The sequence below is a fragment of the Rummeliibacillus sp. NPDC094406 genome (genome assembly GCF_044763875.1).
GTDB lineage: Bacteria > Bacillota > Bacilli > Bacillales_A > Planococcaceae > Rummeliibacillus.
Genome location: NZ_JBIWGZ010000001.1, coordinates 1 through 115,343 on the forward strand (window position 1 = coordinate 1; position 115,343 = coordinate 115,343).

The 115,343-nt window shown below is 33.4% G+C and carries 105 protein-coding genes, 3 riboswitches and 1 other annotated feature (1 of these 109 running past the window's edge); of the genes, 77 read left to right on the forward strand and 28 right to left on the reverse strand.

The window, feature by feature from the left end; genetic code table 11:
• Positions 1–571 precede the first annotated feature (571 nt).
• Entirely contained in the window at positions 572–1,465 is an 894-nt protein-coding gene (locus ACIQ4I_RS00005) for a DMT family transporter (protein ID WP_403091651.1), read from the reverse strand.
• A gap of 385 nt (positions 1,466–1,850) precedes the next feature.
• Here ACIQ4I_RS00005 and ACIQ4I_RS00010 point away from each other — a divergent pair, with 385 nt between their 5' ends.
• The 3 genes from ACIQ4I_RS00010 (at position 1,851) to ACIQ4I_RS00020 (ending at position 5,707) form a co-directional block, all read left to right on the forward strand.
• On the forward strand, positions 1,851–2,591 hold the full coding sequence (locus tag ACIQ4I_RS00010; protein WP_403091653.1) for an alpha/beta hydrolase: 741 nt from the start codon (positions 1,851–1,853) through the stop codon (positions 2,589–2,591).
• 255 nt (positions 2,592–2,846) lie between these two features.
• Positions 2,847–3,113: a binding site (T-box leader), on the forward strand.
• Between the two features lie 97 nt (positions 3,114–3,210).
• Positions 3,211–4,674, forward strand: coding sequence for a lysine--tRNA ligase (gene lysS, locus ACIQ4I_RS00015; RefSeq protein ID WP_403091655.1), 1,464 nt, complete (start codon positions 3,211–3,213; stop codon positions 4,672–4,674).
• A 250-nt stretch (positions 4,675–4,924) separates the two neighbouring features.
• Positions 4,925–5,707: a putative protein N(5)-glutamine methyltransferase gene (locus ACIQ4I_RS00020; protein ID WP_403091657.1), complete on the forward strand. Its 783-nt coding sequence runs from the start codon at positions 4,925–4,927 to the stop codon at positions 5,705–5,707.
• 852 nt (positions 5,708–6,559) lie between these two features.
• Here ACIQ4I_RS00020 and ACIQ4I_RS00025 read toward each other — a convergent pair.
• Positions 6,560–6,949: a spore coat protein gene (locus ACIQ4I_RS00025; RefSeq protein ID WP_403091658.1), complete on the reverse strand. Its 390-nt coding sequence runs from the start codon at positions 6,947–6,949 to the stop codon at positions 6,560–6,562.
• A gap of 238 nt (positions 6,950–7,187) precedes the next feature.
• Positions 7,188–7,364 carry a hypothetical protein gene (locus ACIQ4I_RS00030; protein WP_403091660.1) on the reverse strand — a complete coding sequence of 59 codons (177 nt, stop codon included), beginning with the start codon at positions 7,362–7,364 and terminating at the stop codon, positions 7,188–7,190.
• Between the two features lie 336 nt (positions 7,365–7,700).
• Here ACIQ4I_RS00030 and ACIQ4I_RS00035 point away from each other — a divergent pair, with 336 nt between their 5' ends.
• Complete coding sequence (locus tag ACIQ4I_RS00035) at positions 7,701–8,447, forward strand: alpha/beta fold hydrolase (protein ID WP_403091662.1); 747 nt, start codon at positions 7,701–7,703, stop codon at positions 8,445–8,447.
• A 428-nt stretch (positions 8,448–8,875) separates the two neighbouring features.
• Positions 8,876–9,310 (forward strand): DUF4279 domain-containing protein, encoded by a 435-nt coding sequence (locus ACIQ4I_RS00040; protein ID WP_403091664.1) that lies wholly within the window; start codon positions 8,876–8,878, stop codon positions 9,308–9,310.
• A 201-nt stretch (positions 9,311–9,511) separates the two neighbouring features.
• Here ACIQ4I_RS00040 and ACIQ4I_RS00045 read toward each other — a convergent pair whose 3' ends face one another.
• On the reverse strand, positions 9,512–10,054 hold the full coding sequence (locus tag ACIQ4I_RS00045; protein ID WP_403091665.1) for a TetR/AcrR family transcriptional regulator: 543 nt from the start codon (positions 10,052–10,054) through the stop codon (positions 9,512–9,514).
• Positions 10,055–10,223: 169 nt separating this feature from the next.
• Between ACIQ4I_RS00045 and ACIQ4I_RS00050 the strand changes: the two genes are divergently transcribed.
• On the forward strand, positions 10,224–11,660 hold the full coding sequence (locus ACIQ4I_RS00050; protein ID WP_403091667.1) for a DHA2 family efflux MFS transporter permease subunit: 1,437 nt from the start codon (positions 10,224–10,226) through the stop codon (positions 11,658–11,660).
• A 544-nt stretch (positions 11,661–12,204) separates the two neighbouring features.
• Complete coding sequence (locus tag ACIQ4I_RS00055; RefSeq protein ID WP_403091669.1) at positions 12,205–14,466, forward strand: hypothetical protein; 2,262 nt, start codon at positions 12,205–12,207, stop codon at positions 14,464–14,466.
• 215 nt (positions 14,467–14,681) lie between these two features.
• Here ACIQ4I_RS00055 and ACIQ4I_RS00060 read toward each other — a convergent pair whose 3' ends face one another.
• The gene (locus tag ACIQ4I_RS00060; RefSeq protein WP_403091671.1) at positions 14,682–15,290 is read right to left on the reverse strand and encodes a restriction endonuclease; all 609 of its coding nucleotides are present in this window, start codon (positions 15,288–15,290) and stop codon (positions 14,682–14,684) included.
• A gap of 257 nt (positions 15,291–15,547) precedes the next feature.
• Between ACIQ4I_RS00060 and ACIQ4I_RS00065 the strand changes: the two genes are divergently transcribed.
• The 3 genes from ACIQ4I_RS00065 to ACIQ4I_RS00075 all read left to right on the forward strand — a co-directional run bounded on the left by ACIQ4I_RS00065 (position 15,548) and on the right by ACIQ4I_RS00075 (position 17,106).
• The gene (locus ACIQ4I_RS00065; protein ID WP_403091673.1) at positions 15,548–16,399 is read left to right on the forward strand and encodes a hypothetical protein; all 852 of its coding nucleotides are present in this window, start codon (positions 15,548–15,550) and stop codon (positions 16,397–16,399) included.
• A gap of 42 nt (positions 16,400–16,441) precedes the next feature.
• Positions 16,442–16,705, forward strand: coding sequence for a hypothetical protein (locus ACIQ4I_RS00070; protein WP_403091674.1), 264 nt, complete (start codon positions 16,442–16,444; stop codon positions 16,703–16,705).
• A 314-nt stretch (positions 16,706–17,019) separates the two neighbouring features.
• Positions 17,020–17,106: a putative holin-like toxin gene (locus ACIQ4I_RS00075; RefSeq protein ID WP_403093308.1), complete on the forward strand. Its 87-nt coding sequence runs from the start codon at positions 17,020–17,022 to the stop codon at positions 17,104–17,106.
• 225 nt (positions 17,107–17,331) lie between these two features.
• On the opposite strand, the gene ACIQ4I_RS00080 is transcribed toward ACIQ4I_RS00075, so the two are convergent.
• The 3 genes from ACIQ4I_RS00080 to ACIQ4I_RS00090 form a co-directional block, all read right to left on the reverse strand.
• Positions 17,332–18,663 (reverse strand): M20/M25/M40 family metallo-hydrolase, encoded by a 1,332-nt coding sequence (locus ACIQ4I_RS00080; protein ID WP_403091676.1) that lies wholly within the window; start codon positions 18,661–18,663, stop codon positions 17,332–17,334.
• A gap of 131 nt (positions 18,664–18,794) precedes the next feature.
• Positions 18,795–19,682 carry a tetratricopeptide repeat protein gene (locus tag ACIQ4I_RS00085; protein WP_403091677.1) on the reverse strand — a complete coding sequence of 296 codons (888 nt, stop codon included), beginning with the start codon at positions 19,680–19,682 and terminating at the stop codon, positions 18,795–18,797.
• 674 nt (positions 19,683–20,356) lie between these two features.
• On the reverse strand, positions 20,357–21,106 hold the full coding sequence (locus tag ACIQ4I_RS00090) for a polysaccharide deacetylase family protein (RefSeq protein WP_403091679.1): 750 nt from the start codon (positions 21,104–21,106) through the stop codon (positions 20,357–20,359).
• A gap of 331 nt (positions 21,107–21,437) precedes the next feature.
• Here ACIQ4I_RS00090 and ACIQ4I_RS00095 point away from each other — a divergent pair, with 331 nt between their 5' ends.
• From ACIQ4I_RS00095 to ACIQ4I_RS00105, 3 genes are all read left to right on the forward strand, one after another.
• Positions 21,438–21,779 (forward strand): ATPase, encoded by a 342-nt coding sequence (locus tag ACIQ4I_RS00095; RefSeq protein ID WP_403091681.1) that lies wholly within the window; start codon positions 21,438–21,440, stop codon positions 21,777–21,779.
• A 387-nt stretch (positions 21,780–22,166) separates the two neighbouring features.
• Positions 22,167–22,733 (forward strand): HAD family hydrolase, encoded by a 567-nt coding sequence (locus ACIQ4I_RS00100; RefSeq protein ID WP_403091683.1) that lies wholly within the window; start codon positions 22,167–22,169, stop codon positions 22,731–22,733.
• A 486-nt stretch (positions 22,734–23,219) separates the two neighbouring features.
• Entirely contained in the window at positions 23,220–23,687 is a 468-nt protein-coding gene (locus ACIQ4I_RS00105; protein ID WP_403091684.1) for a hypothetical protein, read from the forward strand.
• Positions 23,688–23,833: 146 nt separating this feature from the next.
• Here the strand turns inward: ACIQ4I_RS00105 and ACIQ4I_RS00110 are convergent, their stop codons facing one another.
• The gene (locus ACIQ4I_RS00110) at positions 23,834–24,301 is read right to left on the reverse strand and encodes a GNAT family N-acetyltransferase (RefSeq protein WP_403091686.1); all 468 of its coding nucleotides are present in this window, start codon (positions 24,299–24,301) and stop codon (positions 23,834–23,836) included.
• Between the two features lie 483 nt (positions 24,302–24,784).
• Here ACIQ4I_RS00110 and sstT point away from each other — a divergent pair, with 483 nt between their 5' ends.
• Positions 24,785–25,993, forward strand: a complete 1,209-nt coding sequence (gene sstT, locus ACIQ4I_RS00115) for a serine/threonine transporter SstT (RefSeq protein WP_403091688.1) — start codon at positions 24,785–24,787, stop codon at positions 25,991–25,993.
• A 190-nt stretch (positions 25,994–26,183) separates the two neighbouring features.
• On the opposite strand, the gene ACIQ4I_RS00120 is transcribed toward sstT, so the two are convergent.
• From ACIQ4I_RS00120 to ACIQ4I_RS00130, 3 genes are all read right to left on the reverse strand, one after another.
• Entirely contained in the window at positions 26,184–27,332 is a 1,149-nt protein-coding gene (locus tag ACIQ4I_RS00120) for a PPC domain-containing protein (RefSeq protein ID WP_403091690.1), read from the reverse strand.
• A 296-nt stretch (positions 27,333–27,628) separates the two neighbouring features.
• On the reverse strand, positions 27,629–29,407 hold the full coding sequence (gene thiC / locus ACIQ4I_RS00125) for a phosphomethylpyrimidine synthase ThiC (protein ID WP_403091692.1): 1,779 nt from the start codon (positions 29,405–29,407) through the stop codon (positions 27,629–27,631).
• 129 nt (positions 29,408–29,536) lie between these two features.
• Positions 29,537–29,651, reverse strand: a riboswitch (TPP riboswitch).
• Positions 29,652–29,892: 241 nt separating this feature from the next.
• Positions 29,893–30,462, reverse strand: coding sequence for a DUF6434 domain-containing protein (locus ACIQ4I_RS00130; RefSeq protein WP_403091694.1), 570 nt, complete (start codon positions 30,460–30,462; stop codon positions 29,893–29,895).
• Positions 30,463–30,853: 391 nt separating this feature from the next.
• Between ACIQ4I_RS00130 and ACIQ4I_RS00135 the strand changes: the two genes are divergently transcribed.
• From ACIQ4I_RS00135 to adhP, 12 genes are all read left to right on the forward strand, one after another.
• Positions 30,854–31,492 (forward strand): glycerol-3-phosphate responsive antiterminator, encoded by a 639-nt coding sequence (locus ACIQ4I_RS00135; protein ID WP_403091696.1) that lies wholly within the window; start codon positions 30,854–30,856, stop codon positions 31,490–31,492.
• 326 nt (positions 31,493–31,818) lie between these two features.
• Entirely contained in the window at positions 31,819–33,114 is a 1,296-nt protein-coding gene (locus tag ACIQ4I_RS00140) for an ABC transporter substrate-binding protein (protein WP_403091698.1), read from the forward strand.
• An 86-nt stretch (positions 33,115–33,200) separates the two neighbouring features.
• Positions 33,201–34,109 (forward strand): carbohydrate ABC transporter permease, encoded by a 909-nt coding sequence (locus ACIQ4I_RS00145; protein ID WP_403091700.1) that lies wholly within the window; start codon positions 33,201–33,203, stop codon positions 34,107–34,109.
• Positions 34,099–34,923 (forward strand): carbohydrate ABC transporter permease, encoded by an 825-nt coding sequence (locus ACIQ4I_RS00150; protein WP_403091702.1) that lies wholly within the window; start codon positions 34,099–34,101, stop codon positions 34,921–34,923. The genes ACIQ4I_RS00145 and ACIQ4I_RS00150 overlap by 11 nt, the downstream gene beginning before the upstream one ends.
• A gap of 12 nt (positions 34,924–34,935) precedes the next feature.
• A complete protein-coding gene (locus tag ACIQ4I_RS00155) occupies positions 34,936–36,063 on the forward strand; it encodes an ABC transporter ATP-binding protein (RefSeq protein WP_403091704.1) in 1,128 nt (375 codons plus the stop codon).
• Positions 36,064–36,078: 15 nt separating this feature from the next.
• On the forward strand, positions 36,079–36,888 hold the full coding sequence (locus ACIQ4I_RS00160) for a sugar phosphate isomerase/epimerase family protein (protein WP_403091706.1): 810 nt from the start codon (positions 36,079–36,081) through the stop codon (positions 36,886–36,888).
• On the forward strand, positions 36,882–37,667 hold the full coding sequence (locus tag ACIQ4I_RS00165; protein ID WP_403091707.1) for an HAD-IIA family hydrolase: 786 nt from the start codon (positions 36,882–36,884) through the stop codon (positions 37,665–37,667). The genes ACIQ4I_RS00160 and ACIQ4I_RS00165 overlap by 7 nt, the downstream gene beginning before the upstream one ends.
• 353 nt (positions 37,668–38,020) lie before the next feature.
• The gene (locus tag ACIQ4I_RS00170) at positions 38,021–38,755 is read left to right on the forward strand and encodes an AAA family ATPase (protein WP_403091709.1); all 735 of its coding nucleotides are present in this window, start codon (positions 38,021–38,023) and stop codon (positions 38,753–38,755) included.
• Positions 38,756–39,070: 315 nt separating this feature from the next.
• Positions 39,071–39,511, forward strand: coding sequence for a hypothetical protein (locus ACIQ4I_RS00175; protein WP_403091711.1), 441 nt, complete (start codon positions 39,071–39,073; stop codon positions 39,509–39,511).
• Positions 39,512–39,574: 63 nt separating this feature from the next.
• Positions 39,575–40,864 carry a YheC/YheD family protein gene (locus ACIQ4I_RS00180; protein ID WP_403091713.1) on the forward strand — a complete coding sequence of 430 codons (1,290 nt, stop codon included), beginning with the start codon at positions 39,575–39,577 and terminating at the stop codon, positions 40,862–40,864.
• A 592-nt stretch (positions 40,865–41,456) separates the two neighbouring features.
• A complete protein-coding gene (locus ACIQ4I_RS00185; protein ID WP_403091715.1) occupies positions 41,457–41,627 on the forward strand; it encodes a DUF2197 domain-containing protein in 171 nt (56 codons plus the stop codon).
• Between the two features lie 366 nt (positions 41,628–41,993).
• Entirely contained in the window at positions 41,994–43,025 is a 1,032-nt protein-coding gene (gene adhP / locus ACIQ4I_RS00190; protein ID WP_403091717.1) for an alcohol dehydrogenase AdhP, read from the forward strand.
• Between the two features lie 223 nt (positions 43,026–43,248).
• Here the strand turns inward: adhP and ACIQ4I_RS00195 are convergent, their stop codons facing one another.
• From ACIQ4I_RS00195 to ACIQ4I_RS00205, 3 genes are all read right to left on the reverse strand, one after another.
• Positions 43,249–43,473 (reverse strand): hypothetical protein, encoded by a 225-nt coding sequence (locus tag ACIQ4I_RS00195; protein WP_403091719.1) that lies wholly within the window; start codon positions 43,471–43,473, stop codon positions 43,249–43,251.
• Between the two features lie 89 nt (positions 43,474–43,562).
• Positions 43,563–44,063, reverse strand: a complete 501-nt coding sequence (locus ACIQ4I_RS00200; protein ID WP_403091720.1) for a hypothetical protein — start codon at positions 44,061–44,063, stop codon at positions 43,563–43,565.
• Positions 44,064–44,467: 404 nt separating this feature from the next.
• Complete coding sequence (locus tag ACIQ4I_RS00205) at positions 44,468–44,671, reverse strand: zinc ribbon domain-containing protein (RefSeq protein WP_403091722.1); 204 nt, start codon at positions 44,669–44,671, stop codon at positions 44,468–44,470.
• 903 nt (positions 44,672–45,574) lie between these two features.
• Between ACIQ4I_RS00205 and ACIQ4I_RS00210 the strand changes: the two genes are divergently transcribed.
• A complete protein-coding gene (locus ACIQ4I_RS00210) occupies positions 45,575–46,018 on the forward strand; it encodes a hypothetical protein (protein ID WP_403091724.1) in 444 nt (147 codons plus the stop codon).
• A 110-nt stretch (positions 46,019–46,128) separates the two neighbouring features.
• Positions 46,129–48,297, forward strand: a complete 2,169-nt coding sequence (locus ACIQ4I_RS00215; RefSeq protein ID WP_403091725.1) for a YheC/YheD family protein — start codon at positions 46,129–46,131, stop codon at positions 48,295–48,297.
• A 184-nt stretch (positions 48,298–48,481) separates the two neighbouring features.
• Here ACIQ4I_RS00215 and ACIQ4I_RS00220 read toward each other — a convergent pair whose 3' ends face one another.
• Positions 48,482–49,684 (reverse strand): ATP-grasp domain-containing protein, encoded by a 1,203-nt coding sequence (locus ACIQ4I_RS00220; RefSeq protein ID WP_403091727.1) that lies wholly within the window; start codon positions 49,682–49,684, stop codon positions 48,482–48,484.
• Between the two features lie 191 nt (positions 49,685–49,875).
• Between ACIQ4I_RS00220 and ACIQ4I_RS00225 the strand changes: the two genes are divergently transcribed.
• The 4 genes from ACIQ4I_RS00225 to ACIQ4I_RS00240 all read left to right on the forward strand — a co-directional run bounded on the left by ACIQ4I_RS00225 (position 49,876) and on the right by ACIQ4I_RS00240 (position 54,873).
• The gene (locus ACIQ4I_RS00225) at positions 49,876–51,216 is read left to right on the forward strand and encodes a Mur ligase family protein (RefSeq protein ID WP_403091728.1); all 1,341 of its coding nucleotides are present in this window, start codon (positions 49,876–49,878) and stop codon (positions 51,214–51,216) included.
• A gap of 130 nt (positions 51,217–51,346) precedes the next feature.
• The gene (locus ACIQ4I_RS00230) at positions 51,347–51,778 is read left to right on the forward strand and encodes a hypothetical protein (RefSeq protein ID WP_403091730.1); all 432 of its coding nucleotides are present in this window, start codon (positions 51,347–51,349) and stop codon (positions 51,776–51,778) included.
• Positions 51,779–52,137: 359 nt separating this feature from the next.
• Positions 52,138–53,427, forward strand: coding sequence for a YheC/YheD family protein (locus tag ACIQ4I_RS00235; protein ID WP_403091732.1), 1,290 nt, complete (start codon positions 52,138–52,140; stop codon positions 53,425–53,427).
• A gap of 60 nt (positions 53,428–53,487) precedes the next feature.
• Entirely contained in the window at positions 53,488–54,873 is a 1,386-nt protein-coding gene (locus ACIQ4I_RS00240) for a UDP-N-acetylmuramoyl-tripeptide--D-alanyl-D-alanine ligase (protein ID WP_403091734.1), read from the forward strand.
• 129 nt (positions 54,874–55,002) lie between these two features.
• On the opposite strand, the gene ACIQ4I_RS00245 is transcribed toward ACIQ4I_RS00240, so the two are convergent.
• Both ACIQ4I_RS00245 and ACIQ4I_RS00250 read right to left on the reverse strand, forming a co-directional pair.
• The gene (locus ACIQ4I_RS00245) at positions 55,003–55,941 is read right to left on the reverse strand and encodes a C40 family peptidase (protein ID WP_403091736.1); all 939 of its coding nucleotides are present in this window, start codon (positions 55,939–55,941) and stop codon (positions 55,003–55,005) included.
• 284 nt (positions 55,942–56,225) lie between these two features.
• The gene (locus ACIQ4I_RS00250; RefSeq protein ID WP_403091738.1) at positions 56,226–56,753 is read right to left on the reverse strand and encodes a P-loop NTPase family protein; all 528 of its coding nucleotides are present in this window, start codon (positions 56,751–56,753) and stop codon (positions 56,226–56,228) included.
• A 193-nt stretch (positions 56,754–56,946) separates the two neighbouring features.
• Here ACIQ4I_RS00250 and ACIQ4I_RS00255 point away from each other — a divergent pair, with 193 nt between their 5' ends.
• The 4 genes from ACIQ4I_RS00255 (at position 56,947) to ACIQ4I_RS00270 (ending at position 61,773) form a co-directional block, all read left to right on the forward strand.
• Positions 56,947–57,633: a hypothetical protein gene (locus tag ACIQ4I_RS00255; protein WP_403091739.1), complete on the forward strand. Its 687-nt coding sequence runs from the start codon at positions 56,947–56,949 to the stop codon at positions 57,631–57,633.
• Positions 57,634–57,701: 68 nt separating this feature from the next.
• A riboswitch (cobalamin riboswitch) is annotated at positions 57,702–57,883 on the forward strand.
• 78 nt (positions 57,884–57,961) lie between these two features.
• Positions 57,962–59,011, forward strand: coding sequence for a nicotinate-nucleotide--dimethylbenzimidazole phosphoribosyltransferase (cobT, locus tag ACIQ4I_RS00260; protein ID WP_403091741.1), 1,050 nt, complete (start codon positions 57,962–57,964; stop codon positions 59,009–59,011).
• Between the two features lie 687 nt (positions 59,012–59,698).
• Entirely contained in the window at positions 59,699–60,904 is a 1,206-nt protein-coding gene (locus ACIQ4I_RS00265) for an EAL-associated domain-containing protein (protein ID WP_403091743.1), read from the forward strand.
• A gap of 494 nt (positions 60,905–61,398) precedes the next feature.
• Positions 61,399–61,773 (forward strand): hypothetical protein, encoded by a 375-nt coding sequence (locus ACIQ4I_RS00270; protein WP_403091745.1) that lies wholly within the window; start codon positions 61,399–61,401, stop codon positions 61,771–61,773.
• 584 nt (positions 61,774–62,357) lie between these two features.
• Here ACIQ4I_RS00270 and ACIQ4I_RS00275 read toward each other — a convergent pair.
• Positions 62,358–63,065, reverse strand: coding sequence for a class I SAM-dependent methyltransferase (locus ACIQ4I_RS00275; RefSeq protein ID WP_403091746.1), 708 nt, complete (start codon positions 63,063–63,065; stop codon positions 62,358–62,360).
• 298 nt (positions 63,066–63,363) lie between these two features.
• On the opposite strand from ACIQ4I_RS00275, the gene ACIQ4I_RS00280 reads away from it, so the two are divergent.
• The 9 genes from ACIQ4I_RS00280 (at position 63,364) to ACIQ4I_RS00320 (ending at position 70,133) form a co-directional block, all read left to right on the forward strand.
• Positions 63,364–63,687, forward strand: coding sequence for a hypothetical protein (locus tag ACIQ4I_RS00280; RefSeq protein WP_403091748.1), 324 nt, complete (start codon positions 63,364–63,366; stop codon positions 63,685–63,687).
• Between the two features lie 176 nt (positions 63,688–63,863).
• A complete protein-coding gene (locus ACIQ4I_RS00285; protein WP_403091749.1) occupies positions 63,864–64,736 on the forward strand; it encodes a hypothetical protein in 873 nt (290 codons plus the stop codon).
• 482 nt (positions 64,737–65,218) lie between these two features.
• Positions 65,219–65,515, forward strand: coding sequence for a rhodanese-like domain-containing protein (locus tag ACIQ4I_RS00290; protein WP_403091750.1), 297 nt, complete (start codon positions 65,219–65,221; stop codon positions 65,513–65,515).
• A gap of 48 nt (positions 65,516–65,563) precedes the next feature.
• The gene (locus ACIQ4I_RS00295; protein ID WP_403091752.1) at positions 65,564–66,115 is read left to right on the forward strand and encodes a sulfurtransferase TusA family protein; all 552 of its coding nucleotides are present in this window, start codon (positions 65,564–65,566) and stop codon (positions 66,113–66,115) included.
• 368 nt (positions 66,116–66,483) lie between these two features.
• Complete coding sequence (locus ACIQ4I_RS00300) at positions 66,484–66,879, forward strand: DsrE/DsrF/DrsH-like family protein (RefSeq protein WP_403091754.1); 396 nt, start codon at positions 66,484–66,486, stop codon at positions 66,877–66,879.
• Between the two features lie 92 nt (positions 66,880–66,971).
• Positions 66,972–68,096, forward strand: coding sequence for an MBL fold metallo-hydrolase (locus tag ACIQ4I_RS00305; RefSeq protein ID WP_403091755.1), 1,125 nt, complete (start codon positions 66,972–66,974; stop codon positions 68,094–68,096).
• Positions 68,097–68,161: 65 nt separating this feature from the next.
• Positions 68,162–68,389 carry a sulfurtransferase TusA family protein gene (locus tag ACIQ4I_RS00310; RefSeq protein ID WP_403091757.1) on the forward strand — a complete coding sequence of 76 codons (228 nt, stop codon included), beginning with the start codon at positions 68,162–68,164 and terminating at the stop codon, positions 68,387–68,389.
• Between the two features lie 48 nt (positions 68,390–68,437).
• Complete coding sequence (locus ACIQ4I_RS00315) at positions 68,438–69,214, forward strand: sulfite exporter TauE/SafE family protein (protein ID WP_403091759.1); 777 nt, start codon at positions 68,438–68,440, stop codon at positions 69,212–69,214.
• Positions 69,215–69,686: 472 nt separating this feature from the next.
• Positions 69,687–70,133 (forward strand): hypothetical protein, encoded by a 447-nt coding sequence (locus ACIQ4I_RS00320; RefSeq protein ID WP_403091761.1) that lies wholly within the window; start codon positions 69,687–69,689, stop codon positions 70,131–70,133.
• A gap of 252 nt (positions 70,134–70,385) precedes the next feature.
• On the opposite strand, the gene ACIQ4I_RS00325 is transcribed toward ACIQ4I_RS00320, so the two are convergent.
• Together ACIQ4I_RS00325 and ACIQ4I_RS00330 are read right to left on the reverse strand one after the other, a co-directional pair.
• A complete protein-coding gene (locus tag ACIQ4I_RS00325; protein ID WP_403091763.1) occupies positions 70,386–70,991 on the reverse strand; it encodes a hypothetical protein in 606 nt (201 codons plus the stop codon).
• A gap of 262 nt (positions 70,992–71,253) precedes the next feature.
• Complete coding sequence (locus ACIQ4I_RS00330) at positions 71,254–72,042, reverse strand: hypothetical protein (protein WP_403091765.1); 789 nt, start codon at positions 72,040–72,042, stop codon at positions 71,254–71,256.
• 843 nt (positions 72,043–72,885) lie between these two features.
• Here ACIQ4I_RS00330 and ACIQ4I_RS00335 point away from each other — a divergent pair.
• The 5 genes from ACIQ4I_RS00335 to ACIQ4I_RS00355 all read left to right on the forward strand — a co-directional run bounded on the left by ACIQ4I_RS00335 (position 72,886) and on the right by ACIQ4I_RS00355 (position 77,744).
• The gene (locus tag ACIQ4I_RS00335; protein ID WP_403091766.1) at positions 72,886–73,578 is read left to right on the forward strand and encodes a response regulator transcription factor; all 693 of its coding nucleotides are present in this window, start codon (positions 72,886–72,888) and stop codon (positions 73,576–73,578) included.
• Entirely contained in the window at positions 73,575–74,570 is a 996-nt protein-coding gene (locus ACIQ4I_RS00340; protein WP_403091768.1) for a sensor histidine kinase, read from the forward strand. Before ACIQ4I_RS00335 ends, ACIQ4I_RS00340 begins: the two co-directional genes overlap by 4 nt.
• Positions 74,571–74,682: 112 nt before the next feature.
• The gene (locus tag ACIQ4I_RS00345) at positions 74,683–75,444 is read left to right on the forward strand and encodes an ABC transporter ATP-binding protein (RefSeq protein WP_403091769.1); all 762 of its coding nucleotides are present in this window, start codon (positions 74,683–74,685) and stop codon (positions 75,442–75,444) included.
• Between the two features lie 118 nt (positions 75,445–75,562).
• Positions 75,563–77,281 carry an FtsX-like permease family protein gene (locus tag ACIQ4I_RS00350; protein ID WP_403093311.1) on the forward strand — a complete coding sequence of 573 codons (1,719 nt, stop codon included), beginning with the start codon at positions 75,563–75,565 and terminating at the stop codon, positions 77,279–77,281.
• 130 nt (positions 77,282–77,411) lie between these two features.
• The gene (locus tag ACIQ4I_RS00355) at positions 77,412–77,744 is read left to right on the forward strand and encodes a YxeA family protein (RefSeq protein WP_403091771.1); all 333 of its coding nucleotides are present in this window, start codon (positions 77,412–77,414) and stop codon (positions 77,742–77,744) included.
• A 227-nt stretch (positions 77,745–77,971) separates the two neighbouring features.
• Here the strand turns inward: ACIQ4I_RS00355 and ACIQ4I_RS00360 are convergent, their stop codons facing one another.
• The gene (locus ACIQ4I_RS00360; protein ID WP_403091773.1) at positions 77,972–78,505 is read right to left on the reverse strand and encodes a ribonuclease H-like YkuK family protein; all 534 of its coding nucleotides are present in this window, start codon (positions 78,503–78,505) and stop codon (positions 77,972–77,974) included.
• A gap of 145 nt (positions 78,506–78,650) precedes the next feature.
• On the opposite strand from ACIQ4I_RS00360, the gene purU reads away from it, so the two are divergent.
• Positions 78,651–79,553 (forward strand): formyltetrahydrofolate deformylase, encoded by a 903-nt coding sequence (purU, locus tag ACIQ4I_RS00365; protein ID WP_403091775.1) that lies wholly within the window; start codon positions 78,651–78,653, stop codon positions 79,551–79,553.
• Between the two features lie 230 nt (positions 79,554–79,783).
• Here the strand turns inward: purU and ACIQ4I_RS00370 are convergent, their stop codons facing one another.
• The gene (locus ACIQ4I_RS00370) at positions 79,784–80,428 is read right to left on the reverse strand and encodes a hypothetical protein (protein ID WP_403091777.1); all 645 of its coding nucleotides are present in this window, start codon (positions 80,426–80,428) and stop codon (positions 79,784–79,786) included.
• 226 nt (positions 80,429–80,654) lie between these two features.
• Between ACIQ4I_RS00370 and ACIQ4I_RS00375 the strand changes: the two genes are divergently transcribed.
• From ACIQ4I_RS00375 to ACIQ4I_RS00400, 6 genes are all read left to right on the forward strand, one after another.
• Positions 80,655–81,434: a GNAT family N-acetyltransferase gene (locus tag ACIQ4I_RS00375; RefSeq protein WP_403091778.1), complete on the forward strand. Its 780-nt coding sequence runs from the start codon at positions 80,655–80,657 to the stop codon at positions 81,432–81,434.
• 124 nt (positions 81,435–81,558) lie between these two features.
• Complete coding sequence (locus ACIQ4I_RS00380; RefSeq protein ID WP_403091780.1) at positions 81,559–82,014, forward strand: hypothetical protein; 456 nt, start codon at positions 81,559–81,561, stop codon at positions 82,012–82,014.
• Between the two features lie 588 nt (positions 82,015–82,602).
• Entirely contained in the window at positions 82,603–83,589 is a 987-nt protein-coding gene (locus ACIQ4I_RS00385; protein ID WP_403091781.1) for a ketoacyl-ACP synthase III, read from the forward strand.
• Between the two features lie 12 nt (positions 83,590–83,601).
• A complete protein-coding gene (locus ACIQ4I_RS00390) occupies positions 83,602–83,838 on the forward strand; it encodes an acyl carrier protein (RefSeq protein WP_403091783.1) in 237 nt (78 codons plus the stop codon).
• A gap of 9 nt (positions 83,839–83,847) precedes the next feature.
• A complete protein-coding gene (locus tag ACIQ4I_RS00395; protein ID WP_403091785.1) occupies positions 83,848–84,549 on the forward strand; it encodes an acetyltransferase in 702 nt (233 codons plus the stop codon).
• 54 nt (positions 84,550–84,603) lie between these two features.
• Positions 84,604–85,770 carry an acyl-CoA dehydrogenase family protein gene (locus ACIQ4I_RS00400; protein WP_403091787.1) on the forward strand — a complete coding sequence of 389 codons (1,167 nt, stop codon included), beginning with the start codon at positions 84,604–84,606 and terminating at the stop codon, positions 85,768–85,770.
• A 217-nt stretch (positions 85,771–85,987) separates the two neighbouring features.
• On the opposite strand, the gene ACIQ4I_RS00405 is transcribed toward ACIQ4I_RS00400, so the two are convergent.
• Positions 85,988–86,521: a VUT family protein gene (locus ACIQ4I_RS00405; RefSeq protein ID WP_403091789.1), complete on the reverse strand. Its 534-nt coding sequence runs from the start codon at positions 86,519–86,521 to the stop codon at positions 85,988–85,990.
• Positions 86,522–86,688: 167 nt separating this feature from the next.
• Positions 86,689–86,733, reverse strand: a riboswitch (PreQ1 riboswitch).
• 255 nt (positions 86,734–86,988) lie between these two features.
• Here ACIQ4I_RS00405 and ACIQ4I_RS00410 point away from each other — a divergent pair.
• The 9 genes from ACIQ4I_RS00410 to ACIQ4I_RS00450 all read left to right on the forward strand — a co-directional run bounded on the left by ACIQ4I_RS00410 (position 86,989) and on the right by ACIQ4I_RS00450 (position 96,222).
• Positions 86,989–88,470, forward strand: a complete 1,482-nt coding sequence (locus ACIQ4I_RS00410; protein ID WP_403091791.1) for an aldehyde dehydrogenase family protein — start codon at positions 86,989–86,991, stop codon at positions 88,468–88,470.
• Positions 88,471–88,554: 84 nt separating this feature from the next.
• Positions 88,555–89,400, forward strand: a complete 846-nt coding sequence (locus ACIQ4I_RS00415) for a 3-hydroxyacyl-CoA dehydrogenase (protein WP_403091792.1) — start codon at positions 88,555–88,557, stop codon at positions 89,398–89,400.
• Between the two features lie 36 nt (positions 89,401–89,436).
• Entirely contained in the window at positions 89,437–90,144 is a 708-nt protein-coding gene (locus tag ACIQ4I_RS00420; protein WP_403091794.1) for a CoA transferase subunit A, read from the forward strand.
• On the forward strand, positions 90,128–90,808 hold the full coding sequence (locus ACIQ4I_RS00425; RefSeq protein ID WP_403091796.1) for a 3-oxoacid CoA-transferase subunit B: 681 nt from the start codon (positions 90,128–90,130) through the stop codon (positions 90,806–90,808). The genes ACIQ4I_RS00420 and ACIQ4I_RS00425 overlap by 17 nt, the downstream gene beginning before the upstream one ends.
• Positions 90,809–90,886: 78 nt before the next feature.
• A complete protein-coding gene (locus ACIQ4I_RS00430) occupies positions 90,887–91,663 on the forward strand; it encodes an enoyl-CoA hydratase/isomerase family protein (RefSeq protein ID WP_403091798.1) in 777 nt (258 codons plus the stop codon).
• A gap of 11 nt (positions 91,664–91,674) precedes the next feature.
• Positions 91,675–92,823 carry an acyl-CoA dehydrogenase family protein gene (locus tag ACIQ4I_RS00435; protein ID WP_403091800.1) on the forward strand — a complete coding sequence of 383 codons (1,149 nt, stop codon included), beginning with the start codon at positions 91,675–91,677 and terminating at the stop codon, positions 92,821–92,823.
• 103 nt (positions 92,824–92,926) lie between these two features.
• Complete coding sequence (locus ACIQ4I_RS00440) at positions 92,927–94,120, forward strand: thiolase family protein (protein WP_403091802.1); 1,194 nt, start codon at positions 92,927–92,929, stop codon at positions 94,118–94,120.
• Positions 94,121–94,139: 19 nt separating this feature from the next.
• Positions 94,140–95,135, forward strand: coding sequence for a hydroxyacid dehydrogenase (locus tag ACIQ4I_RS00445; protein ID WP_403091804.1), 996 nt, complete (start codon positions 94,140–94,142; stop codon positions 95,133–95,135).
• Positions 95,136–95,145: 10 nt separating this feature from the next.
• Entirely contained in the window at positions 95,146–96,222 is a 1,077-nt protein-coding gene (locus ACIQ4I_RS00450) for a tartrate dehydrogenase (RefSeq protein ID WP_403091805.1), read from the forward strand.
• A 31-nt stretch (positions 96,223–96,253) separates the two neighbouring features.
• On the opposite strand, the gene ACIQ4I_RS00455 is transcribed toward ACIQ4I_RS00450, so the two are convergent.
• On the reverse strand, positions 96,254–97,465 hold the full coding sequence (locus tag ACIQ4I_RS00455; RefSeq protein WP_403091806.1) for a CdaR family transcriptional regulator: 1,212 nt from the start codon (positions 97,463–97,465) through the stop codon (positions 96,254–96,256).
• 383 nt (positions 97,466–97,848) lie between these two features.
• Here ACIQ4I_RS00455 and ACIQ4I_RS00460 point away from each other — a divergent pair, with 383 nt between their 5' ends.
• From ACIQ4I_RS00460 to ACIQ4I_RS00470, 3 genes are all read left to right on the forward strand, one after another.
• Positions 97,849–98,937, forward strand: a complete 1,089-nt coding sequence (locus ACIQ4I_RS00460; protein WP_403091808.1) for an aromatic ring-hydroxylating oxygenase subunit alpha — start codon at positions 97,849–97,851, stop codon at positions 98,935–98,937.
• Positions 98,938–99,036: 99 nt separating this feature from the next.
• Positions 99,037–100,479 (forward strand): amino acid permease, encoded by a 1,443-nt coding sequence (locus ACIQ4I_RS00465; RefSeq protein ID WP_403091810.1) that lies wholly within the window; start codon positions 99,037–99,039, stop codon positions 100,477–100,479.
• Positions 100,476–101,825: a flavin monoamine oxidase family protein gene (locus ACIQ4I_RS00470; RefSeq protein WP_403091812.1), complete on the forward strand. Its 1,350-nt coding sequence runs from the start codon at positions 100,476–100,478 to the stop codon at positions 101,823–101,825. Before ACIQ4I_RS00465 ends, ACIQ4I_RS00470 begins: the two co-directional genes overlap by 4 nt.
• Before the next feature lie 454 nt (positions 101,826–102,279).
• Here the strand turns inward: ACIQ4I_RS00470 and ACIQ4I_RS00475 are convergent, their stop codons facing one another.
• From ACIQ4I_RS00475 to ACIQ4I_RS00485, 3 genes are read right to left on the reverse strand one after another with little or no spacing between them, the layout of a single operon-like run.
• The gene (locus tag ACIQ4I_RS00475; RefSeq protein ID WP_403091814.1) at positions 102,280–103,749 is read right to left on the reverse strand and encodes a sodium/proline symporter; all 1,470 of its coding nucleotides are present in this window, start codon (positions 103,747–103,749) and stop codon (positions 102,280–102,282) included.
• Positions 103,750–103,790: 41 nt separating this feature from the next.
• Complete coding sequence (locus ACIQ4I_RS00480) at positions 103,791–104,756, reverse strand: ornithine cyclodeaminase family protein (protein ID WP_403091816.1); 966 nt, start codon at positions 104,754–104,756, stop codon at positions 103,791–103,793.
• A 30-nt stretch (positions 104,757–104,786) separates the two neighbouring features.
• A complete protein-coding gene (locus tag ACIQ4I_RS00485; RefSeq protein ID WP_403091817.1) occupies positions 104,787–105,950 on the reverse strand; it encodes an NAD(P)/FAD-dependent oxidoreductase in 1,164 nt (387 codons plus the stop codon).
• 1,392 nt (positions 105,951–107,342) lie between these two features.
• Here ACIQ4I_RS00485 and ACIQ4I_RS00490 point away from each other — a divergent pair.
• From ACIQ4I_RS00490 to ACIQ4I_RS00525, 8 genes are all read left to right on the forward strand, one after another.
• Positions 107,343–107,933, forward strand: a complete 591-nt coding sequence (locus ACIQ4I_RS00490) for a peroxidase-related enzyme (RefSeq protein WP_403091819.1) — start codon at positions 107,343–107,345, stop codon at positions 107,931–107,933.
• An 878-nt stretch (positions 107,934–108,811) separates the two neighbouring features.
• A complete protein-coding gene (gene galU, locus ACIQ4I_RS00495; RefSeq protein ID WP_403091821.1) occupies positions 108,812–109,693 on the forward strand; it encodes a UTP--glucose-1-phosphate uridylyltransferase GalU in 882 nt (293 codons plus the stop codon).
• Between the two features lie 140 nt (positions 109,694–109,833).
• Positions 109,834–111,045, forward strand: coding sequence for a DegT/DnrJ/EryC1/StrS family aminotransferase (locus ACIQ4I_RS00500; RefSeq protein WP_403091822.1), 1,212 nt, complete (start codon positions 109,834–109,836; stop codon positions 111,043–111,045).
• A 106-nt stretch (positions 111,046–111,151) separates the two neighbouring features.
• Positions 111,152–111,838 carry a sugar transferase gene (locus ACIQ4I_RS00505; RefSeq protein ID WP_403091824.1) on the forward strand — a complete coding sequence of 229 codons (687 nt, stop codon included), beginning with the start codon at positions 111,152–111,154 and terminating at the stop codon, positions 111,836–111,838.
• 26 nt (positions 111,839–111,864) lie between these two features.
• On the forward strand, positions 111,865–112,866 hold the full coding sequence (locus ACIQ4I_RS00510) for a glycosyltransferase family 2 protein (protein WP_403091825.1): 1,002 nt from the start codon (positions 111,865–111,867) through the stop codon (positions 112,864–112,866).
• Entirely contained in the window at positions 112,856–113,842 is a 987-nt protein-coding gene (locus ACIQ4I_RS00515; RefSeq protein ID WP_403091827.1) for a glycosyltransferase family 2 protein, read from the forward strand. The genes ACIQ4I_RS00510 and ACIQ4I_RS00515 overlap by 11 nt, the downstream gene beginning before the upstream one ends.
• A complete protein-coding gene (locus tag ACIQ4I_RS00520) occupies positions 113,835–115,040 on the forward strand; it encodes an O-antigen ligase family protein (RefSeq protein WP_403091829.1) in 1,206 nt (401 codons plus the stop codon). Before ACIQ4I_RS00515 ends, ACIQ4I_RS00520 begins: the two co-directional genes overlap by 8 nt.
• Positions 115,041–115,142: 102 nt before the next feature.
• Positions 115,143–115,343, forward strand: partial view of a glycosyltransferase gene (locus tag ACIQ4I_RS00525; RefSeq protein ID WP_403091831.1) — the 5' end (the start) only. It continues 915 nt past the right edge of the window; the window shows 201 of its 1,116 coding nt (coding positions 1–201); the start codon lies at positions 115,143–115,145; its stop codon lies off the right edge, out of view.

Here is a 115,343-nt window from a genome sequence, read left to right on the forward strand (position 1 = left end):
AGAAAATTAAAAGGACTAAGTCCGGTACAATACCGAATTCAATCCTCCATAGCTGCTTAACTTAATATAATGTCTAACTTTTTGGGGTCAATTCATAACAAGGAACAGCGCTTATTTTCATTAAAGGGCCATTTAATTGAAGAAGGGTGTTACATCTTGTAATAATTAATTAGAGAAAGTATACTGAGGAATATTTCTATGAAGGAGAACATTTATGATTTTTGAGATTATTTCAGGATTGCTTAGTAGCATCGGACAAGATAACTCTTTAAATACAAAGAAAATAGATAAGCATATAGAGGAATTACGAAAATATAACTGGTTTAATGAACTATATGATCACGAAAAGTATCATCGTTTGTTTTTCGTCAATAGGCGTGTGAGGAAGTTTTTGCAAAGTACATATTGAACTAAAAGGCTGATTAACAATTTAAATGCACAAAACTCCTTTATAACTTTCCTTGAAAAGCAATTAAGTAAATAATTCTTTTATTCTGCTAACGGACCATATAGTTGAATAAACACATAAAATAAAAACAGTGGGAACGAATGCTTCCCACTGTGTAATACGTTATTTAGTTGGTGTTTTTATTTCTTGTTTTGAAAATTCTGGTAATTTAATTTCACTAACAAATGTTGAGGCTAAAAGTAATGCACCACCAAGCATTTGAACCAATGTCATTTCCTCTTGCAGAATAATTGCCGAAATCAGTATTGCTACAAATGGGTCTACATAACTTAGCATCGCAATACTTTGTCCTTTTAATTTCTCCATACCAGAAAAGAATAACCAAAATCCAATCCCTGTATTGACGATCCCTAAAATTAAAATAAATGGAATAGAAGAACTTGATACTTCAAACATACCAAAGCCTTCAGTAAGGAAAACGTAAGGCATGAGCAGTAAAGCAGTTATTCCTAGCTGAATAATTGTCAGCTCTAGTTTTCCCATATCTTTAATATATTTATTTAACAGCAATAATGCAGCGTAAAAGGTAGCTGCTATTAATCCATAAGAAAGTCCGAGGATATCTTTTGTTTTAGATGCGCTCACACCTTCACCTACAATCAATACTAGACCCATAATCGCGATAATAATACATACAATTTTTTTAATAGATAATTGTTCTTTCAGTACAAACGGAGAAAGAAGCATCACAAACACTGGGGCAAAGTAATATCCAAGTGTTGCATTGGCAATTGTTGTATAGTCGTAGGATTGGTAAAGAAAAACCCAATTTCCTCCCAATGCAATACCAGAAAGAAACAAAATTAATGCATTCGATTTCACTAAATTCCATGATATTTTTTTCTTCATGACGAAGAATATTAATGTTAAAAATAAGCATCCTATAATACTGCATAGTAAAGCTCTTTCGCTCGAAGAAAGGTCAATGTATCGAACTACTATACCAATTGTACCGAAAATGACCATTGATAATATAAACTGAATTTTAGATTTCATTGTTTACTCCTTCGAATCTGCGAAACAGCTTATATTTCGCAGATTCTTAATCTGTATTTAATATAAGCTTTTTCAGTGCTGACTGGGCAGCTGGAGTAAACGGTGGTGGCGGTGATGTTGAAAATGGCTTCCAAATGTAGTGACTTATATTTGATAATGGCATATTAATTCCCTCCAGATTCTGTAAAAGTTTTTTATTCACTAATTATACTAAATAAATACCGAGAGAGATTCATTAATAATAAAGATTTCTTATTGTACTAACTGGTTTAAGCGTTGAAGATGAGATTGAAAGGCAGCTTTAGTTCAATAACTAATAGATGTTATACTTTTAACGAATTCGATGTTCAAAAACTAAGAATATGTAAGTGAGGTATTCAAAATAATGATGAAAATAGTACCCCCTAAGCCTTTCTTCTATAAAGGTGGAGAGAAAGCCGTTTTACTATTACATTCTTTTACAAGTAATACGATTGATATGAAAAAGTTAGGGAAGTATTTGCAAAAGAACAATTATTCTTGCTATGCACCATTATATAGTGGACATGGTTTAACAGCAGAAGAACTTCTCACATATGGACCGTCAGATTGGTGGCAAGATGTATTAAATGGATATCAGTTGTTGAAGGATGAAGGTTTTGAAAAAATAGCTGTGATTGGTCTTTCTCTTGGTGGTGTGTTTGCATTAAAAGTTGGTCAAGAGTTGGAGATAAATGGTGTTGTGACAATGTCAGTGCCAATACATAGAGAAGCTACTTTTCTACAAAAGCGTGTCTTTCATTATGCAAAAGAGTACAAACAACTTGAAGGGAAAAATGAAGAACTAATAAATTTAGAAATGAAACGTCTTCAAAATATGTCTATCGATTCATTAGTTGAGTTTCAACAGCTAATTGATATAACGATGGATAAATTAGCACGTATAACTTCTCCAATTCGTATATTATATGGTGAATTAGATGAACCATTGTATAAAGAGAGTGCAGAGGTAATTTTTCAAAGCGTTGCGACGAATCAAAAAACAATAAAAGGGTATCCGAACTCTAAACATTTAATGACATTAAGTACGGACATTAACGACGTGAACAAAGATATTCTTACATTCTTAAATGATTTAACTTGGTAGTTTTAATGAATCTTCAACTAACAGTAGATCTACTTCAAGAAGGCGTATCGCTGTTTCCTTCTTCAACTTAACGGGGGCTATTGTTTAATAAGAGAGAGCTGGATTTAGCAGCATTTTTCAATGTTTTTATCTTCAACAATCTGGCGCAATCCTTCAACAAAGGAGAATAAGCTCAAGTTCATTAATGGCCATTTAGTTGAACAAGTATTGACTAAAATATTTATTTAAGCTAATATGTTTTTAAAATATACAGAATATTCTGCTATGAAGAGAAGAGTAATTTTGATTCATTATTTCCAGAGAGCTTCGGTAGGTGGAAAGGAGCAATAATGATCTTAATGAAAAAAGGCTCGGAGCTTTTGCACGGATCTAAGATATACTTAGTGATACTGCGACGGGGTCTCCCGTTATAGAGATAGGGTATAATCAATTATTAATAATTGCCGTACCCAAAGAGGTTGGTATGGTGACATATCAATAAACTGAGGTGGTACCACGGAGATATAAACTCTCGTCCTCAAGATGAATAATCTTGGGGGTGAGAGTTTTTTGTCGTTTAGAAGTATTAATGTGAATTTACAAAAAAAAGATAAACTAATAGAAATTGGAGCGGATAAGAATGAATAATGAGCAAACAACTCTTAGAATAGAGAAATTAGAGACTTTGAGATCACAGGGGGTTCCAGTATATCCTGACAGATTTCCGACAAATTATGAACTTTACGAATCATCTTTACTTGAGGATGGAACATCAGAGGTTCGAATAGCAGGAAGAATCATGGGGATTCGTCAGTTTAGTAAATTTAGTTTCATCACAATTTCAGACATACAAGGTCATTTACAACTTCTTCTGAAAAAAGACGAAGTTGGGGAAAAAGCTTATAATGATTTCATAAACTTTTTCGATATTGGAGATTTTATTGGTGTTGAGGGAAATATGTATACAACGAAAACAAATGAAAAAACGCTTCGTATCGAAAATTATATTTTGCTTGGAAAAGCATTACACACACTACCAGATAAATGGCATGGATTAAGCAATATAGACACACGTTATAGACAACGTTATTTAGATTTAATGATGACAAAAGAAACGCAAGTTCGTATGTTAATGCGAACAAAGTTAGTTCGTGCTGTTCGTAGATTCTTAGAAGAAAAAGACTTTTTAGAGGTGGAAACACCTGTGTTACAACATACTTCCTCTGGTGCTTTAGCACGCCCATTTAGAACGTATCATAACTCATTAGAAACGGAATTAAACTTACGAATTGCACCAGAGACTTACTTGAAAAGACTAATTGTAGGAGGCTTTACAAAAGTATTTGAATTTGCAAAGTGCTTTAGAAATGAAGGAATCAGTCCTCAACACCTTCAAGAATTTACAATGGTTGAAGGCTATGCAGCTTATTGGAACTATGAAGATACAATGGCACTCATGCGTGAAATGATTTTATATGTTCTTAAACAAACTTTTAATACAACAGTTATTAATATACAAGGGCAAACGATCGATTTTTCATTAGAGTGGAACGTTGTTTCATTTAGAGATTTAATTCTAAAAGATACGGGCATTGATATTGATTTGTATCCAGATGTAAAAGACTTATATGAAGAAACAAAGAGGAAAAATATTTATTTAGAACAAGAGAATATCGAGACTTTAGGTAGAGGAAACTTTATTGACCTTCTATATAAAAAAATGTGTCGTCCACAATTAATAGAACCAACATTTTTAATCAAACACCCTATTGATTTATCACCATTAGCTAGAGCAGATGATGACAATCCAGCAATTACAGATCGATTCCAATTAGTAGTCAATGGTGCTGAGATTATCAATGCGTATTCAGAATTAGTGGACCCTATTGAACAGAGAAGACGATTAGAGGAACAAGCCATTCTAAAAAGTGGTGGCGATTTAGAAGCAATGGAAATGGATGAAGACTACTTATTGGGTATGGAATATGGGATGCCCCCGATTTCTGGTTGGGGATTTGGGATTGAACGATTATTAATGGTACTAACGGATAGTGATACAATTAAAGATTGTGTATTATTTCCATTAACTAAAAAACAACTTTAATAGGATTCCCAATAACAGTGTTCCTTGTTAGTCAAAGGTGATGAACTATAATTTATTGAACAATAAAGTTATAATGTGCTTTTTTCTTATTCAACTAAAGCACGCTATCCTTGAAAATAAGGATAGGCGCTTATTTTCATTTAAGGACCATTTTGTTGAAGAGGGATATCTCCAATTTTTAAAGAATACAGTGTTATAAATAAGCTTCTCAAAGGTGGTGAGATAAATAGGGGAAAGATTCAATTTCTTTTTGGACAATGAAACGGAAAAATGTATAATTAACAGACTTCGGAGCGCGGGGTGTGTTTTTGCAGAAGATGAGACCAAGTTACTTATCTTAGAGGCACGAACTCCAGAGGACCTCAAGAAAATGGTGGAAATGCGAACCGATGGTTTACCGCTTGAATATGTTGTTGGATACGCAAAGTTCTGTGGTTTGCGGATAGAAGTGGACCGAGGGGTTTTTGTGCCTCGCCAACGTACCGAGTTTCTTGTTCACCAGGCAGAAGCTCTGTCGTGTTCTGGTGATATCGTCGTTGACCTATGTTGCGGGTCAGGTGCTGTGGGTGTAGCACTGGCGTCAGCTTTAGGACGAGTTGAATTGTATTCTGTGGACATTGACCCTGTCGCAGTACGATGCGCTGGCCGCAACGTAACGGATTTCGGTGGCCATGTTTTTGAAGGTGACTTGTACAAAGCTCTGCCCCTCTCACTTAAAGGCCATGTGAACATCCTAGTTGCGAACGTACCTTACGTTCCTACCGAGGCAATCAAGCTGCTCCCACAGGAGGCTCGTCTGCATGAACCGATGGCAGCACTTGACGGAGGAGAGGATGGACTTGACATTCAGCGAAGAGTAGCAGAAGAAGCATTTCACTGGCTAGCACCTGGAGGACATCTTTTGATAGAGACGAGCGAAATGCAGGCACCTCAGACTTTTGAAATCTTTTCAGGTGCTGGGCTTACCACAAAAGTGGCTAGAGACGAGGAACTGGACGCTACTGTCATTATCGGATCAAATTCCGGTTTTTAGGAGTCAGAGTTTTAAACTCTGACTCTATTTTTTTTATTTTTCTTTTGATCGCAATACATAATATACAACTAAGAGGAGTCCTGCTATAAATAAGCATATATAACTTAAAGTATATTTGCTTTGAACTTCAAAAGGAAAATCTAAGCCTGTCCAGCGCGTAGCAATACCAGTTACACAGAATATTAGAAATAAGAAAAACACTAAAGATCTAATTTAATACTCACTCCCTTCTTTTGTAATGAATTGTAACATATTACCATTAATCGAAAAATATAAAAAATGATTTCAATTCCATTCTTATAGCAACCATTGCCTACTAATTTTTTTATTCAACTAAAGGGTAGTATAGTTCAAAAAAAGTAGTTAAGATATTCAACAATCGGGCGCTATTGTTGAATAATATAGGTAGAAAATAATCAATCTTTTTTCAAAATGGATTCTTTTTATTTATTGAAAAATCCTGGGTGCAAGGGTATTCTAATCAAACTTTATTTCAAAGCAACATCAGATAAATTTTCTAGAATAAAAAAGTGCAAAAGAAAAAGCCAACTCCCCAAAAATAGAGGTGGTCTTTTCATTAGGAAGGTCATAGGAATCTTGCCACAAAAAATGTTGCGAATAATCTTTCGTCTTCCCCTTCATTTTATTGTATGCTAATCGCATTAAGGTAACTAGATAAAAGTCTAAAAGTTAAACCAAGGTACAAAGTACATAAAAGATATGTATATCTCTATTTCAGCTTATTTCGTCTAGTAATGTAACTTCTTAATACCTTCAAAATAAAAAACAAGCAGCCAATTATATTGGTCGCTTGTTTTTTGTCCCCCTTTATATTTAAAAGGGCGATAACATTTAGTTAATGAAATCTTGAGGAATACATTCACGAACACCAGAATTTCTCAATGAGTTAAATAAAGCTGCACTGATTCTTAATATAACATTGTTATCAGTGCCATTTTCTAAGTCATAGATTACGAAGTATGCATTGTCAACTGTAAAAATACATTTTCGTTCTAATTTAAATCCAGGTGGTACAGGAGGAAGATTAAAACGTGGTACAATCACAGGTGTATCACCTTCAGCTCTGATAAAATTGAAAGTTTGTTGGTCAATCTCATAGATATTAACTGGATCAATCTCCACACCATCAGCTGGAATTGTAATTTCATCTTCAACTAATAGGAAAAAGCGTTCGTTTCGAAAATTGAAAAGACTTCTCGCTCCAATTTCAAATGATGCCATTTTATATTCACCTCCTCTCCTCTAAATAAGTTATTCGTATCGAATATAATTGTTTGGACAAAAAGGAAGGTATTAACTGCAAACAAAAAAACAAAACTTAATGAATTATTAAAAATCTAAATAATTCATTAAGTTTTGTTTAATGTACATATTTTTATTACACCTTCACTTTTAGCAGAAAACTAAAGAACATTGATTGGCTAATAAGCTATTGATATGTAATATTGCTCTTATTTACTTACTCTTTATTTTCTTCAGAAATTCCTTCTATTCTATATACCTTTGATGTAAATTCTTCAAAATCTTTATTACATCCTTCGAGATAATTCATTGTATTTTTTTGTAGTTCGCATTGAAAAAAATCTCTTTTATATATTTTTCCAATTTTTAAGTCTCGCAATTCAGCTTCATTCATTAACAGGGTGCTTTAGCACAATAACTAAGGTGTTGTTTTTAAGCTTTTTCTCATTTCCTTCTATTCCACAATCGGGCGCCATTCTGTAACAAGAAACAGCGCTTATTTTCATTAAAGGGCCATTTAATGGAGAGAGCTATTTTGAATTAATGAAGTTAGATAGTGGAACAAAAAGATATTTATCTAAAAATTCAGTTCGTTTTTATTTTCCTGTGGTAAAATATGTAATACGTTGAACTAGGGGAGTGGTTGGGTGAAAATTTAATAATTATTTTTTGTTAATCTTTATCGGAGTTTCATGAAAATATTAAATTGTAATGGGTGGAGGGATTTTCAATGGATTTGTATTATGAAGTTAATGGTAATGGTCATCCTGTGGTTCTCCTCACTGGTGGTGCTGATGTACGGAACTGGAAATTTTTCTCATCTCTTTTAGCGAAACACTACAAGGTCGTTGCTTTTGACTTACGTGGGACAGGGAAATCACCGTCCCCAATAGAAGATGTTAACCATGTTGAAGATTTGCTGTCGCTGCTTGATCATCTAGAAATAAATCAGGCGACACTTATCGGTCACTCAATGGGTGGCCAAATTGCCACCGAATTCACTCTGAATTATCCTGAAAGGGTTTCTAAACTTGTTTTGCTTGCACCTGGATTATCAGGGTTTAGGTATTCAAAGCAATTTGAAGAGAATATGAAGAAGATTCATGAAGCTGCCCCCGATATCGATAAGATGGTTGGGCTTTTGCTCAGTAATCCATCGTATCGTGTTGTAACAGTGAGTCCTCACAGGAATTTGATGGTTCAAATGCTCCGGCACCATATGAATCGAATGTTTGAATGGCCGGCAGTTAAATTGATTTGGCCGGAACCACCGGCCATCGAAAGATTAGGAGAATTGACGGCAAGAACATTATTGATAATCGGTAAGGAGGATTCACCCGATAACCTTGGTGTTGCCAATTACTTTAGAAAGCACTCAGACGCTCGAATCATAGAAATTCCAGGTGCAGACCATATGTTCAATCTCACCCATCCCGAGAAACTGTATCATCAAATAACTAGTTTTATGAAGGAATGAAAAGTTTACTATGCAAAGGACTCCGGGAGAGAGAACGGATTCGTGGCAGCCAAAGAAAACATTCGAAATGCTGATATGATATTGTTTATGAAAAGCAGGTAATGATGCTACCTATATTACCAAGGTGTTTCCTATTCAAGAAATAAAAGCTCAAATCATTCGTCAGTTTTGTAACTTATTTAATTTATAAAACGGGCGATAAAATAATATTAATAGTTCAATTATAGCGCTATCCTTGAATAAGGATAAGCGCTTATTTTCATTTAAGGGCCATATTGTTGAATAAGACTTCCAAACTAAGCTGGATATTCTTGTTAAAATTGATATGAGATTGTGAACAAATGTACTTATACTAATGGGCAGTTTAGTTCAAGAAGAAATTTAATAATAGATTTTTTAGTGTTTTTGTAAGAATGGAGTGTATGTTATTGGAAAAAACTCAAGTGATGGTATACTTTAGTCTGTTTGCAGATGAATTTCCGTTAGAAACAGTAACAAAAAGGTTGGGTGTAGACCCTACAGAAAGTTATAATAAAGGAGATCTAATCAGAAAAATATCTGCTACTAAAAATCTAGTTAGACAGGATACAGCTTGGAAATTAAGCACTGGTTATCAGGAGTCATTGGATGTAGAAATACAATTAGAACAGATTGTCAAACAGATAAGAGATAAAGAAACAGCTATCAATGAATTGAAAATTGAATTTGACTTAGAATGCAGATTCACTATTGTCATTATAATGAACGATGGTTATACGCCAGCATTATGTATAGGTCTTCCAATTATTAAATTTGCTAACAGCATAAAAGCTGATTTTGATATTGACTTATATTCTAATCCTTATGTTGACACAGACGATTGAATAAATTAATGCATTTTTCCTTAATCAATTAATGGTCATCTTCTAAATAACTAAGTTTAGCCAGCCGATTCAGGTTATTGAGTGATAAAAATGGCAGATATAGCAATAATTAAGCTTGTTACAGTTATTAATAATTGTAACAAGCTTTTTTTACAATGAAGAAAGTATTTTCTAAGGGAAGTAAGGATACTTCCGAAATAATTATCGATACAATTCATTAATTTGTTTTGCTATATATTCGGAGCTAAAATCAACCCCATTTCTGAGCCACCACATGATTATCCCAAGTATTGAAGATGCGATAATATCCATTGATAGAGTTATTTCCGTAGGATCAGTGCATTCATTTTCACGTTGTATGACAATCAAGTCCTTTAGTGTCATATGCATTTTTTTATTGAAGCCTGGGTGCTCAAATAGAACAGCTAAAATTTTTCGATGCTTATAAAAATAGTCTAAAAACGTAATTAATTGTTCTTGATTATTTAAGTTATCAATTTGTAAAGTCGGAGACATTTTCAACAACAAGTCGTCGAAAATATCGTAAACTAACTGCTTTAATAAATCATTAATATCTAAAAAATGTAAATAAAAAGTTGCTCGATTTAGCTCGGCACGTTTGGCTATTTTTTGTACTGTAAGCTTCGAAATATCTGGATTTTCAATCAATATATCTACGACAGCTTCTTTAAACATTCGTTTAGAGCGAACAGCTCGTGGATCTTGCTTTTTTTGTGTGGTCAATATAATTCTCCTTTATCTATTAACACGAATTTAGTAAATATTATTTTAAAATTTGTTGTTTAATCAACACTTCTTGAAAAATTGTAAATAGGAATCAATAATAAAAAATGCTATTATCTATTTTATTGACACAGTGTTTAAAAAACAAGCGGGAAGAGGAATAAGTTATATGTCGGAATCAATAAAAATAAACAAAAAAGTTTTATTAACAGTATTAATTTTAGGGTGTTTTTTATCTACACTAAATCAAACACTGTTAAACGTTGCATTAAGTAATTTAATGAACGTATTCTCTGTTTCTGCTACAACCATTCAGTGGCTATCTACAGGTTTTATGTTGGTTAATGGGGTGCTGGTCCCTATAACTGCCTATTTAATGAAACGTTTTTCTACACGCCAATTATTTATTAGTTCAATGCTGTTTTTATTAATAGGCTCTATTTTGTGTGCAGTAGCACCAAACTTCGCTACCTTACTAACAGGCCGTATGATTCAAGCCATTGGAGCAGGAATAATTATGCCATTATTAATGAGTATTGTTATGGTTATTTTCCCTCCAGAAAAAAGAGGGAGTATGATGGGGTTAATTGGTCTAGCCATGATTTTCGCACCAGCAATTGCACCAACATTAGCAGGTTTTATAATAGATTATTATTCATGGCGTTGGTTATTTATTGGGATAATTCCATTTGTTGTGATCGTCATATTAATGGCTATGAAATATTTAGTTAATGTTTCAGAAACAGCAAAAACGAAGTTAGATGTAGTCAGTGTTATTTTATCAACAATTGGCTTTGGCCTTATTTTGTATGGTTTTAGTAATGCTGGAAGCCATGGATGGGATGATAAAGTTGTAATAGTTACTATACTTATGGGGATAGTGACTACAGCAATATTCTGTCTTCGACAAATTAAATCTGCTGATCCACTTCTTAACTTATCCGTTTTTAAAAATAAATTATTCACTTTAACGTCCATTATCAACATTATTGTCACAATGATGATGTATGCGGATATGATTTTATTACCAATGTATTTACAAAACGGAAGAGGGTTTACTGCATTAGACGCTGGTTTATTATTATTACCGGGTGCCCTTGTAAATGCCTTTATGTCTCCAGTTACAGGGAAAATGTATGACCGCTTTGGTGCAAAGCCGTTATTTATTATCGGTTTGATTTTCGTCATTCCTTCAATGTGGGTTGTAACAGATTTAACAGACACAACAACCTATACCTTTTTAATGATACGTACCATTTTCCTACGTATAGGATTGAGCTTTATCACAATGCCATTGAACACAGCTGGTTTGAATGCCTTACCTAGCACACTTGTGACACATGGTACAGCAGTGAATAATACCTTACGCCAAATCGCAGGTGCAATTGGATCTGCAGTAGTTATTACAATATTCACAGCACAAACAACAAACCATGCGAAAACATTGCTAGAAGAAACACCAAATGCTACTGCTGAAGCCATTCGCACACTTGCTTCAACCTTAGGCTCAAGTGATGCATACTATTTCATGACAATCTTAGCTATAATCGCATTTGTTTTAACACTATTTGTTCCATCTAAAAATAAGATTGAACAAGAATCGTAGTTATTAAGTATTCAAAATTGGGGGCTACTTTAGGCGATATAGTTTGTGAATGCATATACTTCAACAATTTTAGTTGATTGATTTTGCGCGCAAATACATTTAAATGGATAGAAATTAAACAACTTTAAAGAGCCTTACTACAATGAAGTGTAGTAAGGCTCTTAATCTTTTTATATCAAAATTAAATGACTTTATTATCTCTATACATGAGTTTGTTTATAACTCGTTTGTACCCTGTTTTTATTTTCACCTTGAAAATTCATCTACCCTAAGTAAGAAAATAATGAAGTAGGTGAGTGTAATAATTGCTTAAATTACCAGTAAATACAATTCAACATTGACGAATCAACATGATCAGATGACTCCGATTTAATTGACAATGTATTTGTAAATAACACTTAAGTAATATATAACTACCATTACTTTGGTGAATGTAGTTATTTTATATCGATTATTGATTATAAATTACGAAAAAAAGTTCTAAATGTTCCTCGATGTTCCTATAATGCATTATTCATGTATTTTCGAAAGAAAGGATGAAGGAATGGTATTATATTCAGCTCGTTTAACAAAAAGTGGTACTAAAAGTTGGGCAGTTGAATTTAGACATCCAGTATTAAAAGATTCAAAAGGCAAGCAAGGCAGAAAAATACGAAGGGGTTTAGGGTTTGATAAGGAACAGGCTCAAATTATTGTGAATGAACTGAATCAAATCCTTGAAGATCCAACATTTTGGTCATTAACAGAACAGAAACGATCCTTAGCATTATTTAATGCTAAAGTAGCAGATATTTTTTTTCAACAAATGGAGGAAGAAACAATTCAAGATTCATGGAATATTAGAGAAACCTATATTAAGTTGCCAAAAAATACTGAGGGATATAGTCGTGTTATGCTTCTTGGAGCAACTGGAGCTGGTAAGACAACGGTTATCAGACAGTTAATCGGTACAGATCCAGCTGAAATTAGTTTTCCTGCTATTTCCACTAGTCGTACAACAACTTGCGATACAGAGTATATTTTTCGAGAGGGTAATTGGAAGAGCATTGTAACTTTTATATCTCAAGCACAAACAATTAGACTCGTTGAGGAATGTGTATGGGAAGCTTTTAGGAAAGCAGTAACAGGAGAAAATGATAAATCAATTGCAAAAGCACTTTTATCTCATCCTGAACAACGATTTCGATTAAGTTATTTATTAGGGCAATTTCGTTCGTCCGAAAAACCAATTACAACAGAGAAAGTAAGTAATCAAGAATCTTTAATAGATGTACCGTATCCTGATCAAAATATCCTTCAATCTGATCTTATGTATATTTTAAGTGAAATAAAATTATTGTCCAATGAAGCCCAGAGCACATGTCCTATAAATGACGATAATGTTGATGAAGTCATCACACTTAAATATGAAGAGTGGATTAAGGAAGAAACTGAACGATTTAATGACCTTGTCGATTATATACTACAGTTAATAAAAAAGAGATTTACAGCGATAAAGTACGGCGTGTTTCATAAAGATAACAGGGGTTGGCCGGAATATTGGTATCATGATTCTAAAGATAAACTGGAATTAATTAAGATGATGAGATGGTTTGCAGGAAATGAAGGTAGAAGATTCGGTGAATTGTTAGCTCCAATCGTGAACGGAATACGATTGGAAGGGCCATTTAAACCATCATGGTGGAAAAATCACATACCCCCAAAATTGGTTTTAATCGATGGTGAAGGAATTGGTCATGATTCCAATATTACTACAAGTATTCCAATGGATGTAACAACTCGTTTTAAAGAAATGGATGCAATTATACTTGTAGATAATGCAAGTCAACCTATGTTAGAAGCTCCTAAAATAATTTTAAGTGAAGCAATGGCTCGAGGACAATTAGAAAAATTAATGATCGCCTATACAAGGTTTGATCAGGTTCATGGTACTAATATGATAGATGAAGAGGACCGGTTTGATCATATTACTGGAATACAAGCTGGTGCAATTGAGGGTATGCAAGAAGCAAATAATCTAAATCCTAAGTTAATTAGGCAGCTTAGAAATCATCTAGAGGATTTCACATTTTTCTTTTCGCAAACACATGAATTGCAAAATACTCCTGAAGATTTGAAAGATGAGATGGATCGTTTTATTGAAAGTATTATCCAAAATACTAAAAAGGCTTCTATAAATAATATTGACAGGAGCAAAGTATTCCCAGAGTATGACTTTGGAACGCTTGTATTAGCCATAGAGCAAACTCATCAACTATTTATGAATAAATGGCTTAGTCTAATTGGTATTGATACCAAAACTTCACAATATCAGCCTCAGCACTGGATGCGAATAAAAGCGTTATCTAACCGATTTGCAAACTGGCCAAATTGTGTCGAATATAATGATCTAAAACCTGCAAGTGATTTAGCTAGTTATTTAATGCAAAGAATAAATGAATTTATTAATAGCCCTAGATCATGGTCAATTGATGTGGATGATGGTGAAAAAATAAAAATTCTACAAAGTATTTCTGAATTTGTTTCTGATAGAGTAAACGAATTAATTTTTAATCGTATTAAGATTTTAAATCAAGAAAAATGGATAAAAGCCTACAATTTTAGAGGTACTGGCTCTACAAAAGATAGAAGAACTGAAATAAGAAGTATTTTTGAAGAAACAATTCCACAACCTAATATTCGCTTTAATACAGTTTCAAGTGAATTATTAAACGATATAAAAAAGATTATTGATGAAGCAATTGATTTTAGAAAAGGAAATTCGGTAAGTAACTATGAAATAAACCCTCTTCATTTTGGATTATAATTTACAAAACAATTTGAAAAATTGTAATAATGTCCGGTGAAAATGAATTTTAACAAAAGGAAATTAGAAAATGTGGAGTCTGAAATAATAAAAGAGTAATTTATTTAGTTTAATAGAAGAAAAGTTATGGAATCTTGTTGAACATCAAGATTCCATATTTTTATGCAAAAAATAAGATCTAACTCCTTTTTAGAAAAGAAATTGTAAGATCTATTTTATCTAATCATTTTTATAAGTCCTTTACGATCAATTAATTTAACACTATTAGATTTTGCTAAATTGACTGCAGCTGGAGTAAAGTACTGATTTGTAATAACAATTGCACCATTTGCATTATAATGTTTGACGGCTGGAACTACTTGTTGTACTGCTTTTACTCCAATATTACTGTTATACCTTTTTGCTTGAACAACAAATTTTTTAGTACCTTTTCTTAAAATTAAATCAGCGCCATAATCACCAGAACCTTTAGTTACTTCCGCGACATAACCCTTTCTTTCAAAAATAGGTTTTAATATATGCTCGAACTCTAATCCTTCCATCTGATCTATTTGATACATATCAATAAGTTGAGTATTTTTATTACCAACAAACTTTAATGAGATGAAAGTAGATTTTATGAGATATTTAAGTAAAGCCCAGATAAAAGTGCGGGATGATTTAAATAGTAGGGCTAAAAAGAAGGGGAACAGTATCATAAGAGTATCAGTAGTATAGTCTTTAGGTTGGTGTAAAATGTAGTCATATAAGTTAATAGCAAATAACCATTTAAAAACAAGGAGTTTTATTTTATTTGTTTTATTACTTCTTTTGGTTTTTTTCATATAATCATCCTTTGAAAAAATAATGTTGCCTCTTATAATATTTGTCGAATTGTGCCTTAATATACCTTATGTTCAAACGATTTGTCATTTATATAAAGAGTGTCTAGGATATTCAAATATTTGTTATTTAATTTAAAAATAGGTAAAATTATATACAAAATAGCTGCACTTTGCCAATTCAAAACAACGAGAATCAACACAATCACTAACTTATTTATCAGATTTTAGATGCATCTATAAATCTATGAGGTGATATGATGAAAATTCGAGAAGCTAGGTTAATAACCGGTTCAAATACTAGATTACTATCGCTAAACGAGGCCACAAAGGAGAAATATTATAAGGAATTTAGAGGGAACTTATATTGCCCAACACCGAACTGTCAAGCACGGATAGTATTCAGCAGTGGAGGGAAACCACATTTTAGAACTTGGCAATATAATAGGCATTCAGAAAATTGTCCGTATGATTTTGATCATTATCCAGTTGAACGAGAAGAATCCGTAGCTGTTGATGTAATTGTGGGCATTTCGTATGATCGCCGACAAAAAGCTTTAAACGAGGCGTATAAATGGTTGACCATGTCTGAAGAAGAAAAGAAGTTCCTCGAAGAAATGACGCCGAATAATATATCAAAGAAAAATCCTGAAAAAATCGGAAGAAAACCTTCTCAAGGAGTACAACTATCTTTATTTGATGAACAAACGAATCAGGGACTTTTAAAACCAAGGGGGCCTAATTTAAAGAAACGGAGAGTTTCTCAATTAGACTCTTCTTTTGTAGGAAAGAACTGTTTATTGATGGGCTACATTAAAAGTATAAAACTACAAGATGAGGTAGCGATTATTAAAGTTCTAGAGGATCAGAAGGATATTACTGTAGTTTTTGAAGAAGCGTTTATTAAAGAACCTAGGAATAGAGGCTATTTACATAAATTTGAAGCCATTAAACGACTACAAAAACATCAACGAAGCATTCCTTTTACAGGGATAGGAGAAGTTAGAGAAAATAGTAAGACACAAGCTTTGGAATTTGTAATTTACTTTGGAACGGATTTTAGGATAGATAACAAAGATTTATATGCACTTGCTGTTCAAATAATGGAATAAGTTTTACTGATGAGTAACTTTTAATCGGAGGATGAAATTTTTATGGATTTCAAACAATATTTACTTAATAGAAATTTATTTGTTAAAAATGCAAGAAAGATAGAAGATACTTCTGCAGATCAATATAACAATAGATTAGTAAATTTAAAAAAGAATGATATTTATAATGAAGAGATGACAATAGGTCAAAATATGATACAAAAAATAAATCAAAGATATGCAAATAAAGCAAATGAATATGAAAGAACAATTAAGTATTATTTAGAGTACAAAAAAATATGTGAAAAAGAGAATTTCATAAAATGAGTTATAAATAATAATAATCTTCTAGTGGACTTTATTTGTCAGTAGTTTCGATTTAATTAATCTAAAGTTAGGTAAATATTGTGATAGAAAAGTACTTATGGAAAGAATTCCCAATATTGATTGATCAATTTTTATTCATGCGAAAGATTTGATGTGTTGATAGACCAGGGATAAGTGGGAATCTAATAGAAATTACTAGGTTCCCTTTAATAAATCAAATGTATAAAAGAGAACGAATGTTTGTTATAATTTATTTAAGATAGGTGGTACTCAAGGGTGGTTGGCTCACTCCCGTTTAGAAAGGGGGTAGTGCCATGACAGTATATGAAGCGTTAATGTTTGCAATAGCATTTGCTGCATTAATTGTGTCGATACTTTCATTTAAAAACCATAAAAAATAACCCATCCTTGAGTTGACGGCTCTTTTGGGTGGGTTATCTCACACTTCTTAGCCAATCCCCTTGAGGGAATCAACTATCGAATTGACCGTTCGATGAAGCAACATCGGCGGTCATTTTTAATTTATGCTTTTAATAACTTTAGTATACGTGTAGTTTGCTGTCTTTTCAAGTTAAGTTCAAGCTGGTTGCAGGATCATTAGCAGCATTAATTGTAAAATATATAATTCACTTTTTCACTGTTAAATCTCTTGTTGCAATTGCATGCGACTGCATAAGTAATCTACTTTCTTGCAATAGATGAATAAGAAGCTCATAAGAACGGTAATTGGCTTCTACATCGAGAGACTCCATCTCGGTATGTTCGTTGAAATAGCCAGCTGAAATATTAATGCTATTAATACCTTGAGAAGCCCAAATACGTGTATCACTGCTTCCACCTTGAACTATTTGCCAATTGCCTGGATGGCGTTCATTTGCATTTCGGTGGATTCTGCGAGCAAAATGCTCAGTACAAAATTGCATACCATAGCATGACGTTACAAGATCACCAGTACCCCGACGATCTACGACAAAAGCAATATCGGTATCCCATAAGAAAAAGTCATTTACTGCTCTAGCACCTATTAAACCAATTTCCTCTTCTACAGTAAAAATTATCTTGAGAGTCCCTTTAAAACCACTTTTCTCCGCCTTCTTAACGGTAGCTAATATTGCACAGATTCCTGCACGATCATCTGCTCCGAGAATACCTTCGCTTGATGACCAAATGGAATCGTTTTTGATAATGATACGATTTGGAGAGAATTCATCCACTGTATCTAAATGTGCATTTAAAAGTATCGTCGGACCTTGCCCATAGGATACTTGCGCGATTATATTGCCATAGTTGTCTGTTGTTAGGTGATCCACATGATTTGAAAGTTCATCCAAGACAAAATTTCGTATTTGATCTTCATCGCCGCTAACACCTGAAATATTTAGTAGCTTATCAAGTAAGGTGAAATATTCTCCTTTTGGCATTAACGTATTGGTGTTTTCTAAAATTTCTATAGCTTGCTCATTTGTCAATTTATTTAATGTTAGCGCCATAATAGGTAGTTCATAGCGAGAAATACGGAAACTTAGTGACCGACCTCTTCTAAGAGTTTCAATACCAATATTCTGTAACAATGTAGCAGCTTGCATAGCAATATGTGAAGTTTGAAAGCCGATTATTGGACGATTACGATCATGCCCATCACAAGAATATCCAGTATTAAAACCTAAACGATTGAGCTCAATCACGAGACCACACACATAGCAATCAATCGCTTCTAACGGAACTACATTGCCAGCAAGCAGAACTTCAGTACGACCGTGAGTATATTTTTCAAGAATCTCAACAAATTCTTTTTCATTCATTTCTTCAGCAATATTTAGAGCTAATAATTCTTTTTTGACATTTAGAAGTAGTTCAAGGTCACTCTCAACTGTTGACTGTTTTCTCGAAAGGGTTGCATCCTTCATGTTATAAAAACCATATTTAATGAATAATTCTTTTAAAGATACTTTTTTCATCTTCACATCTCTCCTCAATTTTTAATCCGCTCTAGATGCGGTGTGTATAAAAATTGTACCGGATGATTTGGACATCATTGTCCAAGCTAGATATATCAAGGGTTTGTGAAAATTGAAGAGGACTTCTAGATTTAGAAGTCCTCCGTTTCTTTATAAAAAAATATATATGTTTGTGGTACAAAAGAAATAACCTCATTATCTATTTCGCCTTTTCGTTCAAGTATCTTAATCCATTTTTTGTCACTACCAAAATAACCATAGTCGTTTATTCGACTTATATAACGTATCAAAGTTTGGGAAGAATACTCAGAGAAAAGCTCTAGAAAGCGGTTGAGTGTCATGAATCCGTCTTGATAACATTCTTTTAAGAAGGTAGTTAAGAGTTTACCCATTTTCCTAGACATCTCGATTGCATGCTCATCACCGAGCATAAGGAGAACCGTCCCATTTTGTTCTTTCATGATCAATTGGTCTGGCGTTACATTTTCTAAACAATCCTCGATCTCTACTTGACTACATTGTCGTTTACGACCGTTTTCAATGACCACATTTGTTTCGTAATGGGCCACTAAGGCTTCATAAACCTCATCCAGAGAACGTCCCTCTGTTTCAATGTCAAAGTCTTCATATTGCTTTGCAGATTCAATACTTTCTTCAAGAATTTTTCCAGCACAAATCCCGATATACATATTAGCCTTCATCTCTTGTGCTTCTTCCAAAGGGAAAGAGCATCTTGGGGAATCATGTACCTCTAATGCCTTTTCAAATTGATGGATTGCACGCAGATATTGTCTTAACTCCATTAGAAAGAAACCATAACGATAAAAGGCTTCTGCATTGTTTCGGTCAAGTTTTAGAGTCTCTTGAAATTGTTTTGAAAGCTCTCGTTCACGGCTATTCAAAAAAGGCTTTTTAGTCAAAAGATCTCCATGTTTGCGTCTTTCTCTTAACCATTCATTCTTTGTATTATGTAAATCTGCCATGTCTCTATGTGTAACAGGTGGTTGGAATTCCTTCATCGTCTTGCCTCCCATATAATTTACGAATTGAAAAAGTTGTTATTAAATATTTTATCTAATCGATTTTATAAATAGAAGTAAAAGTTCATGTCGTTTAATAGATTAGTTATGTCTAACAGTAATTAAATAGAACAAACGAATATTCGCTATAATCTATTTTAGACAGTCGGTCTCTAGCGTGGTTGGCTCACTACCGAGGGGTACCATGACAGTATATGAAGTAGCATTAATGTTTGCAATAGCATTTGCTGCATTAATTGTGTCGATAATCTCATTTAAAAACCATAAAAAAATAACCCATCCTTGAGTTAGCAGCTCGATGGGTTATTTTAACCTTATAACAGCCAATTCCCTTAATGGGGACTAACTATCTTAATGACCGTCCGATGCTATCATATCGGCGGTCTTTTTAGTTTATGCTTTTGGTTGAGGACTGTATTTTTAAATATATAAGAATTATTCATTTTAAACAATAGGGGAGAAAGATACAGGTATACAATAAATTAGCATGAGATATAATTCCCGAAGCGATTATCCAGGATAAAAAAAGCTATGAATAATTAAAAAAACTTACGGAACATTTAGTATCGATTAAAGTTAAGATGCAAGAAGCAAGCGCTTGAATTTTAAGAGCAAGAATCCTTTAAGTAGGCTAATGGTATTTACAAATAGTCTTATTTTATCCCCTTAATCTCTTTTTTTGACATTTCTTGTTCTTTTAAAAGCTCCGAAATAGTTACAAATTTATAGCCTTTTTTTTGAAGCTCGGGTAAAATTTTTTCTAAAGCTTTAACGGTTTGTTTTCTATCACTCCCACCATCATGAAAAAGAATTACATCCCCAGGCTTTGTTCCTTTTAACACAGTATTAACAATCTTATTAACTCCTGGATCGTCCCAATCTCTTGTATCTTGATGCCAAGACCACATCACTACTTTATATCCCTCTTTAACAACTTCATTAACTAAACCATCTGTATATCTGCCCTCAACTGGACGAAATAATGTTGGAGTGAAACCTGTTATACTATAAATTGTCTCATTCGTTTTTTTAATTTCCTTTAATATTTGTGACACACTACCTTTAAGAGGGTGAGTATAGGTATGATTTGCTAATTCATGTCCTTCTTCGTACATCCTTAAAACCACTTGAGGGCTCTTTTCTGCATTTTTACCAAGAATAAAAAATGTTGCCTTTGCATCATACTTTGATAATAAATCTAAAATTTCAGCAGTGTAAGTTGGATGAGGTCCATCATCAAAGGTCAGAGCAACAATCTTTTTTTTCGTTTTAATATCCCAAACAATATATCCAGCTTCTTCGTAATACTTCCTTCCTTTATCTGCCAAAGTACTTTTTATAAGAAAGAAAAAAGAAACAAATAAAATACAAATGGTGAATACAAAAATATATTTACTTTTCAATTCTTCACTTCCTGTAAAAATTATTTTTAGATATATTACTGTATTATTTTCTACGGAAAATAACCATTTATGCTCTAAAAAATAAATTTGAATTGAACTTTAAATTATTAGAGTCTTTCCGATTTCGTTGTATATATGTTTCTACACATCGTCTACGTATTGTGCAAGAAAAGCTTGCTTTTGATAAGTTTGTTTTCTGTTATTTCAATCCCCTTTTCTTAATTATTTTTTTGAAGTTGATTAATATAACTAGAGAACCTAACTGCGTACTGAATACTATAAAAATGGAATCTGCAGATTATCAATCTTTAATTGAAGGAGGTGAAATTATATGCCTTTAACTACTGGTCCAATTGAGAATACAGGAAATCAACCAGCTAATGCATCTAGCGTTCAGATCAAAGTTCTTAACCTTACTGGAGGTTTACTAACTGGAGTAGTTAGAGTTTTTAAACTCAACGGTACTAGACAATTACTTTCAACTACTCCTTTTGCCGCAGCTTCTAATGCCTCGACTTTCGTAACACCTAGTGTAAGCGGTACGTTTCAATATGAAGTTGAAATTGTTCCGAATCAAACTGGTGGAATATATAGTGTTTACGGAAGAACAGCTGGAGGTACTATCATTACTGCCCAAAGATTTGTAAACTCAGAATTAACTTCGATTCTTTAACTAACAAACAGTTCTAAAATGCTAAAATGGAAAAGCCTTATACTAGTTAAAAGGCTTTTCCTCATTAGCCATTTACTATTTTATACGAACCTCTTATTGTTCAGTAAACTAATCCAACTGATGTTTTATTTCATCGACATTAGTTACATTAAACAGATAGATATGTTCCAATAAATCATACTGAATCTAAAACAGCATATAACCTCTTATGGTGCATAGCTGTATTACAAAATATTAAAAATAACGCTAGTCAGACTGCATTTGTTGCACTTCATTCTGCTATTGTTCAAAAAGTTTAATCTGAACTAGCTAGAGGAATTCTGTATTTTTTCGCTGCAAAAAAATGTTTCGTACGTAAATATTATAAATGATGAGGAGGGCATACATATGGAAAGCATAATTTTCGATTTAGATGGAACTATTTGGGATTCTATAGATGCTGTGCTACTGGCATGGAATAGCATAATTGAAGAAAATAAGCAGGTAGAAAAGAAGTTAACAAGAAGAGACTTCGAAGGTACTATGGGACTTCAAATGGACGACATAAGTAGAAAGTTATTTCCAAAATTAGATTTAAACACTCGAACACAAATAATTAAACAGTGCTTTGAGATTGAAGGTAAATATATAGAGGAACACGGTGGAATTCTTTTTGAAAATGTGGAAGATGTACTATATAACCTTTCAAAGAAATATAAACTTTTTATCGTTAGTAATTGTCAACAGGGTTATATTGAGGGGTTTTTTCGGTATCATAAACTTGAAAGTTACTTTTTAGATTATGAAAACCCCGATAGAACAGGACTTACAAAAGGAGAGAATATCAAATTAATCATTGAAAGAAACAACCTTTCAAAACCTGTTTATGTTGGTGACACAGAGGGCGATCTGAAGGCGTCTAGGTATGCGGGTATCCCTTTTGTTTACGCGCAAAGTACGGTTTTGGGAATGTAATTGAATATGATCACGTAATAGAGAAATTCGATGATCTTTTAGGCTTGTTTTAAAAACAGTCATTTAAAAGCCATAAAAAATAACCCATTTTTGAGTTAAAGGCTCAGATAGGTTATATATTCCATTACAGCCAATCCCCTTGAGGGAACCAACTATCTAATTGACCGTTCGATTCGACAACATCGGCGGTCTTTTTATTTTATGCTTTTGATAGTTATAGTATACGTGAAGAGGGAATCATAGAGGTCATTATAGATATGTCCCTGGCACTTGATCAATTAAAAAGCATAAAATGCCTATTGAAAGTGCCTATTTAGTATCAAATCACCCAAAAATTAATGTTAAGCGGTAGCACAAAGCGTTCTATCTCAAATATAGTGCCTAACAAGGGCTTTGGAAATAATTTTAGAATAAAAGTATAAAATAAAAGAAAAGAAGTAATCAGATTTATAGAATAGTTAACTTTAAGAAGGAGAGGTGGAACGAATGAAATATAAAATAATAGTGAGAGTTTATGTTTCGATGTTTATTTTAGCGAATATAATGTTTCTCGTAATTGAAGGAAATAAAGATGGATTTAGAAAATCGTTCTTAGTATATGGTAGTGAAATAACAGAAGCTCAATTTATTCAACTCAATCAATTAGATATTGCAACTACATTTATAGAATATGTCATCATCACGCTTATACTTATAGGTGCTACTTTCACTATAATTCAAAAGCGTGAAAATAATTTTAAACGTTTTATATTATTTAATGGATTGGCTTGTATGTTATTTTATACCGTAGGAATTTTGTTAGCGAAGATGGAAGTAGCTCCAATTGGAAATTTAACTCAACAATTAATATTGCCTATATATATCCTATTTTTCTTATGGATATATAGTGTAGTTCAATTTTCATTTAAAAAGAGAAAAATAGAGAATCATTATAAAAAAATAACCCATCCTTGAGTGCAGCTCGAATGGGTTATCTGTACCTATTAGCCAATCCCCTTGAGGGAACCAACTATACCAACTATCTATTGACCGTTCGGCGTACTGACATCGGCGGTCTTTTTTATTTATGCTTTTAATAGTTTTAGTATAAGAGGGGATTGTTAGTAATTTAAGTTCTTGTCTTTCTCCCAAACCATGACTTTCTCTCCATTCTCATCAAGCTCCCCATTAAAACGAAAGCCGTGAGATTTATAGAGATGAATGGCGCCTTGATTATTTTCGTATACACTTAGATAAATTTTATTACAGTTATATTTTTTTATGAGAAACTGCATTAGCTCTTTAAGAAAAACATGCCCATATCCCTTTCCTTGGTGGTGATAATCGATCAGATAACGATCTAGCCATATTCGGCTACCTTCTAGTTGGTCGGGAAATTTACCATACATTGCAAAGCCAATTGGCATATTGTCCAGATACAAGCCCACTGGTACAAAGTTTTCTACTTCTTCAGCTTCTTCTAAGCACTCAGCAGGTGATTCGATAAACCCTTCCTGTGAATCAGCAATTTGCAATGCTAGTATTTCATTTTTATTGGCGGATGTAATGTCACGAATTTCCGTGAACATAATTTCAAAACCCTTCTTTTTTAGTATCTATATTCACTCTAAACTATATTGTTACCGTATAGTCAAGGGAGAACACTTCGATTATTAGTGTAGAAGGGGAATAGAAGAAGTCTATTCATTTTAACAGTTACCATTTTAATAGATGTGTTATCCATCTAAATATTATGCTTTTACTAACTTTAGTTGAGGAAAATGTTGTTGTTTTTCCATGGAAGTTAAATTTCAGGTCTAACATTCATTTAATGTTCTTATTTACTAATAACTTGATAGAAATTGTATCTATAAGCTAGAACATTAACTCACTAACCTTATAGCTTCGTTCTGAAATTAGTAAAATAAGACATAAATAAACAGTGTTATTTTAAAAATTATTGTCGCAATTCTAAAATTTCATGATAAAATGTACTTTATAGAAATACAAAGTGTTTTCTTGGGTGGAAATCAGCGCGTTTTTTGCATCAGGGGCACAGAAGGGGAAACATTATGAAGAATATTATGAAAAAGTGGAATGCTATTAGTCTAGTTAATCGTATTATTATCGGTATTATCATCGGCGTCATCGTGGCACTCGTATTCCCAAAAGCAGCATGGATTCCAATGCTGGGTACATTATTTGTTGGTGCGTTAAAGGCAGTTGCGCCTATACTTGTTTTTTTACTCGTTATGAATGCAATTGCAGGTCATGAAAGTGGCAAAAAAACGAATATGAAAACGATAATTGTACTTTATGGTATTGGTACATTTTTATCAGGATGTGTAGCAGTCATTGCGACAACAATCTTCCCAGTTCAATTAACATTAAAGGAAAGTACAAGTGAACTAAAACCTCCTGGTAGTGTTTGGGAAGTAATTCAAAAACTTCTTGAAAATATCGTTTCAAATCCAGTAGATGCATTAATGCATGCTAACTATATAGGTATCTTAGCTTGGGCACTTGTATTAGGGGTAGCACTTAAGCAAGCAAGCGATTCAACTAAAGGTGTGCTATTAAACTTTTCAGATGCTATCTCAAAGGTTGTACAATGGGTTATTAATCTAGCACCGATTGGTATTATCGGTATCGTGTATGATACCATCGTAACGAACGGCTTATCATCATTACTAAAATATGGACAACTACTTATTATATTAGTAGGATGTATGGTATTTATCGCTTTAGTGGTAAATCCATTAATCGTCTTTATTGCAGCACGCAGAAATCCATATCCACTTGTGTTAACAGCATTAAAAGAAAGTGGGATTACAGCATTCTTCACTCGTAGCTCTGCCGCGAATATCCCAGTGAATATTAAGCTTTGTGAAAAATTAGGTTTAGATAAAGATACATATGCTGTATCAATTCCATTAGGCTCTACGATTAATATGGGGGGTGCAGCTGTTACGATTTCCGTATTGACATTAGCAGCAGCACATACGTTAAATATTAATATTGATATTCCAACAGCCATTATTTTAATGGTTGTATCAGCAGTTTCTGCAGCAGGTGCTTCAGGTGTTGCGGGTGGCTCATTACTATTAATTCCACTAGCATGTAGCTTATTCGGAATTCCAAACGAAGTTGCAATGCAAGTCGTTGCGATCGGCTTTATCATTGGGGTCGTTCAAGACTCTTGTGAAACAGCACTTAACTCTTCATCAGACGTAGTTTTCACAGCAGCAGCACAATATGCGAATGAACGTAAAAATAAATAAGATCTAAAATGCTATTTAAGATTGACCATTGTATAAGATTTAATCTATACAGATAACTTCTTTTCAAACATAAAAATACCCATTAGTGACTTAGTAGCACTGATGGGTATTTTGTTATTGCCGATTTTTCATCGTTTATTCTGTTCTTTACAAAAATATTTAAAATCGAGAAAGCTGAATACTATATGTTCTATTTTGTAACAATCACATTATAAGGCTTGGACCGATCACCAGAATTATGAGTAACATTAATATAATAAGTTCCTTTAGATAATTTTTGATTGAATGATGTGTAACCAGTAGCATTATTACTACTATCCGAATAAATGTAATTTATCTCTTTACCATTTGAATCATACAATTGAAGTTTTCTTTTTGAACCAGTGATATTAGAAATATTTACTTTGTATGTTGCCTTAGATGTAATATCTATTTTATAGTAATCTTTCGAATCCATATATTGTAGAAACCAGCCTTTATACGTATAGTTCAGCTGAATTGAATTTGCTGTTGCTAATGTGTTATTCGGTTCAGTTTCTACGTAATTATTTGCATTAAAAGTAGCTTCAAAATTATATTCTTTGTTGTAACTATTTGAATAATTTTCTATTTTCACATAATATGATCCTGCAGGTAAGCCGGATCCGAATTTTGTAAAACCATTGGCATTGCTAGAATTATCGGTATAGCTATAATCAATTTTATCGCCATTTGAATTTAATAAAGTGACTTTCCATTTTGCACCTGATAAATTGCTTAGATTTATATATACTTCTCCATTTTCAGAAGTAGAAAATGAATAATAATCAGCTTTATCGTAAGAAGATCTATGGATTAATCCTGTATAGGTTGTTGATACTTCAATGGGATCAGCCTTTTCTAAAGTATCATTATTTTCCGTTTCATAATTGGGAGATGGAGACGTTGTTACATTTAGTTTATATTCCTTGTTCAAAGTATTCGAATAACTTTCTACTTTAATAAAATAAGTACCTTTCGGTAAACCCATAATTAAACTGTTAAATCCTGTTGCAGAAGAATCATAGTTCGTAAACTCATAACTCATTGTATTTCCAGTTTGATCTAATAAGGAAAACTTCCATTTTGTCCCTGACAAATTGCTTAAATTTATGGTTACTTTGCCATCTTCGTTAGTTGTAAATTGATAATATCTTACTTTTTCTACTTTATTCAAATTATCAGTATACGTTTTATTCGTTTCAATCCTTACAGAAGTCGCTAAAGTATTAGCTGATGCTGTAAAATCCCCACTCAATAATAGACCAAAATACAAAGAAAACATAAAAAATAAATAATAAAAGTACTTCTTTCCGCTCATGCACCACACTCCATTCTAAATTAATCCTTGACATACTATGTAACTGAAGTCATGCATATGCTTATTTTCTAGATACCTTATATCTATATCAATACATTATTAAGAAGTAAAAAATTATGATTAAAGGGGATGAGCCTGTGGGGGATACCGTAAAGTTTTTCCTTCGGAGTAACGTGGATTTTTTGTTACATCTATTACAATCAATAAAGCAGCTGGAAAGAAAAATCATTTTTCTTATCCAACTGCTCTTTTTTTCTTTATTAACTACCCATTATTTATTGAATAGTGTAGTTATTTTATTTGTAAATTTGACTTCCTTGATGACGAAATTCAGAAGCTTTATCTTTCAAACCTTCTCCAATTATATCATCAATAACAAGTTTTTTGTCTTTTGCTAAATTTCGAATATCTTGTGAAATACGCATACTGCAGAATTTTGGTCCACACATAGAACAGAAATGTGCAGTTTTCGCACCTTCAGCTGGTAATGTTTCATCATGGTATTCTAAAGCTCTTTCAGGATCGAGCGATAAGTTAAATTGGTCTTTCCACCGGAATTCAAAGCGAGCTTTTGACAAGGCATCATCTCGTTGTTGGGCACCTTTATGACCTTTTGCTAAGTCAGCAGCATGTGCAGCAATTTTGTACGTGATAACACCAGTTCGTACATCCTCTTTATTTGGTAATCCTAGATGTTCTTTTGGTGTTACATAGCATAACATTGCTGTACCAAACCATCCAATCATCGCAGCACCAATTGCAGAAGTGATGTGGTCATATCCAGGTGCAATATCAGTTGTAAGCGGTCCTAGTGTATAAAATGGTGCATCTTGGCAGATCTCCATTTGTTTATCTACATTTTCTTTAATCAAATGCATCGGAATATGTCCTGGACCTTCAATCATGACCTGTACATCATGTTTCCAAGCAATCTTGGTCAATTCTCCTAAAGTTTCAAGTTCAGAAAATTGTGCAGCATCATTAGCATCTGCGATGGATCCTGGACGCAAACCATCTCCTAACGAAAAGGTAATATCATAGGACTTCATAATTTCACAAATTTCCTCAAAATGAGTATATAAAAAGTTTTCTTCATGATGTGCTAAACACCATTGTGCAAGGATTGAACCCCCGCGAGATACAATCCCAGTCATTCTATTAACTGTTAATGGAATATAACTTAAAAGTACACCTGCGTGAATCGTAAAATAATCGACACCTTGTTCTGCTTGTTCAATCAAGGTATCCTTATATACTTCCCAGGTTAAATCTTCTGCAATCCCACCAACTTTTTCTAAAGCTTGATAAATAGGGACTGTTCCAACAGGTACTGGTGAATTTCTAATAATCCATTCTCTAGTCACATGAATGTTCTTACCTGTAGAAAGATCCATAATTGTATCGGCACCCCAGCGAGTTGCCCATGTCATCTTTTCAACTTCATCTTTGATAGAAGAAGACACAGCTGAATTTCCAATATTTGCATTGATTTTTACATGGAAATTCCGTCCTATAATCATAGGTTCAATTTCAGGATGATTAATATTAGCAGGTATAATTGCTCTACCTTCTGCAACTTCTTTACGAATAAATTCAGGTTCTACATTTTCTCGTATCGCAATAAACTCCATTTCAGGTGTGATGAATCCATTTCGTGCATAGTGAAGCTGTGTAACATTTTTTCCTTTTTGAGCACGTAATGGGCGGGAATTGATGTATGGGAATTGCTCTATAGAGTTAGAACTATTTTCTTTTTTGTAACCATTATCTTCAGGTCTCATACTTCTGCCTGTATATTCCTCTACATCATTTCTTTCTAAAATCCAATCTCTGCGAAGGGGAGGAAGACCCTCTCGAATGTTGATAGTGCGATGTTCATCTGTATAAGGGCCACTAGTGTCATAGATACGTACTGGGGGATTTTCAGTAACGCCATTAGCATCATTAGTTGGAGTTAAAGTAATTTCACGCATGGGTACCTTAATATCAGGACGTGTTCCTTCTACATATACTTTACGACTACCAGAAAAATTGGACATAACTGCAAAATTCATTTCTTCATTTGTTTTGTTCATCTTGTCTATCCTCTTTTCTAATTGATAATAGGGACAGATCTGTTTCACAGCAAATATCAGTAAAGAAAAAAACCAGGTCCATTATTAAAAATGGACCTGGCGATATAAACATAGATAATCTATCTTCTTTGCTCAGTGATGTAACATCCCCACGCTGGTATGAACCAGATCAGGTCCCGAGGGTTAAGAAACGTCAACGTGTTTCTCTCTCAGCCCAACTCAATGGACACCCCTTGTTATCAATATAAAATTTTTATAACCATATTATAGGGAAATAAGTAAAGAAAGTAAATACATAAAAAGGAATTAATAAAAAATTGATAGGTTATTTAATTTTAAACCAGATTATTAATATATTTATTCTAATAGAAAACATTCAATATCTCCTGATGAACGAGATAAACTGAAATTGGCAACAAAAGCGAGTTTCTGGTTGTCAAAAGTCAAATTACGTTCAAGTAGAAATGTTAAGGGGACCTAAAAAGTTAATTATTAGGCTCGTATTTATTACTTCCAGGAAGTTTCTTAATGTTATTCCACGCTTCAATTGCTTCTTGACGACTTTTTCCTTGGTTTTTTGGATTAGCAAAAAAGTCACGAATGAATTGATTGTATTCAAATTGGGGAGCAATCTTTTTCTTGTATGTAGGGTCTTTCTTTAACTCTTCTTCCGTATACCAAGCATTTACAGCATCACGATACGTTTTTCCAATGTTGTTTTTAAAGTAATTTTGGATATATGTAGAAAAATGAAAATTAGGAATAACTGTCTTGAAAAAGGCTCTTACATCTTGACTACATCGATGGTTTTCCATAATGACTGTATCAAGACTTAAATCTGTTTGAGGTTCTGCCTTCTTATTTACCTTTGATTTTCTAATTGGCTTTTTAATTTCTCCTGTTCGAAGAAATGTTTCAATTCGATCGGTAATTTCTATTTTTGAACCAGAAGCACTTATTCCATTTTTTCTGCAAAAAGTTTGTAATTCTTCTTTTAACCAATAAAAGTCTTTAAAACTTTGCACACTAATTTCTTTTGTTAGAGTAGGCCTCACTAAAAACACCTCCATATGTATTTAATTTCATTATAGAACATTTGTTCTTTTGTAGCAAAAATAATCCTATTCAACAATAACAAACCGAAAAATATATAAGGAGATTTTTTGCCTTCTTAAAGAAATATGTATTACCTTTTATTTACATGGTGAAATTTATTATGATACACCAAACAAATGGGCCTTGTGGTTGATAATATTTGCATGCTGCGCGCTTGTTAGTGCAGTTATTAATTATCAGTTTATTTAAATTTGTTTACCGTATGTAGAAAATGTGCTGTAATGTAATATATATACAATAGAACCATTCTTTAATAAGATTGTTAATAATAAAATTGTCCTTGATGAATTTTAGGAGGATGATTGTTCGTTTTTATAGGAAATTATCATCTTGCGAACCTTAAGTGTGAAAGAGAGGGAATTATCCGTGAAAACAAATAATAGGGGACAGGTCTTACTAGAAAGATTAGAAAAATATAAAATGGTTGCTGCTATTAAGGACATCAAGAATATAGAGCGAGCAATCAAGTATAAAGAAAACCTTAGTGCAGTATTGTTAATGACAGGTTCTATATTAACTGTTAAAAGATACGTCGACCATATTCAATCTGAAGGACTACCAGTTATTTTGCATGTTGATAAAATAGGTGGACTAGAGATGGATCACGATGGAATTGACTTTATAAATAAGAGTGTTCGTCCATTTGCAATAGTTACAACGAAGAGTGGGGTTATAAAAAGGGCAAAATCCAGTGGAATTCTGGTTATTCAGCGAATTTTTTTAATAGATACCGATGTTTATATGAACTTAGTGAAAGATGTTAGTCAAATTCGCTCAGATATAATTGAGGTTATGCCGAGTCGAGCCCCAGACTTTATAAATAAATTGACGAAAGTATTACCTGTACCTATTATCACAGGTGGATTATTAAACTTACCTCAACATGCAAGGGAAGCACTTGATAATGGCGCTCTTGCGATTACTACATCAAACTCAGAATTGTGGAAAATAGATATGAATGGTGTTTGACCCAAAAATTTACATATAATTTATACTTAATTTATTTGTAATTAATAAAAAACATATATAGTAAAAGTGTAAAGTGAATAGCAAAAAGGCGCGAGTAGAGAGACCTCAAATAATGTATTTAATACATTTTATTTGAGGTCTTTTTATTTTGTTATGCGTAGTGCTAATGGAGGTGACTATATTACATATTATCAATTAATAGGTGATTGGAAACGTAGCTTTAAGGTCTTAAATAAGATGAGTTTTTAGTTAGTACTCAATGTTTGTAGTCAAACTTAACTGTTTTCTGAAATGGTAAGTAAGTCTAATTTAATAGGAGGAACATAATGAAATCATTCTTAAAATTAGTTAGCTTATTTGTATTCGTATTAATCTTAACAGCATGTCAAAGTTCTGAAACAACTAAATCCAATAGTGGAAATGGTAAAAAAACAGTAATTGAGTACTGGCATGTAAATGCAGAGACTCAAGGTGGAAAAGCAGTGGATGAGTTAGTTAAAGAATTTAATGCACAAAGTGATACTACAGAAGTTGTAGCTAAATATAACCCAGATATGTATAAAGGTTTAATGCAAAACTTACAAGCTGAAGTAGCAGCAGGAAAAACTCCAGCTGTTGTACAGGTAGGGTGGTCGTTTTTAGATTATTTTTCAAATAATTTTAATTATGTATCTCCTCAAGACGTAATAGATAAAAATTATCCAGAAGATAAAACGTTTTTACAAGATCATTTTTTAGAAAATGTTATGAATTTAGCAAAAAATTCGGATGGTAAACAAGTGGGTGTTCCATATTCGTTAAGTAGCCCAGTACTTTATATTAATAGAGATTTATTAGAGAAAGCTGGACTGGATAAAAATGGACCAAAAACATGGGAAGAAGTAAAAGAGTTTTCGAAAGTAATTAAAGAAAAAACGGGTAAATACGGTTTTTATTTTCAAGAGCCAGCGGATAACTGGGCAACTCAAGCGTTACTTGAAAGTAATGGAGCTCAAATGATAACAGATGGTAAGGCAACATTTGCTTCAAAAGAAGGGATCGAAGCTTATCAATTATTGGCTGATATGATTCTAAAAGATAAATCAGCAGTTCATTTGTCTTGGGATCAAGGTGTGCAAAGTTTTATCGATGGTAACGTAGCAATGGCGTATACAACAATTGCACAGCGTTCAAATATTCAAGATAATTCAAAGTTTGATGTAGCTACTATAAAATCGCCAGCATGGAATGGAAAAAAAGTTAGATTACCAGCAGGTGGGGCAATGCTTGCTATTACAGCAAAGGAAGAAAGCCAACAAAAATCTGCATGGGAATTTATGAAATATCTATATAGCGTGGAATCAATGGCTAAGTGGACTAAAGGAACAGGATATGTACCTCCGCGCAAGGAAGTTGCAGGAGCAGAAAATGGGCTTAAAACATATTTAGAAGAAAATAAAATGATGCAAGCAGCAGTAGAGCAAATGGATGGAGTTGTCCCATGGACATCGTTCCCTGGAGATGCAGGTTTACAAGCAGAACAGACATTATTAGATGTTCGTGATGAAATTCTTGGTGGCAAAATTTCTGTAGAAAAAGGGTTGTCTTCTACTCAGGAAACTATTAATGACTTGTTAAAGTAACGTTTAAGTAATTGTTCATATGAACCAGTATCCATAGAAATACTGGTTCATAATTACCCTGTTACAAATGTGGAGGACAAAAAAATATGAGCACTTTATCGGCCGTAAAACCAAAAGTAATAAAAGAAAACTGGAAAGCTTATTGCTTGTTATTACCGTCAATAATTATATTTGCATTATTTATGTTTTGGCCATTTATATACACCGTTTATTTAAGCTTTTTTGAGTGGAACATGATCAGCCCAACAAAAAAATTTGTAGGTTTTCAAAATTATATCGATGTGTTATCTGATCCAAAAACTTATAAAGTTTTTGGAAATACATTTATTTATATTGCCATATTACTGGTATTAAATTGTATCATTCCATATATCTTCTCTTATGTAATTGATATAGTGCTAAAAAGATATAAAGGATTTTATAAAAGTGCAATATTTTTGCCAGCGTTTATATCATTGGTAGTAGGATCGATATTATTTACTTGGATACTAAATCCAGTATCAGGGCCCGTTGCGATTATCTTAGGATGGTTTGGTTTAGAAATGCCGATTTGGAGTAAAACAGATGGATGGGTCATAGTAGTTTTAAGTTTAATCACATCTTGGAAAGTATTTGGTTATAACTTTATTGTACTTTATGCATCAATAAATGGTATTTCAAAAGAGTTAATAGAAGCAGCAAGATTAGATAACGTTCCATTATGGAGAATATTTATTAATATTGTTTTACCAATGAGTAGTGCCACTGGTATATACGTGCTTATTATTACAATTGTTCAAGGATTACAGTACGTATTTACACCAATTAAAGTTATCACACAAGGTGGCCCAAATTATGCTAGCTCTAACGCTATTTATCAAACATATCACGAAGTTTTTGTACTGTATAGAACCGGACATTCTGCTGCATTATCAATTTTAACTATGGTCATATTCATAGTGTTGTTGATAATTGAATTTAAGTTTGTTGAGAAGGGTGTTTATTATGAAAATTAAACACTCTGTATCGATACCTTGGCATGTTATTTTTATCTTTACAGTACTTTTACTTGTATTTCCAGTGATCTTTGCAATAGGGAATTCATTTAAATCATTAGACGAGGCGTATAGTAGCGTTTTAAACATAATTCCTTTAAATCCAACATTTGAGAACTATAAAACTTTTTTTGAGAGTTTACCTGCGTTAAAAATTACGATAAATACGTTTATTATAGCCTTCGTTGTTACGTTCTTTAAGGTAGTTACATCTTTTTTATCAGCGTATGCTTTCGTTTACTTTCAATTTAAAGGGAAAAATGTTCTGTATTTTATATTAATAAGTACAATATTTATTCCATTTACTGTAACAATGATTCCAAATTATTTGATTATATCAGATTTGGGGTTAAGTGATAAGTTATGGGGAGTTATTTTACCTCAACTTGCAGATGCTGTAGGTATTCTTCTCATTAGACAATCTATGAAAACAATTCCGTTCTCATTAATTGAGGTAGCTAGATTGGATAATATGGGACATGGACAAATTATGAAAGATATCGTTCTTCCATTAGTCAGACCCGCTGTCACATCAACGGGTATCTGGTTCTTTATAAATTCATGGAACGAATATGTTTGGCCAGTGTTAATTCTAAAAAGTACAGAAAATTATACATTGCCTTTGGCTTTGCAAATGTTCATAAGTTCAGAGGGCGGAACTAATTTTACTGTCGCGATGGCAGTATCAGTTCTAACTATGATTGTCCCTCTAGCTTTATATATCGTTTTCCAAAAGTATATTATCGGTACGTTCACTACTTCAGGAATTAAGTAATGGAGGATTATGATGAAAGATATTAGATTTGAAAATGTGGGAAAGTCCTATGGAAAAACGGAAGTAGTAAAAAATTTAAACCTTACCATTAAACAAGGAGAACGTTTAATTCTTCTAGGCCCATCTGGATGTGGTAAATCTACTACGTTGCGTATGATAGCGGGGCTAGAGGATATTACATCAGGTGACTTATATATGAATGGTAGAAGAGTAAATGATATTCCGAGTGGCAAAAGAGATATTGCAATGGTGTTTCAAAACTATGCATTATATCCACATATGAAAGTTGTGGAAAATATCACCTACGGATTAAAGGTTCAAAAGGTACCGAAGGATGAAATTAACATCAGGTTAAATGCGGCATTAGAAATGCTTCAACTAAAAGGTTATGAGAATCGGCTACCAAAAGATCTATCAGGTGGTCAAAGACAGCGTGTTGCTTTAGCGAGAGCAGTTGTAAAAAAATGCGATTTTTTTCTACTTGATGAACCATTATCAAACTTAGATGCACAGTTAAGAGTATCTGCTCGTAAAGAATTAGTAAAGATACATGAAATGTATAAGCAAACTATCGTTTATGTAACCCATGATCAAATTGAAGCTATGACAATGGGAGACCGTATAGCATTAATGAATCAAGGTCAATTACAAATGCTTGATACACCAGAAAATGTGTATAATCGTCCGGCGAACATCTTTACAGCAAAGTTCATCGGATCCCCATCAACAAATTTAATCGACATAGTTTATCATGATTGCGATGTAATTATAGGACAGCAGAAATTTCGATTAAATCGTATGTGGAATCATCACATACATCAAAGTGGTGCAGAAAAATTTGTATTAGGAATTAGACCAGAGCATTTAGAAATATTTAAAACTCCACAAAAACAGTCATTAATAGGTACTGTAAAATATGTTGAAAATCAAGGAAATAGCTACTGTATTTATATTGAATTAGAAGGAGAAGAGCTGATTATTATAAATAAAGATAAAAATTGGTATCCGGGTGAAAAAGTTTATATTAGACCAATGATTGATCACATACATTTATTTGATCTAGAAACAACAAATTCAATTGGTTATCCAAAGGATTTAACCACATTAAAACAAATAGTAAAAGAAAATAATATTATATAGATGGGATGATTATAAATGATAAGAAAAATCTGTTATTCAGACTTAGCTCTTCTTTCAAATGATATTTTAAAGAATGTCAATAATTTAATAGAACATGGTGCTGATAAAATTGAACTGCTAATGGATGGAGATAAGTGGGATCAAAGTGAAATGTTATTTCCACAACTTTCATCAAAACTAAAAGATTTGTCTGTTGAATACACGATTCATCCCCCAGCATGGGATATTAATCTAACAAGTGAAAATATGGCGATTAGAGAGGCATCCTACTCAGAATATAAAAAAGCAATCCAATTCGCTAGCATGATAGGCGCTAGTCATGTTGTGATTCATCCTGGTTTCTGCTTTTCTCCTGTTTTTGATAAAAAATTAGCACAACAACGCGCAGCAGATTATATAAATCGATTATGTGAAGTTGCCAAACCTTTAAACGTAAAACTTGCCATAGAAAATGTGGGGTATAATGGTAGCTCTATATTTACTCAAAATGAATTTATTTGTTTTCTTGAAAATATGGATGAAATCGCGGGGTATTTAATTGATATCGGCCACGCTCATTTAAATGAATGGGATATACCTCAAGTATTAAAAGATTTAAAAAATAGGATTTTTGCACTCCATATCCATGATAACGATGGTACTAGCGATGATCATTTGCCAATTGGAGAAGGAACAATTCAATGGAAAGAAATTTTTGAGTCGATAAACGAACTTTCAACGGATTGTCAGCTAATTCTAGAGTATGCTACTGGGACACCATTAGACAAACTAGTAGAAGGCAAGAAACTTCTGCAACAGAATAAAGGTGGAGTGCTAGCTTGGTAAATATCGATGATTTTGATGCATACTGCTTTGATTTAGACGGAACCATCTATGTTGGTGATGTGATTTTACCAGGTGTGAAAGAAACGATTGACAGGTTAAGACGTCATGATAAAAAGGTTCTTTTTATTACAAATACATCTATACAAACTAGAGAAGAATGTTTACAGCGCCTTCAAAAAATAGGGGTTAATGCTGATCTAGATGAAATAATCACGGCATCTTTTATATCAGCTGTCTATTTTTTTGAACAGTTTCCTAACTCTCAAGTTTATATAGTTGGTGAAAAAGCCATTAAAAATGAATTTAGCCGTTTTTCATTAAAAGTAACAGAAAATCCTATGGAAGCAACACATGTAGTTGTAGGATTGGATTTTTCTTTTACTTATGAGAAGCTTAATTTAGCAATGAATGCAGTTCGTAATGGAGCAAAATTAGTTGTGACCAACCCAGATCCATGTTATCCAGTGCCTAAAGGGCATGTTTCCGATACACTTGCAATAGCTAAAGCCATTGAAGTAGCATCTGGTCAAAGTATTGATATTATCGTTGGAAAACCTTCTTCTTTTTATGGTTGTAAAATGATTGAAAGATTAAAAACTGAAAATAATCGGTGTCTAATAATTGGAGATCGGCTTGAGACTGATATTATGTTGGGGAAAACAAATAATTTTCGGACGTGTCTTGTATTAACTGGGGTAGCCAATAAGAAAGACGTAGTAAAGACAAAGATTTATCCAGACTATATTGTAGAAAACCTTCACTCTTTGTTATGGGCATAGAGATATAGAGCCTTATAAAAGATATGTACTCAAGAAGAGATAGAAATTTACAAATTCAATAATCAGTGGAAATAATCCATCCTTGAGTTGAAATCTCGGATGGGTTATTTACTTTATACATAGTAAAACTTAAAAAGAACTAACTTAAATGAAATTATATTTGAACAAATATGAATTTTGATTGACATAATGGTAAAATATAGGTGTTTGAGATTTGCGGTAATAGAAAGGTATACAACATGATGAACATCAATATATCTTTTATCAAAAAGAGAAGCAACTCTTAATCTAAGAGTGTCTATCATTCATTTTGAAGAAGCTATATCACATCTAAAATCGATAAGGGGAAAACTATGTATCTAAAAAAAGTATTATATTCACAAAATCAGGGACAAGATTCTTCAATCTATCCTTTTAATATTCCATGGTTAGAAAACTTCCAATCTCTTGATTTACCATCTAATGTAACGTTTTTTGTAGGAGAAAATGGAACTGGAAAATCCACTCTTTTAGAAGCCATTGCTGATAAATGTGAATTCAATTCAGCAGGAGGGGGAAGGAACAGTAGTTTTGAAGTTGACCAAGCAGAATCTGCTTTGGGGGAGTATATTCGATTATCATGGAGTCCTAAAGTGTCAAAAGGTTTTTTCTTAAGGGCTGAAACATTCTATCATTATGCTAGTTATATTGACTCGTTAGAGGAGATTTCAAGTAAAAAGTACGCTCCTTATGGCGGGAAATCACTGCATCATCAATCACATGGTGAATCATTTCTTTCATTATTTAAGAATTCGTTCGGTGGAAGGGCTATCTATTTGTTAGATGAACCAGAAGCAGCACTTTCACCAGTAAGACAATTAAGTCTTATGAAAATTATTAAGGATCTAGAACATACTGCACAATTCATAATTGCAACACATTCGCCCATCTTACTTGGATATCCAAATGCTACAATCTATAATTTTGACAATAATGAAATCGAAACTATACGATACGAAGATACCATTCACTATATTATGACAAAACGCTTTCTTCAAGCTCCTGAAATCGTCCTGAATGAGTTGTTTAAAGAGGATGAGGAATTGTAAAATTAGTTGAATATGTAATGATTCTAAAGAAATCAGATGTGGACAATAGTTTTCTAAGTAAGAATAAGAGAAGACTTAAATTTCTTATCTGTATTCTCTGCAATATTACTTAATATAGTGTATAACCATTACATGAATTGGCAACAAAATTAAAGAAACCATCTATTCCCTCTGAAAAGGATTATTTTCAGGGGGGATTTTTTTATTTGCTAATAATTAATAGAAATCTTTTATCGTACTACATGACAAATACACTGTCTTCAATCTTGATTAGTTAATATATTATAATAATCTACTATGAAAGGAGGGGATTATATGGGTGTAATGTGTCCTTGTGGTGTACAAGTAAATGCGACTAAGCAAGGCGAGAATGTCAAATTCAACGGAGTGCGTGGTACGATTACAGGGAATTTGACTTACCTAGCGAATGTTTGTGTTACAACACTTGCAGCTTCTACACTTTCTCTAGTATTTGTAGATACAGAGTCGCCAGGTACTTTTAGCTTCATGTTTACAGCCAATGATATCACGTCTGTTACTTGTAAAAGAGATGGACAAAACTGTGTAGTAACTGTAACAGGAACAGGATTGATTGGTTCAAGGGAATTTCCTTTTAAAGCAGTATTTAGAGATCAAGTTGCAACAGCGGCGAATGATATTGTTCAAAGCTTTGTGATCACAGGCTTCTTCGATCAAAATGGTGCAGTCCCAGTTACACAAGGTTCAATTGTTGCTTTAGGCTGTCAAGCTTTGTAACGGTAATGAAACTCTCGGTTGTAAATGACCGAGGGTTTCTTTAGAACAGGAGGAAAATAGAAAATGAAAGCAAGTAGAGGGAGGATTAACCTATATAAAATACTATTTACTGATGAACTATTAAGAAAACATCTTGTTGAAATGCAACTATTTTCAAAAGAATCTTTAACAGCCATGTTAAATGTATACGATTCAATAGTCATAAAAGCTGTATACGGTTCGGAAGAAATTTATATATTTCATAGAAATAATCAATACCATATTCAAACCATTGACAAAATAGTAACAGTAGATGATAAAGAAGCGCTATTTGCGACATTGAAAAATGAAACAACACAAAAGTACTACATTATTCAGAAGTCACCACCTACGAATAAACTATTACGACAGTTTATAACAATGCAAAGAAACACGACATTATCTGAATGGTTTATAGCAAAGAAAACAAAAAAGACACGTACCACCTTCAATTCTTTCATTTGTGAAATCTATTTTCTTAAAATACGTCAGATCGCCATTCGCGCTGCTACAAAGTTAGGAGAATCATTTCCAGATTGCTATACGATTGTTCTTGATATTGCTTGTGATAGATATGGGGATATATGGATTTATGATTCGATCCTGCACCTTTCAAACAGTAAATGGAGCCAGTATCATGTTCTGAAAAGAAAGAATTTACTTAAAAAGTATTTGCCTGATACAGATTTACTCACGCCTGAAACGTTTCGCGATTATATAAATCACTATAAAACCATCATACTAAAACCATGCATCGGTCAAAATGGAATAGGAGTTCTTCAAATAACGAGAAAAAGTTACTCCACATATGAAATTCACTCCGGTATAAAGAAAATAAAAAAAACAAGCTTGGTTGAGGCATTTGAATATATAAAAAAGACCTATTTAGACAATAGTGATTATATTGTACAACGAAGGATTGCACTAGCTACAATCAATAAAAGTCCGATAGATCTACGAGTTGTTACACAAAAGGTGAGTGGAGTTTGGAACATTACAGGTAAAATCGTAAAAGTCGCGGGCGAACATTTTTTTATAACCAACGCTGCCCAAAAATTACTAACGTTAGATCAGGCAATAATTGATGCGAAGATACGACGAAATCATATAAAAAACTTTGACACGCTACTGAATAATATTTGTTTTCTTGCTTCAACGTTGTTGGATGAAACCTTTGGAGAGCTTAATATTATAGGTTTTGATATAGGAATAACAAAAAGGGGAAACATGTGGATTATTGAAGGTAATAAGGTTCCTGATATCAAAATGTTCCGTGAGTTGGAAGATAAAACAATGTATCAAACAATATTGAAGATTAGAAACGAAGAAAAATAATGTGAATGATCGATCCAATCACCTAATAGAATATCCAAATAAGGTAAGTGTTATTTCGCATTTTAGATTTGCTAAAGCCAAAATTTCAACATGAATGGACCGATGTCTAGAGGTCAATGATTGAATTTGCAAAGCACTTAAAAATTCAATAATAACACCAAAAAGAAACATTCTTAATAATAAAGAATGCTTCTTTTTTTATGAAATACTTTCATTGTTAGGAAGATTAATTATGAAAATGAGTAATTTCATACTTCAAAGTTTTGACATGAACATTAATTGCGAAATTTGTATATGCTATACCTATAAGACTATTGTCTAAGAAGAGAAAGATGCGACTCCTTGAAAATTCATTCTTATTTTCTTCGCGTGGTGATATTTCAAGGAAGCTAATTCAATGTCCTTTGGGAAGTAGTATGTATAAAGTATAATCAGAATTAGTGGATTATCTATTTAGATAACATTCGTGTTTTTCGGCTAGAAAAGTATTTATTGAAATAAAATTAATTTAATAATTCCGATAACTTTGAAAAATATAAAAAATTATTGTAAATTTATTGTATATACAAGATAAATTAAGGAGGATAAACCAATGATTTCATACACAACAACGTGTATAATCTGCAAAGAAAAATTTGAACTTTTAGAAGGTACAAAGAAGTATCGAGAATATAAAGTAAATCGAGATAAAAAATTTTGGTGTGATACTTGTGAAGAAGAAATTAAAACACAAGCCCGTAAAGGTTTTATGAGTAGATGGTAATTAGATACTATATAATGTAGTAACATTTTCTTTATCATAAGCTTCAATTTTTCTAATTTGGATGCATCGTAAATTCGAAGTATAGTTTGGGTATTTAATTGATAGAGAGAGAATTCTTTTTTATAGAATAACTCTTCCTGATACAAGTCGGGAGGGGTTATTTTTTTATGAAAAAAGATTGGTGAGTATAAAATGGAAGGTTTAAATCCATGATATTCGTTCAAATGCACTAGTTTCAATTTTATCAACTAATAATAACTATCAAGACATAAGATAACTGATAATAGAAACATCAATTAATGATGAATAGTATTCGTATTTAACATCATATATTTAAAACTGATAATGCGAAAGGAGTGAATGTTAATGAAAGCAGCAGTAGTGAATGAGTTTTCAAAAGAGTTGGAGATTAAAGAGGTTTCAATACCTCAGCTAGAGGAAGGTGAAATTCTAGTAAAGATTGAAGCATGTGGTGTCTGTCATACAGATTTACATGCAGCACATGGGGACTGGCCTGTAAAACCTAAATTACCATTAATCCCAGGTCATGAAGGTGTTGGGGTTGTTGTTGAAGTTGCTAATGGTGTTAAATCTATCAAAGTCGGAGATCGTGTAGGGATTCCATGGCTATTTTCTGCATGTGGTGAATGTGAGTATTGCTTAACTGGTAAAGAAACACTATGTCCAAATCAATTAAATGGTGGTTACTCTGTTGATGGTGGATACGCAGAGTATTGTAAGGCACCAGCAGATTATGTAGCGAGAATTCCAGATAATGTGGATCCAGTTGAAATCGCACCTATCTTATGTGCTGGCGTAACAACCTATAAAGCTTTAAAAGTATCTGGTGCAAAACCAGGTGAGTGGGTGGCGATTTATGGCATTGGTGGGCTTGGACATGTTGCATTGCAATATGCAAAAGCAATGGGACTAAATGTTGTAGCAATTGATATCAGTGATGAAAAATCTAAACTTGCAAAAGAACTAGGTGCAGATCTAGTGATTAATGGCTTAAAAGAAGATCCAGTGGAAGTGATTCAAGAACAATTAGGCGGTGTACAAGCTGCTATTAGTGTGGCTGTTACCAAAAAAGCATTTGAACAAGCCTATGAATCCGTAAAACGCGGTGGTTGCTTAGTTGTTGTTGGCTTACCAAATGAAGAATTACCAATTCCAATTTTCAATACAGTCTTAAATGGTGTCACAGTTAAAGGCTCAATCGTTGGTACAAGAAAAGATATGCAAGAAGCACTAGATTTTGCTGCACGTGGAAAAGTACGTGCTATTATTGAAACAGCAAAGCTAGAAGACATCAATGAAGTATTTGAAAAAATGGAAGAAGGCAAGATTAACGGCCGTATCGTGTTAACGCTGAATGACGAAGAAATAAATAGTTAAAAGATTATTAATGCTAATTGGACATTTATCAGCTGTTGAATAAGCGAATAAACGTAAAAGTAAATAAACACATATTAAGAGATCAATGCTGATAGACTCAAGCAAAATGAGTTTTAGTCTGTGTACAAGCATTCAATACCTATGTCTTTTAACAATAAAAATAACCCATCAAATTCAGATGGGTTATTTTTAGTTATTTGTCTTCTTTCAGAGCTTGCTACAGTTATTTTCTTTGGACACTTGAATCTGGATTCGTTAAATCCTTTTCTAATTGATCTAAAATCTCATCTATTCTTTTTTGCGTTTTAGGATTAATGAACATGTAGGATTCATTTGCTATTGGTTTATCTACCGTAGCAGCAGGGACTGGAATAGCTGTGGTACACATCATACCAAGTGATAATACAAACATGAGAGGAAAAGATAAAAGTTTGTTTTTTTTATACATACTGGAGTTACTCCTTATTGATGAAAGATATCGAAATGGTTTCTAATATATTGCCCCAAACAAAAAAAATTATGCTAAAAAGTATGAATCTATTTGGAAAAATTAATATTCTCTCCAAATGAGTATGTTTTAGTCTCTGATTGATTATTATTATTTTTCCAAGTAATTTCATATTTAGTTGCTTTTAATTTTCTTTTAATTTCTTCATCAGTAAGATTTTCTGTATAGAGAATCATTTTATAATTATAAGTAAATTTATCATCTTCTGTTGAGCCACTTCCAAACCAATAATTGTCTCCAAAAATACTTCTCCAATTATCACTTATATTGATTTTTGGGTTTTTCAGTGTATCAAAATTAGAAATGTTTATTTTTATTTCAACTTTTTTAAAATTTTCTTTTGTAGGATTTTTTAAATCATTAAATCCTCCTACGTCTAAGAATTCTTTATCGGTTAAAGAAGATATTTCTGAATTTGATTGTACAATTGGAGAAGTTGTTTCTTTTTCACCTTTCGATATTTCTGTGCATCCGAATAAAGCAAGTATGAATAATAAAAATGAAAAGAATAAAAGGTTACGATATTTCACAATAACAAATCTCCTTTCAAATACTGAAAAAGTAAAATGCTTTTTAGAAGGCTTTTACATGATTGGATGTTATATATATTTGAAAAAAACGTATTTTTAACAGTTGAGTTTATAGTCGTCCATATTGTCTATTTAGTTTTTTTTAGTTTTTGATTTAACACTAATAGGAAGGCCGCTTAGATTTTCCTCCATCTTTAAATTCAAAATTTGCTTCTCCACTGATTGTAAAAATAGCAATCCCAAGTAAATTATACTCAGAATTGCTACTTCTCTTACTCTATTTCAAATTCTCTTTCCTTCAAATCATAGTATTATGCTTTTATTAACTTTAGTAAACATGGAGATTTTCATTATTTCAAGAAGCTACTCCTATGATTTAAAATGCTCATATTCAACAGATCAAATTATCCAAAGAATAAATCCAGTATATTGGATGCGGTTGATGAATTTTTATTATAGAACTCTGAATAGCCACAGTTCCTACAATAAACCACGATAAACTGATTATGCTGAACATCAAACATTTTAGACAGACCCGTTCCAGTCATTGCAACTTCTTTCTTAGCAGCATCTTGACTCCCACACTTAATACAACCCTTTCCATCCATAAAGGTCGCCTCCTTTTTATATAATTCTTATACGTTAGAATGAAGAAATTAGTTTCAAGAATTTTCTTTTTAAACGGCTTATAAATATACGCTTTTGTTTCATCTTCTTAGGATTTTCTCTGATCAAGCTATAACCAAAGATGTTAAAAATTGTTTATTCTAGAAATAAATGAATTCGTAATTCATTTGTGAGATGTTAATTCAGTGAAGTTCATTCATAGTCCTACGGGAAAAGCTTGAGATGAAAGCCCTGTAGGAACGTGCAATACACTTGAAAAGCAGAAAAGATGATGGTTAATAATAAAAATCTTGTATAGCTATCTTTGTTGATGAGTAATTAGAGAAGAGTCCTCGAAAATGAATTCGCATTTTCTTTGTGAGATGTTCATTTAGTAATGTTCATTCATGTTCTGCGGGAAAGCGAGGAGTGCACTGAAAAAGAAAAAAATTAAATTTATGTAAAAATCTAGTATAGCTATCTTCGTTGAAGTGGAATTAGCGGAGACTCCTGTGGGAATACGAGCTAGACGAGACCCCACAGCGAAGCGAGGAGTCTCGTCAGTTCGCCCACGGAAAGAGGAGCTAATTCCACTTCATTCAATACCAGATTAATACTATTAATATTTGCATTAGAACACTTTTCAGTTTACTAAACCTAGTGTCGAATAGATCGAACCCAAGCCCGTGGAAAGTGCCTGTCTGTAGCGGAACTTCCAAATCTGGCTTCATTAATTTTTTATCCCACTAGTGAAGGAAATGGTCCTATGTAAATGTACCTCTACATTTGGAGCAAAGTAGGAATTAGATTTCTTAACATATTCAAAATTTATACATAAAATAAATAAGAAAGAATTCTGATATACAATTTCATTTTTTAAAAGTATTGATTGGACAATGGAGGAGTTGAGAAAGAAATTGAGCATTGAGAATGCTAATAAGCATTGGTTATGTGTAGCGCTATTTGAACTAAAAGAGCTCCAGGATATGATAGTGGATTCGCAGACTAAATATTTTGGTCACTTACTCTTAAAACTAGTTGGAACAGACACCATTCCCTTTTTCTTCATAACGAATAATGGAACTCATTTAAGAATTGTTGATACTGTTAACCACTTTGAAACAGAATTTTTTCGAATTGAATCTATTGATAGAGAACAATGTATTGTGACTGTTTCATTGTTACGTGCTCTTGATTATGAAGGGCATGATACGAATTTGCATACAGAGATAGTGAGATTAGAGAGAACATCCACTAAAAAATCCTTTGATTTAGAATATATATCAGGTATTCAACTTTTAAGTCATGATCTCTTAATAAAGAAAATCATATTGGAGCCCAAATGGTAGCGAAGCCACAATAACTCCTGATTTAATTTAAAACTGGAACATCTGTCCATATGCAAGTTGCATTGCTTGAATTTAATAGAAAGTGATTTCAAAAGAAGGGAGATTGTTGGATGACAATTATTGGCATGTTACATCATCGTTTGAATCCAAAAACGGTAATTAAGTCATATGCATATGCAGCAGTTGCAAAGGCAGAGGGAGTTCAGTTGTTTTACTTTACACCTAGGAGTGTTAATTTTGTCAACCGTACTATAAGAGGTAAGGTATTAGAAGAAGGAGTATGGCAGGAAAGAGTAATGCCATTCCCAGATGTTATTTATAATGCGGGAAGTCCAGAAAAACTAGCAGTATCTAAAGGGATTATAGAGAAACTGAAAGAAGAAATTCCCTTTACAACTAACTCTATCGGGAATAAATGGAATGTTATGGAGAGACTTATCGAAGCAAAGGAATTCGAAAAATATGTAATTCCTTCAAAAATAGTAAAAAATGTTGAGGACTTTCATAGGTATCTCATTAATAACAACAAAGTTGTGTTTAAACCCATAGATGGACGAAAAGGAAAGGGAATCTATTTTATTTCAAAAATAGGAAGAAATTTTGAAGTAAGGAAGGATACTGAAAATAGTTTATATACAAAGAATCAGGTAGATAAATTATTAGCTGATCAGCTTACTACAGGAACATTTATTGTACAGCCATATATCCAATCAAAGATGAAATCAGGCCAAGTCTATGATTTCCGGCTCCACGTACAAAAAAATGGAGAAGGAAAATGGGTTATAACGACTATTTATCCACGCGTAGCACCGAGTGGATCGATTATTCCTAATATTAACAATGGTGGTTTTACGAATTATTTAGATCCGTTTTTGGAACAGGAATTTAAAGAAAAAGCGTTTGATATTCGGCGAATGCTAGAGCATTTTTCATTGTCATTAGCACATCATTTAGACGAAATTCAGATGGAGCAATTTGGAGAAGTGATTGATGAAATTGGCATTGATGTTGGATTAGATGAAAATCTAAAAATTTGGATGTACGAAGTAAACTGGCGACCTGGCTGTCCACCTGCATTTTATTTAGAACTAGATGTCGTGATCCATAATATTCAATATGCAAAATATTTAGCAGAAAATCAGAAACAAATTAAAAATGAAATTATGAAACAAAAGTCCAAATACTTAGATACAAAATTAGGATTACCCATTATCGCCATTACCGGTAGTGCAGGGAAAACAACTTCAAAGGCATTCCTTGGTTCTATTCTCTCAACAAAATGGAATGTTTTTGAATCAAAAGATTATTGGAATACGACCGAACATACAAAAAAACATGCGGAAGAGATTAATAAGTCACACCAAGCAGTTGTTCTCGAATATGGAATGGCATATCCAGGGATTATTACAAGCCACTGTAGCATTATTCAACCAAATATCAGTATCGTAACAAATGTAGGTCTTGCACATGTTGGAAACTTTAATGGAGATATTAAAGGCGTGGCAAAGGCAAAGTCTGAATTAATACATGGAATGAACCAAAAAGGTTTACTTGTTCTGAACAAGGATGACGAAAATTCGAAGTATTTATCGACAAATTCATTTAAAGGAGAAATATTAACAGTCGGTATACATTCTGAAGCTAACTATAGGGCCTATGATATTCATTATAAAGGCAATGGCATGGCCTTTAAGATGAAGTTAAAAGGTAAGGAGATAGAACTGTTTATTCCAATATTAGGAGAACATCATGTATACAATGCGCTCAATGCCATTGCAGTTGCCGATTATTTAGGGTTTACGCCTAATGAAATTAAAAAGGGTCTTAATTTCAAAAAACCTCCAAGAAGGCTAACACTATATAACTTGCAAGATCAAATTACCGTGATTGATGACACTGTTCACTCACATCCCCAAGGCGTAAGGGCTGCTATTGATGTGCTCACGAACATAGCAAAGAAACGAAAAATCGCCATCATAGGACAAATGAGGGAATTAGGAGATTTAAGAGAAGAAGAATATCGTAAAGTGGGCGACTACATTTATGAACAAGGAATTGATATCTTAATTACTTATGGATTTCGAACAGAGGAAATGGGAGAAGCCGCTATTGCAAAAGGAATGGACAAAAAAAATGTATATCACTTTATAAATAAGGATGAATTGCATGTACTACTTGAGAAAGTCGTGAGAAAAGAAGACACAATCCTTGTAAAGGGTGCTAGTAAAACGAATATGTTTGAAACAGTTAAATTCCTGGATGAAACATATAAAGAATAATAATAAAAAACCCGAGTGTATGCCCATTGGAAAATGGAATCTTCGGGTTTTTCATTTTGTAGGCTAATATTTGAAAAAGTGTAAAATGGGCTATTTAAGTGCTTTTGATCATAATAAATCGTTAAGTATATATTTAAGAATAAAATGACTTTCATTCAATTTATTCTATTTTTGCAAATTTATTTTACACCTTTAAAATGAACTGTATTTCCTTCGCAGCAGCATTGGCGTTGTTTTCGGCTTCTGCCAAAGAGGCTCCTTCGGCAATGACATATGCATAACGATGTCCCATAGATAACGGTGGACTTAATGTTGCCCCTCTTTTAGGTTTTACATATACCTCCACTACACCGGCTGCTTTTGAAGCTCTTGTTTTCCCAATCACTTTTTCCAAAATTCCTTTTCGATTAACAGTTACATATTTTGTAAAGATGAACTTTCTGTGCTTTGCTTCCACATTAGGTTTTTCACCTAAAAACAATTTTAGTGTTTCTTCTACTAAACTAAATCCGAATGCAGCGAGAATCATACTATTCATGGCCCCACCTGAGATTCTTGGATTAATCTCAATAAGTTTCCAACCATTTTTTGTTAACCGAAGTTCTAAATGTAGTGCTCCATTTTGAATTCCAAATTTATTAACGATTGATTGGAGTACTTTTTCAATGCCTGTTTGAATATCATCTGGAACATTTGCAAGTAAACCATAGCCAGTAATGATAAAACGTTTACCGTTCCTAATTTCTTGTTCAAAAATGCCGATAATGTGGTTTTTCTCCTGATAGACTAGTGCTTCGACTAGGTATTGCGGACCTTCAATAAACTCTTCGATGATGATTGTTTCATTTGGGTTTTTGCTTTGGAGCACTTGGAGATGGTTTTCTAGCTGACTTTTATTAGTCGCTAACAGCACATCTTTAGATCCTGTTGATTTTGGAGATTTTACAATCAACGGATATTCGGTTTTATAGGAAAATGATTGATTTGGTCTAATAGAATAAAACATAGGGGAATATGGTTGATCTTTTAAGAAGTTTCTTGTCTTCTCTTTATCCTCCATTATTTCAATGGCTTTTGTTGAGGTAAGGTTATGACAAAATTCATCACATAATACAGAGGCGATATGAACAAATGGGTCTACAAAACTAACAATTGTTTTAATCTCGAATCCAGTTAAACGTAAATTTCTAATTTCTGCCCTCATTTTTTCTAAATTTGATGTATCGATGAAAATCATTTTATGAACATCTGGGTATTCTTTTCTCTGTTGTAACTGCTTTTCCCTGTTTGTGAACAGCACCGTTAAGTAACCCAATTTTTCTGCTGCTCTAACAGCTTCTCGACTTGACCCTGATTTGTTAGTACCGATAAATATAATGGTTTTCAACTAGTTCTCTCCTCCAATTGGTAATCCTCTTCTTATATATATGATTAGAAATAGCTTAAATCTGGTTATATATCATAGCTATACCCAATCTACTTTAGTCGAGGTGCATATACTATAGTAAGAAAGGAGTGTGAATTGATATAAAACCTCTAAAAGTAAAAGAATTAGTAGCAATTGTTTCAGGAGACTTAATGCAAGGTTCAATAGATCAGATCATCCAGTACGGCGCATATCGACTAAAACAAGTTAAAAATCCTAATACAACCCTATTTTCAAGTGTACGAATTACTGGTTGGGAAATGCTTGAACCATATTCACCTCTAATACTTGTGACAGACTGTGAATATAAAAAAAAAGAGCTACCTAAAGATGTAATCCTCATTAAAGTAGTGAACGCAGAAGAAGCCTACTGGAAGTTTGTACTCTTCTATCGTAGCCAATTTCAACTTCCTGTTGTGGCCATTACTGGAACATCCGGAAAGACAACGACAAAAGAGATGATTAAACATATTCTTACTTTTGATAAAAAAATTACCGCAACAACTCTCAGTAATAATTCTCGAACAGCTTTTTTACAGTATTTACTTAGCATAGAGGATGAGACTGATGCAGCGATTATAGAGACTCCTGTTGGCTCACCTGGGGATATAAGAAATGCAGGAAAATACTTTAAACCAACAATCGGGATTATAACAAATATTGGCGAACATCATTTAAATTTTTGCAAGACATTAGATGGGTATATCGAAGCGAAGGGAGAAATTTTAGAGGTAATTGAAAATAATGGTGTACTGATCATAAACTCAGAGGATGTTAATACAAGTAAAATTGATATGTCGAAATTTAGAGGACGTATTATTAAAATTGGTAAACATGAGTCCTGTGATTTTAGAGCAAGTCAAATTCGCTATAAACGAAACGGTATGAAATTTACTCTGCATCACAAAAAGAAAAAATATGATATTTTCGTACCTGGATTTGGAGAGCATCAAGTATATAACGCGCTTGCTTCAATTGCTGCTGTTTATCAAATGGGTGTAGCCATATCAAAAGCTGCTATTCGATTAGATTCGTTCCAACATTTGAATAAACACCTACAAATCTTTGAAGGCATCAATGATTCAATCCTAATTGATGATACCTGGAGTATTACAACAACTTCCTTACAGGCTGCATTAGAAGTATTAAATGAACTCGGAACAAGTAAAAAAAAGGTGGCAATCATTGGTACAATTACTGATTTAGGGGCAAGTGGATACAGAATTCATGAGCAGGCAGGGGAATTGATCCATGATATTGGTGTGGATGTGCTAATCACCATTGGTCAGCACGCAAAAATTATGGCCGAACATGCAGTGAAATTAGGAATGGACATACCCGTGTATTCCTTTAAAAATGATATACTAGCTTATCAATTACTACTTAAAATTGTGGATAACAATACTATTATATTAATAAAAGGGGATATGTATAGTAAGCCAGTGCATGAATTGGCAAAAAATTTAAAAAAGTCATCTAATCCCTCAGAATAAGATACTATTCAGAGGGTTTTTTTAGCAACTCATTAAAGAAAATCTTTTATGATATAGGTGACAAACACAGTGCCTTCTAGAGTAGTAAGATAATAAATTGTAATAATATACGAAGAAAGGAGGAAGAGTTATGGGCGTAATGTGTCCTTGTGGTGTAAAAGTAAAAGCAAAGAAAAAATGCCATAATGTTAAATTTAAAGGGGTAAAAGGGACAATTAAAGGGAATTTGACATACCGAGCGGACATTTGTGTGACAAAGCTTGCTTCTTCTACACTCTGTCTAGAATTTAAAGATAAAGAAACACCAAATAAATTTAGCTTCTTGTTTAAGGCCATTTCGATCACTTCTGTTAAATGTAAAAAGGAAGGGCAGAACTGTGTCATATCTGTAAAAGGTACAGGAATGATTGGCAAGAAAGTATATCTTTTTAAAGCTATTTTTATAGATCAAATTGCACAAGACAAAGTTAAATGCTTTGTAATCAAAAACTTCTTCGATCAAAATGGTTCAGTCTCTGTTCCACAAGGTTCAATAGTTGCTTTAGGGTGTCAGACTTTGTAATAGTAGTGAAACTCTCGGTTTAAATAACTGAGGGCAATGAAAAATTAAAAACAGCTGGATTTTTATGATAAAAAACTTGTGTGGCCATCTTAGTTGAAGTGGAATTTGCGGAGACTCCTGTGGGAAAACGGACTAGACGAGACCCCGCAGTTAAGGAACGGAGTCTAAGAACGCCACGTCCTGTGGCAACGACTCCGTGACCAACATCCTGTTGCCCCGAGGAGGCTCGTCAGTTCGCCGCCACGGAAAGCGGAGCTAATTCCACTTTATTCAATATATACTGTAAATATTTGTGTTACTTCACTTTTTCAGTTGCCTCCAAATAGCCGAGGGTTTCTCTAGAACAGGGGGAATAAGAAATGAAATCTAGTAGAGGGAGAATTAATCAATATAAAATATTATTTGCTGATGAAAAATTAAGAAAACATCTCGTAAAAACGGAACTTTTATCAGAGCAATCTTTAACAACAATGTTGAACGAACGTGAGCCAATTGTAGTTAAATCAGTATACGGTACAGAAGAAATTTCTATTTTTCAAAAAAATAATCAATACCACATAAAAACAAATAGCAAAATATCATCTGTCATTGATAAAGAAGCACTCTATACTGCTTTGAAAAAAGAAACGACACAACAATATTATATTATTCAAAAGTCACCAACGACACATCAATTATTTCGACAGTTTGTAACAATGCAAAGAAATACTCCATCATCTGAATGGTATCTAGCATCACAAACAAAAAAGATACGTTCAACCCTCGCTACTTTCGTTTCTGCATTCTTTTACAAAAAAATACAGGAGATCGCCATTTGTGCCTCTACAAAGCTAGGGGAATCGTTCTCAGATTGCCATACCATTGTGCTAGATATAGCGTGTGATTTATATGGTGATATATGGATTTTCGATTCGGTCTTGCATCTTTCAAACAGTAAATGGAGTCAGTATCATGAACTAAGAAGAAATCGTAAGCTCCCTAAATATTTGCCTAATACAGAATTACTCACTCCAGAAACATTCCGCCTTTATTTACAACGCTATAAATCGATCATTTTAAAGCCGTGTGTCGGACAAAATGGCATAGGCGTTATTCAAATTCGAAGTAAAAGCGACTCCACATATGAAATTCATACTGATACTAGGAAAATAATACAACCAAGCATGAAAAGAGCTTTTAAGTATATTAAAAAGAACCTACTTACCAAAAACGAGTATATTGTACAACAAAGAATTGCATTGGCTACAATCAACAAAAGTCTAATTGATATACGTGTTGTATTGCAGAAAACAGATGGAATTTGGAAAATAACTGGTAAGCTCGTAAAAGTCGCTGGGAAACAGTTTATTATTACAAATGCAGCGAAAAAATTACTTACATTAGAAAAAGCTTTGTATGATGCAAAGATGACACGAGTTGATATCAAAAAAATCGAATATCGATTGAACAAGATTTGCAAGATTGCTACAGATTTGTTAGTGGAAAACAATGCAGGGCTTAATATAATTGGTTTTGACATAGGTATAACAAAAAAAGGAGAATTATGGATTTTTGAAGGTAATAAGGTTCCTGATATTCAAATGTTTAATGATTTGGAAGATAAAACAATGTATAAAACGATATTAAATATTAGAAATACCTCAAAATAATGTATTTGAATCCATTCATTCCAAAATGATGTTCAAACTATTTCAGAAGAAGGTGTTATATTGCGACCATTATATGTGAAAAATATTCAAAAAATACTGCGTGGAGAATTAGTAAATGGTTCAGTGGATTGGCATGTCAAGCATGCTATCTATTATGATCGACATGATCTGATCCATCCTAACACACTAATATTTGTTAATAAAAGTGATTTAATCAACTGGCGATTAATCGACAATAAGGGCCCATCACTTGTCATTTCAGATAAGCCTACATCAGAATTAAAACAAGTACTTTCTAATACTACAGTTATAAAAGTGAAGAATGTTTTGCAAGCTTACTGGACATTTGTCGAGTATTACCGAGGGCTTTTTCAAATCCCTGTCGTCGCGTTAACTGGAACATGTGGGAAAACAACTACAAAAGAAATGATTAAACATATTCTAACTCAAGATTGGAATGTGCAAGCATCTATTAGTAGTAAAAATGAACCGCGTCAAACATTGCCCTATTTAACTGGTATAGATGAAACAACAGAAGCTGCTGTATTCGAGCTTGGTCTAGGAAACTCTGGAAATATTTTGTATCAATGTATGAATTACAAACCTACAATCGGTATCATTACAAATATCGGTGTGCATCATTTAGATGGATGCAATAATCTAGAAGGTTATATAAAAGCAAAATCAGAAATTGTAGAGGGATTATCAAATAAAGGTACATTAATTATTAATGCAGATGATGAAAATACAAAAAAAATCCGATTGCAAAACTTTAAAGGCAAAATTATTCGTTTTGGTATACAAGAACAATCGGATATCAAAGCCTCCAATAGTCAATTTATAAAAAACGGTATGAAATTTCAACTCCATTTATCGAATAAAACATATACTGTGTTTGTACCTGGATACGGTGAACACCAAGTATACAATGCATTAGCTGCCATTGCTGCTGTAATAGAAATGGGTATACCCATCGATAAGGCGATTGCTCGATTAAAGACATTTAAACATATGCCAAGACATCTAGAATTTTCAACTGGAATAGGTGAAAGTACAATTATTGACGATACTTGGACAAATAACCCAACATCTGTTGAAGCAGCTCTGAAGGTTTTAGATACAATAGGAAAAGATAAGAAGGTAATTCTCGTACTTGGAGATATTAATCGATTAGGGAACTTCGAAAAAAAATACCATCGTGAAATCGGTACGATGATTGCCAAAAGAAATGTTCATATGCTGATTACTATTGGAAAGAAAGCAGAAGAAATAGCAATTCAAGCTAAAAAGGAGGGAACAAATGCAGAAGTTCATATTTTTGAAAATGTGAAAGGAATAATAGATATAGTGAAGCCAATTCTCGATGCTGATACAATATTGTTGATAAAAGGCCCAATGTCTAGTAGGTCTATGATTGAATTTGCAAAGAACTTAAAAGAGAACTAGTAGAACGAAAAAAAGAAGCATCCTTCATTAAAAGAATGCTTCTTTTATTCTTTGAAAATAATTTTCATACTTCCATAGTAATCTAATTACACATGAAAGTTTTTGCTGCAAATTTAACGTTAAAATATATTAAAAAACTCGTTTTGCTTTAATGTAGTGTTGATTATAATAGTCAACAAACATTACTCTTGTAGTAATACCACTAGAACTTGGAATGATTAAACGTTGATCGCCGGCATAGATGGCTACCTGAGAAGGTGTAGAAGATCCCGGTACACTATTAAAGAACACTAAATCACCTTTTTTAAGACTATTTCGTGAAACAGTAGTTCCAAGATTCATTTGATCTTTTAAGTTTGTTGTACCAAGATTTACGCCACTTTTTTTATAAACATAGTTTACAAAACCAGGACCAGTGAAACGTAAATTCTTTTCATCATTAGTTGTACTCATTGTAACTTTATCTTTGTAATCAAAAGCATTTTGAACAATCGTATCACCTTTTGTTGCAGGATTAGATGGAAGCAAAGTAGGTAAAACTCTACGTGCCGATACATAATTATCCGTATAATATGGCTTGCTATTCAAATCAGAAATGACGATGTTTTGCTTAGAGTCAGCCATGTGAATCATTTTGTTGTCACCAATATACATTCCTACATGATCTGGATCTGTTCCTGTTGTTTTACTCTTAAAGAATAATAAATCGCCTTTTTGTAATTGATTTCTTGGAACATAAGTACCTTGTTGAATCATATAATCTTCGTTATAAGTAGCTAAATCTACACCGTTTTTCTCGAAAATGTACATGATAAATGAAGCGCAAGAGAATTTGTAAGGATAAGTTGGCTTGTACACGGTATTACTATACGTTGCTTGACCTATTAAACTTTTTCCGGTTTGGATTAGTTGGTCTGCCTTCGCAGCGACAGCTTGATCGTTATGTTGAACATTTGTAGTGGTTGCAGCCTTAACATCCATTGCCTGATTTGTTGCTGGTAATATCCCACCAAATGTGCTTAAACCTATTGTAAGTGCAATACTTGTTGTTAGAAATTGTTTTTTCATGTGTTTGAGTACCTCCTGTGTGCTCTTTACAAACTTAATGTTAGCAATAAAAACGGAGGGTTCTATGAGGTAAAATTTTCCCTACCTAATCCAAGGAAGGATAAAAGCTTGATATGAAAGGCTTGGCAAGTGGAATTTACAGTTTCATTACAAATGTTTCATTTTATATATTTTGTATTTTATACTAAATAAAGATAAAAAAACTAGTATTCTGAGTCAATTTCATAATGCTTTTCTAGTTTAAAAACACGAATATTTTTCTGGATATACAATTTAATTTTGAATTATGAAATTGCCTCTTCTAACAACCTATTTAAATCCTTTTTTGATTTTATCAAAATCACTTTATCTTGATATTGATTAAGCGTTTCTTGGATTAAATGTTTGCCCTTTTTTTCGTGGAATTTACTCCACTCAAACATCTTTCTCAGCATTTTAAATGTAGGATTATAATTGGCTTGTTCAATTTTCAATAGTTGTTTTATAAATCGTTTATTGATTCTATACATTCTAGTGAAATACGAAGGCTCTAAATAGATAATACTGTCTGCTGATTTTAAACTTGGTGATGTCCACATCTGATAATGTGCACCTTCAATAACCCATTTTTGATTTTCTATGATTTGCTGTAAAATTGAATCTCTTTCATTTTCTGAGCGACGAATATCACCATTTTCTGAACGAATCCAAACGATGTTATCTAATTCAAAATGATTACATTGATTAATTAAAGCGATTTTTTTCGCTATCGTTGTTTTTCCACTTCCTACAGGTCCAATGATATGAATTTTTTGACCAAGAGATTTAATCATTTTCCACCTCCGCTAACTTTTTATGTCACACATGAGTATCCAAGCTTCTAATAGTTTTTAAATTAATCATACATAAATAGAAAAATATTTGTTGAATTTATCAAGGTTATTACCATATGTTACAATAAAATAAAGATAAAGGTAAATTTGCGAGAGGGAATGTAATACCAATAAATATACAAGGAGGAAAATGATGAAACTTAAAAGTGTCCTTGTAATAATTATTCTTAGTACGTTTCTAGCTTCTTGTAGTAAGCCAATAGGTTATTTTGGTAAATGTCCTGATGCCATAATAGAATGGGTAGATGTGTTAATGATTCATGGCATAAAATATGAGCACCATTTTCCGGAACCAACTGATGAAAGCAGTAATTTGAATGTTGAAAAGGGAAAGAAAATAGGCGAAGTTCTTTATAAAATGGCTGATAATGCGTGTAATAATCATAAGATGAAAAACGGAGATGCTGCCTTTATTGAAAAAGGAACAGCTATTTATGAAGTAAATGGATATCCATCATCTTTTCTCGTTTTAGCAGATAATAAGGTGTATGTATCGCATCAGAACAAAAAAGCTAAAACAGCAAAAGAATTGTATCCGCTAAAAGAATATGTCCAAAATATTTACATTGAAAGTACAGAAGATGGAAGAAGATTGCATACTTTTTCGTCTTCATCCAGGAAAGAATTTATTGAAGCATGGGATAATTTAATAGTAAAAGATGTCGATTATACTGACGAACCAATTTTTTTAGAAATAGAATTGAAAAATGGAGTAACTTTTAGGCTTATTTATTCTGAAAAATCGAATGTTTTCACTATTGGTGTAATGGGGAATGAAAAAATAAAAGAGATTATACAAAAAGAATTACAACAAAGCTAGAGATATTGAATTTCAAAAATAAGTACTATTGCTTTCTAACTAATTCCCTAGTAATATAATTAATAGAAAATTCAATAAAAGTATAAGGTGCCTTTAGCAAAAGGAGAATAGGGAATGAAGTGAAAGTCTTCAGCGGACCCGCCACTGTATAGGGGAGTTTGATCAGAAATGCCACTGGATATTTTTATCTGGGAAGGCTGATGAAATGTTGACCCCGAGCCAGGAGACCTGCCTTATTACTTGAATAGAACAGATGATGGAAAAGTCTGCGGTTTATTTGTAATGCAAATAAACTGCAGGCTTTTAATTTTATTCGGGAGAGATGAAAATGAACTTATTACAACAAACTATTGAAAAAATTGAAGACTTGGATCAAGAAATGATGGCAAAGGCTCAACATAGAGTGGACAACCTGATCAAACCCCCAAAAAGTCTAGGGAAATTGGAAAGTATCGCAATACAACTTTCAGGTATTACTGGAGAGAGTTTTCCTTCAATTGACCAAAAAGCAATTATTGTGATGTCAGCGGATCACGGTGTGTATGAAGAAGGCGTTACGAATAATCCACAAATAGTGACTTTTGAACAAACTTTAAATATTGCAAAAGGAATCACAGGTGTCGGGACAATCGTAAAGGTTTCAGGTGCTAAAATTGTGACAGTTGATATAGGAGTAAAAGAAGACATCCCAAGTGATGCTGGAGTCATTATCCGAAAAATAAAAAAAGGAACAGACAATATGGCAAAAGGTCCTGCTATGACAAGAGATGAAGCGATCAAAGCCTTAGAAGTGGGTATTGAAATTGCCACAACGGAAATACAAAATGGGGTTAATTTACTAGGGACAGGCGAAATGGGCATCGGCAATACGACACCAAGTACAGCGATATTATCTGTTTTAGCCAATTGCGATCCGAAAGAAATTACAGGTAGAGGCGCGGGGCTTGGGCAAGGTGGATTAGCACATAAAATAGATGTCATTCGAAATGCCATTGCAACAAACCAACCCAATCCAGCTGATGGTATTGATGTGCTGGCAAAAGTCGGGGGACTAGAAATCGCCGGAATGGCTGGCGTTATGCTTGCAGCTGCAGCGAATCGGGTACCTGTTGTAGTCGATGGTTTAATTTCCAGTGTTTCAGCTTTAATCGCAGCTTCTATTGAACCAAATGTGAAGGATTATCTTATAACTTCACATGCCACTGAAGAACCAGGGGGAATAATAGCCAGTGAACTTTTAGGCAAAGAACCGATGTTAATGATGGACATGTGTCTAGGTGAAGGTTCTGGAGCAGCTTTAGCCTTCCCAATTATCGAAGCAGCATGTAGCATGATGAAAAATATGCCGACTTTTGAAGAAGTGGGAATGGAGATTTAATAACCGGTGCCATTCACTTACTTAATTCATATCATTTCAATTGATTACTAACAAAATCCCAACTATCTATTTCCAGTCATGGTTGTAGGTTTGTGAAAAAGTTTGATCAAAACGATCGGCGAGGTCAATTCAGTGAAGTGCATTCAGAGTCCTGCGGAAACGCGAGCCATAGAGACCCCACAGCGTAGCGAGGAGGCTCGTCGGTTCGCCCGCGGAAAGCGAAGCTGATTCCACTTCATGTTATATTAAATTTGTACTATAAAAAATAGGGGTAAATTGTTTTTTTAGTGCCCTCAAAATAGTGAGGAGGAGGCTTGCATCTACCGTTTCACTCTCTATGCTGGAAAGAACTGCTGCTTGCCCGCGGAAAGCGTCCGTCTGTAGCGGCATCGAAGAGCTTATCATTTATTCAAATCAATCGTTTAATGATCGTGGTTTTTAAATAGAAAAGCATTTATGAAATTGATGAATTGATTTAGCTAATAATAATCAAAAGTTTACTTTTCAAAGTCTGTCAATTTCTTTAGTTACCTTATATAACTCATCAAAAAAACTCTTACTGATTCTTGATAAAATTGGTGAGAGTTTTTATATTGAAAAAATAATTATTTAAAAGAATTGTGTCAGTGCCAGCTTCAAAAATGTAGGATATAATAGTAGTAGTAAGTTAGAATGGGGGACCAGCTAATGGACGTTCTTGATCTTCTCGATCGATTAGAAGAAATCGAAATATTATTTGAGCCAATCTTTAGTGCAGATGAGCATGTAATTGTAGCATACGAAGTAATTGGTCAAATATTAAAAGATGATCAACATTTCAATATTATTGAATTTACATATGACGAAACAGTTCCGGCTGATATTCGTGCAGAAGTGGAACTAATCATGGTTAAAAAGGCACTTACTATCGCAAAAGATGCTTTAAAAGAAGCTAATCTTTATTTACCATGTAATCCTAATTTGTTGATGATGGACTTTGGCGATGCCTATTTTCAAGTTTTAAAAGATTTAGTGGAAGAGAACCTTTTACAAAATATTCATTTAGTCATTCCAATGCAAAAATTTAGTGGGGATATCAATCAGCTACGGCATCCAATTCTCTATATTAAAACGTATGGAGCAAAAATGGTAGTTGCTGATATTGGTTCAGACAGTAAGCTGGATCAAATTTTACTAATAGAACCCACTGTATTGAAAATGAAAGTAAGCGGGCTGGATTACAATGCATGGGGTGCTCAAAATTATATGTTTACAACCATTCAGACACTCGCAGTCCAAATGGGTGCAACATTAATGTTTGATCAAATTAATACGAGCTATGAATTACACTACGCGTGGAAAAATGGAGCACGGTATTTTAAAGGTAAGTATTTAGAAAAACCATCCAATCATTTTATTGCACGTGATGTCTTAAAGGAACGTTTCCGTAGCGAATGTCAGCAATTTATCTCAACAGAGAAAAAGATATTAGAAATAAAGTACAATGAAATGAATAAGCTACAAAAAATCATTTCAACAATGGTGAAAAATACGAATCCGACAAGCCAAAATGTCGAAAGTATTATAGAACTTGCCGAAAAACTAGAGGACTATGCTTTTCGTTTATACATTTGTAACGACGAAGGCTTTCAAACTTCACCCAATATCGTCAGACTAAATAGTGAGTGGCAAATAGAGGAAGAGGCGATCGGCAAAAACTGGAGCTGGCGTCCGTACTTTCTATTAAATATGATTAAGCTACGAAATGATGTAAAAGGTGATTTATCTAGTATCTATAATGATATCCAGACAAGTGAACCTACACGTACCTACTCAATGGCATTAAATTGCCAAGAATTTTTGTTTGTCGATATTACTTATGACTATTTAACACAGCATAATATTGTGAATTAAAAAGAATCAGCCAATCAATTGGGGAAGAACGATTATAATGGATCGCTTGATATTAGCACATCTAGCGGTCTTTTTATTTGGCAACCTGTAAAGGCGATGGTCCATGGTTTTCAAATTAAGAACTATAGACTAGAACAAGGAGATCCTAAAGATCAAGAGCAGACTGTCGGCAAAGCTAAGAGAAATCGATCTGACTTAATTGTGCTTTAGGAAATAACTCAAATGCAGGGAATAGGAGGGTAGAATGCTACATGAATAAGATATAAATAAAGAAATTTTAAAATTTTAATCTAATCTGAGAGGCAGAATAAAAAGTACATAAATCACTTTACTGCTAATATTGAGGGATTTGAAAAAATACATATCATATCTTTTGTCCATTCAAAAAACTGTGTACATATATTGTTTTTCAGCAACTTCTGCGAAAGTCTAATCAATAAAAAAGTACATGCATATACTAAATTAGAAGTATAACCCTGATAGGGGGTGAATTGATGCCATATAATCAACCAGATCCTAGAAGGAGACCACTCCCACCAAGATATAGACAAGGTTTTGGACCTCAACAAGGTTTTGGACCTCAACAAGGTTTTGGACCTCAACAAGGTTTTAGATCTCAACAAGGTTTTGGACCTCAACAAGGTTTTGGATCTCGACAAGGTTTTAGACCTCTACAAGGTTTTGGACCTCCTTTTCAAGGTAGACAGGAGCAACCTTCCTTTAACCCTAATCAACAACCACAACCCAATGTTTCTAGATTTGAAAGATTACCAGATCATTTAAATACAATTATGGGCCATGCGGGAACAATAAAAAATGGGGTAAATATGATGAGGCAAATAGGATCATTTTTAAGATCATTTAGATAGTTTTTCTCGATGGAAGAAGATAATTTTTATGCACATCATATGCACATCAATGGATATAAAGTTGATGTGCTTTTTTACGTGTTAGATCTACATTTTCAGCTTAAAATTTGTCTATTTCAAAACTTTGCACTTCTTTAGCTTTTACATTTGGTACGTTTAACACTAATAGAGCCCACCCAAGCAATGCAATATCTATTATTAATAGGATCATATCTAACATGTCCTGGAAGAAAAATAATTTAAAGACATATATAGGGATTCTTATTCTCAGGAAAACTACAAAGCGATGTTATTAATCATGAAGAATTTCCAGGAAATCCATATGTTATTTTTGAATAATCTTAGATTAGAAAAACAAGAAGTAGTAAAATCAAAAAGATGCATTAAAAAAGATAGATTCATTATCAGCTAAACAATTAAAACTCATCAAAACAATAAACGATAACTTAAATGTTCCAGAAAGATTAAGTTATGATGAATATACATTAAATCACGACTAGTTAATAAAGAAGACCTTGCATGGAGAAATGTCGCTTCTTTTAATTATACTTTAGCACCAAAGGAATGGGATTCCTTTTATTAGATTAGTTCTTTTGAACAGCGAAAGTAATTGCAGTTGTTTTTAATAAAACTGGCTTTCCTTTTCGTGTAATTTGGTATTCTAGTGATTTTGGTAACACTAATATTTCTTCCCAACCATTATAGACCTGTCTGAGTGTACTTAACATTTCTGCAGAAGATATATTCACTTCCATGAATGCCTCCATTTTAGCCCCCGTTTCCAAATCAACTTCCTCAACTTCAGAATTTACAATAACACAGTTCACACCATTGACTTTTGTTCCATTTCTCATATTTAATAGAACTTTTTCTAAGGTATCCCGCGAGTCAACGTGCTCTAGGCTTAAAACAGCAATAATATAGTCATATTCGTTAGGTTGTATAACAAAATTCGCAATATCTTCTTTATAGGGAACAATAATTTGTTGCACATTCAATTCGTTACTATATTGTCTTAACTTTTCAACTGCTGTATCAAGTAAATCAACACAGACAACATATGAGCCAACTTTTAATTTTTGTGCAATTGGAATACTATTTCTACCAACACCACAGCCAAGGTCAAGTACCTTTATGATATCCTTTTCTTCAAAATAGGCCATTAAATCCAAAATCGTCGTAACAGGTTTATACAACCATGAACCTTGTTCAAAAAGTTTATAGTTGTCATAACAATAGTCGTGATATAGTTTTTCTTCTTGACGAATAAGATTAATTCTATCTGAACTCATTTTCTCACCTTTCCTTTACGGTTATTTAATCTAATTTTAGCGAAAAAAGTAAAATGTTTAGGTTGAAAAAAGCGTACTTTTAAAAAGAATCAGTGTAGCTGGATTATAACTTTATAAAGCAATGCTTAGTGAACTGTTCCCACAATAGAAGGATTTTGTTCTGAATAAGTTGACCAAATTTAAATAAAAAGATCGGATCTTAATTATCTTCTACATAAATATAGTAATTTCTCAATAAATGTTCCCTTTATTGAGAAATCATTATATTGTATATATTTGATGGGAGGTAATTGATAATATGAGAAAAATACTATTTTCAACAGTATGCGCACTTGCTATTTTAGCAACAGGATGTTCAAGTGACTCCTCATCTGATTCAGCATCCGATGATATTGAAACTAACATTGAACTAGCAGTACAAGATGCGGTAGAGCAAAATGAAAAAATCGATAACGTTGATTGGTCATGGAGTATAGATGACTACCATATCATCGATAATGGAGATGGTACTTACGACACTTCGGGACAATTCTCATGGCATGATAAACTATATGATTTTAATATGACTTTTGAAGACACAGATCACAATACTTTAAAACTTATAAGTTATCACGTTAACTAGAAGTAAAACATATCGTGAAGATAATTTAGTACATAAGATTGGATAATCTCTATATAGTAAAAGGCTACGGGAATAACCCATAGTCTTTTCTATTGCTATTTTATTTCTATTTTCCTTCATTTTAAAATTTAGTCAATGATTCAATTATTAATAACAATAGAAATAGTGAGAATATATTGAAAAACAAGATTGTAATACCAATACTAGCAGCAAGTTTATTAGCGACGGGATGTTCTGCCCATTCAGATGTTACTAATGAAACAAAAGCCTCTCAACAAAGTATGAGTAAGGCAGAAAAAGAAAAAATCGATCAACAAATCCAAAAAGCGATTGATAATATTAATGCTATTTATAAGAAAAAAAGTTATGTTGAAAATGGTGATTTTTCACCTAAAGACTATGGTTTAGTTAAAAAGACACTGAATATATCTGCTGAAGCTTTGAATATTGAGAAAATAGACGTTAACGATGATAAGACAATAAAATCTATAAGCGATAAAATTGTAAAGCGAATTGATCATTTAAATTTAACAGAAAAGAAGAAATTTTTAGCTGATTTAAAGAAACCAGCCACAATTTATAATGCAATATATCGTGAAAGTATTTATGATAGTTTATATGATTTTGATAGAGAAAATAATATAGAAAATAGTATGGATGATTTTATTAATTACGCTACGATGGATAACGTTTCAACAAAAGATGTAGTTGAAAAAGCAAATCTTGATTACGACCTGCCGAAATATCGAGCTTCATATTGGAAAGAAGAAGAAAAACTATTCAAAGACAAATATGGGGAATCTTTTTCTCAGGAAAACTACAAAGTGATGTTATCAATTATGAAGAATTTCCAAGATATGCAGGAAGTCCAAATGTTATTTTTGAACAATTTCAGATTAGGAACACAAGAAATGGTAAATCCAAAAGATGCATTAAAAAAGATAGATTCATTATCAGCTAAACAATTAAAACTCATCAAAACAATAAACGATAACTTAAATGTTCCAGAAAGATTAAGTTATGATGAATATTCATTAAATCACGACTAGTTTAATAGAGAAGACCTTGCATGGAGAAATATCACCTGTAAGGTCTTTTTTGTTTTGAAGTAGTCGGATCTACATTGTATATATCCATGATTAACGCCAAAATAATTAGAACAGACAACTTTAGGATCCACCATTTATTTATCTGAATAAAAAATAACCAGTTCTTGTTGACAAAATACCTACATGGGTATATAGTGGACCTTGTAAATGAATTCATTGTTTTTGTAAAAGCGATGATTGATCGCCTTAAATGTAGGCAACTTCAATATTCTCGGAATGATGGATGAGAATTCATTCACAATTAACGGCTGTTCATTTTGCAATTAAAATCAAAAAGAAATTCATCAATTAAAGAATAAATGTATACAATTTGTAATGAATAGTCGTTATCTTATATTTTTTTTAAATAATTAAATACCTATATAGGTATGGGTATTATTGAGATTCTTCAACGAGGCATATGTTTTATAGGAGGTATGAGGATGAAAGAAATTTCAACAAAAGAGGTTCAACAACGTTTAGAAGCGGGCGAACAATTGAATTTAATTGATGTTCGTGAAGTACAAGAAGTGCAAGCCGGTCATATACCTGGTATTGTGAATATTCCACTTGGATTAATAGAATTCCGTATGCATGAGCTTGACCGTAACATACCTTATATTATGGTATGCCGTTCAAGTGCACGTAGTGGCCAAGCAACTGCATTTTTAGAAAGCCAAGGTTATGAGGTAAAAAACATGGTAGGCGGAATGCTTGAATGGGAAGGCGCTGTTGAATAGTTTTTTTATTAAATTTAATACCCCTGATGGTATTTGGGAGGATTTTAGATGTTAAGAACTGATAAACAATTAGATGCAAAGGGCTTTTCTTGCCCGATGCCTATTGTAAAAACAAAAAAAGCAATGGCTGATCTAGTTGATGGTCAAATTATAGAGGTTCAAGCAACCGATAAAGGGTCAAAAGCAGACTTAGAAGCTTGGGCTGATTCAGTGGGGCATCAATATATTGGAACGACTGAACAAGACGGTGTTTTACATCACTACATTCGTAAATGCTCTAGCGAAACAGTTGATGAGAAAGCATTTGAACCAACAATTGAGCTAGATGAAATTTCAAACCGTGAGGGTCTTATTATAGACGTTCGTGAAGAAGCAGAATATGCATTTGGCCACATTGAAGGTGCTGTATCCATTCCAATGGGTGAGTTGGATGCACGTATGGATGAGCTTGATCATTCTAAAGAAATTTATGTTATTTGTAGAACGGGAAAACGCAGTGAATTAGCCGCTTCAAAACTGGTTAAAGCAGGTTTTACAAATGTATATAACGTTTTACCAGGAATGACTTCTTGGAAAGGCGACATCAGAAAAGAGATTTAATTTATTGATTAAATCTATTGAGTTAATTTCATAATGCAAAATTGATATAAAATAAATAACATTTAATGGGCAATTATTATATGCCATATCAATTAGAACATGGTCTATGAAGCGGAAGATGGCGACTCCTGCGGGAAAGCGAGACAGGTGAGACCCCGCAGCGAAGCACGGTACGGGCTTCCGAGGAGGCTCAACGCTCGCCCGCGGAAAGCGCCATCTGAAGCGGCATACTATGGAAATACTGGGAATGAGAAATCATCCGAATCATTGAGTTATTTATTTAGAAAAATATTCGTATTTTGTAACTAGAAAAGCATTTATGAAATTGACTTAAATAAATAAAAAACATATTTTAGGAGGATTTTATTATGTCAAACAAAGTAGCAATTATCGCGTCAAATGGTGGTCTTTTCGACGCATATAAAGTTTTCAATATCGCCACTGCAGCTGCAGCAACAGAAAAAGAGGTAGCCATTTTCTTCACATTTGAAGGCTTAAATTTAATCCATAAAGAAGCAATGAAAAACTTACCGATGCCAGCTGGCAAAGAAATGATGGCAGAAGGATTTGCAAAAGCAAATGTACCATCTATTCCAGAACTTGTTGAAATGGCACAAGACCTTGGTGTAAAATTCATCGGCTGTCAAATGACAATGGATGTAATGGGACTTACAAAAGAAGATTTCATTGATGGAATCGAAGTTGGTGGCGCTGTAACATTCTTAGAATTCGCGAAAGACGCAGCACCATCATTATCATTCTAATTGAACGATTTTGGATAAAAATAATTTGGTGAAGAAGTCTATGCTTCTTCACCAAAAAATTAACTTTTATATACCTATGGGGGTAATTAAAAATGACAGTAACAAAATGGACTGCAGCACAAGTCGCACGAAAAGTAATTGACAATAAAGAGTTATTTATTTTAGATGTTCGTAATCATGATGCTTTTGAAGATTGGAAAATCGAAGGACACAATTTCGAATATCTTAACATACCATATTTTGAATTATTAGATGGTGTAGAAGAACTAGTACCTCAACTTCCAAAAGACAAAGAAATTTTAGTCGTTTGTGCTAAAGAAGGTTCTTCAATGATGATTGCAGAGATGCTATCTGACGAAGGAATGGATGTTGCTTTTCTTGAAGGTGGTATGAAGTCATGGAGTATGTACCTTGAACCAATTAAGGTAGCAGATTTAAATGGTGGGGAGCTCTATCAATTCGTTAGACTTGGAAAAGGTTGTCTTTCTTATATGGTAATTTCAGAAGGTGAAGCAGCACTTATAGATGCAGTACGTCTTACAGACGTATTCACAAACTTTGCCAAAGAGAAAGGCGTAGAAATTAAACATGTATTTGATACGCATTTACATGCCGATCATATTTCAGGAGGACGACATATTGCTTCACAAGTAGGCGCTTCATACTACTTACCACCAAAAGATGCAACAGAAGTTGTTTATGATTACACACCTCTTGAAGATGGATTAACTGTTCAAATTGGTGCAGCTAAAATTGATGTTGGTGCATTATACTCACCGGGGCATACAATTGGTTCAACTTCCTTTGTAGTAGATAACCAATATCTATTAACTGGAGATATCTTATTTATCGATTCAATCGGTCGTCCGGATCTTGCAGGCCTTGCAGAAGATTGGGTAGGGGATTTACGTACCACATTATACAAACGTTACCGTGAACTAGCAGAAGATTTAATCGTATTACCAGCTCATTTTATGATCATCGATGAATTGAATGAAGATGGAACAGTAGCAAAACGCTTAGGTGATTTATTTGCTGAAAACCATGGTTTGAATATTGCTGACGAAGAAGAGTTTCGTCATACAGTAACAGATCATCTGCCACCCCAACCAAATGCATACCAACAAATTCGTCAAGTGAATATGGGGAAGATTACACCTGATAATGACGAACAAACAGAAATGGAAATAGGACCTAATCGCTGTGCTGTTCGTTAAATTCAAGTAAAGAATTCGTAAAAAATCCTATAGAGATATACTGAAAACGAAAGGGAAGATATAATATGAATATAACAAAAACCTTAGACGCAAAAGGATTGTCTTGTCCAATGCCAATCGTGAAAACAAAAAAAGCAATGGATCAATTGAATACAGGTGACATTTTAGAAGTGTTTGTTACAGATAAAGGTTCGTTAAATGACATTCCTGCATGGGTTAAATCTGGTGGACATCAAATCTTGAAACAAACAGAAGAAGCAGATGTCATTGCTTTTTATATTCAAAAAGGTTAATAAAAAGGCGAGCTTTAGCTCGTCCTTTTCATTGAAAGAAGGGAAACTATGAGTTTGTCACTAATCATTGTATTATTTTGCATAGGATTAGTTGGTTCATTTATTTCAGGAATGCTTGGAATTGGTGGAGCCATTATAAAATATCCGATGCTCTTATATATTCCTACAGCGTTTGGTGTAGCTTCCTTTACTTCACATGAGGTATCAGGCATTACTGCAGTAGAAATATTAGTAACATCAATTTCAGGTGTGATTGCCTTTCGAAAAGGAAATTACTTAAACATCTCATTAATCGCAACTATGGGTATTTCCGTTTTAGTTGGTAGTTTAATAGGAAGTTTTGCCTCAAGTGGTTTTAGTGAAGGCCAAGTCAACATCGTTTACGGCGTATTCGCGATTTTAGCGGCAATCTTAATGCTGATACCAAGAAAACAAGTACCCGAAAACGATGGGAATATTACTTTTAATAAACCATTAGCAGCGATTTTAGCATTCATCGTTGGTATTGGTTCAGGTATTGTCGGTGCAGGAGGTGGTTTCTTACTTGTACCAATTATGCTTGTTATTTTAAAAATTCCAACACGAGTGACAGTGGCATCGAGCCTAGCCATTACATTTATTTCTTCCATTGGTGGATCTATTGGCAAAATCACAACGGGTCAAGTTGAATGGTTACCTGTCATTGTATTAGCGATTGCAAGTATAATTGCTGCCCCATTAGGCGCTAAAGCAGCTAAGAAAATGAATACAAAAGCCCTTCAAGTTTTACTTTCCATATTGATTTTAGCAACTGCTATTAAAATTTGGGTAGATATCTTAATGTAGGTAAAGTAAACATGGAAGAATAAAGATAGGATAAGCAATTTGCTTATTCTATTTTTTTTGGAGAAAATAGAATTTTAAAATATTTCCTAACAATTGTAAAAAATGAACCAATTTCATTATGCGAAATTCATATAAAAAATCATGCGTGTTAATTATTCAGTTTTTATCCATTGAAAAATGGATGATCAACCAATAAATTGCTCGCTTTCCTGCGGGCGTTCGCTGAGCCGCTTCGTGACCAACATCGTGTTGGCCCGAGGAGATTGAAGCCAAGCCCGTGGAAAGCGCCGTCTGTAGCGGAACATACAAATCTGATTATTACTGTGTTGAAAGGTTCGTGTTTAAAAACCAAAAATGGATTTATGAAATTTATTTAATTAGATTCACGGATTGAAATAATTTAATTATTTGGATATATTTTGGAACTAAAATTATTTTTCAGACGTAGATTAGTAAAAAGGGAGGATTGTTCATGATAAAATCTAATTGGATATCTTATTTTGGGAAAATTCTATGGGTTGTCGGATTAATTATATTAGTAAATATAAGTTTTAATTATGAAAATCAGATTCAACAAACTGCGAGAGAAACATTTAGTTTAATTCCTGTTATTTGGTCTAAATTATTTATCTCGATTATATTTGGTCTCTATATTTCTATTGTTTTCGTGAAAAATTGGTCATTTAATATAAATCCATCTTTATTTTGGTGTATATCTATTCCTAGTATACTACTTTCGTTTGCCTTCCCAATATTGGCTACACTTTCATCCTTGAAATCTTTGCCAGATTATATAGCGAGTTCATCCATTTCTTTTTGGCTAATAAATGTTTCTTCTTCAGATGTGTTCGGAATTATCGCAGGGTTGTCGATTATCCTAAGTTTTTTTAATGCTCGCCCGAGTAATAAGAATCAATAATTTATTATTTAACAGACGTTTGCTTACAGTTTAATTATAAAACATATAAAATAGACTTGGTTTTAGACCCAAGTCTATTTTATTTTCTGATTAAATCAACAGTAAAATTTAACAGAGCCATTTTGTAAATCATAGGTAAATCTTATAAAGAAATTACAACAAGAGAATGTGCAAAGAATGATGCGTTATCGCTGAAAATGGGGTGTATCTTAGAGCGGAATCTTTAAATTAGCATTTGCATATTTATTTTATCTATAATTCTATCGCATTTAATTTTTCTGGTTTCTTATAAAATAAAAAAATTATAATTCCAACGATCATTAAGCAAAACGTACAATTTTGTGCAATGCCAATTATGTCATTCCAACTGTCTTTTCCGTTTACCAACAATTGTAGAATCAGACCCACAAGTAAAATCAATAATGTATAGTATGATTTTTTTACTAAAAATCCAACAGCTCCTCCAAATAATCCCCCAAAAGCTGAAGCACCGAACCAACTTACATAATTCATTATTTGTTGTATAACTGGTATGGGTATGTTATCCGACGTATTTTCATAAAAATGTCCAATAATTATATAGAGACTAATAGCAATGAGTGTATATACCATACCAAATAAAATTGCTTCTTTTAAATTATTGGCAAATCGATAACCAATGAACATAGCTATCATAAACCATATAGGTAAAGAATTAATCATAATCGCTAAATAAGAAATGACAAATTTAAAATTAGAAATGTCTTTATTTATAAAAGGTAAGTTATCTGAAACCACAGAAAAAATAGCAACAGTAACACTGACTATAGAAGTAAAAATAATAAACGGTTTACGAGTTACTTCTTTATTCTCTTGCAACAAATTGCCCCCTCTCAATAATTTCATCTTTGCTTTCTTTAATATAGATAACGATTCGACAAATATTTCCAAATTCCTCTATTTAAATAATCTTCAGTAAACTTGGTTTAGGATTAATAATTTATTTGTATCTTTGGAATGGGGTGCAATTAGATTTATTTATGAAGTCATTACAACGAAAGGTATTAATAATAAAAATGAAAAAAACTCTAGTCCCGATGATGAAGGGGATTAGAGCTTTTGTGAGAAATGAATTTTTCATCTATCTCATAAGATAGCCATATTTTCTTGAAGGGAAATCTGCTCCTAGTTTGTTAACTTGAGCTTTGGCATCTTTGATTAAAGTTTGTGCCTTTTCTTTTGTATTTGTATCTAAATGTTTGACTTTTCCATGATGCTTTGGAAATGAAACTCCCAGTGCTTTCAGCTGTTTATCAGCTTCTTCTTTGGTTAAGGAACCATCTTTAACTTTTTTCATAATTTCTTTAACTTTAGTTTTCGTTTTGTCGTCTAACTTTGCAAACATTTCTGCTCTGGGATGTTTAGGAAATGAAACCCCAAGAGCTTTTAATTGTTTATGGGCTTCTTCTTTAGTCAGTGAGCCATCTTTAACTTTTTTCATAATTTCTTTAACTTTAGTTTTCGTTTTGTCATCTAGCTTTGCAAACATTTCTGCTCTGGGATGTTTAGGAAATGAAACCCCAAGAGCTTTTAATTGTTTATCGCCCTTTTCTTTAGTTAAGGAGCCGTCTTTAACTTTTTTCATAATTCCTTTAACTTTTGCTTTTGTTTTGTCATCTAGCTTATTAAATGTTTCGCACTTAGCGTTGTGCTTTGGGACGGGAGCACCTATTTTTGCTAAGTCTAAATCTAATTTATTTAATATTTCATCTACTTTTTGCTGAGTTCTAGGATTTAGCATTGGTTGATGTTCAGAAGCGGTCATGTTTTGCTCTGCAGCTAAAGTAAAAGTTGGTGCAATTGTGTTACTCATAATTCCGAATGATAAAGCACAAGTTAGGGGAAATGATAAAAGTTTTTGTTTAATCATTTGTATCTACTCCTATAATTTATTTAAACAGTATAGAAAAGCTTTTTCTAAGGATCAACAGATAGTGATTTTCTTTAATTCATCTACCTTCTTCCAAGAATAATTTTGAGATTATTTTGCCCAGTTTTTAAAAAATTAAAAGTATCGAATAAACTCATTTTTAATTTTTTTGCAGATTAAAAATTTGTTCCACACTAATTATGTAGAAAGATTTTTAGTAAAAAAATAACCCACCTTTTATCAAATGGGTTTTAAACATTAACAGCAAATTTTCTAATCGAAACCGACTATTGATATCAAATAAAGAGACTTAATTTATTTGATATTGTATACCGTTTTGCATAATGCGAGGCCCAAAAGCATCTGTTCTGTTTTAATCCCTTCTACTAAATTAGTAAATTGCTACAACTCCTAATTCCTCATTGGCGTGTCACAGCTTCGCTTGTTATACGAGATCTAAGTCCAAACCAGCCTCAATCATGTTTCTACAAGTAGGAGAGAGCCGATTAGCTGAAGGGTTCGAAGCTCTACGGTCAGTTATGTTCTACCATGGCTACTGATATAATAAGACCAAATAAAAAATGGTCACCCAGAAATATCTGGTGACCTTATAATACGAACATGGTAGGTTTATTCAAGAAGGATGGTATAATTTATGTCTATAATAATCGGTGAAATAGGTAAGAGAAATATAAAATTGAATAAAACATAAACTCAAGTAATGGTTTACTTCAGTTTTTATAAGATGAGTTTCCAACAGAATACGTGACTGAAGCAATGAATTAATTTTAGTAGGTGAATTAAATATATTTTTAGTTTTGCACCGATACATAGGAGGATTCAATGTACAAAATATTAATTGTTGAAGATGAAATGAATATCGCAAAGGAATTAAAATGTCATCTTGAAAAATATGGTTATCAGTGCCTTGTTGTAGATGATTTTGAAAAGGTACTGGATCTTTTTCAAGACTTTATTCCGCATCTTGTTATCATGGATATTAATTTACCCGCATTTGATGGATATTATTGGTCTCGTAAAATAAGACGGGTATCGAAATGTCCCATTATGATTCTCTCTGCTCGTATGAGTGAGTTAGACCAGGTATATGGAATTGAAAATGGGGCAGATGACTTCGTTACAAAACCCTTTTTAATGGACGTGCTACTTGCAAAAATAAATGGACAAATTCGCCGTGTATATGGAGAATATGCACAAGATTCACAAAAGAGTACTCTAAAAAGGGGAAATACGGTTTTAAATCGGGATGCTGTCATATTATCTACACATGATCAAGAGGAGATATTAACACTAAGGGAACTAATGCTTTGTTCAATATTATTTGAAGCATTTCCCAATGTCGTAACGAGGCAGCAGTTACTCACAGCTATCTGGGATGATGAAAAATTTGTCGAGGAAAATACGCTTTCAGTAAATATTAAAAGGTTAAGAAAGAAATTAGTAGGGATTCATTCATCATTAGAAATAACAACAATCAGAGGTATTGGATATCAACTAAGGGAGAAAATTTCATGAAGTTGTTTTTACAGGATCATTTAAGTTTAATTATCCTTTATATTATAACGTTCATTAGTTTGCCGGTAGTTATAAATCGCCTAGATGGCCTTGAAAATCACTATCCCTATTTTATATTTTTAGCTGTTACCTTTCTAACCATTTTACTTTTCTTTCGCTATGTACGTCGCAAAAAGATGTATTCAAATATTAAGGAAAAGAGGATTGATACAGGTGATTTTCTGATTCATCAGCCAAGTGCACCTATAGAAAAAGCATATGCAGATCAATTGCATGAGATTCAATCTTTTCTCCTCTCAAAAGAAGATGAATACAAGGATTTCCTACAAGAACAGCAATTAATGATTTCTCAAACTGTTCATCAAATGAAAACACCACTTTCTGTCATTCAATTACTGATCCAATCGAATCATCCAAAAGATCCAAGTTTACTTCTGGAGTTGCAAAAAATAAAAAAGGAATGCGACAAGTTGAACTTTTCTTTAAATCAGCTATTAACATATAGTCGTTCTACAAAAATGTTAGCAGATTTAAAGATAGAACCAATCCTCTTAAAGAATATCATGCAGGAAGTGATTAATGATTTAAAGGATTATTTCATAGAGGAAGAAATCTTTCCAAAAGTTTCGATACGAGATGACGTATTGCTTTATTCGGATCGCAAATGGATAAAGGTTGTGATTTACCAGCTATTGAGTAATGCTGTCAAATATGGAGAGAAGCAATCTTCTGTTGTTATTCATTATGAAAATAATCAATTATATATCAAAAACAAAGGAGAAACAATACCGGAAAGTGAAATAAACCGTGTTTTTGAATTGTTTTACACAGGTACTAAAGGCCGCACGAAGGGTGAGGCGACTGGTATCGGACTCTACTTGGTAAAAAAGGTTCTTTCTACATTAAACCATCCATGCAAGTTATATTCCTCCCATAATGAAACAACTTTTGTAATTGATTTTTCCGGAAGTATAGAAACGGCTGCCAAATAAGGTAGCCGTTTTGAATATGACAATTTTGTCATATTGGTGTCATGTTTGGAGATTTAAGAGAGCAGGAGGGGAAGCTATACTAAAACAGAGATAAACAAGGAGTGAATTGCACATGACAAACACGATTTTGAACGTAAATCAACTTCAAAAAGAATATACAGGAGAAATCACATACAAGGCTTTAAAAGGTATTAATTTTAATTTAAATGAAAACGAATTTGTTGCTGTTATGGGGCCATCTGGTAGTGGAAAAACAACATTCCTTAATTGCATTTCCACAATTGATCGGCCAACTAATGGCGACATCACAATCAATTCCAAAAATCCATTTGATTTAAATGATGATGAATTGGCAAAATTCAGAAGAGCGGAACTTGGATTTGTTTTTCAAGATTTTAACCTGGTTCATACATTGACAGTAGAAGAAAATAATTTATTGCCATTGACACTCGATTCCATAGATGAGAAAGAAATGAGAAAGAGTTTAACGAAAATTGTCGATTTTTTAGGGATTGAAGAGATTTTAAAAAAGCGTACATTTGAAATTTCAGGAGGACAGAAACAACGTGTAGCAATTGCAAGAGCTGTTATCCATGAACCGAGCTTATTACTAGCAGATGAGCCAACTGGAAACTTAGATTCTAAAGCCGTAAATAGCGTGATGGAATTGTTCGAATCGATCAACAAGACTTTTAAAACAGCCATATTAATGGTGACGCATGATGCTTATGTTGCCAGTTTTGCACAGCGTGTCATCTTTATAAAAGATGGTGTTCTTTTTAATGAGATACATCGGGGGAAGAACAAACAGCAATTTTATCAAGAAATAATGGATACTCTCACGTATTTAGGTGGTGGCCAGCATGAGTTTTAACCATATTGTCATTCAAAATGTTTTATGAGATAAATCAACATATATTTCCTACTTTTTAAGTAGTGTCTTCTCGATTTTAATCTTTTTCCTATTTTCGACTACAGCTTTCCATCCAATGATGAAGGAAGTGGATACTACAAGTACATTGGGATTAACAATGTTACTTGCCAGCTTCTTTATTTATATTTTTTCATTTATTTTTATTATCTATTCGCTGTACGCTTTTTTAAAAAAGAAAACAAAAACACTTGGAGTATTTTTGATGTCAGGTGCCTCCATGAAACAAATACGCAAAATGGTTTTTAGAGAAAATATGCTTATCGCCGGGGCATCGATTATCACAGCAATTGCTCTTGGACTTATCATTGCTCCTCTATTTTTAATGGTTGCTAAAAAGGTGTTACGTGCTGATAGCTTTGGAATGTATGTACCATTACAATCAATCACGTTAACAATAGTCTTATTTATTATTTTATTTGTGGTAGTTTCTAAATTTATGTCACGCTTTATCAAAAATGAAGAAATCGTACAGTTGTTAAAAGCAGATGTAACTCAAGAAAAGCCAATTGCACCCAGACCATTGAACCTGGTGCTCTCGATCATTGCGACCGCTTTTCTATTCATTTCACTAATCAAGGAAATGAATTGGATAAAATCTCTTGATACGTTCGGTTATTTTGCACTATTTGCCAGTCTATTATTAGCCATTTATTTTACAGTTACTCAAGGTGTGCTCCTGGCAATTCGTATATTGCAAAGAAAATCTTCATATCTCCAAAAAACAAACATGCTGTTTGTTTCCAACTTAAAGGCTAAAGGACGTTCTCATGCGCATATTATTTACTTATTAACGATTTTATTGCTCGGTGTTTTTCTATGTACAAGCGTTCTATATAGCTCCTACTATAATGTGAAGGAAAAAACAGAGAGCCTATATCCTTACAGCTTCCAATATACTTCCCTTCCTACTAACACATCTGTAGCTGAGGAAGCAGATATTCGGTTTATTGAGGCTACATTAGACAAAGAAGGTAAGTATGCTGCATATTATTCAGCCTTTAAAACGGATGAAGAACGGCGGATTGGCTTTATGTCGGTTTCGAATTATAACGCACTTGGTTTGCATAAGCCGATTACACTAAAGGACAACGAGTATTATGTCGCAGCTGGTAATGAAGGTATAAAACCTAATACAAAGACGATTCATGAATACCCATTTGGGAAGCTCAAATATGTTGGTCTTGAAGAAAAAAATATTTTATCAACGGGTTTAAGAAATGCATATTTTATTGTTCCAGATAAAGTATATGAAACAATTGATTATCCAGTTTACAAAGTGTTTGCTTATGAAATGGAAAATTGGACAGACAAGGTCGATGTAGTAGAAACCATTTTATCGCGGGTTCATACAGATCCTGATACACACCTAACAGCTTCTAAAATTGATTTATATGATACGGAAAAATTCGTGAAGAGTATCATGTTCTTCATCGGATTTATGTTGAGTTTAATTTTCTTGAGTGCAGCAATGAGTATTCTTTATTTCTACCTGCAAACATCACTTGAAGGAGAAAAGAAGAAATATGCAGGCATTCGAAAAATTGGACTTTCAAATAAAGAGCTATCTACCGTTGTATCGAGGGAGTTAGCCATTTTAATTTTTATTCCGTTTACTATCGCAGCTATTATTTTATTTGTAGCGATGTTTGGAATGAGTAATTATATTTCATCAACATTCTATCTAATGACAGCGATCGGTGTAGGCATATTTTCACTGCTATTTGTTGTGAGTTTTTTCATCATCCGACGAAGTTATTTAAACAAACTGGTAAATTAATACGCAAACAACAAATAGAGGAGGATTCATTCTAATTCTCCTTTCATAGGCTTGATAAACGAGTAGAATTTTGAAACGAATAGATGAATTAAATTTTTTGCGCGGGAATGATACAAGGAGGAAAAATGAAATGAAAATTATTAAATCATTAACTATATTTAGTTGTCTAGTGATTTTTATATTAGTCGGATGTGGTAAAAAAGATGTTGTGCTTGAAAAAGATTATTATGTGAAAATCGATGAAGAAGCAGAACAAACTAATAATAAGGAGCAATATGTTTATAATTTAAAAGGGTATGATGAGAATGGTGACGAAAAGGTAGTATATTTTTATGTTGATAAACCATATAAAAAAGGAACGCTGTTACGTGTTCCTAGAAGCCTCGAAGGATATACTGGTAGTAATGAGGTAATCGAAGCTTATGAATTGCCTAAAGAGGTTAAAATGAAATTAAAACTATAAAGTATATGCTTTTACAATCTCAATGATATTGGAGTTAGTCGCTGCGAAATACTGAGAATTCAAGGCAATTGATTCAAATAATAAAAATACCCCATCCTTGAGTTAGATGCTCAGATGGGGTTTCGCCAATTTTCTTGCCCACTATTAAATTAACCGTTTGATTTGCGGTCTTTTAACTTTTTTCTGTTGTTCATTTTAGTATTCTTGGAGATTGTTCCAGTGTTTCTTTACCTCGTATACCGATTCGCATAATGCGAAGCAACAAAAGCATCTGGCTTAATCTTGGGCTCCACTCCAATGGATTCCATTCTTGCGACCATTTCTTGTACAAATTCACGCGTTTTGTTGCGTTTGCCAGCACCGATATCGATGTGGCCTTCCATTGTAAAAGTTGAACCATCATAAATAAATGGAAGAATGATGTCGATCAGTTGCTTTTTCTTTTCCTCTGAAAACATCGATACGATTTCTTCCGTGAAGGAGAGCTCTAGTGAAATGCGTTCATGTAGATGTAGCATTTTCCTTGGGACAATCACTCTTCTAATACATGCCCATACACCATGGCCTTCTTGCAAAATCACAATGCCAGTGATAAATACGGTGCAATCTTTATGAACTTGTGAGTCCGTTCCAACGATTAATCGATAATTACCTTTCGGATTTAAACTCATATAATGGACAATATGATCAAAAACGTCTTCGAAAGACATATTTTTTTCTTGAAGATTTTGAAAAGGATCGTAACGAAATGAATTTCCCATGTTTCACCGCTTCTTTCCTTAAAAGGGTTGTATATTACATTATATCCAAGGGTATTTTAATTGTTGCAGAAGAAATGACTTGAGTATTACTCTAGATTGTTTGATAATTTATAATATATGTTATGTAGGAGATGTAAATAATATAATGAATATTGATTATAATGAAAAATCAAAGCAAGAGAGTAAGGGATTTGAGAATCGTGCACGTTTGTTAGTGAAATGTCCTGATAAACCTGGGATTGTATCGATGTTGTCTTCGTTTTTACATAATCACGATGCTAATATTATTGAGTCAAATCAGTTTTCTACGGATCCTGAGAATGGAACATTTTTCATTCGTTTCGAATATCACTGTGACAATCTTCAACAAAAGGCTGCTGAAATGGAAAAGGATTTTGAAATCATCGCAGAAGATTATCAGATGCAATATCGTTTTTATTATCGAAATGTTCGCGAGCGTTCGGCTATCTTTGTATCAAAAGAGACGCACTGTTTGTTGGAGCTATTATGGGAATGGCAAAATGGGGATTTAGAAACGGATATCGCGTTGGTTATTAGTAATCACGAGACAGCACGCCCGATAGTGGAGGCATTAGGTATTCCTTTTTATTATATTCCAGCAAATAAGGTTATACGCAAACAAGTGGAAGAAGAGCAAATTCGTTTAATAGAAGAATATAAAGTAGATGTGCTGATTTTAGCACGCTATATGCAAATTTTAACACCTGATTTTGTAAGCCATTTTGAAAATCGCATTATTAATATTCACCACTCATTCTTACCTGCATTTATCGGAGCAGGTCCTTATGAACGTGCATTTGCTCGCGGTGTGAAACTGATTGGTGCAACTTCACATTATGTGACAAATGATTTGGACGAAGGTCCGATTATTGAACAAGACGTAGAGCGTGTAGATCATCGCGATGATGCCGAGCAATTGAAAAAAATCGGCCGTCAAATCGAACGCCGAGTTCTTGTAAAAGCTGTTAGATGGCATTTAGAAAACCGCATTATTGTGGAAGGTAATAAGACGATTGTCTTCCATTGATTGCAAAGCGGGTTGAGATGAGGGCAATGAATATTTTCTAAAACAGTACAACTTTACTTGAAATCAACACCAGTAAATCGAATGTGAATGGTAATTATTTATGAGTGTAGACTAAGTCTTTTTTGACTTGGTCTGCACTCTTTTCTTATAAATGATTTAATCAGTAGTAAAAGATCAGCCTTTCTTAAAACCGTTTGTCAGGGGTCAGAATAAATAGTCCGTTGATTATATTAAGATATTTTGCCGAATTTATTACAACTAAATTCAATAGTGAATGCTTTCTCAAACGATTGACCATTTTTCTTAAAGATACCTTCAATGTGAATGCTATATGTACGACCACCATCTATTAGAGATGCCTCGTAAGATGTTTGCTCCCACTTACCAGAAGAGCCTACTACATGTGTTGAAATATTGTCTATTTTTGCAAACAACTGACGGTCAGAGCGTTCGTTGTATTGAGTTTCAATGTTAGCTGTAACTTCAATCTCAGGTATATAACCACTAACATAAATGCGTGCTGTTTTTATCGTTTTTCCGTTGCCGTTTTTAGCTATATGATCATAAGTTGACGATAAAGCATTTAATGTTTCACGTTCAGTTGCGATATGTTCATCGACCATATCTTGAATCATTGTTGCAAATACTTTCGGTTCAACCCAATCTTCTTGTTTAAACTTATTCATAGGTAATACTTCAATATGAATACCTACCTTCTTATCCATTGCCTCATCCACGCTTTTTACATACTGTTTATAATATTGTTGTTTTTCTTTTTCAGTAAGTGAATTTGCAGTAGCCGATTCGATAGTTGTCGTCCCTAACAATGAAACTGAAATAACAAGTGCTGTAATATTTTTTGTAAATTTACCCATTTTTCCCACCTCCTTATAACAAAAATTATAAACGAAAAGGGTTTTAAAATATAGATGGAAATATTTGAATATTGCAACTTTTTAACGAAAAAAAGTTTAGTATATTTACAACTGGTGCTTTAATTATGTTTATTAATTATGGTAATGTAATCGTTAATAGGAAAAAATAGTAAAACAAGGTCTATAACAGGTGATAGAGTTGAAAAGTGTAGAGGGGATGTTTATTTTGGAAACAATTGAAATGGTAGAGTTAGGCGAAGAGAATTTAAATGATAAGGGATGTTTTTGCCTACGTAGCAAGCCAAATTCAACAGGTTACTTAAATAAAAATGAATGGCTTATGGGAAAGTTCAATGAAGGGTTAAAGTATATAAAAATTATGGAGAATAGAAAACAAGCAGGGTTTATAGAATATACACCTATTGAATATTCTTCAAGAGTTGTTTATGGTGAAAACTATTTAGTTATTCATTGCTTATGGGTACAAATTACGGGAAAAGGGTATGCCTCAAAATTGATTAATAAATGTATTCAAGATGCAAAAGAACAAAATAAAAATGGAGTTATTGTGATTACAAATCCAGACACTTCTTGGACACCCAGTAAGGATGTATTTATCAAAAACAACTTTATAAAAGTAGACCACGCACCTTATGGTTTTGAATTACTTGTTAATAAATTTGCAGATTCACCTGATCCATATTTTCCGAATGATTGGGATGAGCGACTTACACATTTTAAAGATTTAACAATCCTCCGCACACAGCAGTGCCCTTTTATAGATATATCAACCGATAATGTTATTAAGGCAGCAAACAAACTAGATATAAATGCAGAAATTATTGACATGAAAAACAGAGAAGAATTATTGAAACTTTCACCTACCCCGTATGGTATCTATGGAGTCATCTACAAGAATAAATTAATTTCATACCATAGACTTACGGTTCACTCTGCAATGAAACGATTAATCGAGTTAGATCATTTAAAGTCTGTGACACGGTAAGACAGTAGAAATTTAAATTGTAAGATTTATGGATTCGTAACGGAACCATTACTCTGAAGCTTTTTTAAATTGAGTATGTTTTTAAAAATTCGATAATTTAACTATTATATATAGGAGTGACCGTATGATACCACATAACTTTTACTTAATTCCAAATAATGTAGATATGAAATTACTATATGCTTTTTACCCGAGTGAAGATGAGAGCGATGGTTATAATCAATATGTAATTGAAAGTTTTATTATTGATGATGATTTTATTGATTATATAATTGATGGTTTAGGAGAGAATGAGTTGAATGATGTACCTTGTTTAAACCCAAGTATGAAAAGCCTACCGAAAATGGATGGGTATAGTAGATGCGGTGATAGTCTTTTTGTCGAGGAATCTGCTGAAAAGTTAATAAAAACATTTATATCATGGAAAGAATTTTTACAAGATAAACCAGATGAATTCACTTCTGATGATGGTTTCGATGAGTTTAATAAAAATGAAATATTGGATAATCTTGAAAAAGCAATTGATTGTTCGAAAAAATTGTTAACTAACAAATTTTATATTTTTCATTCAGGAATTTAAAACTATCTTTATATAAGAAAATTTAATTCTTATTCTTTTACTATCTACATAAGAGTACGTTTTATCACAATAAATTTTTATATATTCTTTATCCAAATCTAATTGTCTTTTTAAGTGCCCTCCGAAAATGTTCGGAGGGTTTTTGTATTTTTTCAAGCTTTTAAATATAAAACAATAATCATAAGGATAAAAAATGAATTTTACTCCTTTGATTACAAATAATTTCTTTTACGATACTTTATCTTTTTTCCTATGTACCATTCATAAATGAACTAAATTATTCATATGTTTATATAGTAAAAAGTAATCATTACTTATTTAATTCAAATATCTCAAATATTCTATGTAATACGTTTTTACCCTTTTCAGATAGATAGCTACCTCTATTTTGAAATAAAACTTGTTAAAGTTTGCACCTAGTACGTCTATACGCTTCAGATTCTTCAACCATTTTTTCCAGTTTTGCACGTGCTGATTTAAAGACTCTATTCGAATTGTTCGATTAAGTTGCATTAGCGTTCCAAAACAAAAGATATATTTGTATCTAAAGTAATTACCGATTATCTAAAAAAGGGAGGAAATCTAAGTTTGACTAAAATTGCAGCTATTGAATATTATTTCCCAGAAAATCAAGTATATAATGATCCGGAAAATAAATTAACAAAGAAAATCGGAATATTCTCGAGGTATATAGCTCGAAAGGATGAAACAGCTCTAGACTTAGCTGTAAAAGCTGCAGAAAAACTCTTTGAAAAAGGCGTTTGTAAAAAAGAAGAAATAGACTTTTTACTATTTTGTACTCAAGCTCCAGATTACATTTTACCTACATCCGCATGTATGATTCAGGATAAATTAAAATTATCAAAGAACTGTGGTGCTCTAGATTTTAATTTAGGCTGTTCAGGCTTTATTTATGGTCTCTCTTTAGCAAATGGTTTAATAAACAGTAAACAGGTAAAGAATGTACTTTTATTAACGGCAGATACGTACAGTAAATTTGTAAATGAGCAAGATTTAAGTACTTCATTACTATTTGGAGATGCTGCTGCGGCAACATTAATAACAAAATCTAATGAAGATCATATAGGAAAATTTGTATTTGGAACTGATGGAAGTGGGGCTAATAACTTAATTATACAAGCTGGAGGAGCTAGAGAACCTATTAATTCAGATACAATCATGGAATTCGAGGATGAAAGAGGAATTATTAGAAATAAAAACGATTTATATATGAATGGTCCGGAAGTTTTTAACTTTGCAATGCGGGAGATTCCTAAATCTGTAAAAAACCTTTTGGAAATAGAAAATAGAACTTTGGATGATTATGATTATTTTGTTTTCCATCAAGCAAATCAGTATATGTTGAATGCGTTAAGAAGGAGATTAGAAATTAATCCTAATAAGTTTTCAATACAATTAAATGACTGTGGAAATACAGTATCTTCTACCATTCCAATTGCATTAAAAAGAGAAATCGAAAAGGGGAATATCAAAGAAAGTGACAATGTATTATTAGCAGGATTCGGTGTAGGACTATCTTGGGCATCATGTTCTATAAAAATAAATTTAAACTAAGGAGTATAAAAAATGAATTTAAAAGAGTTTACATTGCTATGTGAAGAAATTTTAGAATTAGATGATGGAACGCTACAATTAAATACAAATTTAGAAGAAATTGAAGAATGGGATTCACTTGCAATAATGGATATACTATCTGTTTGCGACACCGAATTCAATACACCGTTCCCAGTAGATGTTTTTCGTAAAGCAAAGACATTCCAAGATATAGTAGATCATATTAATGACTTTTTAAAGGTAGGGTGAGTGGATACAATGGTTCAACCTGTTAAGAATGGAGAAAAGTTAGTAATTATTGGGGATGGCGAGTTAGCAGAAATTGCATATGAATATTTTACTTACGATTCTCCATATGAAATAGTAGCTTTTGCAGCTGAGAAAGACTATATAAAAAGGGACAACCTTTATGATTTACCTGTTGTTTCTTTTGAAGAGGTGCATCAGATTTACCCAGTAACTGAGTTCAAAGCATTTGTTGCAATTCTTCATACAAATTTGAATAGATTAAGAACGAGATTATATCATGAAACGAAAAATAAGGGATATGAATTGGTATCTTATGTTAGCTCCAAAGCTTTTGTTTGGAGAAATGTAACAATTGGTGAAAATTGTTTTATATTTGAAAACAACGTATTACAGCATCATGTTAATGTGGGCAATAACGTAATTTTATGGAGTGGAAACCATGTTGGACATAGATCGGTTATTAAAGATAATTGTTATATTTCATCACATGCAGTTATTGCAGGAGACTGTGAAATTGGAGAAAACTGTTTTATTGGAATAAATAGTACAATTAATGATGGATTAAGAGTTAGAAAGGATTGTTTTATCTCTTCAGGGGCATTAGTAATTAAGAATACGCTAGAAGGGAAAATATATAATGGTAGCCCTGCAAAAGCAGCACCTATTGATGTTTATAGATTTTTCAATATTGATACTGAACTTGTCTTTTAAAATGAAAAGTCATTAGCAATATCGCATGTATTAATTTAGAAGTGGGTGTAATAAATGGCGATTGCAAGTAAAAATAAACAAATTTACGACCAGCTAATGGAAAGTGCAAAAAAAATTGGACAAATTGCTGAATTTGAAGCATATGAAGCCGATGAAAATGCTACTATTTCTCCGAACGTAATAAGAGTAATGATCGAGGAAGGAATCAATAAATTAATTTTGCCGAAAGAATATGGCGGTCCTCAAATCGATTTTAAAACATTTTCTGATATGGTTAAAACAGTAGGCTATTACAATTTATCAGCGGCTTGGTTAACCTACTTCTTTTCAGTGCATAACGCATGGGTAGCATTTTTACCAAAACATCGAATGGATGAAATCGTTTATGACGGAGGACTAGTTGCCGATATTTTTGCACCAGTTGGCAAAATAGAAAAATGTGACGGTGGGTTTATAATATCTGGTACATGGAATTACGTAAGTGGAATCAACTATTCTGAATGGATTTCAGTAGGTGCTAGATATCAATTTGACGATGAAGATGAACCTGAATCATTAGGTTTATGTATGAATACATCGGAACTTAACGTAACGAAAGATTGGGATTCATTAGGCTTAAGAGGCACAGGTAGTCATACAGTAAGTATAGAAAATGTATTTGTTCCAGACGATATGGTTATTCGCTTCTCGAAAGTAGCACAAAATAGAAAGCCATTTAAATTAGAAGTAGACGAAGATTATTTATATTATAACGTACCGTTTTATAATGCTTTCTATATGGGTTTTGCTTCTATGTGTTTAGGTGCTGCACAAAGAGTACTTGATGAATTTAAAGTTTGTACAGCAAATCGAGTTCGTGCTTCTGGAATTGAAGAACATAAAAAGAGCAGAAGTCAACGTATACTTGCGAAGTTAACACTTAAACATAAGGCTTCTGAAGCGATGATGAACGAATACATTAATATGTTAAATGAAGATGAAGGCCAATACGATCCATCAATTTGTCATGCTCTTAGGGTTCAGATAATTCGTAATTGCGTGGATATTTCTGTTGAAATAACACTGTCGCTTGGTGCTTCTGCATTAAAGAGAGGAAAGCCTGTTGAAATGATGATGAGAGACTTAATTGCCATTGGCACACATGTAACGTCCCTTTACGAAGATGGTATCGAGGCATTTGGTAAATACTTATTTGGATTTAAAAGTTACTCTCGCGAATAAACTTTTTATTTGGGTTTTATTATGTGATTACATAAAAAAGATGCTAACCCAAATGGGCAGCATCTTTTTTATGATATTTTATTTCAATTCAAGTTAATATTATAGATCATTGAATCATAATTCATATGCTGGACAAGTTCCGTAGCCATCACTATTTCTGCTACTATAGCATTTCAATAGCTTCGATCCGATATACTCCATATTCGCACATCATACACTAATTCGCAGACTGTTCTTTTGTGAAATTGGTGAACTGTAGAACCAGAACACCCAAAATTTGCATCACAACTTTGATCATGATTTGACCTAAAATCGCCATCCACACAGCATCCCATGGTACAAATCCTGCACCAAGTGGTGATAATCCGACGATAACAAAAATCGTAGAATCCAAGATCCCACCAACAACACCGCTATATAGAATTCTCATGCTGATGGACGTTTTCATTCTCGAATAAATTTCTGTATCAGTTGTCTCAGAAACTGCAAAACTTACCGCGCTAGCGAAGACAATCCATAACGTATCGCCCAATAAATAGCTAGAAATAGCTGATAACAGTAATGCAAGTCCAATAAAAAGATACGTTTTTTTCTTTCCATATTTGTTTTGTACAAGATCTCGTAAGATGAAAGTAGCTCCGATTAGGAATGAGCCATAAGGAATGATAAATATTCCTAAAATAAGTGGGTTAAAACTTGCTGTAATGACATTAGCTAGAACGATAGCTAAGAGATATAAGAAAACTCTCATAGAATAAGACTCCTTTTAAATCGTGAATTTTTTTAAACATATCGAAATCGATTTTTATGTAACTTTCTTTTCGTTGTTTAGATAATCCAAATCTTCCATTTCCTCCCGTATTTCTAAAAATAAGAAGGATCCTAGCAAAATAAAAAACTATATCCCTAAAGATATAGTTATCCCTAGTTTTTTATAGAGGGTTTTTCTAGAACCTCTTTTACATTTAGTAAAAGTTTTATTTAGTTTCAAAAGTTATTTTACCATATTATCTGATCGTTTGTTGATTTATTTTTTAGTAATAATTTCCTGTTCTTCATTCAACTTACCTCTTTTTATTAGTTGAATTGTGAAAAATAGACGGAATAAATCCAGAATTAGCATTGAAATTTTGTTCAATTTGAACATAGTTATAAAAAGGATTAAAAGGTAAATTGATTATATAAAGATTGAAATTTCAAAATATTGGAGGGGCTCAGATGAAAAAAGTCTTAAACTACATTAACGGTGAATGGTGTGAAGGTTCATCAGGTAAATTTATTCCTGTAACAAATCCAGCTAATGGCCAAGTATTAGCAGAAGTAACACAATCTACTAATGATGATGTAGATAGAGCGGTAAATGCTGCAAAAAGTGCTCAAAAGGAATGGAGTTTAGTACCTGCTCCAGATCGTGCAGAGGTTTTATATAAAGTTGCGAATTTATTAAAAGAAAGAAAAGAAGAGATTGCTCAAATTCTTACAAGTGAAATGGGAAAAGTAATTGATGAAGGTAGAGGAGAAGTTCAGGAAGCTATTGATATGGCATTCTATATGGCTGGAGAAGGACGACGCCTGTTTGGAGATACGATACCATCTGAACTTCGCAACAAATTTGCGATGAGCATAAGAGTTCCAATTGGAGTGGTAGGAATCATTACACCATGGAATTTCCCTATCGCAATTGCTTCCTGGAAATCACTTCCGGCACTTGTATCTGGAAATGCCGTGGTGTGGAAACCAGCTACTGAAACGCCTATGGTGGCTCAGGAATTTGTGAAAATTTATGAAGAGGCTGGTTTACCAAAAGGACTGATCAATCTAGTGAATGGTTCAGGTAGTGTAGTTGGAAGTGCAATGGTTGATCATCCGCAAATTGATTTAATCTCATTTACAGGATCGAACGAAGTAGGAAAGGCAATCAATGGACGTGCAGGGGAGTTATTGAAAAGAACATCCCTAGAAATGGGAGGCAAAAATGCTGTAACTGTTTTAGAAGATGCAGACTTAGACTTAGCAGTAGAGGGTATCTTGTGGGGGGCATTTGGAACAGCGGGACAAAGATGTACAGCAACAAGCCGCGTTATTATTCACAAAGATGTGAAAGAAGAACTTGAACATAAATTAATAAGTCGTATTAAAGAATTGAAAATGGGTGATGGACTAGATGAAACTGTAAAAGTAGGTCCTGTTATTAACGGTGCAGCACTAGAACGGATTGATGAATACGTCAAAATTGGACAAGAAGAGGGAGCGAAACTTCTAACAGGTGGGCAAATTGTTAAAGGAAATGGGTTAGAAAACGGAAACTTCTATGAACCAACCATTTTCACGAATGTAACACCAGAAATGAGAATTGCGAAAGAAGAAATATTTGGCCCGGTCGTTTCTATTATTTCAGTAAATAGTTTAGAAGAAGCCATTGAAGTGAATAACAGCGTAGAATTCGGCCTTTCAAGTGCAATTTATACGGCTAATGTCAATAAAGCATTCGCTGCAATGAGAGATTTGGATACGGGTATTGTTTATATTAATGCTGGCACAACTGGGGCTGAAATCCATTTGCCTTTTGGCGGAACAAAAGGAACTGGAAATGGACATAGAGATTCAGGTGTAGCAGCATTAGATGTGTACACTGAATGGAAAGCAGTTTATGTAGATTACAGTGGAAAATTACAAAGAGCACAAATAGATAATTATTGATATAGCTCGTTAAAAAGAATAGGGTAACCTGTGTTTCTTGTTCGAAATACAGGTTATTCTACATAGAAATTGGGGTGCTGAGTAATGGAAAAGTTAACAGTCGTGGGTTCGGGAGTAATGGGGAGAGGAATTGCATATGCTGCAGCAATTGGAGATTTTCAAGTTGTATTAAATGATATTAACCAAGAAAATTTAGACAAGGCAAAGTTTCAGATCGAGAAAGAAATGGCTAAAAGTGTTGAAAGAGGCTATTTAAAAAGTGAACAAGCAGCTACAGCATTAGAAAATTTAGAATTCACAACAGATTTAGAATCTGCAGCTAGTGATTCGGATATAGTTATTGAAGCTGTTTTTGAACTAATGGAACTAAAAATAGAAATCTTTAAAAAATTAGATAAGATTTGTCCCCAACATACGATTCTAGCTACAAATACCTCAACGATGAGCCCAACAGAAATTGCTGCACAAACTTCCAGACCAGAAAAGTGTCTGGCGATGCATTTCTTTAATCCTGTACACAAAATGAAATTAATAGAAATGATTAGAGGCTTAGAAACGTCAGATGAAACGGTAGCTAAGGCAAAAGAATTTGGCAAAAAATTAGGCAAAGAGACAGTAGAGGTGAATGAGTTCCCAGGGTTTGTTACAAGCCGTATGAATTGTTTAATTGGAAATGAAGCCATGAATCTTCTAATGGAAGGTGTAGCATCTCCTGAAGACATCGATAAAGCAATGAAACTAGGATTGAATCATCCAATGGGACCTTTAGAATTAGCTGATTTAGTAGGCTTGGATACACGTCTTAGAAACATGGAATATCTTTATAAAACATTAGGAGAAAAATATAGACCTTGCCCACTCCTTATTAAATATGTAAAAGCCGGGAAATTAGGACGTAAAACAGGCTCAGGATTTTATAATTACAAGTAATTACCTAATTTCAGCTGATGGGAGGTTCAAAAAATAATGATTAGGGTATGTGAAAAACAAATATCCGCAGAAGAAGCAATAAAAATGATTCAAATGGGAGATCGTGTATTGGTTGGTGGATTTGGTATTTGTGGCACTCCTTTTACATTAATCGATACAATTACCGAATCGGATAATGCTAGAGAGCTAACAATCATCAGTAATAATTTAGGAGAAGCAGGTAAAGGCCTAGGTAAACTATTAACCTCTAAGCAAATTAAAAAAGCAGTTGGTTCCTATTTCACAACGAACCGAGACGCTGTAAAAGCTTGGAATAATGGAGAGTTGGAGATTGAACTCATACCACAAGGTTCACTCGCTGAAGCAATCCGTGCAGGTGGTGCTGGAATTGCTGGGTTTTACACAAAAACAGGCGTTGGTTCGAAGTTAGCTGAAGGAAAAGAAGTAAGAGTTTTTGATGGCGAAGAATATCTTTTTGTTAAGGGGATAAAAGCAAATGTTGCCTTAATCAAAGCAGATAAGGCAGATACAATGGGGAATCTTGTTTACTCGAAAACAGCACGTAATTTCAACCCGATGATGGCGACAGCAGCGGATTATGTTATTGCAGAAGTGGATGAAATAGTAGAGGTTGGCACTTTGGACCCTGAACAAATTGTAACTCCCCACGCCTATGTAGACGCAGTTGTATTGAATGATCGTTATGAAAAAATAGGTGGTGAGTATATTGAGCGTAGTCGATAATAAACAATCGATAGATCGAGTAAGGATCGCAAAACGTATTGTCAGTGAACTGCATGAAGGAGCAGTGGTAAATCTTGGTGTAGGGATTCCTTCACTCATCCAGAACTATTTAAAATCAGACAGCAAGGTGTTTCTTCAATCGGAAAACGGTCTATTGGGTATGGGACCTACACCGCATAAGGATGAGATTGATATGAATCTAATTAGTGCTAGCAAACAGCCAATCTCATTAGGCGTGGGGGCATCCATATTCTCGAGTTCAGATTCTTTTGCGATGATACGTGGAGGACATATTGATATTGCAGTAATGGGAGCCCTCCAAGTAAGTGAAACTGGTGAGATTGCCAACTGGGCTGTACCTGGTAAGGATATTCTTGGAGTTGGGGGTGCGATGGATTTAGTAGCAAGTGCAAAAAAAATAATAATTACCATGACCCATGTAACAAAGGAAAACACACCTAAAATTGTAAAAAAGCTCACCTATCCAACTAGCGGTATACGTACTGCAGATTTGATTGTAACTGAAAAAGCCGTTTTTCGAAATGAAAATGGGGAATTATTGCTGGAGGAAATTTCTAATGATTCCTCTGTAGATGAAATAAGAAAACTGACAGGCGCTCACTTTAGAGTTTCTGAAAATTTACAAACGATGAGAATTGAATAGACAATTCTATACAGATAGTTTCCTTTCTTTTTAATCATTTATCACGAGATTTTGTATGAGTATGGAGGTGCGGAAAAGTTGCATTTTTCTAATATTATCGTAGAACAGGAAAATAAAATAGGATTTATTAAAATAAACCGTCCTGATCAACGAAATGCCTTAAATTTAGAGACATTACTTGAAATCGAAAAGGCGTTAGATGAATGGAAAGTAAATCAAGACATTCGAGTCATCATTTTTACAGGTGTAGGTGAAAAATCTTTCGCAGCTGGAGCAGACATTCGTGAATTGAATAAAAGAGTAATGATCGAAGCACTCCAACCAAATATGACAGCCACTTATAGAAAAATAGAAGAATATGAGAAGCCAACAATTGCTGCAATAAATGGCTTTGCCTTAGGTGGTGGTTTAGAGCTGGCTCTTTCCTGTGATATCCGCATAGCATCATTGAATGCAAAGATGGGTTTGCCAGAGGTTGGATTGGGTATTATGCCTGGTGCTGGTGGAACTCAACGGCTCACTAGAATAATTGGTAGAGGAAATGCGTTGGATCTTATTCTGACTGGTGACATCATTACTGCGGAAGAGGCAGTAAAGCGAGGACTAGTAAGTTGTGCTGTTCCACAAGATGAACTTATTGAGAAATCTAAAGAGTATGCCAACAAAATTAGTTTAAAAGGTCCATTAGCTGTACGTTTAGCGAAAGCAGCTGTAAACCGCGGAGCAGATATTGATATGGAAACCGCACTTTACTTAGAAAAACTTTCCCAGACGATTCTGATTGGTTCTGAAGATAAACTTGAAGGAACACAAGCATTTCTAGAAAAAAGACATCCACATTTTGAAGGAAGATAAGGAGGCCAATAATGGATTTTACATTACCAGAAGATATTCAATTATTGCAAAAAGCTGTTCATGACTTTGTCCAAGGTGAAGTTGAAAAAGTAGCTATGGAAATAGAGGAAAATGACGAGATTCCTAGTCATATAGTTGAAAAGTCAAAAGAGATGGGTCTATTTGGCTTAAGTATTCCAGAAGAATACGGTGGTCTTGGTCTTAACATGGTTGGAAAATGTGCAATTTACGAAGAATTAGGTAAAACACATAACGGCTATACGACTCTGATTGGGGCACATACCGGAATCGGAACAGTAGGAATTGTCGACCTCGGTACAAAAGAGCAAAAAGAAAAATACCTTCCTAAAATGGCTAGCGGTGAATGGATTGGGGCATTTGCTTTAACAGAGCCAAGTGCTGGATCAAATGCAGCTAATTTAAAGACAAGGGCTGAAAGAAGAGGAGACAAATTTATCATTAATGGCTCAAAGCACTATATTACCAATGCAGTCTGTGGCAATGTTTTCACAGTTATGGCTGTAACAGATCCGAGTAAAGGTGCAAAGGGGATTACTTCCTTTATTGTAGAAAAGGATTTCCCAGGCTTTATCGTAGGGAATGTAGAGAAAAAGATGGGGCTTCGTGGTTCACATTCTGCAGAACTCTTTTTTGAAAACTTGGAAGTTCCAGTAGAAAATGTCCTTGGCGAAGAAGGTCAGGGATATGTAAATGCATTGAAAATTCTAGCAAATGGACGAGCTGCACTTGCGGCAAGAAACCTGGGCTCTAGTGAAAAACTTTTGGAACATAGCATGGACTATGCGATGCAAAGGGTACAGTTTGATAAACCGATTTTTGAACAGCAAGCGGTTCAGCATATGCTAGCAGATATGGCTGTTGAAATCGAGTTGCTTCGTTCGATGACCTATCGGGTAGCGTGGATGACAGATAAAGGTATGAGAGTAGTAAAGGAAGCAGCCATGGCAAAATTATATGGTTCAGAGGTATACAACCGTGTCGCTGATTTAGCGGTACAAATTCATGCGGGAATGGGTTATATGAAAGAATACCCAATTGAACGATACTACAGAGATGCGAGAATCACGAAAATTTATGAAGGCACAAGCCAAATTCAAAAAAATATTATTGCTGGCGAATTGAAAAAGGAGTTTTTATAAAAACTTCATAATATTTAGCTAAAGTTATAAGAATGAAAAATAAGGATTTCTTCAAAAAGATGTGCAAGTTTTTCCTATGTGTATTTAAATCGGGGGTGTAAGTATGGAAAATCCAGTGATTATTGACGGTGTAAGGACCGCTATCGGTAGAATGGGGGGAACCCTTAAGGATATTGAAGTAGATTTTCTTTCAGAAAAAGTAATGCGTGAGGCTTTAAATAGAAGCGAAATTAACCCTTCAGATGTGGAGGAAGTTGTTTGGGGGCATGCAAAGCAAAGCTCCGATGTACCAAATTTAGCACGACTTGCGGCGCTCAGAGCAGATCTTCCTATTGAAGTAGCTGGTTATACAGTTCATCGTCAATGTGGCTCTGGACTTCAAGCAATCAATAATGCAGCACAGCAAATCAAGTGCGGTCTATCAGATGTTATTTTAGCTGGTGGTGCTGAAAGTATGAGCACAGCTCCATATTATTTAAGAAAAGCTAGATATGGCTATAGTGCTGGAAATGCAGAACTTGTTGATCCAAACACCGAAAGTCAGCCACGAGCACAGCCAATTGAAGTATATGGGAATTTGACTATGGGATTAACAGCTGAAAATTTAGCTGGAAAATATAATATCAGTCGTGAAGAACAAGATTATTTCTCTCTTGAAAGCCAACAAAAAGCTACTGATGCGATAGAAAATGGGAAATTTAAAGATGAAATTGTACCTTTTGAATTAAAGATGAAGAAAGAAATCGTTCAATTTGATAGAGATGAGCATCCTCGATTAACTAGTCTTGAAAAACTAGCAACCTTAAAACCTGTTTTTAAGGAGGGTGGTACGGTTACAGCTGGTAATTCGAGCGGCCGTAATGATGGTGCAGCAGCTCTTATTATGATGTCTGAAGAAGCTGCATTAAGACGTGGCTTGTCTCCACGACTTCGTATCGTATCTCAAGCATCTATAGGAGTGTCTCCAGAAATTATGGGAATTGGTCCAGTACCTGCAACTCTAAAGGCTTTAAAACTAGCTGGCTTAACCTTAGATAATATTGACTTAATTGAATTGAACGAGGCTTTTGCTGCTCAAGCACTCGCTGTCGTGAAAGAGTTAAATATTGATCGGAAAAAATTAAATGTTAACGGCGGTGCAATTGCATTAGGCCATCCTATTGGCGGTACTGGAGCTATTTTAACAGTAAAAATCATGAACGAACTCGAACGAACTGGTGGTAGATATGGTTTAATTACTGCTTGTATTGGTGGTGGTCAAGGTATTGCGACCATTGTAGAAAATCTAAGAGTCTAATCATTGGAGGGATTTAGGAATGAGTAAACCGCGTGTTCTACAGATTCTCTCTATGTATCATCCTGAAGGAGAAAAGATTTTACAAAAAGGTGCAGAAGTCATACGAACAGACCAGTACAATATTGCTCATTTATGCGAGTGCGTAAAGGATGTAGAAGGTATTGTCCTCAGGGCACCAGCAAAAATTACGAAAGAAGTAATTGATGCGAATCCTAACCTAAAAGTAATTTCAGGCGCAGGTGTCGGACTAGATAATATTGATGTAGAGTATGCCACAAAAATGGGAATCCCAGTTCTACATGCACCTGCTGTGAATAAGAGATCGACAGCGGAACATACCGTCATGTTAATCATCGCATTAGCAAAATCAGTAATTCCCTTCAATGAAAATATGAAAAATGGTAATTATAATTCACGTATGTCTATTAAATCTTTCGAATTAAAAGGCAAAAAAGTAGGATTAATCGGATTTGGGAATATTGCACAAGAAGTTGCGAAAAGCCTAAAACTTGGATTTGATATGGATGTTACAGCGTGGGTTAGAAAATACAAACATGAAAAACATAAAATTGCTAACCAATTAGGAGTTAAAATAAATACAAATATGGACGAGGTATTTCGTCAGAGTGACTTTATTTCAATTCATATTCCGTTAAATGATCAAACTAGATATTCTATTGATCAAAGATATTTTTCCTTAATGAAACCATCTGCTTATTTGATTAATACAGCTCGTGGAGCAATCCTAAATCAAACAGATTTATATGATGCATTAAAAGAAGGGGAAATTGGTGGAGCAGGTCTTGATGTATTTGACCCAGAACCCCCTGAAAAAGATCTTCCACTCTTAAGCTTACCAAATGTTATTGTTACGCCACATGTAGGTGGAACAACAGTTGAAAGTAATTATATCATGTCATCTACGGTAGCTGAGAATGTAATAAGAGTATTGACAGAAAAACGCCCTAAATATATTGCTAATCCAGAAGTACTGAACACAATTAAACAAGAATAGGAGAATGATGATGGACCATTATTCGCTCGCTTTAATACCTGGAGATGGGATTGGAGTAGATGTTGTCAGAGAAGGAAAGAAAGTATTAGATACGATTTGTAATATTCATGGAGGGATCTCGTTATCCTATACTGAATTTGACTGGAGCTGTGAATATTATGCAAAACATGGAAGTATGATGCCAGATGATGGTTTGGAGAGATTAAAGGACTTTGATTCAATATTTCTTGGGGCTGTGGGCTATCCAGGCGTACCAGATCATGTGTCGCTTTGGGGGCTACTGTTACCAATAAGAAGACAATTTCAGCAGTATATCAATTTGCGTCCTGTGAAACTATTAAAGGGAATTCAGTCTCCATTAGTAGGTAAAACTTCCGAAGACTTAGACTTTATTGTTATTCGAGAAAATAACGAAGGCGAGTACTCGAATATTGGTGGTCGTATGTATGAAGGAACTGATATGGATATGGCTATCCAAAATAGTGTTTTTACACGAAAAGGAGTAGAACGGGTTTTAAGATATGCCTTTGATTTAGCTCAAAAGAATGGTAAAAGAGGGCACGTTACAGCTGCTACTAAATCAAACGGTATTAATCATACAATGCCGTTCTGGGATGAATATGTTCAGAAAATTAATCAAGAATATCCAAATGTAACAAGCAATACCGTTCATATTGATGCACTTGCAGCTTTCTTTGTAAGTAAGCCAGAAACGATGGATGTTGTAGTTGCTTCCAATCTTTTCGGAGATATTCTGACGGATTTGGGAGCAGCTATTGTTGGGGGGCTTGGTATTGCACCATCTGCTAATATTAATCCTGAAAAGAAATACCCTTCGATGTTTGAACCCGTTCATGGATCTGCTCCAGATATCGCAGGAAAGGGAATTGCTAATCCACTTGCCTCCATTTGGTGTACGAGTATGATGCTTGATCATTTAGGACATCCAGAATCAGCAAAGGCCATCATCGAGACGATGGAGGAAGTACTTCAAGAAAACGTAGTAACACCAGATCTTGGTGGGCAAGCAACAACGGAACAGGTAGGAGATACCATTTGTGAGATGTTAAAAACAAAGCTCGGTTAGGCAAATTGAGTACAAAAAAAGCGGCAGATAATTAGCCGCTTCTTTTCTTGGATTCTTCATAACACTGAATAGCAGTAAATAATAGCATACAATGCTCAAAACTATTTGTATTTAGTGATGTGATTTCTCTAATTTTTTCTAACCTATAAATTATCGTGTTTCGATGAATATAGAGATTACGGGATGCTACGCTTAAATTCATATTGCATTTACAGAATTCAATAAAAGTAGAAGATAATATTTCATAATTGTCATGTTCAATTAAAGATGTAATACTTCGTAATAACTTTACCTGGTATGTCGGATTCAACTCTTTTGGAAGCAGCCATAACAAAGTTTCGAGTTCTTTGTACACATAGATTCCCGTACCTTCTTCAAAGCTTACTCCTAAGTTCATAGCTTTAATGGCATTATTATAGGATTCAATAATACCCCTGATTCCAGTATTTCTATCCCCCACAGATATAGAGACACTAGCAGGATATTTCTTTTCTACAAAAGTATTTAACTTCTTGAGATTTTCATCTAAACTCGCTATTAAAGATGAATATGATTGTTTATAAGGGAGCGATTTAATGACAATAAAACGCTCGAAATCTAATAATGAGATAATATCATCTTTACATTCATGGAAAATCAAATTCAAAAATCCTAAAACATCTTTTTGGAAATACTGGAATGTACCAAAAAATTCATCATTTACTTTCTTGGATGGCAAACTTTGTGCATAACGATTAATCTTGATAACCAGGCAAACTCTATCTTTCTGTAAATCAAATTCTAGAAGATTGGCATATTGATGAATATGATCCGTTTCGTTTGTTTCTTTTTCGTTATAATTGATTAATTGATGAACAAACATTTCTATCATTTTTTCCTTAAGCTCTAGCATCTCATTTCGGAAGGCTTCTTGGCATAACATTTCTACTTGATTTTTGACAAGTTGTACATATTTTTCGACCTCTCGAGGAGAACCAACGATTCCAAGAACCCCGATCACTTTATTATTAAACTTGATTGGTGTAGAAACACCTGGAAGGATTTTCTTCTCAACCTCAGTCGTACAATCTACTATTTCATTTTTTTTAATAACTTCTAAGGAGGGCTTATGAAAAATACCTATTCGACTTTTATCGGTAGAGCCAATAATGATTCCCTCATTGTCTGTAATGCTAATAGGGAATTTTAGGATTTCACTAGCCTTTTCTACAATTTTCTGTGCATTATGTTCAAGTATTTTCATACAAAATCTCATTCCTTTCATAATATAAAGACTTTAAAAAAAGGTAAGATGAAAAAATGTAATAAATATCAACCTAGTATATGTCTTAGAAAATAAGTTATTTCTAACGTTATCGTAATCTGATTATTCTAAAATTTATCCTCTTAATTATAAAGCAATATACAATTATATGTAAAATTAGAATAGTTGATAAAATCGTTATTAATTTCGATTTTGCTTCTGTGTTTACCATATTAGTTTAGTAAAAAATAACAAAATTTCATGATGATACACTTTTATTTTTGGGTGTTTTATACATATAATTCTGAATATTTTTAATATAAGATTAATTTATTTCCAATACCAAATTTGTTGCGAATAATATCTGAGGGGGGTAAATCTATTTGGACAAAATAGAAGTAAGAGTAAGTGAGAAGATTAGTGAAGCTTATACGCTACCATCTTGGCTCTATACAAAACCTGAAGTACTAGAAGTAGAGAAGAGAGAAATCTTTTGCAAAACATGGCAGTATGTTGGACATATGAGCCAATTTACGAAGCCAGGGGATTATATTACAACAGAAGTTGCAGGTCGCCCGATTATTGTTAATTACGGTAAAGACGAAAAACTTCGTGCTTTCTACAATGTTTGTTCCCATAGAGCGGCAAAACTTGTTGAAGGTGAAGGGAATAAGGCAGTTTTTACTTGTCCATATCATGGGTGGACATATCGTACAGATGGATCTCTTCTTAGAGCACCAAATATGAAAGATTGTGAAAGCTTTGATCATCAAGATTTTTGTCTTAAGAATATACAACTTGAAGTTGTCCAATCTTTTGTTTTTATTAATTTAGATCCTGAAGCTCCATCTATGACCACCCAATTTCCTGACTTATTCGACCATGTAGAAAAATATGATATCGAAAATTTTAAGAGAGTCCGAGTAAAGGAAACAATTTGTAAATCGAATTGGAAAATTGGAATTGACAACTACCTTGAATGTGATCATTGCTCACTCGTTCATAAAACGCTTGTTTCTAAGCTTGATATGAATCTATACGACATCGCAATGTATGATTATTATTCGTATCAGGGCACTCCACTAAAAGGAAAGACAAGCGATTTTGGGTTAGGTGAAGGTGGGAGATATTACTGGCTGTATCCAAACACTTGGTTTTCATTTGACCCGGGTCCAGCAAATCTCTCTATTCACCAATCCATCCCGATTGACCATAAAACAACTAAGTACATTTATACTACTTTCTTTTTAAACGATGAGGTATCTGAAGAAGAGAAAGAATTGCTAGCAATGGATGATCTAGTTAGAAAAGAGGATCTTGATATTTGTGAAGTAGTTCAGCAAGGAATAGAAACAGGTGCTTATAAACAAGGAAGATTTTCACCAACAGAAAATTTAGTCCATCAATTTCATTTACTTTTACAAAAGGATTTAGAAGCAGTACTCCCACTGCAATTATCAAATTCGAAATAACCAAATAGCATTATGAATCACTGAATATCTTATCTACGGCTCAAAATGTAAACGCTTACTATGAACCTTTGAAAATTTCTTCAGAAGGATGGTGAATTTATGGAAAGTAGTAAAGATAACCAGCGACAATTAAAGCGGAAGATGAAAAGCAGACATTTGTTTATGATTTCTTTAGGAGGCATCATAGGAACTGGTCTATTTTTAGGTTCTGGCTATGCGATCGGTGAGGCAGGTCCAACAGGTATCATTTTGGCTTATTTAGTAGGTGGCTTACTAATGTATTTGGCGATGGTATGTTTAGGTGAATTATCTGTTGTAATGCCAGTTTCAGGCTCGTTTCAAGCTCATGCGACAAAGTTTATTGGACCAGCCACGGGTTTTGTTGTTGGATGGGTTTATTGGTTAAGCTGGGCTTTAACTGTTGGACTTGAATTTTTAGCCGCGGGATTATTAATGGATAGATGGTTTCCTGATGTACCTACATGGATCTGGTGCGTTTTCTTTGTGATTTTATTATCTACGATTAATTCACTGACGACGAAATTCTTTGCTGAAACAGAATATTGGTTTGCTGGAATAAAAGTTGTAGCCGTAATCCTTTTTATTGTTGTGGGTATTGCCGCGGTTTTTGGCTTAATTGATCTAAAAAATCAGCCTACTCCATATTTTTCTAATTTCCTTGGTGATGGTTTGTTTCCTGAGGGAATCTCAGGAGTATTCATCTCAATGATGACGGTTGTCTTTGCTTTCCAAGGTTCAGAGATTATGGGGGTTGCAGCTGGGGAAACAGAAGAACCAGAAAAGAGTATTCCAAGAGCTATTCGAACACTTGTTTTCAGGATCTTAATATTTTATGTTTTAGCTATTTTTGTGTTATCCGCTATTCTTCCTTATAAAGAGGCTAGTGTACTTGAAAGTCCATTTGTTACAGTTTTTGATATGGTAGGAATACCCTATGCTGCAGATATTATGAACTTTGTCATATTAACTGCTATTCTTTCAGTTGGCAATACCGGATTATTTGCCTGTACAAGGGTAATGTTTTCGCTAGCTCAAAGTGGAATGGCACCAAAAATTTTAGGGAAATTAAATAAACAGGGTGTACCATCAAATGCATTAATAATAACACTAGCATTTGCTTTGATTTCTTTGCTAACAAGTATCGTAGCAAAGGATACATTATTCGTCGTTTTACTGTCAGTAAGTGGTATTGGCGGTACGCTTACTTGGTTGACAATTGCCGCTTCTCAAATCGGTTTCCGTAGAAAATATGTAAGAAATGGAGGGAAAGTTGAGGATCTAGTATATAGAGTTAAACTCTACCCATTTGTACCTATTCTTTGTATTGCTATGTGCTTATTTATCTTTGCATTCACTGCTTATGACGAAACACAACGTAACTCACTATTTTGGGGATTAGGATTCATTGCTGCATGTTATCTATATTATTATATCGTGTTTAATCGAAGAAATATTAAATTGCCGATAGATACAGAGTTATCAGTAGTTGAAGAAAAAAGTAGGGAGGAAATTATAAATTGAAAAATACTAATTATGATGTAATTATTGTTGGAGGCGGGTTTTCGGGAATAACAGCTGCTAGGGAGCTTAGTATGTTAGGACATAAGGTTCTTGTAATAGAGGCACGTGATCGTATTGGAGGAAGAACATGGGTAGATAACCGCTTAGGTACTCGACTTGAAATGGGAGGCACTTACGTACATTGGCATCAACCTCATGTCTGGACGGAAATAACACGATATGGGTTAGAACTTACAACAGGACCTGATACGCAAAAGGTATACTGGATAGCTGATGGTAAATCATTTTCTGCTCCTGCTAGCGATTTTAAGAATAAGCTTAGAAAAGCAATTGAAAAGTTATTAAAAGAGGGAAATGAATATTTACCACTTCCATTTCAACCTTTACAATCTGAAAAGTTTAGAGAGTTAGATGGTATTTCAGCCGATCAATTTATCAAAACTTTTGATTTAACAAAAGAAGAATATGATATTATTCATGGCTGGATTGCTTCAGATTTTTGTGGAGCACCTGAAGAAGGAGCTGCTACACAAATACTTCGTTGGTGGGCTTTTTCACAAGGAAACTGGGAGACCCAAAGTGCGATGATTTCGACTTACCGTTTACAAAAGGGAACATCAGCGCTAATTGAGGCAATTTCAGCAGATGCAAATGCTGATATACAGCTTTCTACTATTGTAAAAAAGATTGAGCATCAAAAAGATACTGTTAATGTTATCACAGATAGTGGCACTTGCTTCACTGGAAAAGCAGTGATCATAACGGTTCCGCTTACGACTTTGCAAGATATTGTATTCGAGCCAGCGCTGTCTCTAGAAAAACAGGCTGCATCGAAAGAAGGTCAGACAGCTAAGGGTGTAAAAGTTTGGGCCAGAGTTAAAGGAGAATTAGAACCATTCGATGCCCTAGCACCGGGAAATTATCCATTAAATTCTGTTCATCTAGATCGCATGATAGATGGGGACAGTATAGTTGTTGGTTTCGGACCAAGTGCAGTAAAACTCGATCCGAACGACAAAGATGCTGTTGAGCGTGCATTAATGTATTGGATTCCTGATATTGAAGTTGTCGAAAGTACGGGGCATGATTGGGTGAACGATGAATTTTCTAAGGAGACCTGGCCAATGCTGAAACCAAATCAACTAACAACTTACTATGAGGAATGGAACACACCTGAAAACACAGTCTTCTTGGGAGGTACAACATATGCAAAAGGTTGGGCTGGTTTTATAGATGGTGCAATTGAAAGTGGTTTAACTGTCAGCAGAAGAGTTCATAAGTTTCTCTCTGCAGAAGCAGTTAGCTCAATAGAAAAGAACCAATATACAATTGAATCAATTTCATAATTCCACGAGAAAAGCTTGAGCTGAAAGCCCGGTTGGAAAGTAGAAAAGGCACTGAAAAAGTAAAAGTAGATGAAAATTTATTATCAAAATCTTGAATTGATATATTTGTTGATGTGGAATTAGCGAAGACTTCTGCGGGAAAGCGAGTCAGGTGAGACCCCGCAGGGAACGAAGTGAGCGAGGAGGCTCAACGCTCGCCCGCGAAAAGCGAAGCTAATTCCACATAGTGCAGAAAGCAGATTAATACTATTAATATTTGTATTTAAACACTTTCTAGTACCCTAAACGTAGCGCTACTAAGTAGAAGTGTGCTGTGTTGCAATAAGATCTACCTAGATGAGATGAAAGGTCAGTGGTAAGATGAAAATTATTAACACTGACCTTTCACACAGCTGAATACAAATTATAATGGCCTACAAGGATTCTTTAAAAAGAACCTTGTAGGCCTAATTTTTTATACTGCTAAATCATCTATCTTTTCAGTTTGTGCGTGCTCTTTTTGTTTATCTGGGAAAAGCAGACTAAATACTATCCCGAATAATGCAGCTATGATGAAGGTAGTGAATCGAGAACTGATGATCGCATCAAGTGGAGTAGAAATCCAGATTACAGTACTTAAGAAACCAGCAAGGACGGTGGCAATAACACCGATCCCCGAATACCTCTTCCATATAAATGTAAGAATAATAGCAGGCGATAAGGTACAACCAACTCCTGCCCAAGCCCAGCTAACTACCAAGTACACAAGTGATTTTGATGTTAAGGCAATGAGTAAACCCACTAAACCTGCCACAATGATGGTAATTCTCGAAACCTTCACCAGTTGCTTTTCTGTCAACTTCTTCCCCATTGCATTAGTTACAATGTCTTCACTGACGGAGCTAGTCATGACTAAAAGCTGTGAATCAGCAGTAGAGATGATTGCGGCAAGAATTCCTGAAAGTAAAAGTCCGGCTATCCAAGGTGGAAGGAGATCAAGTGCCATATAAGGTAGAATTGTTTCAACATCTGCGAACTGATGATCCTGATAAAGTGTAATAGCGGTAATACCAATTAGAAATGCTCCACAATAGGCTAAAATTGTCCAGACAATCGCAACAATACTACCTGTGTTCGCTTCTTTTTTGTTTTTCAAAGCCATAAACCTGGAACTAAGTTGTGGTTGTCCACCAAGGAAGCCAAAGAACCATGCAAAATTATTAAAGAATAGTAGACCTAATGCAAAACCTGTAACGCCACCTGTCCAAGAGTTAATCTCTGAGCCTGATGAGCTTAACGCATGACTAATTGACAAGTCTCCAGTATAGATATTATAGAGCGCAACAATTGGAAGGATCACTAATGTAGCGAGCATCATAATACTCTGAATCATATCTGTCCATGCGACACTGACAAATCCACCTGCGTACGATAAGAGTATGACAATGATAATACTTAGGATCATTCCAACTGTTGTATGAATACCGAATACTGTGAATAGCGTTTTTCCAGCTCCAGCAATTTGTGCTCCAAAATAGAACATCATAAAACTAAAGATTAGAATGGTTGACAGCCATAAAATTAGTTTTCCGTGAGTTGGAAATCTCTTTGCTAGATATCCTGGAAGTGTCATAACCTGATATTTTTCTGCATCTTGCATAAATCGTTTCGCTAAAAATAACCAAGAAAAAACGATACCTAGCGCTATACCTACAGCTACCCAAATTCCAGATAAACCAGTTGTATAGACAAATCCAGTGTATCCTAAGAGTAACCACGCAGATTCTCCTGTTGCCCGTTCAGAAAAAGCTAACACCCATCCTGGTATTTTCTTACCACCTAGAAGGAAATCAGAATGCCCCATGTCCCTTCGGCTAAAGAAATACCCAACTCCTAGCATGAAAACGCAATAAAGGATAAATTCAACCAAAACAACTGTATTCAAAAAATCATCTCCTTATTTTTGAGGTGAATACAAGCTAAAAGTTACAGATTAACATATTGTCCAATTTGCTGATTCAAAGCTTTTTCATAAATAACATTAGCGACAACCAAATCGAAAAGGGCCATTCCAGTTGATTTAAATACGGTTGGGCGATGTTCTGAAAATGTAGGGTTGATCTTTTGGGTAATCACTTTTGAAAATGAAATGACTTGTGATTCTACTAGCCAATTATGCTGAATAGGGTCAATCACATCACCACTTTCATGAATAGCATCTAATGTATCAACGAATAAAAAATCTAGATTGTTATAAAGTGTCTCTGAAAACTCTCTCATTTGAGGCTGATAAGATCCAATGCCAATAATTAGCTTTCCATTAAAAGCATTTTGAATAGTTGGTAGTACAGGTGAATTTGAGGTTGTTGCTGTTACTATAATGTCTGCTTGATCAACTAACTCTGAAGTACTGCTCACAATATGAATTTCTATTTCTTTAGCTATTTGATTTCTAAGGGCTTGTACAAAGGATGGAAGTTTAGATGATGTCCGATTATATAGATAGATGTCCTTGATATTTCTTACAGTACATGCGGCAATCAATTGATGCAGACCTTGAAACCCTGTACCAATTAAGCCAACAGATTGGGCATTTTCAGGAGCTAAATATTTGATGGCTACCCCCCCGATAGCTCCAGTTCTAATTCCAGTTAAAACAGTACCATTGAGGATTCCTTTAATCGTTCCATTTTCACGATCATTCAGCATCATGACTCCTTGAGTTACGGGATATTCGTGATTATTTGGAAAAACATGAACAATCTTTAGGCCTGTAGAGTCCTTTGCAACACATGGCATTAGGAGCATGGTATTATCTTGATCTGTCATTTGATTTCGTAGGGGCATTTGGAAGTCATTACTTTCATAGAGAACGTAGGCATCTTCAATGGCAAGGATCACATCATTCATCGTAACCGCTTGCAAAATATCTCTTTCATTTAGTATAAGCAATGTATGAATACCTCCTTCCAACCTTATTTGCTATACAATCGCATCCTCTAATACAAGATCATTTTCGGCAAATCGTTCAACTCGAAGTGGTCGTAAATCAATATTTTCATATTTTCCTAAATGAATTAGTTCGGCTAAGCCTTGTCCAACTGCAGGTGCTTGTTGCATGCCATGACCACTAAATCCTAAAGCCATAAAGTAGCCTTTCATCGATGGATGATCTCCGATAATTGCATTATGATCTACGGTATTAAAACTATATAAACCAGCCCAAGCAGATGATATCTTCGCTCTTTCAAAATTTTTCACTCGGTTAGCTAAAATAGGCCACATTTCATCATAGAAAAGTGAACGCTGTACCGTAAAATCGATACCTGGTTTTACATTTTCAGAGTATCCACATAAAATTTTATCTCCTTCATGACGGAAATACACATTTGTTGGATCTACTGTAAGAGGCAATTCTTTCTCTAATGGGGTAGCCGTATCAAACAGAAAAATTTGACGTTTTAAAGGATGAATAGGGAGTGGAATACCGATCTTTTCACTTAGATAAACACCCCATGCACCAGCACAATTAATGACAATTGGCGAATTGAATTCTGTTCCATTAACAAGTCGAACCCCAGTTACTCGATTTTGCTGGGTTAAAATCGTATCAACTTCTTCAGAAATATATTCTACGCCCATCTTTTGAGCATTCTTTTTGAAACCTTGCATGACTGAATATGGATCGAGATAGCCGTCCTCATGGCAATAAAGGCCACCAGCTAAGTCTTCACTTTTTAATTCTGGAATAATGTTAAGTAAATCATTTGCACTCAATACTTCTGAAGGAACGCCGAATTCGTTTTGCAGAACTTTTTGCTTTTCTAAACCAGCCATCATGTTATCTGTTCCTAAAAATAGATAACCTCTCTGGCGAAAATTAATTTCTGAAGGTTCTCCATCAATTTCCATAGTATTCGGGAAGTTTTTGTAAAACTGCAAACTGTAACGACTGATTTGAATATTAATAGCTGTTGTGTATAATTGCCGAATTCCTCCAGCACTTCTAGGAGTGGAAGAGTATTCATAAATAGGATCCTTTTCAAAAACGATAATTCTTCCATCAAAACCAATTTTCCGTAGTGAATAAGCAGTGCTAGAACCCATAACACCACCGCCTACAATGATAATATCAGCATTTTTCATAGAAACCCTCCACATTCTTTATTTTTCGAAAATTAAGATAATTAATTTATATTATAAAAACGAAGTATAAAAAATGTGCAATCTGCACAAATATATGAGCTGAATTGCTAGGGGATTATGAGAAATATAGAAATTAACAAATAAAATTAAGTAACTATGTATATTTATTCGTTAGGCACATTGCACAAATAATTTATTTACAAACTTAACAATTTTAAATATGAAAAGCATTATCTAATAACACAACACGTTTTATCCGTATGGGTTACGCTTCCAATATATTAATTTTGGGAATCCTTATTGTTGTAGTGAATGGGGTACTAATAGCAAAGGTTGGGGTTCCGTCATTCCAAGTGACACTGGCAGGAATACTGATTTTCCGGGGCCACTACTTCAAGTAACAAAAAAACAGGAACAATTATTATTAAAGATGATCAATTTAAGTGGGATGAATTTACTAGGAATCGGCATTTCCTATCAATATATGATTCGCGGTGCAGTATTAGCAGGAGCAGTAATCTTCGATGTGACAACACGTAAGAAACGGGCTTAAAAGTGAAAGAAGAATAGGATAATTGACTTAAAGATCATTTGGTAGACGGTATCAAATGATTATTTATTTTATTGAATTATGAAATTTCATTAAAATAGAGTAGCTAAAAAACAATAAAAATTTCCATTTTAACTATTAAAACGAACAAATGTTTGCTATAATATCGTTATAATAGATTGGTACTCAAGGGTGGTTGGCATACCCCATTTCAAATGACAGCAGACTAACCGCATTCTGTTACGTCTGTATGACCCACATCGTGTGGGCCCGGAGGTGATGCCTATGTCAGTTTCTGAATCATTAATGTTTGCAGTAAGTTTCGCATCATTAGTTGTCACAATTCTGACATTTCGAAATAAAAAATAACCCATCCTTGAGTTAACGGCTCAGATGGGTTATGCCCTATATCAGTCAATCCCCTTGAGGGAATCAACTATTATCATTGACCATTTGGTGCTCCAACATCAAATGGTCTTTTTTAATTTATTCAATACCTAATACTAATATACTTTTAAATTACGGTTTTTTCAAGTCTGAATATGTCGAAATAGTTTAATGGAACTATTTAAGGAACGAAATGGTTCTTTCATTTGCTCTTGCATCTCACATATCATTTAAATCCTATTAAAATAGTTTGTTTTATTGGTTAAAATAATTTATATTTTAAATAGAAGAATTTTCAGATAATAAAAAGGAAGGACAAATTGCAATTAGCTTTGTAGTTTTGAAGAAAATTAAAAGGGAAAACACATAAATAAGTAGAAGACTCATATTTATATAGAAGAGTTGAGTATTCCAGCGATAAATTTTGTGTTTGCATGATGAAAGGGGAGAAATTTATGACAAAGGATGATAAAAAATATTCTTATTTAGAGAAACCAAATGCGAAAGAGATTCCAGTAGATTTGCAGAAAGAGTTTGAAGCAGCAATTGATGGGCAAATGGAGCAACAGGGGTTTTTTAATCATTTATTAAAAATATTGCCACTAAACGCACATCAATATAAAGGCTTTTTAAATCTCAAAGAGTCTTTATTTAATCCAGAAACTTGTTATTTAAGTAATATCGACAAAGAGATGATCGGCCTTGTCGTGTCATCTACAAATTCCTGCAATTATTGCCTGACCACTCATGGCGATGTGCTACGTGGATTGACAAAAAATCCTGAATGGGTAGATAAATTAACCTATAATTATCGATCAGCGGAATTAACAAAGAAGCAACGGGCACTATGTGATTACGCCTATCGAGCAACTAAGAATGTAGCAGAGCTAACTCCTGATGAAATAGACAAACTAAGAGCAGTAGGGTTCAATGACCATGAAATTTTGGAAGCAGCATTTGTTTCAGGATTTTTCAACTATACCAACCGCTGGGTAAGTACAATAGGAGCAATACCGAATCCGAGGCATTATTCACATAACAGATAAAACAGATGCACAATGTAGGAGTCATTGTGCATCTTTTACATTCAGAATAACTTAAACAAATATCCTCTAAAAAAACTAAACAAAAAAATTTAGTCAAAAATATTTTTATTAATAGAGAATATTTTATGATAATAGTCATATGTTTTATGTAGAACTATTTCTTCACGACTCTCCAAATATCACAGATTTTTTGCCAATTAAGTAAAAGGTCAATGTACATTAATTTCCATATGCTTAAACCAACAATTCATCGCATATATCAAATAACATATTCTGCAAAATTCGATTTCCTCCAAATCAAGTGACTTTGGCAAAATAATCAAAAAAGAATATTATGATCTTTCATCATACTACACCCCACAGATTGTAAAACACTATATTCAATACTTAAAAAATCAATTGACTTGATTATTTTGTCGTTTTCAACACTAGCTATAATAAACGCAGTAACTTTTAGCTGACTAGGGAAGACAATGTAATCCTTTAGATAAAGTAAAAATCATCAATTAATACGAAAATACTACTGGGATTTTCTTAGAAAAAGATTTTAGGCTTCATACTCATCAACTAAACAAAGGTCAATCGTAACATTAGTAAATTTATTGTCGCTGATGGATGAAATAGGTTATATGAATCGATAATAGTGCTCATTATTACTTTTAAAAAAGGATATTTCCAACTAATAGAGGAATGTAGTGCAACAAGTGTGAAAATAATTAATTCTAATAATACATTATATTTACAGCGAAATCTTTATTCATAATATCCGTAATGAGCGCTTATTAATAAAGTGTCAATGAATTGAATAAGTTATAGATTTTTAGGAAACGACGTAAATATATTAACAAACTAATTCGAATGGTTAAGAGGTGTGAAATTTGAAAAAAATAAAAAAGGCAATCATCCCAGCTGCAGGTTTAGGTACTCGCTTTTTACCCGCAACCAAAGCCATGCCGAAAGAAATGCTTCCAATCGTAGACAGACCTACGATTGAATACATCGTTGAAGAAGCGATCGAATCAGGAATTGAAGATATTATTATTGTTACCGGTAAAGGTAAACGTGCAATTGAAGACCATTTTGATCGTAATTTTGAATTGGAAGATAATTTAATGAAAAAAGGAAATTTTGAACTTTTAGATAAAATCAATCAATCTTCAAGAGTAGAAATTCACTATATAAGGCAAAAAGAACCAAAAGGTTTAGGCCATGCTATCTGGTGTGCTCGTAATTTCATTGGCGATGAACCTTTTGCAGTATTACTTGGTGATGACATTGTTCAAGCTGAAAAACCATGTTTGAAACAATTAATTGAACAGTATGAGGAGACTGAATTGCCCATTGTGGGCGTACAAAAAGTTTCTGATGAAGAAACGCAGCGTTATGGAATTATAGATCCTAGATTGATGGACGGGAGAAGATATCAAGTTGATACCTTTGTAGAAAAACCAGCCCTAGGAACAGCTCCTTCTAACTTAGCCATCATGGGCCGTTACATCTTAACACCTGAGATTTTTGAATTCCTCGACAAACAAGAAAAAGGTGCCAGTGATGAGATTCAGTTAACAGACGCAATTCAAAAATTGAATGAAGTTCAAACCGTATATGCATATGATTTTGTGGGGAAGCGATATGATGTAGGGGAGAAGTTGGGATTTGTAAAAACAACGATTGATATGGCTTTGAAAAATGATGAGATAAAGGAAGAATTAATAGAATATCTAATGCAAAAAATAGAAAATTTAAAACTAAAATCTTAGAACAAGTTAAGGGATATTCATTAGATTCTGTAGGTACTTATTATTTTGTGATAATAAATAACTAATCATATTTTCAAATAATAATATTCACGTTCAAATTATTTTATAAAAGATGAAAGTCTAAAGCGAGGTAGAAATAAATGAAAACTTTTACTAGAAATATTCCATTTTCACCACCTGATATTACGGATGCAGAAATTGAAGAAGTTATAAAAACACTGAAGTCAGGTTGGATTACAACTGGTAGAAAAACAAAAGAATTAGAAAAACGAATAGCCAATTATGTTGGTGTGAATAAAGCAGTTTGCTTAAATTCCGCAACAGCTGCTATGGAACTTACTCTTCGTATTCTAGGAATAGGACCTGGTGATGAGGTCATTACTTCAGCATATACCTATACCGCAACAGCTGCAGTTATAAATCACGTTGGAGCAAAAATTATACTTGTTGATAATGCTCCAGATTCATTTGAAATGGATTATTCAAAACTTTCTGAGGCCATTACAGAGAAGACAAAAGCAATTATTTCTGTTGATTTAGCAGGTAAGATGTGTGATTATGATGCGATTTTTGAAATTGTAGAAAATAAAAAGTCATTGTTTAATGCGAAAAATGAGCTTCAATTGATATTTAATAGAGTAATAGTTATGTCAGATTCTGCTCATGCTTTTGGCGCTGAAAGAAATAGCCGGAAATGTGGTCAAGCAGGAGATTTTACTTGCTTTTCTTTTCATGCTGTAAAAAATCTAACAACAGCTGAAGGCGGTGCAGTTGTTTGGCGAAATGATCTTGGTTTAGATGATGAATGGTTATATAAGCAATATATGTTATACAGTCTTCATGGTCAGTCTAAAGATGCACTAACTAAAACAGAAAAAGGTGCTTGGGAATATGATATTGTCAATCTTGCTTACAAGTGCAATATGACCGATATTATGGCCGCTATAGGGTTAATACAGTTAGATAGATATGAAGGTCTTTTATCAAGACGTAAAGAGATTATCGAAATGTATGATAAAGCTCTTATGCCATTAGAAATCCATAGTTTACAGCATTATCAGGAAGATTTTACATCTTCTGGACATCTTTATTTGACAAGGATACCTGGAATCGAAGAAGCCGAACGAAATAATATTATTTTTAGGCTAGCTGAAGCAGGAATTGCATGTAATGTTCACTACAAGCCCTTGCCTTTACTTACAGCTTATAAGAATCTAGGATTTAATATTAAGGACTATCCAAATGCTTTTAGTTTATATAGGAATGAGATTACACTACCACTCCATACGTTATTAATTGATGAGGACGTAGAATATATTGTAGGGAAGATGAAAGAAATTCTTAAAAAATAAGATTTAAAGACAATTTCTATTATTTTGAAGTAATAGACTGATCCAGGTTAGAAGTTTAAAAAATTAATAAATAGCTTTTTATATTATAGAGAGTGGGAATTTATTAATGTTTCTAGAAAAATGGGATGATATTCCAATTGATATTAGAAATGAAAAAGTTAAGCCTTACTATGATTTATTAAATGAAAAAAAAGTGAGCCTTTCTATAAAAAGAATATTTGATATCGTTGTTTCATTGATTTTACTTTTATTACTTTCCCCAATTTTCTTAATAATTAGTAGTTTGATAAAAATTGATTCCAGAGGTCCAGTTTTTTTTCGACAGGTAAGAATAACAAAATATGGACGCAAATTTCAAATTTTAAAGTTCAGAACGATGGTGAATCATGCGGATAAAATTGGCACTCAGGTAACAATATTTAATGATAAAAGGATTACTAAAGTAGGAGCAAAATTAAGAGATTGGAGATTAGATGAAATTCCTCAATTAGTAAATATTCTTCAAGGAGATATGTCATTTGTAGGTACGAGACCAGAAGTTGAGAAATATGTTAAATTCTACAGCGATGAGATGATGGCAACACTTTTGTTACCTGCTGGTGTGACTTCTGAAGCAAGTATTCAGTATAAGGATGAAGCTAAGTATTTAAATGATGCTGAAAATATTGATGAAGCATATGTTAAAAAAGTACTGCCAGAGAAAATGAAATTCAACTTGAGAAGTATTCAGAAATTTACATTCATTAATGACATTTTAACTATAGTAAAAACTATAGTAGCTGTTATCAAGTAGCATGATAATATAGGGGAGAGATTAAAATGACTACAGTTTCATTTATAATTATTGCCTTTAATGAGGAGACAACAATAAAAAAGATATTTAAAGATTTAATCATGCAGGATTATCCCCACAATCTTATTGAAGTAATTCTTGTAGATGGAATTTCAACTGATAATACTAAAAATTTTATGCAAACTTTTTCAAAAGAAGATAATGGATTTGCTAGAGTAATTGTCTTAGATAATCCTAAAAAAATACTACCTTCTGGATGGAACATTGCATTAGAAAATGCTGAAAATGAAGTTATTTTAAGAGTTGATGCCCATGCGAGCATTCCTAAAAACTTTATTTTCCAGAATGTAAAGTGTATAGAAAGTGGAGAAGATATTTGTGGTGGTTATCGTCCGAATATTATTGATGAACAGACACCATGGAAAGAAACACTTTTACTTGCAGAGAAATCGATGTTTGGGAGTAGTATAGCGAATTACAGAAGAAACAGTGAAAAGAGACACGTAAATTCAATATTTCATGGTGCTTATAAAAAAAGTGTTTTTGATAAAGTTGGAAAATATGATGAAAGGTTAGTTCGAACAGAAGATAATGAAATGCATTATAGAATCAGACAAGCAGGTTATAAGATTTGTTTTGATCCTTCCATTATTTCATACCAACATACTAGAAATAGTTTAAGGAAAATGCTTAAACAGAAAAATCTGAATGGATATTGGATTGGTAAGACACTATGGGTATGTTCTAGGTGCTTCTCTATTTTTCATTTCATACCGATGTTCTTTGTACTTGGAATCTTGACTACTGGAATTTTTGCAATATTTGGTTTACCTCAGGTTGCGATTTTATTGTGGGGACTTTATGGATTGTTAAATTTATTTATGTCAACTATATCAATAATAAAGAATCAGAAGTTCCATTTAAATAACTTACTATTACCTATACTATTTTTCTTAATGCATTTAAGTTATGGTGTCGGCACAGTAGTTGGACTAAGCAAGAAAATAGGTGAAGAAATTGAATCCTGAAATAAGCATTATTATACCTGTCTATAATGTTGAAAAATATTTGAATAGATGTATAACATCTATAATTAATCAAACTTTTAAAAACATTGAAATAATACTTGTTAATGATGGTTCAAAAGATTTAAGTGGAGAGCTATGTGATCACATTGCAAAAAGTGATAATCGAATTATCGTAATCCATAAACAAAATGGAGGATCGTCATCAGCAAGGAACGCTGGTCTTAAAAAAGCAAGAGGCGATTATATTGCATTTGTTGACAGTGACGATTGGGTTTCTTTAGATATGTATGAGTATTTATACAAGATAATAAATGAACATAATGCAGATATTGCTCAGGTTTGCGATTATGTTACAGCTAAGAAAACGAAAATTAAAAATAAAGAAATAAAAGAAGTATTAATAAGTGGTAAAGAAAAATTAATAGATTATTTCATTGAAGCTCAATTTTCAGTATGTGTAAGACTTTTTAAAAGAGAAGTTTTTAATGGTATTATTTTTCCAGAAGGAAAGATAAATGAAGATATAGTAACAAATTATAAATTATTGTTAAATTCTTCAAAAATCGCAAAAAGTAATCAAATTATGTATTTCTATTTTAGAAATCCAAGAAGTAATACAAATAGCAAGGTTACTAAAAAGGATAGGGATTTATTAAATGCTTGCTTTGAATTATGTGAATTAACAAAAAATGATATTGAATTAGAAAGGTTAGCTAGAACAAAACTAGCACGATCATATTTTTCATTACTAATGAAAGGATACTTATTTGGAATTGATAAAACATTAAACAAAAAGAAATTCGAACAGTATTGTGTAAAAAAGATTAGAAGTAATTATTTTTTACTTATGAATTCTAACATAGCAATAAACAGAAAAATATTAATTACCTTAAGCATCGTTCATCCTAAACTATTAGAGATACTAGCAATATTATACTTAATAGTTAGGAATAAACAAGGAGTACAATATGAATGAAAAAATAAACATGAATTTTGAAAAGTTATCTATTACTACCATATTGTATTCGATATCATTATTGTTTATATTTACAAACAATCATAATGCACTAATGATAGCAGATTACTATCAACTATTTGTACTGACAATAATAGTCACACTTTTATCAATGACCATTAGAAAAAATCAAATTTTATTGAATAATAGTCATTTAATTATATTAATTTTTTTAATGAATTTTATGATAGTAAATTTATTAACTCCTTTAAAAGTTGATAGAGGATATTTTTTAAGTTATTTATTATACATTTGTTTATATCTTGTAATGACTTTACAAAATTATAATGCTAAAGATATATACAATTTAATATCTGCATATACTCATTCAGCACTTATCATGGCTTTAATGGTTATTTTGATTAGACATAATTATTATGCTGGAGATTTTTCGTATAGATATACTGTTAAATTTAGGGGGAATGAAACAATCGATCCTAATTATTTGGCAGCATATATAGTTATACCTGCCCTTTTTGCCTTTAAAAGGTGGTTAATGCCAGTTAAAAAGAATAAGAAGATATATTATGCCTTTATTACAATTATTATTAGTTTTTCAATCCTTTTGACTGGATCAAGGGCTGCGTTAATTTCCTTATCAATTGGGGCTACTATCATGTTATATTATTATCTTTTTAAGTATAAAAGAGTTACAGTTAATACTTTAATAAAAATTTTTGTAATTATATTAATTTCGGTAGGATTATTATTGATAGCAATAAATATGCTACCCCAAGCAGTTATGTCTAGATTATTTGAATCTTCTTATAATGATGGTAGTAATCAATTGAGAATTTCACATTGGATTGCTGCAATGGATTCAATTGGGGAAAAACCAATTTTAGGTTACGGTGCATTAGAAACTAAAAACATTTTGTTATATTCAATACACCATTATGGAGATGTGCATAGCACAATACTAAGTTTTTGGTTACAAACAGGGTTAGTGGGTTTACTTTGCATCATTCTTTTGTATATAAGAATCTGGATAGCACTAAAAAAATCTATTATTTTGAAAGGGATATTGTTAAGTCACATATTTACTTCTTTAATTATTTCTAGCCAATTAACAATTGGACTTTGGACATTATTAATTTTATTAGAAATGATTATTCATGTAAATAAGAGAGAGAATATAGATTTTATAGATCTTTTATAAAGGGCATTGGATTGCCAATGTAAACCCCGATTCATTAAAAAAATTAATGATTTGAAAATTAGGGAATTTATCTATTTAACATATTGTAAGCGAGGTAATTGAGTGAAAAAAATAAGAATTCTCGTTGTAGGATTATCAAAAAGTATGGGTGGAATAGAGTCACTGTTTATTAATATAGTGAAGTTTAGCTCTAAGAATATAAAATTTGATTTTCTGATATTTGATAGCTCATGTGAATTTGAAAAAGATTTAATAGAAGAAAATTGTAATATATATTACTGCACTAGACGTGGAACTAATCCA

What these genes read in the sequence shown, in the direction of transcription:
- ACIQ4I_RS00005 (WP_403091651.1), bottom strand. Translation starts at nt 1,465, where the DNA reads ATGAAATCTAAAATTCAGTTTATATTATCAATGGTCATTTTCGGTACA.
- ACIQ4I_RS00010 (WP_403091653.1), top strand. Translation starts at nt 1,851, where the DNA reads ATGATGAAAATAGTACCCCCTAAGCCTTTCTTCTATAAAGGTGGAGAG.
- lysS (WP_403091655.1), top strand. Translation starts at nt 3,211, where the DNA reads ATGAATAATGAGCAAACAACTCTTAGAATAGAGAAATTAGAGACTTTG.
- ACIQ4I_RS00025 (WP_403091658.1), bottom strand. Translation starts at nt 6,949, where the DNA reads ATGGCATCATTTGAAATTGGAGCGAGAAGTCTTTTCAATTTTCGAAAC.
- ACIQ4I_RS00030 (WP_403091660.1), bottom strand. Translation starts at nt 7,364, where the DNA reads ATGAATGAAGCTGAATTGCGAGACTTAAAAATTGGAAAAATATATAAA.
- ACIQ4I_RS00035 (WP_403091662.1), top strand. Translation starts at nt 7,701, where the DNA reads ATGGATTTGTATTATGAAGTTAATGGTAATGGTCATCCTGTGGTTCTC.
- ACIQ4I_RS00050 (WP_403091667.1), top strand. Translation starts at nt 10,224, where the DNA reads ATGTCGGAATCAATAAAAATAAACAAAAAAGTTTTATTAACAGTATTA.
- ACIQ4I_RS00055 (WP_403091669.1), top strand. Translation starts at nt 12,205, where the DNA reads ATGGTATTATATTCAGCTCGTTTAACAAAAAGTGGTACTAAAAGTTGG.
- ACIQ4I_RS00060 (WP_403091671.1), bottom strand. Translation starts at nt 15,290, where the DNA reads ATGAAAAAAACCAAAAGAAGTAATAAAACAAATAAAATAAAACTCCTT.
- ACIQ4I_RS00065 (WP_403091673.1), top strand. Translation starts at nt 15,548, where the DNA reads ATGAAAATTCGAGAAGCTAGGTTAATAACCGGTTCAAATACTAGATTA.
- ACIQ4I_RS00070 (WP_403091674.1), top strand. Translation starts at nt 16,442, where the DNA reads ATGGATTTCAAACAATATTTACTTAATAGAAATTTATTTGTTAAAAAT.
- ACIQ4I_RS00075 (WP_403093308.1), top strand. Translation starts at nt 17,020, where the DNA reads ATGACAGTATATGAAGCGTTAATGTTTGCAATAGCATTTGCTGCATTA.
- ACIQ4I_RS00080 (WP_403091676.1), bottom strand. Translation starts at nt 18,663, where the DNA reads ATGAAAAAAGTATCTTTAAAAGAATTATTCATTAAATATGGTTTTTAT.
- ACIQ4I_RS00085 (WP_403091677.1), bottom strand. Translation starts at nt 19,682, where the DNA reads ATGAAGGAATTCCAACCACCTGTTACACATAGAGACATGGCAGATTTA.
- ACIQ4I_RS00095 (WP_403091681.1), top strand. Translation starts at nt 21,438, where the DNA reads ATGCCTTTAACTACTGGTCCAATTGAGAATACAGGAAATCAACCAGCT.
- ACIQ4I_RS00100 (WP_403091683.1), top strand. Translation starts at nt 22,167, where the DNA reads ATGGAAAGCATAATTTTCGATTTAGATGGAACTATTTGGGATTCTATA.
- ACIQ4I_RS00105 (WP_403091684.1), top strand. Translation starts at nt 23,220, where the DNA reads ATGAAATATAAAATAATAGTGAGAGTTTATGTTTCGATGTTTATTTTA.
- ACIQ4I_RS00110 (WP_403091686.1), bottom strand. Translation starts at nt 24,301, where the DNA reads ATGTTCACGGAAATTCGTGACATTACATCCGCCAATAAAAATGAAATA.
- sstT (WP_403091688.1), top strand. Translation starts at nt 24,785, where the DNA reads ATGAAGAATATTATGAAAAAGTGGAATGCTATTAGTCTAGTTAATCGT.
- ACIQ4I_RS00120 (WP_403091690.1), bottom strand. Translation starts at nt 27,332, where the DNA reads ATGAGCGGAAAGAAGTACTTTTATTATTTATTTTTTATGTTTTCTTTG.
- thiC (WP_403091692.1), bottom strand. Translation starts at nt 29,407, where the DNA reads ATGAACAAAACAAATGAAGAAATGAATTTTGCAGTTATGTCCAATTTT.
- ACIQ4I_RS00140 (WP_403091698.1), top strand. Translation starts at nt 31,819, where the DNA reads ATGAAATCATTCTTAAAATTAGTTAGCTTATTTGTATTCGTATTAATC.
- ACIQ4I_RS00145 (WP_403091700.1), top strand. Translation starts at nt 33,201, where the DNA reads ATGAGCACTTTATCGGCCGTAAAACCAAAAGTAATAAAAGAAAACTGG.
- ACIQ4I_RS00150 (WP_403091702.1), top strand. Translation starts at nt 34,099, where the DNA reads ATGAAAATTAAACACTCTGTATCGATACCTTGGCATGTTATTTTTATC.
- ACIQ4I_RS00155 (WP_403091704.1), top strand. Translation starts at nt 34,936, where the DNA reads ATGAAAGATATTAGATTTGAAAATGTGGGAAAGTCCTATGGAAAAACG.
- ACIQ4I_RS00160 (WP_403091706.1), top strand. Translation starts at nt 36,079, where the DNA reads ATGATAAGAAAAATCTGTTATTCAGACTTAGCTCTTCTTTCAAATGAT.
- ACIQ4I_RS00170 (WP_403091709.1), top strand. Translation starts at nt 38,021, where the DNA reads ATGTATCTAAAAAAAGTATTATATTCACAAAATCAGGGACAAGATTCT.
- ACIQ4I_RS00175 (WP_403091711.1), top strand. Translation starts at nt 39,071, where the DNA reads ATGGGTGTAATGTGTCCTTGTGGTGTACAAGTAAATGCGACTAAGCAA.
- ACIQ4I_RS00180 (WP_403091713.1), top strand. Translation starts at nt 39,575, where the DNA reads ATGAAAGCAAGTAGAGGGAGGATTAACCTATATAAAATACTATTTACT.
- ACIQ4I_RS00185 (WP_403091715.1), top strand. Translation starts at nt 41,457, where the DNA reads ATGATTTCATACACAACAACGTGTATAATCTGCAAAGAAAAATTTGAA.
- adhP (WP_403091717.1), top strand. Translation starts at nt 41,994, where the DNA reads ATGAAAGCAGCAGTAGTGAATGAGTTTTCAAAAGAGTTGGAGATTAAA.
- ACIQ4I_RS00195 (WP_403091719.1), bottom strand. Translation starts at nt 43,473, where the DNA reads ATGTATAAAAAAAACAAACTTTTATCTTTTCCTCTCATGTTTGTATTA.
- ACIQ4I_RS00205 (WP_403091722.1), bottom strand. Translation starts at nt 44,671, where the DNA reads ATGGATGGAAAGGGTTGTATTAAGTGTGGGAGTCAAGATGCTGCTAAG.
- ACIQ4I_RS00215 (WP_403091725.1), top strand. Translation starts at nt 46,129, where the DNA reads ATGACAATTATTGGCATGTTACATCATCGTTTGAATCCAAAAACGGTA.
- ACIQ4I_RS00225 (WP_403091728.1), top strand. Translation starts at nt 49,876, where the DNA reads ATGCAAGGTTCAATAGATCAGATCATCCAGTACGGCGCATATCGACTA.
- ACIQ4I_RS00230 (WP_403091730.1), top strand. Translation starts at nt 51,347, where the DNA reads ATGGGCGTAATGTGTCCTTGTGGTGTAAAAGTAAAAGCAAAGAAAAAA.
- ACIQ4I_RS00235 (WP_403091732.1), top strand. Translation starts at nt 52,138, where the DNA reads ATGAAATCTAGTAGAGGGAGAATTAATCAATATAAAATATTATTTGCT.
- ACIQ4I_RS00245 (WP_403091736.1), bottom strand. Translation starts at nt 55,941, where the DNA reads ATGAAAAAACAATTTCTAACAACAAGTATTGCACTTACAATAGGTTTA.
- ACIQ4I_RS00250 (WP_403091738.1), bottom strand. Translation starts at nt 56,753, where the DNA reads ATGATTAAATCTCTTGGTCAAAAAATTCATATCATTGGACCTGTAGGA.
- ACIQ4I_RS00255 (WP_403091739.1), top strand. Translation starts at nt 56,947, where the DNA reads ATGAAACTTAAAAGTGTCCTTGTAATAATTATTCTTAGTACGTTTCTA.
- cobT (WP_403091741.1), top strand. Translation starts at nt 57,962, where the DNA reads ATGAACTTATTACAACAAACTATTGAAAAAATTGAAGACTTGGATCAA.
- ACIQ4I_RS00265 (WP_403091743.1), top strand. Translation starts at nt 59,699, where the DNA reads ATGGACGTTCTTGATCTTCTCGATCGATTAGAAGAAATCGAAATATTA.
- ACIQ4I_RS00270 (WP_403091745.1), top strand. Translation starts at nt 61,399, where the DNA reads ATGCCATATAATCAACCAGATCCTAGAAGGAGACCACTCCCACCAAGA.
- ACIQ4I_RS00275 (WP_403091746.1), bottom strand. Translation starts at nt 63,065, where the DNA reads ATGAGTTCAGATAGAATTAATCTTATTCGTCAAGAAGAAAAACTATAT.
- ACIQ4I_RS00280 (WP_403091748.1), top strand. Translation starts at nt 63,364, where the DNA reads ATGAGAAAAATACTATTTTCAACAGTATGCGCACTTGCTATTTTAGCA.
- ACIQ4I_RS00290 (WP_403091750.1), top strand. Translation starts at nt 65,219, where the DNA reads ATGAAAGAAATTTCAACAAAAGAGGTTCAACAACGTTTAGAAGCGGGC.
- ACIQ4I_RS00295 (WP_403091752.1), top strand. Translation starts at nt 65,564, where the DNA reads ATGTTAAGAACTGATAAACAATTAGATGCAAAGGGCTTTTCTTGCCCG.
- ACIQ4I_RS00300 (WP_403091754.1), top strand. Translation starts at nt 66,484, where the DNA reads ATGTCAAACAAAGTAGCAATTATCGCGTCAAATGGTGGTCTTTTCGAC.
- ACIQ4I_RS00305 (WP_403091755.1), top strand. Translation starts at nt 66,972, where the DNA reads ATGACAGTAACAAAATGGACTGCAGCACAAGTCGCACGAAAAGTAATT.
- ACIQ4I_RS00310 (WP_403091757.1), top strand. Translation starts at nt 68,162, where the DNA reads ATGAATATAACAAAAACCTTAGACGCAAAAGGATTGTCTTGTCCAATG.
- ACIQ4I_RS00315 (WP_403091759.1), top strand. Translation starts at nt 68,438, where the DNA reads ATGAGTTTGTCACTAATCATTGTATTATTTTGCATAGGATTAGTTGGT.
- ACIQ4I_RS00320 (WP_403091761.1), top strand. Translation starts at nt 69,687, where the DNA reads ATGATAAAATCTAATTGGATATCTTATTTTGGGAAAATTCTATGGGTT.
- ACIQ4I_RS00330 (WP_403091765.1), bottom strand. Translation starts at nt 72,042, where the DNA reads ATGATTAAACAAAAACTTTTATCATTTCCCCTAACTTGTGCTTTATCA.
- ACIQ4I_RS00335 (WP_403091766.1), top strand. Translation starts at nt 72,886, where the DNA reads ATGTACAAAATATTAATTGTTGAAGATGAAATGAATATCGCAAAGGAA.
- ACIQ4I_RS00340 (WP_403091768.1), top strand. Translation starts at nt 73,575, where the DNA reads ATGAAGTTGTTTTTACAGGATCATTTAAGTTTAATTATCCTTTATATT.
- ACIQ4I_RS00345 (WP_403091769.1), top strand. Translation starts at nt 74,683, where the DNA reads ATGACAAACACGATTTTGAACGTAAATCAACTTCAAAAAGAATATACA.
- ACIQ4I_RS00350 (WP_403093311.1), top strand. Translation starts at nt 75,563, where the DNA reads ATGAAGGAAGTGGATACTACAAGTACATTGGGATTAACAATGTTACTT.
- ACIQ4I_RS00355 (WP_403091771.1), top strand. Translation starts at nt 77,412, where the DNA reads ATGAAAATTATTAAATCATTAACTATATTTAGTTGTCTAGTGATTTTT.
- ACIQ4I_RS00360 (WP_403091773.1), bottom strand. Translation starts at nt 78,505, where the DNA reads ATGGGAAATTCATTTCGTTACGATCCTTTTCAAAATCTTCAAGAAAAA.
- purU (WP_403091775.1), top strand. Translation starts at nt 78,651, where the DNA reads ATGAATATTGATTATAATGAAAAATCAAAGCAAGAGAGTAAGGGATTT.
- ACIQ4I_RS00370 (WP_403091777.1), bottom strand. Translation starts at nt 80,428, where the DNA reads ATGGGTAAATTTACAAAAAATATTACAGCACTTGTTATTTCAGTTTCA.
- ACIQ4I_RS00380 (WP_403091780.1), top strand. Translation starts at nt 81,559, where the DNA reads ATGATACCACATAACTTTTACTTAATTCCAAATAATGTAGATATGAAA.
- ACIQ4I_RS00390 (WP_403091783.1), top strand. Translation starts at nt 83,602, where the DNA reads ATGAATTTAAAAGAGTTTACATTGCTATGTGAAGAAATTTTAGAATTA.
- ACIQ4I_RS00395 (WP_403091785.1), top strand. Translation starts at nt 83,848, where the DNA reads ATGGTTCAACCTGTTAAGAATGGAGAAAAGTTAGTAATTATTGGGGAT.
- ACIQ4I_RS00400 (WP_403091787.1), top strand. Translation starts at nt 84,604, where the DNA reads ATGGCGATTGCAAGTAAAAATAAACAAATTTACGACCAGCTAATGGAA.
- ACIQ4I_RS00405 (WP_403091789.1), bottom strand. Translation starts at nt 86,521, where the DNA reads ATGAGAGTTTTCTTATATCTCTTAGCTATCGTTCTAGCTAATGTCATT.
- ACIQ4I_RS00410 (WP_403091791.1), top strand. Translation starts at nt 86,989, where the DNA reads ATGAAAAAAGTCTTAAACTACATTAACGGTGAATGGTGTGAAGGTTCA.
- ACIQ4I_RS00415 (WP_403091792.1), top strand. Translation starts at nt 88,555, where the DNA reads ATGGAAAAGTTAACAGTCGTGGGTTCGGGAGTAATGGGGAGAGGAATT.
- ACIQ4I_RS00420 (WP_403091794.1), top strand. Translation starts at nt 89,437, where the DNA reads ATGATTAGGGTATGTGAAAAACAAATATCCGCAGAAGAAGCAATAAAA.
- ACIQ4I_RS00435 (WP_403091800.1), top strand. Translation starts at nt 91,675, where the DNA reads ATGGATTTTACATTACCAGAAGATATTCAATTATTGCAAAAAGCTGTT.
- ACIQ4I_RS00440 (WP_403091802.1), top strand. Translation starts at nt 92,927, where the DNA reads ATGGAAAATCCAGTGATTATTGACGGTGTAAGGACCGCTATCGGTAGA.
- ACIQ4I_RS00445 (WP_403091804.1), top strand. Translation starts at nt 94,140, where the DNA reads ATGAGTAAACCGCGTGTTCTACAGATTCTCTCTATGTATCATCCTGAA.
- ACIQ4I_RS00450 (WP_403091805.1), top strand. Translation starts at nt 95,146, where the DNA reads ATGGACCATTATTCGCTCGCTTTAATACCTGGAGATGGGATTGGAGTA.
- ACIQ4I_RS00455 (WP_403091806.1), bottom strand. Translation starts at nt 97,465, where the DNA reads ATGAAAATACTTGAACATAATGCACAGAAAATTGTAGAAAAGGCTAGT.
- ACIQ4I_RS00465 (WP_403091810.1), top strand. Translation starts at nt 99,037, where the DNA reads ATGGAAAGTAGTAAAGATAACCAGCGACAATTAAAGCGGAAGATGAAA.
- ACIQ4I_RS00485 (WP_403091817.1), bottom strand. Translation starts at nt 105,950, where the DNA reads ATGAAAAATGCTGATATTATCATTGTAGGCGGTGGTGTTATGGGTTCT.
- ACIQ4I_RS00490 (WP_403091819.1), top strand. Translation starts at nt 107,343, where the DNA reads ATGACAAAGGATGATAAAAAATATTCTTATTTAGAGAAACCAAATGCG.
- ACIQ4I_RS00500 (WP_403091822.1), top strand. Translation starts at nt 109,834, where the DNA reads ATGAAAACTTTTACTAGAAATATTCCATTTTCACCACCTGATATTACG.
- ACIQ4I_RS00505 (WP_403091824.1), top strand. Translation starts at nt 111,152, where the DNA reads ATGTTTCTAGAAAAATGGGATGATATTCCAATTGATATTAGAAATGAA.
- ACIQ4I_RS00510 (WP_403091825.1), top strand. Translation starts at nt 111,865, where the DNA reads ATGACTACAGTTTCATTTATAATTATTGCCTTTAATGAGGAGACAACA.
- ACIQ4I_RS00520 (WP_403091829.1), top strand. Translation starts at nt 113,835, where the DNA reads ATGAATGAAAAAATAAACATGAATTTTGAAAAGTTATCTATTACTACC.